The following is a 115,343-nucleotide window of genomic DNA, read 5'->3' as shown; positions in this document are numbered from 1 at the left end:
CATGGGGTGTTGTCATTGGGCAGGGAAATCTTCCTGATGTTATGCGCATTGAGCGTCGCGTCTGGATTTATCTGATTATTGCCGGAATCGTTACGTGCCTGTCCTCGCTATTCTCCTTTCGGGCACTGAAGCTGGGAAATGCCTCTCAGGTATCGCCCATAACCAACGTCTCACTGCTTTTTGCCGTAGTTCTGGCTATCGTTTTTCTCAAGGAGAAACTTAACTGGCAGGTTGTTATTGGCGCTGTGCTGATGGCTGTAGGTGCGATCGTCATTGCCATTGCCAAGGATTGAATGAGGTCGACAACGCAACGATAAGTAAAAAGACAAGTCCAACATGAGTACATTTGCCAGATTAATATCGTTCTGTTTTTATGGCCGCTTCAGTAAACGAAAAGCTTACCCTCGCTCACAACTTTGTTCTCCACACCAACCAGAATATATTCCTGACGGGGAAAGCCGGAACCGGAAAAACAACATTCCTGCATCAGATTAAACAATTGAGTGCCAAACGGCTGATTGTCGTAGCACCAACGGGCGTGGCGGCCATCAACGCGGGTGGTGTCACGATTCATTCCTTATTTCAGCTTCCCTTTGGCCCATTAACGCCAGGTACGACACAACGCGAAGGCAAGAAGTTCAACAAAGAAAAAATCAATTTATTACGCACGCTGGATCTGTTGGTTATCGACGAAATCAGTATGGTTCGGGCCGATGTGCTCGACGGTATTGATGAAGTACTACGTCGATATCGATCGAATTCGGAGCCATTTGGGGGCGTACAGCTGTTGCTGATTGGCGATATGCAGCAACTGCCGCCGGTTATCAAAGACGAAGAATGGGCGTTGTTGAAACCTTATTATAGCACAGGTTATTTTTTTGGCAGCAAAGCCCTTCGTCAAACGCCTTATGTTTCCATTGAGCTAACACACATTTACCGACAGTCCGACGAACGATTTATTAGCTTGCTCAACAGCATCCGGGAGAAAACCATCACCCGTGCCCAACTGGACGATCTGAACCAGCGCTACGTGCCTAACTTTTCGCCCAGCGATGACGAGGGTTATATTACACTCTCCACGCACAATACGGCCGCCCAACAGATCAATAGCCAGAAGTTGCAGTCGCTAAAGGGTAAATTACATACGTTTACCGCGACCGTTGAAGGAGAATTTCCGGCGCACACCTACCCTACCGAAGCCAACCTCGACCTGAAAGTTGGGGCACAGGTGATGTTTATTAAAAACGACATTTCCCGGGAGAAACTGTACTACAACGGCAAAATCGGGCGAATAACCAGCATTGATACCGATGTGATTCACGTAAAGAGCCAGCAGGATGGGGAAGACATTTCTGTTTATCCGGTTGACTGGACCAATATTCGATACACCCTCGATCCGAACACGAAAGAAATCAAGAGTGAACCCATCGGCACGTTTACTCAATTTCCGCTGAAACTAGCTTGGGCCATTACCGTCCACAAAAGTCAGGGCCTTACGTTCGATAAAGCCATTATTGACGTATCGGCGGCATTTGCGCACGGGCAGGTGTATGTAGCGCTCAGCCGATGTAAAACGTTTGCGGGACTGGTGCTACGTTCGCCTATTCCGTCGCACAGTATCAAAACGGAGCTGGAACTCGAGGATTTTCACGAGCAGGTTCAATTGATGACACCGAATGAACAGCATCTGCATGAATCGAAGCGGACGAATCAGCAAAACCTGCTACGGGAGCTTTTTTCCTTTGAGCGAGCTACTTCACTCCTTTACCGATGTCGCCGGGTTGCCAACGAACATGCCAGCAGTTTACCCGACGATTTAATGCCAATGCTGGCCCAGCTCACGGACGAGCTTCGGACGAAAGCCCACGATGTAACACAACGGTTCGTTCAGCAACTACCGCACTATTTCTCGCAGGAAGCACTGCCCGAAAATAACGAACAGCTTCAGGAACGCGTACGCAAAGCAGGGACCTATTTCCATGCGTTACTGGGCAGCGAACTGTTGCCGCTCCTGCACCGCTGTCCCACTGACAGCGACAATAAAAAAGTGCATGATCTGCTACTCGAAGCAATGGATGAACTCGAAAAGGAGCTTTTCAGCAAGTTTCGTAGTTTCGATAGCTGTCGGGATGGCTTCCGGGCGTTGGCATACCTACAGGCACGCAACCACGCCGAACTGGATTTCCAGCCCAAACGTAAAAAACTCGAGCGACAGGAAACCGTTACGTCCGATGGTTCATCGCGCGGTGGCTTATATGGCGCGTTGATGAAATGGCGAAATGACATAGCTGGCGAACACAATACATCCGGCTTTATGGTGCTTCCGCAGAAAACGATTGCCGAATTAGCCAAAATTCGCCCGGCCACACTGGAAGAGTTACTAGCAATTAAAGGCTTCGGCAAAACTAAAGTGAAGCAGATTGGCGATGAGATACTACGTATCGTTCGGGAGAACCCACCGGGACGGTCGGGTGGTTCAGTTGTGTCAAAGGAGAAAGTTGCCAAGCCGCCAAAGGACCCTAAGGAGTTGTCGCCCGCGATTACGCTGGCCTTTTTTCAGTCGGGAAAAAGTATCGCCGAAATAGCCGCCGAACGTAGCCTGGCGGTATCCACTATTGAAAGTCATCTGGTGCGCTACGTTGGTACGGGCGAGTTGGCTGTTGAGGCCTTACTGCCCGCAAAAAAAATTGCTACGATACAGTCCTATTTAGAGACTTACCCATCAGAGTCCCTAAGCGAAATTCGACAAGCCTTAGGTAACGATGTTTCTTATAGCGACATCCGCTACGTACAATACGCGATGCGGGCAGAAGCAGGCGCAAACGGCGCATAGAAATAAAGCGCTGTGTACCTCTTTTACGCCCCGTGAATCCCTGTGTTATAAATTCTTTAGTACCCGCCGTAAAACTTCCGGAGCCCCCACTCGATGGCAACGAACGTCAGCACGGCGAAGAATAGCCACCGCCAGTTGATAAGTTCGTCCATCTCTTCCGTACTCGTCAACCGCGCAGGATGCGGGCGGTTTGTCAGCGTCTGGACAAGGTTGTCCATGTTTGCCGAATTATAGAACTGACCACCCGTCTGCTTCGATAGCTGCCGAAGCAGACCGTGGTCGGCCGTAGTATTGAGCGCTTCGACTTGCAGGTCACGCACCACGAATTGCCCGGCCGATTGCTCTGTTTTGTTATTCACGTTTACCGTTGCCCGGAACCGATAGGCTCCCTCAGGTAAACGACTGATTTCAAAGCGGTTATTGGCGGCTGTGGGCGTGTAATTGTACGAACGTGTCAGCCCTTTTTCATCGATGATTTCGAGCCGAACGGGTTTATCATACAGTCGCTCATAAATGTCATTATAGAGCTCGGTCAGGAAAATAACTTTCTCGCCCGCTACAAATTCGTTTCGGATGGGATAGACACGGAGTTTCCGCCGGTCTTCTTTTACTGAAATCAATTGAATAACCTTCTGGATTAACTCATCCACTATGTCCTGTTTATCGGTCAAGGCGAATTCTTCCAGCCGCCAGCCCCACAACCCTTCACCCGCCAGGACAGCCGTTTTGCGTGGACTCGTTACGTTCAACGCTAACAGTGGCTTAGCCGTGCGAACACTGCCTACTTGCTGCCACAGCACCACCTCGCTACCCGACTGCAACCGAAATTCGCCATATGGCACTGACATGGGCGGAAGTTTGGCCAGAATATCAAGCCGGGCCGGATCGAGATTTAGCTGTTTGAATTCGGGATTAAAGACACCCGTCACTTTATCACTTTGACCCGGTTGCGCCGACACCTGCATCACTGAATTCGACGTATTGAATGGCCCCAGCGAGGACTGATTACCCAGGACGAATAATATCGGCGTATTTTTGGCCAGGTATTTTTGAAGCAGCGGGTTTCCCACACCCCCATTGTCGGGAATCTGGTGCAGGATAATTAAATCATAGGTTTTGTCGGCCAACGGAGCCGTTTCAGCCGATAGGCCTGTCAGAATACGGACATCAAGCTCGTAGTTCAGATTTCTTTCCAGAATGTTGCGCAACGCTTTCACATCGGGGTGAGGAGCTAGCGCCAGCAGAAGTACTTTTTCTTTGCCGTCAATAACATCTAGATACACATCCTGGCGGTTGTTGCGTGTGCTGAATTCACCCGGTTGCGGCAACACCTCTACTACGTAGTGCTGCACGCCTTTCTGCGTTGCTGTTGTCTGAAACGTAAGTTGATTGAATTGCACCGGCGAGCCGGTATCGGTACGTCCCCCCGCCGTTCCGGCAAAATTAACGGATTGACGCCCCAATTCTTTCCCGTTTTGGCGCAACACAACGGTCGCACTACGTCCCTGAAACCCATTGCTTATGATCTCTGCCTGCACTGGAAACTGATTACCTAAATACGCAATCCGGTTCGCAACAACGCCTTTCAGTTGAATATCCCGCTTTGGAATCGTGTCGCCCAGGCCAACAGTTTGCACGGCAAATGGATATTGCCCAAAGGTCGGTGAAACGCCCTGATTGAAAATACCATCTGATACCAGCACGACGTCGGTTAAGTTACGCCCTTCATAATCCGACCGAATGCCCGACAGCAAGCCTGATAAATCAGTCGTGCGGCTGGTAAAAGGAATTTGAGTTAAGTCGGGTCCGCCGTCGCGGTCGTTGGCAATACTATCGCCAAATACCCGGATAGCTACATCCAAACCCTTGTCTGTTAATTGCTGGCGAAGGGTCTGTAAGGCATTCAATGACCGGTTGAGCGCAGGCCGCCCCGCTGCTGCTACCGACTCAGAGTTATCAATCGCCAGGACCACTTTAGGTTTTTCAGTCAGCGTGCGTAGGCTCCGGATTAAGGGATCCAGAAGCAAAAAACACAGGAAGCTAACGACTACGAAACGTAGTGCGGCTAATCCATAGGTTGTTCGTTTATCGAATCCACCAACAGTTGCACCACTCCCTACTAGACGAGGAATTGGTTGATACATGGCAAACGCATAGACTGCTCCAACCAGCAGGCATACCAGAATCCACCAGGGCGAGGATTGAAAAATAACGTCTGAGCGCACGTTGTAAAGGATGAATTATGAGTGATGAATGATGAATGACGTTCTGGCTAATACAGTTGTATTTTTCAGCATTCATCATTCACAATTAAGTTAACATTCCCCCATCGACCTGCAACACCTGACCAGTGATGTAGCGAGAGAGGTCAGAAGCTAGAAAAACAGCGCAATCGGCTACCTCACTGGGTTGCCCACCACGCTTCATCGGAATCTGTTGTTTCCATTCTTCGAGCGCCTTTTCATTAATTTCACCGGTCATTTCAGTCTCAATAAAACCCGGCGCAATCGCATTGGAGCGTATGTTACGTGAACCAAGCTCCAACGCCACCGATTTGGTAAAACCAATGATTCCAGCCTTTGACGCTGCGTAGTTAGCCTGCCCCGCGTTGCCACGAATACCGACCACCGACGTTAAATTGATGATTGAACCCGATTTTGCTTTCATCATGGACTTGATGGCCGCTTTGGTCAGGTTAAAGACCGACTTTAAATTAACGTTGATAACGGTGTCCCATTGTTCTTCCGACATCCGCATTAACAGGCCATCTTTGGTAATGCCAGCATTATTGATAAGTACGTCCAGTTTTCCAAAATCAGCCAGGACCTGAACAATGAGATTTTCGGCAGCCTGATAATCGGAAGCATCAGACTGGTAGCCCTTTGCCTGCCCGCCAAAGGCCCGAAGTTCTTCTTCCAACGCCTGGCCTTTTTCAACACTTGATAAATACGTGAAGGCCACGGTGGCACCTTCCTGAGCAAATTTCTGGGCCATTGCCCGACCAATTCCACGCGACGCACCCGTAATAAGCGCAACTTTTCCTGTCAGTAAACTCATTTTTAATAGATAATGTATAATGCTCAATGTATAATGATCAAAGCAACGCATGATTACCCATCGTGCCTTGTGGATTACACATTAAATGTTGTCAAAAATAGCAGATTAGGCTTAAACGGCAAGACAATCTAACGCTATTGAAGGACGTAGCGAACAGCGAAATTTCCTGTCAATCCAGCAGAAATACCAGCGTTCCAAGTAGCATAATAATTCCCCGCGTCTGATTTACTGTAAGCTATATAGATTGCCAATGCATTCACTAATGAGGTCTCTATAATGAATCGTTGGCCCGCCATATAGGCTAGACCAATTGTAAACTCCTCCTTAATAGTATTCGCATTGTAAAGTTAAGTACCATTGATTTTGGAACTAGTTGTAATGTATCCCACATTCACTCGAGTATAAGGTGCCAATCGGGTCAAGTACCGATAAGCCTACTAGCCAATTATCGGCACAGAAACGTTCTGCTGTGAATGAAAAGGCTGGCATTCAAGTAGTGGAAAGTTCAATGGAATGAGGAGCAGATAAATTATTATTATCAGGAACGTCCTGCCGATCATAGTTTACAGATACACTACTACTTAAAATTCCGTTGCCCTTTTGTGTTTGCGCCATTGTTAGGTTGGATAAGAGGAAACCAGCCATTACGAATACCTTTTTTTCATAACGATTTATCGTTGAGCGTTAACTAACACCTGATTTTGTCAATATCTGGTGCCATACTATATCTTTTCTCTGGCAATATACTTTTAGGCTCATTGAATTATCCAAATAAATCTTAACTTTTGTTAATATTGCTGACTATACAGACTAGGTTGCTCTGCTCATTTTTCTGTAACTAAACGCGTCTTTCACTTCGCCAAAAATATTTATTAAACTTTTCGACCTTTAATCGTCTCAGGACAGTGTACTTTTAGCCGCTTAAATCACTTATAGCTCTGGGCTACTGAACCAAACGTATCATGCTACTACGTACCCTCATTATACTCCTTCTGACGGCGTCGGCCGCCTTTGCCCAGAAAATATATTCCTATAATGATTATGCTAAACCCCGTCCCTTTGTAGAGGCCTACGAACAACGCGCCGACTTCATAGAAGCCGATATCTGGTTGCAGGATGGCAAGTTAGTAGTATCGCAGGATAAGCCTCAAACCAACGCGCCAACGCTTGACTCGCTGTACTTAAAACCAATCGCAAAATTATTTCAGCAAAATAAGGATAAGCCAAGCCCAGACCGTGACTATACATTCAGCCTGGTCGTTGACGTGAAAGATAACCCTGCCGATGTATTACCGAAACTGCTGACTTTGTTGCAGGAAAATCTCATGTGCTTTAACCGATCGGCCAACGCGAAAGCAGTTCAAGTCATCATCAGTGGCAACCGGCCTAAAGTTGATACGTATCTGGATTACCCAATTCTTCAATTTGATGGGCGACCCAGTGAAGTGTATGATCAGGAGACGCTCCGCCGTGTCGCCCTGATTAGTGACAACTTTCGATCCTATTCACGCTGGGACGGTACCGGCGACATTCCGGATGATGATCGTGACAAACTCAAACGGGTTATCAAACGGGCGCACAGCGACAGTAAGCCTATCCGTTTCTGGGCTATTCCTGATGTGGCTAATGGCTGGAAGCAATTAAAAAAGTTAGGCATTGATATCATTAATACCGACAACGTAGCGGAGGCAGTGAAAGTAATGCGCTAAACATGTTTCAGTTTCCTGAACGCCGTGTTATCTGAATTACCCCAACAAAAAAGGGCCGAACTCACATTCGGCCCTTTTTATGAAAATCTACTATTTTTATTCAGTAACGGCTTCTGGTTTTTTCACCGTGATTGTCAGCGTTTCGCCTTCACCACTGTAATCGGCCAGAATTACGTCGCCGTCTTTTAGCTCGCCTTTCAGGATTTCTTCAGCGACGGGATCTTCGAGATATCGCTGAATAGCGCGACTCAATGGACGGGCACCATATTGTGGATCGTACCCTTTCTCAGCCAGGAAGTCTTTTGCTTTCTCGGTCAGTTCGACAGTATAACCCAAGTTCGTTACACGGCCTAACAGTTTGCCAAGCATCAGGTCAATGATCTTATGAATGTCTTCGCGTAACAGCGAGTTAAACACAATTACATCGTCCAGACGGTTCAGGAACTCAGGCGAGAACGCTTTACGCAGGGCACTTTGAATCGTGCTCTTCATCAGGTCGTCCTGGCTTTCTGCTGATTTCTTCGTGGCAAAACCGATACCAGCACCGAAATCTTTCAGGTCACGAACCCCAATGTTGGAGGTCATGATAATAATCGTATTTCGGAAATCGACCCGGCGGCCCAGACCGTCTGTCAGGATACCATCGTCAAGCACCTGCAGCAGAATGTTAAATACATCCGGGTGAGCTTTTTCGATTTCATCCAGCAAAACGACGCTATATGGCTTCCGGCGAATTTTCTCCGTCAATTGACCACCTTCTTCATAACCAACGTAGCCCGGAGGTGCACCTACCAGTCGGCTGACACTGAATTTCTCCATATATTCCGACATATCGATACGCACAAGCGCGTCGTCTTTGTCGAAGAGATACGTAGCCAGAACTTTGGCAAGCTCCGTCTTACCTACGCCCGTTGGGCCAAGGAAGATAAACGAGCCAATTGGTTTTTTAGGATCTTTCAGGCCAACGCGTGTGCGTTGAATTGCTTTCACCAACTTGTCGATGGCTGACTGTTGGCCAATAACCCGGCCTTTCAGTTCATCGCCCATGTTGATGAGTTTCTTGCCTTCATCATTCGACACGCTCGTAACTGGAATACCCGTCATCATCGCTACCACTTCAGCTACGTTGTCTTCCGTAACTGTGTACCGACGCTTTTTGGTATCTTCTTCCCACACCTGTTTGGCACGGTCCAATTGATCAATCAGGCGTTTTTCCTTATCCCGAAGCTGGGCAGCTTCTTCGTACTTCTGGCTCTTGACAACCTGATTTTTCTCCTTTTTGATATTCTCTATCTGCTCTTCGAGTTTCAGAATATCTTCGGGAACCGTAATGTTCGAGATGTGTACGCGGGCGCCCACTTCGTCCATCACGTCGATGGCTTTATCGGGCAGGAACCGATCGGAGATGTACCGTTCCGATAACTTCACCGCAGCCTCGATTGATTCTTTCGTGTAGTTAACGTGGTGGTGATCTTCGTATTTATCCTTGATGTTATTCAGGATCTCAATGGTTTCGTCGATGGACGTAGCGTCTACCATAACCATCTGGAAACGACGGGCTAACGCTCCATCTTTCTCAATGTACTGACGGTATTCGTCGAGCGTTGTGGCACCAATGCATTGAATATCACCCCGCGCCAATGCTGGCTTGAACATATTCGACGCATCAAGCGAACCCGACGCACCACCTGCTCCCACGATGGTATGCAACTCGTCAATGAATAGGATTACTTCTGGTGATTTTTCCAGTTCGTTCATGACGGCTTTCATGCGTTCCTCAAACTGGCCCCGGTATTTTGTGCCAGCCACAAGAGACGCTAGATCGAGCGTAACGACACGTTTGCCAAACAGCACCCGAGAGACTTTCTTCTGCACAATACGCAGCGCAAGACCTTCGGCAATAGCGGTTTTACCAACGCCTGGTTCACCAATAAGAATCGGGTTGTTTTTCTTCCGGCGGCTCAGAATCTGCGCCACACGTTCGATTTCTTTTTCACGACCAACGATGGGGTCGAGTTTGCCAACTTCTGCAAGTTTGGTCAGATCACGGCCGAAGTTGTCCAACACAGGCGTCCGGGATTTCTCCGTGCCTTTTGGATCTTTACCTGAGCTGGAGCTGCTGCCACCAAACATACCACGGTCGTTGTCGTCATCGTCGGTTTCGGGGCCCATCACTGGACGGCTTCCCGAAGATTGATATTCGAGCATCTCCTTAATGACTTCGTATGTAATATTAAACTTATTGAGAATCTGCGTGGCGACATTGTCTTCATCACGTAGAATCGATAGTAAAAGGTGCTCCGTACCAATGAGCGGGCTTTTGAAAATCTTAGCTTCCAGATACGTAATTTTCAGCGTCTTTTCCGACTGACGGGTCAGCGGAATATTAGCTAGATTCTTGACGTTGTTGGTGGCTGTTCCTTTTGTTGCCTGTTCAATAGTAACCCGGAGTTCGTCGAGCGAGATGCCAAGTTTTTTTAGCAACCCGACCGCCACACCCTCACCCTCACGAATCATACCCAGCAACAGGTGCTCTGTGCCGATGTAGTCGTGGCCTAAGCGCAAGGCTTCTTCCCGGCTCAGCGTGATGACTTCCTTGACGCGGTTTGAGAATTTTGCTTCCATTCGTTTTAGGGTTCTCCTTAGGTAAGCGTACTTACTGGCCTAACGAAGAGTTTTAAGGATTTGTTCACTCCCGAAAGCCAGCCTTCAACACGTCCGAAGTGGACGGTCCCTGGCAAAACAACAGGTCTAGTATACTTAAATTTGGTACAAAATCAACGCCAAAATTTTGCGGGTAGGAAACTGGCTGGTGGAATACATACGTTTCCGGGCCATTTCGCGGATTTACCCTCGACCGAGCGTCAAATAGACCGACTGAGATAGCTTTATCATACCATTCTGTCAGGCTTATTGATACGTTCAGTCGCATTAGTTTCAGACAAATTGTCAGCAACTCGTAATTCAAATCGAACAAAAATGCCCAGTTTTTCTGATAAACTGGCTCAAATTCTGGTGCGTAGTATTCAAAAAATGGAGCTTTTCCGTAAGCTGCCTGCAAACACCGCCAGTGATGCATTTGCCAGGCCTGATCGTTTGCTACCCTAAGCTCACGAATTGGCTGATGGTGCGTCCCCTGCTGCACTGGTACTGTGAGGGTCTCCACTTTATTGGCGGTCTGAACGTAGCAGCGATTCCGATAGCTTTGCTTTTGGTAATGCTCGTGCGCTTCAAATCGGACCTCTCCGTGTTGCATTAGCCCCGACATATAGTCTAAGCAGGGCAAGTAGTGTAATTCAACGAGTAAACCGGTCGAATGAGACGCTGGCTGGTACTTTTCCAATAAAAACAAACATATCCGTTCACAAATAAAGCAAAAAATCAATATCACCAACTGTTTTTGTAAATTTTTAATTTTAGGAATCAATCAGCTAAACGTTCGTGTTGTACGATACGCATTATATACCCTGAATGATATTCTTTCGCCTGCTATCGAGATTACCGCTGGGAGTCCTCTATGGTTTGTCCAATTTCCTGTATTTCATGCTACTCCATGTTATACGGTATCGTCGTGGAGTTGTTTTGGAGAACCTTAACTTGTCGTTTCCAGAGAAATCACCCACCGAAATCAAGATGATTGCCCGAGGCTTTTATCGTAATCTGGCCGACCTGATTGTTGAAACGATCAAATTACCCAGCCTCACAGCCGACCAGGTCAAGCAACGTGTTCGATTCGTTAATCCAGAATTGTTACAAGCCAGAATTCAAGCCGGGCAAACAGGAATTGGCATGACGTCGCATCAGGGAAACTGGGAGTGGCTTCCTGCCGCTATGGTCTTGAGAGGTATCCCTGTTGACAGCATTTATAAACCGCTGACAAACCCGTTTTTCGAAGACCTGATGCGCTATATCCGGTCTAGTTTTGGAGCGGTCCCAACGCCAATGAACACTTTGCCTCGCCAAATGGTGGCGCGCAAGCATGTACCTAGACTTATTGGCATGGTGTCAGACCAGGTGCCCGATGTGCCCGAGCAAGCTCACTGGATAGACTTTTTGAACCATGATACACCCTTTTACCCAGGTACGGAACGACTTGCCCGTAGCCGAAAGCTTCCGGTATTTTATATCGAAATGGTACGTCTTCGCAGAGGTTATTATGAAGTGAAGTTTCAGCTCATTGCTGAACCACCCTACGATGAACTGCCCCTAGGCGCAATTATAGAACGTTATCGCGACTTAATCGAAGTAACGATCCGTAATAAGCCCTCGGACTGGTTATGGTCACATAAACGATGGAAGCACTGGCGGGAAAAATACGCGAAGGTTGGTGCGAAACTAGAGTAGGCTCTTAAGCAATTACCATTGCCTACCAGCAATTTATTTAGACAGTCATTCTCTTTTCGAGATAAATACCCCTCTCTCAGGAAACTCTATCGATACTAAGACAATATAATCTAGTATTTTTCTTACTTTTAGGTTCGCGAGTTACCATAACTTGCTAGTTCACCTAAATTCTCGAATGATTTTTTTCCGGCTTCTTTCCCGCTTGCCTTTCAGTGTCCTGTATGGCATTTCGGATATTTTGTACTTATTACTGGTACATGTAATTCGTTACCGTCGGGAAGTAATTCTGGAAAATCTACGACTCTCATTCCCCGAAAAATCACAAGCCGATATTCAGCTTCTTGTACAAGGGTTTTATCATAACCTGACTGACATTCTGGTCGAAACGATCAAGATGTCGGCTATTTCGTCCTGCGAATTGCAAAAACGATTTCGATATACCAATCCCGAAGTGGTTCAGGCATTCCTGAATGCTGGTCAAACGGTTATCTGTACTGGTTCGCATCAGTGTAACTGGGAATGGGTGCCGTCGGCAGCGGTTGTAATTGGCATACCTGTCGATAGTGTCTACAAACCGCTCACCAACGTAGCGATGGAAGAATTTATGCAGGAGGTTCGGTCCAGTCATGGAGCCGTACCAACACCCATGAACCTGTTACCTCGCCAGATGGTGGCCCGCAGAAATATTCCCCGCGTAATTGCGCTCGTAGCTGATCAAGTGCCTGATGTACCTGAACAGGCCCACTGGATGAACTTTTTGCACCGCGACACGCCCTTTTATCCCGGCACCGAGCGCTTAGCCCGTAGCCGTAATTTACCCGTATTTTTTCTGGAATTAGTTCGGTTGCGCCAGGGATATTATGAGGGTACGTTTACACTCATTGCCGAACCGTGCTACGCCAATCTTCCACAGGGAACCATTCTGGAGCGCTACCGCGATAAGCTGGAAAAAAGCATATGCAACCACCCTTCCGACTGGCTATGGTCGCATAAACGCTGGAAACACTGGCGAGGGAAATATACAAAAGTTGGCGCAAAACTTGAGTAGAGCCGCAACACATCGCGGCTCTTACACACGTAGCAAGCTTACTAGAGCGAATCCTTTCTCGCTTTTTCAGCTCTCGAAGAATCCCGTTTGTTTTTCAGTTTGCGAGCTTCCGTCGAAATAGCGTCCGATGCATTATCGAGTCCCGTATTGACTTTCGCCCCTACTTTTCGGGCAGTGGTGTCGATTGCTTCACCCGCTATTTTTGCCTTCCGCTTAATACCCTTGCCCACTTCTGTGGCCGTCTCCCCTGCTGCCTGACTCGTATTTTTGAGATCTTCTTTCATCCGGGCTTTCCGTTCAGCTTTTTCCTGCTGACGCATTTCTTTCTTACTCATCGCCGTGCTGTCCTGTGCATAGGCCCCAGTTGTAATACATAGAGCAAGTGCGAACGCACTCAATAGCTTGGTTTTCATAGTATTCCTGATTTAACAATAGGTTGTAGTAAATTTTTATGTAAAGCCATCAGTTGTCGATGACGATCAGCTTTATAACTGACTTTAACACCGTTTCTATTCCATTGTTTTTTAAATTCAACTCAATAGGCTGATTATCAACAATCCTTCTCCTAACATTGATTCATTAATAAACGAACATTTACGTTAACCCTAACGTTTTCCGGGTACACAGGCGAGGGTTCGAAAACTGCTTTTTCTGTACCTTTGTCTGGTCAAACGGCTCTGCCGATACTTGTATGCTCGATTCGCTGCTTACTCCTTCTTTACCGGTCAACGCGCTTGCTTCGCCTGTTCTTTATACGCCTTCGCTTACTGAGTACATTCGCCGGAAAACCATTACGGTCAACATTGGCGATGTGCCCATGGGCTCTGATTATCCAATTCGGGTGCAGTCGATGACGACGGTAGATACGATGGACACACTCGGTTCCATTGCGCAGAGTATCCGGATGATCGAAGCAGGTTGTGAATACATTCGCATAACAGCTCCGAGCGTGAAAGAAGCTCAGAATCTGGAAAATATCCGTAAAGGGCTGCGGGCGCAGGGGTACATGACACCGCTGGTAGCCGATATTCACTTTACACCGAACGCAGCCGAGCTTGCTGCCCGAATCGTTGAAAAGGTACGTATCAATCCCGGCAATTACGCCGACCGTAAGCGCTTCGAATTTATTGATTATACCGATGCGGCCTATGCGGCTGAACTGGAGCGCATTCGCGCCAAGTTCCTGCCGTTGATACGTATCTGTAAGGAATATGGGACGGCCATGCGCATTGGCACCAACCACGGCTCCCTCTCCGACCGGATTCTGAGTCGGTATGGTGACACGCCCGTTGGCATGGTTGAGTCGGCCCTGGAGTTTCTGCGCATTTGTGAGGACGAGAATTATTACAACATTACGCTGTCCATGAAGTCGAGCAACCCGCAGGTGATGGTGCAGGCCTATCGACTACTGGTGCAGCGCTTGGATCAGGAAGGCTTGAAACCCTACCCGCTTCACCTTGGCGTTACAGAAGCAGGCGAAGCCGAAGATGGACGCATTAAGTCGGCGCTGGGGATTGGCACCTTGCTTGAAGACGGCATTGGCGATACGGTTCGTGTTTCGCTTACCGAAGAACCCGAGCGTGAAGCACCCGTTGCCCAGGCCTTGATTGACCGTTACACAAATCGGGCACAGCAAAGCAACGCCATTCCGGAAATCACTACGTATCCGATTAATCCGTTTCAATATACCCGCCGGACAACGCACGAAGTCGCCAATTTCGGTGGACAGAACGTACCGCGCGTTATTGCTGACTTCAGCCAGGTACGGGTTACAGATCACGACGTATTGCACCCAATTGGTCACTTTTACCTGCCAGTTCCCGATAAGTGGCGCATGAATGATTTGGGTGCTGATTACATTTATACGGGCTCGCATCCAGCCCAGTTCATGCTACCGAACGGGCTAAAGCAGATTCTTGATTATGCTGTCTGGCAGATTAATCCAGATCGAGCCAATATCTTTCCGTTGCTGACAGTTTCTGAGTATCTGGACGCCCGTTCAAACTCCATTCAACTCCAGCCACGGCTAAATTTCGTTCGGATGGCCTTGTCAGATATTTCGGACGAATTACTGACGGCACTACGTAGCGACCAGACGATTGTATTGCTGATTACAACCGACAACGCCCATGCCATGCCGGAGTTACGTCGATTGTTTGTGGAGTTAATCAATCAGGGACGGTCCGACGCTCAGCTTACAACACCTGTTGTCATTCAACGAAGTTATGCTTCGATACCCTCCGAAGACGTACCACTTTACGCGGCAACCGATGTGGGTGGTTTACTGATTGATGGCTTAGGTGATGGCATTCTTTTGTCAAGTCCATTAGCGCAGGCTGATCAATTAAAAACGCTGAACGGATTAGCTTTTGGCATTTTGCAGGCTGCCCGAACACGCATTACCAAAACCGAATACATTTCCTGTCCGTCGTGCGGACGAACTCTATTCGATTTGCAAGAAACAACGGCCCACATCCGCCAACGTACCGATCACCTAAAAGGCGTTAAAATCGGCATTATGGGTTGCATCGTAAATGGTCCGGGTGAGATGGCAGATGCCGACTATGGGTACGTAGGTATCGGGCGGGATAAGATTGCCTTGTACCGCGGGCAGCAAGTCATTAAAAAGTCGGTACCCGCCGATCGAGCGGTTGATGAGCTGATAGAACTCATCCGCGAAGACAACCGCTGGCTCGAACCAAGCCTGGTGAATGAATAATGAAAATTGTCTGGTGAAATTTATTCTTTATTGCACTGACTTACATTACACTTTGTTCATATTATAGTATCAATCAATTCGCCGGTGAACAGATTCATTGATTATTTCAAAATTGGGCCCGTTTTTAGTTATTTCTTACGGGTTTTTCGCAAACCAGACCCAAACCAGCCAACAAGCACAAACCTGAAGGTGATGCACGGTATCAACCGTATTTCGATTATCATGTTTCTGTTCGCGGTCATAGTGTATACCGTTCGTCATTGCGTCCGATGAATACCGAAACCTTACGTGACTATTGCATTGCAAAACCCGGCGTCACCGAATCGTTTCCGTTTGGCGGTGATGCGCTGGTATTTAAAATCGGCGGTAAAATGTTTGCTTTGCTGGCTACTGAAAGCCAGCCCACAACCATCAACCTGAAATGTGATCCGGAAAAAGCGGTTCAATTGCGGGAAGAACACGAAGCCGTAACACCGGGTTATCACATGAATAAAACGCACTGGAACACAGTCACAATTGATGGCCGTGTTCGTAGTTCCGATGTTCAGGAATGGATCGACCATTCCTATGAACTCGTCCGAAAAAGTTTGCCAAAAGCTATACAAGCACAGCTTGATGAGCTAGGTGCTTAAGGCCAAAATTTGTAATTTCGCAGGGGTAAGAAAACTTGACTGGGTTATGGAAGTTGTTCTGCTAAGTCTTTTATTCGTGATCTATCTGACGATTCGGTACTATCTGATGGACCATGATACGTCGTCTGATAAAGACCGGAAACGATTTCAGCGAGGTATTGATTTAGTTACAAATCGGAATTTTGAGGAAGCTCACCACTATTTCGACAACGCCGTTCGTCAATATCCAAAATCGGCCGTTGCTTATGCTTACCGGGGTAAATGCCAACTGGTTCAGGAGAATTATTTTTCAGCTATTTACGATTTAACCCAGGCCATTAACCGGGACAATACGTTGGCTGACTGCTATTTGGACCGCGGTATTGCTTACTATAAAACTGACGAATTTCAACAGGCTTTTCGGGAGTTTGATAAAGCCGTCTGGCATTTTCGTGATGAACAACCCGATGCCTACCGCTGGCGGGCATTAGCCAGAATTCAGGTCCGACAGCTTCCACAAGCCGAAAACGACCTCCGCCGAGCCGTTTCGCTTGGCGACGAAAACTCATTTCATTTGCTGCTCCAACCGCCGTTTACAAGACCCGTTAAAGTGTAACCGGGATTTTTATGATTTAACTGACTATGATTTCAGTAATAATCTTTCGAAGAAAGCAAAATCAGAGTCAATCAGTTAAATCATAAAAATCCCGGTTCCGATTAGCTTGTCTGCGACAGTTCCGCTGCCCTTTGAGCGGCTTTCTGCGCATCGGCACTTTTACCACCCCGGCGATAGGCCTCCGATAGCTCGAAATAAAGATTCGCCTGCTCTTTCTGGCCCGGCTTCAGGGCAAGCGCTTTGTTGATCCACTTTGTTACGGTCGGCGCATCGACGGCGTCAGGGCTATTCCGGTTGAAGAGTCGCGAAATATAGAGATACTCAGGCACCGTCATCTGATTGGAGTTTACCTGATTGTCCATTCGTTCGACGGCTTTGGCCGTCTGACGAGCCCTAAAATAGGCCTTTACCTCAGGCAACAACGTCCGATTGGCAACGACTTTCGAGTCCAGCCCGATTTTGACCAGATCCTGACGAATCTCCAAAATTTTGGCTACCGGGAATTGCTCTCCTCGTCTACTATACAAGGATGACATCAGGATATCTTCGGCAACCTTTTTTGCCTGATCGGCTCCATACGCTTTTCGATACGTATCCATATGGTTCAGCATGTACTGAGCCATTGGGTTCTCGAAGTCCAGTACCAGCTTCTGCAAAGCGAGCCAGTTTGTCTGATTTGCAAATGTCGCTGGCGATTGCTGTTTGGCGTAGTCATTCATTGCCGTAATGCCCGCTAAGGTATCATTCGTAATGCGGGCATACATAGCGTAATCAATCAGGAAGTTGGTCGACCGTTCGCCCTGCTGATAACGCGACTTCATCGTCTGGCTACGTACCTTTGGATTCAGGGCGTTTGTACCATGGCGAATTACTTCATCAGTCGAGTTGGTGCTCAAGGCAAAGTGGATCAGGTTTTGCTGCGGATCGAAATACAGAAACAATGGTAACGACGGCACGAGCAAATGACGGCTGTCTAAAAATGCCCGCGTAGACGATTGAGCAATGTCTAATTTCGTATTAACAAACTTATCGTTGTAGAATTTTCCTACCCGATTGTCGGCCAGCGTGGGCATGAAACTCTGGCAGGTATGACAGGTTGGCGAATAAATCTCCACAAACACCGGTTTACCAGACCTACGGGCATCCTGGAACACACTTTCGACAGTGGCTGATTTGAATTGAATGCCTCCCGACTTTTGAGCAAGAGACATGTTGGCCACTAGCATTAGCAAAAGAATCTTTTTCATATAAAATTAACGACGATACGTAAACAAGCGCCAGCAAGTTAACGAGCCAATAGCCTAGTTTTGTGCCCGTTATTTTTGTTTTTGCTGCTGTTTGATTTCTTCTTCAAGACGCTTACTCAGTACGCGGCAGGTGTTTTCGATGTCATCGGCCATCCGTTGATCACCAGTCGCTCCAACGGCCGTATCGGCAATGCCACTCATGATTTCAATCAGGAAGCGTTTCATATCGATAACTTCCATTTCCTTCGTCCAAAGGTCAATTTTAAGGGTACTGTTGTGATATTGATCCCAAATCGCAATGGCAATGGCTCGTGTATCGCTCAAGCCCTCGTTCGGGTTATCGGTGGCCTCCCAGTAAATTTTTTCGGGAACATTTTGATTATCTAACTCGACTGCAAAGTGAATGTCTGATTTTTTCATAGACACAAATTTACGTAGTGTGGGTGGAAACCCGCATGATTAAGCTGGTTTTATCTAGTCCGTACAACGGCCAGCTTTTTCATCAAATCGACCCGGTTGCCTTCAGGAATTATAATTGGAGCAGGAAGCTTATGCATGAACAGTTGATTTCGCTCCAAACGTGATACATGGTTCAGATTAATGAGCAGCGACCGAGACAACCGATGAAAGTTTGCTGTTGAAAAATACTGGGCCAGATAACCCAGGTTCATTGCTAACAAATGGGGTTTATCTTCGCCAACCATGTATACTTTTACATAAGCCCCTTCGGCCAGCAAATACACTACGTTGTCTTTTTCTATTTTTTCATGCCCTTTGTTGATGGGTAAAAATAGGGTTGTAGATGTCGGCTGATTCCGATTGCGCTGATTTATATAGGCTAATTCGACCTGAAAGGCAAGCTCATGGTGGCGAAACGGTTTAAGCAAATACGCTGCGGGTGATGTTTCTTTCGCACGTTGAAAAGTCTGCGACTCTGAGTTGGCTGTCAGATAAATAATAGGCATCCAATGCTGGTTAAGCAACTCACGGGCGGTAGTAATTCCATCTGCCGAAGAACCTTCCAGCCTGATATCGATCATGGCCAGGTCAGGTGGACAATGCTTGACAGCGGCAACTGCTTCCCGAAAATTTCGGGCAATGGCCGTCACCTGATGGCCTGCTTTCTCCAGCGTTTCCTGAATATCGACAGCCGTAATATTCTCGTCCTCAACAATGAGGATGTTTAGTGAATTCATACCTATAAATCGTTAAACTCCAGTGTGAATAATGTACCTCCCATACTCGCAAATTGATACGTTCCCCGCAATTGATCAACCTGCATTTGAATCAGCCGCATCCCAAATGACAGACGAGGTTTAGATAGAGAATCTGGTGGCGATGGTGAAACAAAACCAAGCCCATTGTCAGCTACCGACAAACGAATACGATTGGTTTCCCGACAACAGGATACACGAAAGGCAGGCTTGGGATGGTCGGGGAAAGCATATTTACAAGCATTTGTTGCTAACTCATTGAGCAGAAGACCGAGTGACAAAGCCCGATCTGCAGACAGACTAATTGGCTCCAGTTCGTAAATCGGTTGGATATAGGCATAACCAAATGCCTGCAATACGCTGTCAATCAACTCGGGTATAAATTCCGACAGGTCTATCCGGGCCAACAGATCATTGTCATAAAGTCGCCGGTGAAGAATTGCCATTGTCTCTATACGCAACTGACTTTCCTCTACAGCTTTTCTTGCCGTTTGGTCAGTAAGTCGGTTGGCCTGCATATTGAGCAGACTCGAAACTACCTGTAGGTTATTTTTCACCCGATGGTTCTGCTCCTTCACTAACTCAGCATTGCGGGTGCTAATTCGTTGATTTCGGCGGTATAAACGAAAGAAGATAATACTGGTCCCGAAGGCCAGTAGTAGCAAAGCCAATACTGCCCAAAGGAAACGTTGCTGGATGAGCAGGTTTTCGGATCGTAGCGCCAGTTCTTTTTGCTGAGCTTTTAGCAGGGCTTCTTTTTTTTCGGTTTCGTATACCAGACCCAGACGGGTTACGGCTCCATTCCGATCTGATACGTAGTTGTTCCGTTCCATCTCATGTATCTTCTCGCTACGTTCATAAGCCCGGCGCCAGTCGCCAATTTTCAAATAATAGTCTCTGTAAGACGCTTCAAGGTTATACTGATCTCCATATGAATTCGCAAACGGACTTTGGCTAAGAAGTTGGTCAGCTTTATGGAGCATGAGCCATGCCTGCTTCGGTTTATCCATACTCAAATACATGGCCACCATTTCCCGAATGACCTTAAACTGCCAGATAGGCTCGTTCTTCTTTACAGCCAGATTCAACGCTTTTTTTAAATAAACAATACCTCCAGGATCTTGCTTTTCGTACCACAATTTTTCCCCGATTCCGATACCGCGCTCAATCAGAGCCAGCGAGTCTTTACTATGGATTAACAAAGTTTGTCCTGCCTGTTTGTAATAGAAGGCGCTGTCAGGCTGAGGTTTGGGTCCCTTCCGGGTTTTACCCGTTGACCAGTCCGTCTCATAAACACGTTGCATGACTGAATAGGCCCTACTGAGCGCCTGATTCGATTGAATCCTTCGAGCTATAGCGATTGATAACTGTGCGTAGCGACGAGTTTCCTGATAATGACCCTGCCTGCACTCACTCATACTCATCCGGTAATACAATCGACTCAGAGCAAAGGAATCTCCAAGGGGTTCGAGAATACCAAGTGATTTAAGAAACCAGCGGTGCGAAGCCAGTAAATCACCAGCCGCTTCATATGTTTTCCCATACAAATAATAGGCTTCGGCCAGTAAAAAGGAATCTTTAGCAGCTACTGCCTGTCGATAAACGGTATCGGCATAAAGTAATTTATGCCGCTGCAAAGGAAGGACAAAGGGCTTTTGGGCAAAGCTCCTGCCGACTGCCAGTTGCATTACTACCAGCACACAAAAAAACGTTCTGAAGCAGCCAACAGGAGAGATTATCATGTAAAAGAAGGCTGAATTTAGCTGCCTAAACTAAGCAAGTCAGGCTTCGTTTCCAAACAAAAATATTCGTTGTGAAAAACCTCTTTTTCGTAAAGAAAAGGACGGGATTGATAAAATTACTGTAGCCTATTTTATAGGAATTAATAAAATTTAAGAACAATAGGCCCGTAGCCAACAGAAGCTATTCAATCGCCTACCGAATAATCAACTTGTTAGTATTGCCTACCCGATGCTTCAAACGATAAAACCCCGCTTCTTACCATGAAAACATCCCTTCTCTTCTCAGTTGGTGCTTTATTAGTTGGCACCACTAGTTTTGCTCAATCAACACTTAGCCAAATTAACAGCACCGTAGGCACCGTAAATGCGGCTGCGTACAGTGCTGCTAATGTAAACTCCGCCGTCAGTAATACAGGCAGTGCGGTTAAAAGCACAGCGAATACGGTAAAAGATATTGGTTCACTGTTTAAGAAGAAAGAAAAATCCGTTGAAATTGGTAAAGAAGCAGTTGTAGCGACAAACGTAATCATCATTACAATAACCGGTATTGATTATACCAGATTAAAGTTAACAGAAGATAATATTAAGCCGATTGAGGGTGTAAAATCTACCATAAAAAAATTCAGTACGAGCGGCTCTATTATCGAAGTTACTTATACAGGAAAAGACGACCAACTCTGGGACGCTTTGCCTGAAACTATAAAACAACTATTTAACCTAACTGATTTGGGTAATGGGAAGATAAGCTTGGAGCAAAAGAAATAGAGCTATTGCCAGGTTTAGGATTTATCTAGTATTTCTACACAGCCGTATTCTCCAACAGATTACTACTGAATTGCTGGCGTTCTAAGCAGTTTATGTTGCCAACCCGACAGACCCCGGTCTACTTCATTCGCTTCTGAATTATTCCACGATCTTATAATGAAACAATTATATCTTTTTGTATTATTTTTTTTATTACTACTCTCAATAAAATCCTGGGGCCAGAATCCAGTAATAATTAAAGATATCAACGCTGGGAAGGGTGGGTCGAATGCTTCTTTTATGCGAGTAGTAAATAATGTTATTATTTTTTTTGCGGATGATGGAAAGGTAGGTCGTGAAGTATGGAAAAGTGATGGAACCGAAGCGGGTACTGTCTTGGTAAAAGATATTAATGTTGGGCCCAAAGGCTGTGATGTAAATCTGGGCGGTGTGGTGATTTTTAAGGATAAAATGTATTTCTGGGTTGATGATGGTGTTAATGGGCGTGAACTCTGGCGGACAGACGGAACACCGAGTGGCACGGTGTTATTTTTTGAAAGTGTTAAAGGCAAAGAATCCTCCTTTTCGCAGGATCTCAATAATGGCTATTGCATTGAGTATAAGAACGAGCTTTATTTCATTGCAAAAACAGCGTCGAATTCTACCAATGGTTTGTACAAGACAGACGGTAGCACCGTTACGTTAATCAAAGAGTATAAGCGTTTAAATGGATTAACCGTTGCGAATGATTTATTATTATTTAGTGGAGACGACGACGAGTATGGTTATGAGTTAAGGAAAACAGACGGAACCGCAAGCGGTACATCCATCGTCAAAGATATATTGCCTGGAAAAGAAAGCTCTTTTCCAGGCAATATAGGCTCAATTGCCAATAAATTATTGTTTGTTGTTGACTCTAATCTTATGGTTTCGGATGGTACGGCTAGTGGAACTACTATAATTAAATCCATCAATGTTGACCGAAGTTGCATCATTAACGGTAAAGCATATTTCTATAATAACAACATTAATAATTTAAATATATGGGAAACAGATGGGACAGCAGCCGGCACTAAAGAAATCATCAAAATTGGCAAATCTGTAACTAACCTATTCCAATATAATAATAGCCTGCATTACATAGTTCCTGCCTCATCTAATACGTCTAGCGGTCCTGATTTCATGATGAAAGTTGACGTAAACAGTCTTAAAATCGACACAATTGGTATCAGTACTACCAGTATAAAAATAATGCACACTGGCAAATACCTCTACTGGGTTATTTATCCATCTAGTATTCAGGCTAGTATCAGGTACACGAATGGCCGTAGTATTGCGGAACTCTACAGAACATTTTATGGCTTTTCAAATGCGGTTGAATACAATGACTTTTTATACTTAAATCATTCTGGCACTCAAGAAGATGATTTAAAAGCAGGAGGAGAATTTTCCAGAATAGCCATTCCAAATTTAGACCCAAACTGTCAGACTTTTAAAGCAGTCATCAACCAGCCCGCGGCTACACTTCTTCCCTGCCAAGGCGGTACTATCACGTTATCAGCAACCGCTTCTGGAGGAGCAACTCCGTATTCATACGAATGGAAGCGGAATTCCTTAGTTACAGGCCCAAAAACTGCTACATTCGGTGTGTCCAACGCTGGCAGATACGAGGCTATTGTTACAGATGCTGCTGGCTGTCAAGCTACCACCAATACTATTAGTATTACTTCAGTTGCACCAAGTGTTACAATAAGTGGTTCATTGTCTTTTTGCCCCGGTCAAAACACAGTATTATCTGCTGTAACTGATGGTAACCCTGTCCCGTATGTATATAAGTGGAAATATAACAATAATGACGTAGGTGCATCCTCAAATTTGTCTGTTACAAAAGCTGGAACATACTCCGTTGAGGTAACTAACCAGGGATGTACAGTCTCAACCTCTGTCGAAATTAAAGAAATAACAAACCTTCCGGTTTCGATTACAGGAAACAATACCATCTGTGCGGGTACATTCTCTCCTTTATCGGCAACTGTTTCTGGCGGCACAGGCCCCTATACGTACCAATGGAAACAGGGAACCAGTAACCTTTTTGGGTCTACGTCGCAGGTGCTCTCCGTAACGACAACAGGTACCTACAGCGTATCAGCAACTGACAGCAAAGGCTGTACCGGGACTTCACCTGGATTTGATGTTACAGTAAAACCATCGCCCACGGCTACGATTACCACCGCTACTACCAGCCTTACTACGGGGGAATCAGCCACATTTGTTACGCCAGCGGCTTCTGGACAGACATATCAGTGGTATAATAATGGCCAACCTGTTCCGGGCGCTACCAACAACACCTACACAACCACTCAAAAGGGAACGTTCACGGTTATAGTAACTCGTGATGGTTGCTCCACTACGTCTCAGCCAATCACAATTCAGCTAGTGCTGGCAACCGAGCCAACCCTTACATCGCTCGGTCTGGACGTATCGCCTAACCCCGTTCAGCAGAATGCCGACGTGCGGCTGAGCATGGTAAAGGCGGCTCCCGCTACGTTTACTCTTGTGGATGAAGTCGGTAAGGTTATTGGAGAATGGAAGAGTCCGCAGGTTCAAAGGGTGCATGAACTTACATTGCCGATGAAATCGCAACTGATAGGCATTTATTTCCTGCGGGTAGAGGCTAGTGGTTTGCAGGCTATCTGCCGTATCCTGAAGCAGTAACGCTATTCACTTTTTTTAGCCTTCCAATGAAAAAAATCATACTAGGGTTACTTACCCTTTTCGCTCTAAGCGGCTGTGGTGGTTCAACTACGGTTGTATCATTAACCGAACGCATCACTAAACTATGGATAGCCAGTTCCGTTCGGCACGATGGCATAGCCGTATACACCACTGGGGCTACGAGCAATGTGTTACCCAGCTATGCTTCCTTTACATTGAACCTAAGTACAGGAACAGTCACACTGGTCGATCTGGATGGTATAGCCATAACAGGTAAGTGGGAAGTTTCGGCAGATGAAAAAAAACTCATACTGAAAGGACTAAATCCTCCACCCAACGGCACTGCTGGCATCATCGAATATACTATCGATAGCCTCAGCGATACCCAGTTAACACTATCGCGCACGACGAACAATGCGAAAACAGGTGGCAAGGTTGCTACGTATTTTTTGACGGTAAAGTAACTTATCAAACTATCAAATTCTATCCACACCTTTTCTATCATTTCTGACTTCATCGCTTTTAAAAAGTCGGTAACAATCAATACACCATCGGCCAAAGCAACAGCTTACTCCAAACCCTTAAAGAAGCCAGTCTATAATCAAGCAATTACGTTAAGAGGTTAAGCGAACCAACACGCTTTGAAATTGAGTACTTTCGCCCGAAAGTAACCAAGCCTTATGTATATTTTATACGCCATTCCCAACTGCGACACCGTAAAAAAAGCCCGCGTCTGGCTCAGCGAACATGGTGTTGACTACCAATTTTACGATTATAAAAAGCAGGGAATCAATCAAAAAACAATTGAGCGCTGGCTAACTCAAAAACCATGGGAAGACCTGGTAAACCGAGCCGGAACAACCTGGAAGAAACTACCTGATACCAAAAAACCAATTGACGCCAAAAGTGCGATAGCCCTCATGATCGAAAAACCGTCCGTAATTCGTCGCCCGCTCATTGAGGCCGACGGGCGAATTGTTGCCTTAGGTTTTAACGCGGAGCAGTACGAGGAAACATTTTCAGCCTGATTTGGGGTTCTTCCCATAAAGAGTACTAAAATGTCCAGAAGAACGCTGGATTCACCGGAAGCCGTTCGGTTTCTAGTGGATTCGTTTTATAAAAAAGTACAGGGTGATACGTTCATCGGACCTATTTTCACCGACGTAGCGCAGGTCGACTGGTCGAAACACTTACCAAAAATGTACGCATTTTGGGAGTCGCTGATTCTTGGGAATAACGCCTATGATGGCCATCCTTTTCGTCCGCACTTGATTATCAATCAAAAACATACGCTCACCATCGACCATTTTGAACGATGGCTCCAGTTGTTTTCAGAAACGATTACAGAGAATTTTACCGGCGAGGCCGCTGAACAGGTGCGACAACGAGCGACACAGATTGCGCTCGTCTGGAATAACAAACTTCAGTACCTGAACAGTTAATCTTAACATAGTGCGGCCGGGCTGAACCACCAGTAGAAACCCGGCCGCGCTACATATTACTTACCACCAAATACCTTCTTCAACAGATCGGTGACGCGGGCAGCTGGATTTTCACGAATTTTAGCTTCCTCCTGAGCGACCAGCAGAAACAGCCCATCCACCGCTTTACCAGTTGCGTAGGCAGTTAAATCTGGATTTGCTTTCTGTACAAACGGCACCTTGTTGTAGGTATTTACCAGTTCACTGTAGTACTTAGTCGCGTTGTTTTTCTTCAACGTACTATCAATGATCGGCGTAAATTCAGTAACCAACTGCTGACCTGAAGTTCGACGGAGATACTGGGTGGCAGCGTCTTTCTGCCCCCGCAAAATCCCAACGGCATCCTGAATACTCATGGATGTTATCGCCTTAATAAACACGGGTTTAGCCTTTTTGGCAGCATCTTCGGCGGCCCGGTTCAACGATAACTCAAACTGATCGACCTGTTTGTTTAACCCTATCTGCCGAAGTGTTGAAGCCACCTTTTGCGCTTCGGGAGGAAACGTAAGTTTCAGCAGGGGATTTTTAAAGTATCCATCCAGCGCCGATGCCTGATCCGATCCTTTCCCAATTCCGATTGTGAGAGCTTGCTTTAACGCCGACGCAATATCCGTATTCGTCAAACTTCCTCCCGTTCCAGCCGACGTATTGGTAACGGCTTCCAGAACTTTACCAAAAATACCTTTAGCAGGCGCCTTCTGCTGCGTTGAATCTTGAGCAAAACTGGTTGTACTAATTGTCAGAGCCAGTAAGGCGGCTGTAAGAACATTTTTTTTCATGATCGAATTAATCAGGTTGCCATTTTATAACGGTCAATGGCTCTAAATCGTTTTTTCGTACTTTTGACACGAAAGAATGCATAATGTATAATGGGCAATGAATAATTATTTATAACATACTGAATGTCAGTCAAATATTTTTTTCATTGCCTCATTTGGAAGCATTAGCCAGCCCATTATACATTGTTCATTACTCATTATTAATTCAGGAATGATCAACACCATACGTGCCGAAGTGATTACTATCGGCGACGAAATATTATTCGGACAGATTACCGATACCAATACAGCCTGGATCGGTACAGAACTCACAAACATTGGCATCCGGGTTGTGCGAAAATCGTCCATTGGCGATCAGGTTGATGCCATTTTGCAGGTCCTGCACGAAGCGCATCAACGAGCGGATGTGATTATTATTACGGGTGGCCTGGGTCCTACGAAAGACGATATTACCAAGAAAACCCTGTGTACGTATTTTGGCGTCGGGATGGTACGTAATCAAGAAGCGCTAGCTCTGGTAACCAGCTTTTTCGAGAAGCGTGGCCGCGAAATGACCGATCTCAACCGCGCTCAGGCTGACCTTCCGGCCAATGCCATTTACATGCAGAACGACTGGGGTACGGCGCCGGGCATGTGGTTTGAGTATGAAGGACGGGTATACGTATCATTGCCGGGTGTGCCGTTCGAGATGAAACACCTCATGACGAACCGGATTCTACCGAAATTGACCGGTCACTTTAAAACGCCCATCATCAAGCATAAAATGATTCGCACAATCGGCATTGGCGAATCGTTTCTGGCCGAACGTATCGAAGCATGGGAAGATGCGCTGCCTGACCATATCAAACTGGCTTACCTACCGAGTTTTGGTGGCGTTAAGTTACGTCTGACAGCCACTGGCGAGGACAATACCCTACTGGATCACGAATTGGCAGAACAAGTTGAGAAAGTAATGCCACTCATCTCGAAAAACGTATATGGTTTCGATGACGATGAGATTGAAACGGTTGTGGGGCAACTTTTGAAAGAAAAAAACCTCACACTGGGCATTGCCGAAAGTTGCACGGGTGGCTACGTATCGGCACAAATTACGAAAGTGCCGGGGTCATCGGCTTATTTCTGGGGAAGCATTGTTAGTTATAGCAACGCCGTTAAGGTGCGGCAGCTAGGCGTTAGGCCTGAAACGCTGGAGTTGTTTGGAGCTGTAAGCGAAGAAACTATTCAACAGATGGCAGAAGGTGTTCGCAAAACGCTCGGCACAAACATTGGCATTGCAACAAGCGGTATCGCCGGACCCGAAGGCGGCACGCCTGACAAACCCGTCGGCACGATCTGGATTGCCTGCTCTACCGAACAACGCACTGTTACACGTCTGCTAAAGCTCGGAAAATACCGGGATCAGAACATTCAGTTAACCTCCAACTACCTGCTAAATATGCTACGGGAAGAGGTTTTAAACCAATGATGAATGATAAATGATGAATGTTATGGCGTATAACTATTCATCATTTATCATTCATCCGCACGGGCGGCCCCGATTTATCATTAAAAAGATGGCACTCATCGATATGGTTATGCCCAAAATGGGCGAAAGTATAATGGAATGCACGGTCATCACTTGGCTTAAACAGCCTGGCGACCTGGTTGATGTGGATGAGTCGGTACTGGAAGTTGCTACCGACAAAGTAGATACTGAAGTTCCGGCGTCGCACACGGGTATTTTAAAAGAAATTCTGGTAAACGACGGCGACGTTGTTGCGGTTGGTGCACCCATTGCCCGTATCGAGACGAAAGAATTGGTTGGAAAAGAGCCAGACTTACCGGAACCTACTCAGCCTGTACCTAGTGAGGCAGATCAAAGCCCTAGAGGCATTGGCGACGTAGCAAACGTTCCCGCAGAAGCTGAGTCTATCGACATAGCTGAAGATTCAGAAGCGCTTAAGGCAGCTAGCGAGTTAGAAACTACTATTTCCTTAATGAGCAGTCGCACGGCTCATGTTCCTAAAGCGGTGGCTGTATCAGCGAATAAGCTGGCCGATGAATCTACCAGTTTCGCAGATCGGTTTTACTCACCGCTGGTTCTAAAAATTGCCAAAGAAGAAAGGATTTCGCGTGATGAACTTGACCGAATTCCCGGCTCAGGCGCCGAAAATCGGGTAACGAAGAAGGATATTCTGGCCTACGTCAACGACCGTACAGAAGGAAACTTGCCAGAGGCAAAGGGCAGTGAGCAAGAGGTTTTGCCCATCCCTTCTCAGCCCCAGGCATCAAACCCCAAGCCCCAAGTCACGGCTTCGCTCAATGGTCAATCCGATATTATTCAGATGGATCGGATGCGTAAGCTGATTGCCCAGCGCATGGTGGAGTCAAAGCAGATTTCCCCCCACGTCAGTTCGTTTGTGGAAGCCGATATGACGCCAATTGTACAATGGCGGACACGTAGTAAGGACGCATTCAAACAGCAAACGGGTGAAAATCTGACCTATACGCCGATTTTTGTCGATGCCATTGTGAAAGCCATAAAAGACTTTCCGATGATCAACGTATCGGTTGACGGCGATAAAATTATTTTAAAGAAAGCAATCAATATTGGCATGGCCGTTGCCCTACCGAGCGGCAATTTGATTGTGCCCGTTATTCACAATGCCGACCAGTATAACCTGGTTGGTCTAACCAAAAAAGTGAATGACCTGACCAAACGGGCCCGGGAAAACAAACTCACTGCCGACGATCTGGCCGGTGGTACCTACACGATCTCCAACATTGGTACGTTCGGCAACCTGATGGGAACGCCCATCATCCTGCAACCTCAGGTAGCGATTATGGCCTTCGGGGCAATTGTAAAAAAACCAGCGGTTATCGAAACACCGGAGGGCGATTTCATTGGCATCCGACAGTTGATGTTCCTTTCCCACTCCTACGACCACCGCGTGGTTGATGGCTCACTGGGCGGTCAATTCATCCGGCGCGTAGCCGATTACCTAGAGAAATTTGATAGTAACCTTAAACTCTGACCGCGCGGGCGGCCCCGCCCGCGCGGTCAGACAACCTCATGAAAAAACGCATTGCCATTGACATGGACGACGTGATGGCCGACACTCACGCCAAGTTTATTAAATTGTATCTGGAAGGCGACATGCCTCGCTATACACTTGAGGAACTGAAAGAGAAGTCATTTCACGAATTATTCGACGAGAATGAATACCAGCTCATATCAGAACGGGTTTATGAACCCGGTTTTTTTCGGGATATTAAGGTAATGGAGGGCGCACAGGACGTTATTGCCGATCTTATGAAAACGTACGATGTTTTTGTCGCTTCGGCTGCTCAGGAATTCCCTAACTCCCTGCGCGAAAAGTGGGACTGGCTACAGGAACATTTCCCCGCCATTTCGTGGCGCAACTACATTTTCCTGGGCGACAAAAGCGTGCTGAATACCGATTTTCTTATCGACGATCTACCTCGTAACCTACGCACATTTCAGGGAAAAGGCTTACTCTTCGACGCGCTACATAATCGCGATGACAACGAGTTCCAGCGGGCAAAATCTTGGCAGGATATCGCCACAATTTTGTTGTAACGTAGTAGAGTGGGGCAGGGCTGGCATATGTAATAAAACTTAAACTATGGGTTTCCACTGATACGCCAGCCCGACCGCACTACATAAAAAAAGCTCCGAAGCAATTCGGAGCTTTTTTTATGCATTACAAAATCTAGGCCTCAATTTCTTTTTCCTTTTCAACCTCAACCCGTCGGTCATGACCTACCTCGTATTGAGCCTTTTTTGCTTCGGCAGATGGTCTTAAGCGAACAATATGCAGTTTGTGCAAAAGCCCGATTACAGGGAAGGTTGGATCGAATTCAAACCATTTAGCCCCAAAATTAGCTGAGTTTGGGCGTTTGTGGTGATTGTTCTGAAACAACTCACCCATCATCACGACGTCTAAAATCAGCGAATTCTTCGACTGATCCTGGTTATCGAAATTAGAATATCCATACTTGTGGCCACTCCAGTTGATGATAGCCCCGTGCACCGGTCCCATTACAAAGTGAACGGGCAGCAGGAAGAAGAACGCCCAGTGCATATCCAGGTAAAGGAAAGCAAATAGGTAGAACATGCTGTAGAACACACCCCAGCCAGCGCGGGAGACCCATGAATCGCCAACTTTTTCGATGAAACTCCACTCGGGATAATTCCGGTCAAATTGCTTTTCAACTGGCTGTTTACGGTGAAGAACAGCATTATAAATGTCTTTCGTTTTCCACATCATCGTGAATATATTTTTCGTATGATGGGGCGAATGGGGGTCTCTTTCTGTGTCGCTGAAGGCGTGGTGCATACGATGCAGCACCGCATACGCGCGCGGGCTTAGGTACGACGACCCTTGCGATACGTAGGTTAAGGCATAAAAAAACCGCTCCCAGAATTTGTTCATGACAAACATTTTATGGGCTGAATAACGGTGTAAAAAGAACGTTTGGCAGAACAGGGACAAATACCAGTGCCCAATGAACGCGGCCAGTACAATCACAATGGCGATTAATTAAAGGGTGAAGAATCTACGTGACTAAGAATATTACTACAAAACTAACGAATTTTCGACCGGTTTGGCTTGCTATCCCCAAATAATACTTTACTTAATTTATAGTGGTGGCGTATTGCAGCAGATTGGCGCCCATGCGTAGCGCCTGCTGGCGCACGGGTTCAGGATCGTTGTACACACTTTGATCCTCCCAGCCATTGCCTAAATCACACTCATAACTATAAAAACACACCAGTCGCCCCTGGTAGATCAAACCGAACCCCTGGGGTGCTTTGGCATCATGCTCATGAACTTTGGGCAGTCCATTCGCAAATTTGAACTTCTGCTGATAAACTGGATGGTTAAACGGCAACTCTACGAAATTCAGTTCTGGAAAAACCTTCTTCATCTCGCGCCGGATAAATTTATCCAGCCCGTAGTTATCATCAACATGCAAAAAACCACCTGACATCAGGTACCGACGCAAATTCTGCACATCAGCATCGCTGAACGTTACATTGCCATGTCCCGTCATGTGAACGAACGGATAACCAAACAAGTCAGGACTGCCGGGCTCAACGATGTCTTCTTCAGGAAAAATGTTCATGCGCAGGTTCGCATTGGCAAACTTAATCAGGTTGGGTAAGGAGGTTTTGTTGGCGTACCAGTCGCCCCCGCCGTTGTATTTCAGCTTGGCGATTTTATAGGCATACTGGCCTCTCGAAATGCTGAATGATGAATGGAAAATTATGAATAGAATAAGCAGTTTTTTCATACGTTCAGGAAATTTAACAATTGGCAGGCTGTCAGGGCTGCCGTTTCAGTACGTAGTCGATTTGGGCCAAGCGTTACCATCTGGAAACCAGCGGCAACAGCCTGCTGAATTTCTTTATCTGAAAAATCGCCTTCCGGTCCTATTAGAACACTATACTGCCCATTTACAGTTGCACGTTTCGCTAAATTAATAACTGGTTCATCAGTGGGTAAATGAGCAATAAAACGGTCTTCCTCAATACTAGTTTTTAGTAACTCACCGAACGGAATGGCTTCATCCAACTGCGGCAAAAACGATTGCAGAGATTGCTTCATGGCCGCTATAGCAATCTTTTCCAACCGCTCCAGTTTCAGCACTCGGCGTTCGGAGTGCTGTCCAAAGAAAAAACTTATTCGTTCGATTCCAACCTCGACCGCCTTCTCCACAAACCATTCGATACGGTCCAGATTCTTGGTTGGAGCCACGCAAATCCGTACGGAAAATGGTCGCGGTAACGTTGTCTGCGTGTCAGTTATCCGAAACGAACAACGCCGGGAATCTACCGAACTAATAACGGCCAAATGTCGGTTTCCGTGTCCATCGGTAATGGCAATTTGGTTGCCAACCTGGAGACGTAACGTTTTGATGGCGTGACGGGAATCGTCTTCGGTTAGGTACTCAACAGCAGCAGGCTGGTAGAATAGATGCATAGGTAATACAAAAGTACAACCGCTTACGAAACTGAACCCACCCCACCAAAATTTTGTAGTTTTGCAGGATAGATGAATTGCTGTGAAAAAAGTTGCCTTTTATACACTCGGTTGTAAACTGAATTTTTCTGAAACCTCTACGCTGGCCCGTTTGATGGAAACCCACGGCTACGAACGCGTAGAGTTCAATCAACAACCCGACATTTTTATTATTAATACGTGCTCTGTGACCGATAATGCCGACAAAAAATGCCGGAAAATTGTCCGTGAAGCTCAGAAGATCAATCCCGACGGCTATGTAGCTATCTTAGGCTGCTATGCTCAGTTAAAGCCTAAAGAAATTTCGGAGATTCCGGGGGTAGATGCCGTCCTGGGAGCCGCCGAGAAATTCCGGCTTCACGAAATCATGTCTACGTTCGAGAAAGTACCGACAGGACAGCCTGCTCAGGTATTCAACTCACCAATTGAAGAAGCTATCGACTACCATGCGGCCTATTCGCTGAACGACCGGACGCGCACCTTTCTGAAAGTGCAGGATGGCTGCGATTATCCTTGTGCTTACTGCACGATCCCATTGGCCCGCGGAAAAAGCCGCTCCGACACCGTTGCTAACGTAGTGAAAGCCGCTCGCGAAATTGCCGAACGTGGGGTCAGGGAAATTGTCTTAACAGGCGTCAACATTGGCGATTTTGGCTTAGTTGATGGCCAGCGGCAGGAAACCTTTTTTGATCTGGTACGTGCTCTGGATGAGGTCAACGGCATCGAACGGTTTCGGATTTCGAGCATTGAACCAAATCTTTTGACTGACGAAATCATTGCTTTTGTTGCCCAATCGAACCGGTTTGTTCCGCATTTTCACGTACCGTTGCAATCGGGCAGCAACCGGGTATTGGGCTTAATGCGCCGTCGCTACAAGCGCGAACTCTACGTCGACCGGGTGCAGAAGATCAAGGAACGTATGCCACACGCGTGTATTGGTGTGGACGTAATTGTAGGTCACCCCGGCGAAACAGAAACGGAGTTTAAGGAAACCTATCTGTTTTTGAACGAACTTCCTATTTCGTATCTGCACGTTTTCACGTATTCTGAACGCCCAAACACGACGGCACTAACGATTAAACCCGTAGTACCGGGCCACATTCGGGCCGAACGCTCGAAGATGTTGCATATTCTGTCGGACAAGAAACGGCGGGCGTTTTATGACTCACAGGTTGGCCGGGATGCCACCGTGTTATTTGAAGAGGATATTGAGAACGGACGTATGCAGGGTTTCACCGAAAACTATGTCCGCGTCGTGGCACAGTACGACCCACTTCTTATTAACGAAACACTACCTGTACACATGACTTCCGTGAACGCTGAAGGCTTGATGGAAGTAACGGAATTGGAACCTGTGCTGGAACATCATTGAATGTCAGGCAACCTTGCTTTAACTAATCAGGCTCAACTACTTGGTTAAAAGCGAAATTATCCTCAGAGCGGCCTGCCAGTGGATAATTTCGCTTTATTACTTATCAGCGATACGTTCATCAGGAAAATCCGTCTTACAAACAGTTCGAAGGGAATGTTGAACGCACCAAAATAGTGCTTCAGATCTGTTTTCTCCGGAAAGTTTAAGCCAAAACTACTACGTATCTGAGAAAAAGTTTCCAGATTGCCCTCCTACCAAACTCCCTACCCATGAAATTACTTTCCGAAATTCTGATTGGCCTTGTTGCCGTCGAACACGTCTATATCCTGTGGCTGGAAATGTTTGCCTGGACAACGAGAGGCCGAAAAACCTTCAAATCTCTGGCCCCTGATTTATTTGAGCCGACAAAGGCACTGGCCGCTAACCAGGGACTGTATAATGGTTTCTTGGCCGCTGGACTTTTCTGGTCACTGCTGATCGATGATGCGGCCTGGAGCATAAATGTTGCCTACTTTTTTCTGGGTTGCGTTATTATAGCGGGTACATATGGTGCCCTAACGGCCCAGAAATCCATCTTTTATGTGCAGGCCCTTCCCGCAATTTTAGCGCTACTCGCCACCATATTTGCTTAAACTCGATTATACAACATGGCTGAAGAAGGAACAAAAGAAAATCCGTGGAAGATGAAAACCCCACCCGGCACTTCCGAATACCAATTGTATAAAGATGTAAAAGACGGCAGGGCGATCCTTGTTTGCACGGTCGGTAAGACGGTTCTCCACTACGATTACCGCTGTCTCGCCGATTTGCATGAAATGTTAAAAAAGCATGGCGATTGGATGGAGTTAGGAGCTACCGATGAACAAAAGCCCGCTAAGGAGGGAACCGTTGAAGCCTGGGGCCGGGCGGTAAGAAATCCCCTTGGTGGATGGTATGGCCTGAAGAAAGGACTTCGCGGACGTTTTGCCCTATACATTCCTCCGCTTATGGAAGCGCTGGGCCTGGCTGAAGTGGAACATAAACTAAAAAACAATCGAATGCGGGCTATTTGAGCCATATCCTCTAAAAATAGGAAACCGTCCCCAAGCGGGAACGGCTCCATGAGTACAACAAAACCACAGATAAAGCTGTCAGACGTTACGGCCAGACAGGATGCCTGTGGCTCCGTTGTTATGTCGGTCAGGTCACTACGTTTCCACAACAGTAGTGGCCTGCTTTTACTAATTAGGCTTCGATAAGGAACTCATCGTGCTGACTTACATCCAGACCTACTTTTTCGTCATCGGCCGTAACCCGCAGGGGCAGAATCAGGTCCGTTACTTTAAGCAGTGCATACGACATAACGAAGGCGAAAACTGACACACCTACCAACGCGATGATATGGGTAATAAACAACTTTGTTTGACCGAAAGCCAGCCCTTCGTCAACAACAGCTGCGTTGACGCTTTTGCTAGCGAAAATGCCAGTCATCAGCATACCAACCATACCGCCAACACCGTGACAAGGGAATACGTCAAGCGTATCGTCTAAGGTCGATTTCGAACGTAGGTGCGCTACGTAGTTTGATACCATTGAGCCAATCGTACCGATGAAAATAGCCGTCGGGATCGTAACAAAACCAGCCGCAGGTGTAATTGCAACCAGCCCAACGACAGCACCGATACAGAACCCAAGGGCTGATACTTTTTTGCCTTTAGCCGCATCAAATAACACCCAGGCTAAGCCTGCGGCCGCAGCCGCTGTGTTGGTTGTTGCGAAAGCCGATGCGGCAAGTGGTGTTGCGCCAACAGCCGAACCAGCGTTGAAACCAAACCAGCCAAACCAGAGCAGACCTGTACCCAGCAACACAAATGGAATGTTGGCGGGTGGGAAATAGCTGGCTTCGATTTGCGATCGCCGACGCTTCAGATACAAGGCGCCAGCCAGGGCTGCCCAACCTGCCGACATGTGAACAACCGTACCACCAGCGAAATCAAGCACGCCTAACTTGAAAAGGATACCTTCTGGATGCCAGGTCATGTGAGCTAATGGGGCATACACCAGCAAACTAAACAAGATCATGAACAGTACGTAGGACTTAAAGTTGATACGTTCGGCCATTGAACCCGTTACAAGAGCAGGGGTGATAACAGCAAATTTCAGCTGAAAGAACGCGAATACTACCAACGGAATTGAAGCCGCCAGTGACCAGGGCTTACCATCCAGCACGCCTTTGAACATGAAGTGATCCATTGGGTTACCAACGAAACCACCAATTGAGGTACCAAACGCCAGGCTAAAGCCAACAACAACCCATAATACACTGATAACTCCCATCGCAACGAAGCTTTGCAGCATCGTTGAGATAACGTTTTTGTTATTCACCATTCCACCGTAGAAGTACGCCAGACCCGGCGTCATCAACAAGACAAGAGCAGTAGCAACAAGCATCCAGGCCGTATCACCTGAGTTGATACCTTCCGTCACGATTTGTGTCGGAACACCATTGAAGCCAGGCAGTACGCCAAGTACGGCTACAACCAGCAAAATGATTAGAGGAATGTAAGAAGGCTTTTGCATGATAACTAAGGGGTTTTTGTTGTACTAAAAGTGAAAATTTGGGTTAAAACTGGTGAGTAAGGCTATTAGAATTTGAAGATAGCCGCCATACCGAGCGTTGCCTGCGACTTGGTCAGTGCGCCATCATTTTTCTCGAATTTGTTAGCCGAGTAACTATCGACCCGGAATTCCGGCTTGAGCAATACGTGCCCATCACCGGCTGTGATATTGCCCGTTATCGTTATTGAGTTGACACTGGCACCAAGACCAGCCGCATCGGTCAGCGCACGGACACCGTTTTTGTTATCGAATGTTTCGTAGCGTATGCCCATACCGAATTTGTCGGTGAAGGCATAGTTCGCATATCCAGCAACACCACCCCAGGTTTTCGACGTAGCTGGACCACCCGTATTCTGATAATCACCCTTTTGCGAGCCAGTAGCCGCGTTCAAACCAAGCATGAATTTCGACGTGATCTGATACGTAGTGGTCAGGTCGTAGAGCTGATACATGGCATCATCAGCCGATACAGACGGCGTCGTAGAGGTTGGCGCTGAGGCTTCATTCGACATAATACCGTTCAGGTACACATTCCAGCCCGCAACCGGCGAGAAGAAGAACTGCCCAATGACTCCTTTCTTTTTGTTGTTATCAGTCAGATTATCGACGTTGTTCACTAAACCAAGCATCAACGAAGCCCTGTCGCTGAACGCGTATTGGGCCTTCAGCCCGATGTGATAGAAGGGTCCGTTATTGAAGAGGTTGGAGAGCGAGTAGTTGTAGTTAACAGGAGCGTCGATTACTTCATACCCAATGTGTGTTCCAAACTGGCCAGCCGTAAAGGATAATTTAGGCGTTGCCTTAAAAACAATGTAAGCCTGTTTGATGGCGAGTGCCGTTGAGCCAGCACCAAGCGGCCCAATATTGTTGCCATAGTTTCCTAAGTCGGCAAATGGGCCAAATGTCAGGTCCATTACTGCATCAACTTTATCGGAAGTATAAGTTGCTTTGGCCTGAATTAAACCGATGCCAAACTGACCCGCTTTCTGGTCAAACGCCCGTGCATTACCAACTCCCCCAGAAGGTCCTAAACCTAAGTTCGACTGACTTTTGGGATTGTTAAAGTTGCCAAAGTAGTAGGTGTCCATGTAGCCCGAGAAGGTAAATTTCCCTGGCGTAGCAGCCGTTGAGTCTTGCGCTTGAGCGCCATAACCTAAAAACAAAGAACTAATAAGTAAAACTATTTTTTTCATAGCAATAATTTGGTGGAGTACAACTTTCTCTGTGGTCTTATGTCGAAGCAAATTTTGTTTAAAAAATTATTGTACGCAACCTACAACCCCAAATAATTATGTATATTTTTAATATTTTTGCAATTTTATTGAAATTATACTATTATATCTAACATAAATCCCGAAAAAGACAGCAATTTTTGCCTTTTCAACATATTTGGCTAATCAAACGCTTTCCCAAATATTATTCTCTTCAGCAAAAGTGCTTTTTTGCTTCAAAATCGACTATTCCAGCGGTAACAGAAGGTACAAAACGCAACAATGCCCGGTCAGCGAACTAACCGGGCATTGCAGTAAGGTTTATGGACTGTAGTACTACGCTTCGGCGTGGAGCCAGGATTTCTTGGCTAGCAGTGTTTCTTCATCCTCTTCGTGATCAGGATCGGGAACACAGCAGTCAACTGGACAGACAGCCGCGCATTGTGGCTCTTCGTGAAAGCCTACGCACTCCGTGCATTTATCGGAAACGATATAGTAAAATTCGTTAGAGACAGGATATTGAGGAGCTTTGCCACTCACGACCGTGCCGTCCCCGAAATCTACTTCACTTAATTCGGTTCCACCTCCCCAGGTCCATTCGACACCACCTTCATAGATGGCCGTGTTAGGGCATTCGGGTTCGCAGGCACCACAGTTGATGCACTCATCGGTGATCATGATTGCCATGAGCAGTTCTGATTTATAGACGCTAAATTAGTATCCGTGTGAATTGGACAACAAATATAACTATTTAAAGGTTGGCGACAAACTAAAATTTAATTACATTAGTTGATGGTGTATTCCATTTGTTTATCCAATTCATGCTTCAATTAGAACGCCAGCAAACGTTCGTGGCTTTAGGTGACTTTCTGCGCTCAACTAATGCCCAGTCCGAACTGGACGAAATTGCCCAACGGGCTAATTATAAAAATAACTGGTTTACGCCTGCTAACTCACTGATTGCCTTACGAGCTGTTGCAGATGAATTTCTGGCGGCCGATAAATTAACAGCCTGGGCAAGCCAGTATCGATCTGAACCAGAGATTCCTAAAACGGTCGGTGTTGTCATGGCAGGAAATATTCCGGCTGTTGGTTTTCATGATCTTCTTTGTGTACTGATGAGCGGTCATAAGCTATTAGCCAAACTGAGCAGTCAGGATTTTGTATTAATCCACTATTTAATACAAAAATTAAAGGAGATCAATCCATCTTTCAACAACTGGATTGAAGAAGCAGATAGACTCAATGCGGCTGATGCCTACATTGCTACAGGCAGTAGTAATACCGCCCGGTATTTTGAGTACTATTTTGCCAAAAAGCCCCATATCATCCGAAAAAACCGTACCTCGGTGGGATTACTGATGGGCGAAGAAGATGGCGACGAATTCCTGAAACTCGGTCACGATATTTCGGATTACTACGGGTTGGGATGCCGTAACGTATCAACGGTACTGGTGCCAGAGGGATATGATTTTATTCCCCTGCTGCGGGCGTTGGAACCCCAGGCACCCATCTATCTCAACAACCATAAGTATCAGAATAATTACGACTACAACAAGTCGATATACCTCATCAATGGGGTTCCACACCTCGACAACGGCTATTTGCTGTTAACGGAGAATGATGCGCTGGTCTCTCCTATCTCGGTGCTGTATTTCCAGACGTACCAGACGCAGGCAGACGCCACCACCTGGCTCAACGAACGCGCCGAGCGGATTCAGGTAATTACCTCGGCGCAGGGTTGGTTTTCTGGCAGTATACCATTCGGTCAGACGCAACAACCGGGTTTGAGTGATTATGCTGATGGAGTCGACACAATGGCCTTCTTATCAAGTCTTTAACTCCTCAATTCTCTGAAGGGGACTTTGGTTAAGCACGGACAAAGTCCCCTTCAGAGAATTGAGGAGTTAAGAAATACCCAAAGTGCCGTTATTGGGACAATAACCAGGCGGCCAACTCTTTAGCTGCTTGAAAATTTTCGAACTGGGCGGGTATTTTTCGACCGTCTACATACTCATTATAGAGCCAAGGGTCCCCTACGGCAAAAACAGTTCCCTTCCCCACTTTAGCGACGCCCATAATAACATCGCCCGAATCTGTTATGGCTGCTTTAGCGGGAGCCTTCACATCGAGCGGAGATAGTTCTTTAATATATACGGTTCGGGTTGTCGGGAAGACAGAATTTCCGGCGGGTAGGCTGATTTTGCCCTGCTCAAACTGGTTTCCCTGCACCATGTTGCGGTTTTTGGGCAGAAACTGCATCCCGAATCGAGCGGCCAGTTTATTGAAATAAAAATGTTCACAATTGGACGTATCATTAGCCATCAGCATCAATGTGCCACCCGCCTGTACCCAATCGACAATGGCCTTACTATCGGCATCACTAATATAATTTGGTTTTGGCGTTTCTTTGGGTGTATCAGGATCAACAATGATGTACACGTCCACACCTTTCAGCGAAGCCGCGGTTGGGGCACCTGAGATAGTAACTGTTTTAGCGCCCAGCTTTCGAAACGTGGTTCCCCACCACCAGAAACCCGAGTGCTGCCGATCCTCCCAGGTGTAATGAAAAGGCTCCTGCTCACCCGTGTCCCCTTTCCGGAATTCGTGGTTGAAGTAATTATCTACGGCAACAGTCTTCCCTCTGCCAACTTTACGCTCGTCTTCAATTTCCATTTCGACGCTGGCCATAACAAAGGGGCCTACGCCTTTTAAATCATCCTGACGTAGTGGTTCGCTCAGGTAATATTCGTAGCTACCGTCGCGATAAGGTGTACCACCTAATCCACCCACAAGCACCGTTTTTTCCAGGTGAATTAGTCCCTTTGCGTCAGTAGAAATAAATTGTTTCAGCATGCCGTCGTAACCTTTGCGTGCCGATGCCATTAGGGACGCAGGCAGATAGCCCATCCGCACCCCTTTCGCCGTTGCATAGACAAACATGCCCGTACCCGAGGCTTCGAGGTAATTACCCTTATCGCCGAGCCGGTCCGTCACCTGGTACCAGCAGCCCGATTTAGGGTCCTGATATTTCAAAATAGCCGGTATGGTACGTTGCAGAATCGTGATCAACTCACCCCGGCGAGGGTAATTTGCAGGTATATAATCCAATACGTCGACCAGGGCCATAACGTACCAACCCATGGCCCGGCTCCAGAAATTAGGCGACTTTCCCGTTTGTGGGTTAGCCCATTTTTGCTCCCGGCTTTCGTCCCAGGCGTGGTAGAGTAAACCCGTTTTTTCATCCCGCGCGTGTTTCTCCATCCAAACGAACTGATTGACTATGTCGTCGAAATTCTTCGTTGGTCCATACAACTTCGTATACTCAGCGTAGAACGGCTCGGCCATGTACAATCCATCGAGCCACATCTGATTTGGATACCGCTTTTTATGCCAGAAACCGCCTTCTTTCGTACGCGGCTGTTGTTCCAGTTGCTTACGAAGCAGGTCAGCCGCTTTTCGGTATTTTTCTTTACCAGGCAACGTTTGCTGAGCAAGCAATAACAAAGATCGACCGGGCGTAACGAAGTCGATGTTGTAATCATCCAGTCGGTAGGTTCGAATCGTGCCGTCCGGCCCTACAAAACGGTCCATATTTTTCTGAATATACTGGAAATACTTATCGTCTGCGGTGCGATACCAGACCTGTTCAACAGCTTCCAGTATAACCCCCATTTCATACTCCCAGTGAGCAGGCGAAGCGCTGCCATCTTTTCGTTTGTAGGAAATTGAATCGGGATTATTGGCCATTATAGACGCAACCATACGCTGCGACCAGGGCGTGCTACGTGGCTGAGCTGTTGGTTGTGCCAGCAGGCAAGGGCTCAACACCAGCAGATAGCCTAAAAGACTACATTTCATACTCATTTTCTCGCGCTTGAAAAATTAAATAGCGGGTTTGACCGGAATCTATTTCACCCTAAACAAAGGAAATAGACAGGCAAACCGGACATATACCCTTTTTACGACAAATAATTTTTCGGATTCACTAAAAAATACCTTTGATAGACACCCTGAGAAAGATTCGTGTTGGCAAAGGTGCCTCTTAAAGCTCAGGCGTTCGCCAACTTTTATTTAGGCAGATACGATAGAAACACAAGACATCGCCAGTTGTGAGTTTATGGCGAAATTCGAGATAAGGCTATCCATTCCGGAAAGCATATTATAAGAAATCAGGTCTGTAAAAGCCTCATATACTGTTTTTTTCACTTAATCGTTCTTCTGAAAAAAGCAGCGTTATGGCCCGGCTTCTTGTGTTCGGTTGGCTAGGATTGTGGACGAGCGTACTCAGTTATGGGCAAGCCGTAGACTGTCGCACGATCGGCTTTGATGATGGCTCGTTTCAGGGCTGGGAGCGCTGGACAGCAGAAATGTCACCCTACGTTTTTCCCGTGACGCTCCACCTGGAACCTGGTAGTCTTCATTCAGCTAACGGTGAATATGGGCATATCATCACCAGCCGTAGCGATGGATACGACCCCAATGTCAGGGAACCCATTCCAGTGGTTGCCCCAGGTAGCCAGTATTCCGTTCGAATTGGCGATTTAGAAGCAGGAGGGTATGTGGATCAGCTTCGAACGACATTCGTCGTGCCAGCTGATAAGCCTTTACTGCGGTATCAGGTTGCGGTGGTACTCCAAAACCCGAATCATCGCATTGAGCATCAGCCGGGCTTTAGTCTACTGATTCGAACGCTGGCAGGCGATACCGTTCGCTGTGGGTACTATGAGGCCGTTGCGACAAACCAGACCGCAGGCTTCATCTATCAGGAGAAAGATAGTACGTTCGATCGACTCCTATACCGGAACTGGACGAGTCATGTGCTGGATTTGCGGGCCTACGTGGGACAGACGCTACGCCTGGAGGTGACCACTCACGATTGTACCGAAGGTGGGCATTATGGCTATGCGTATTTTGATGCCCAGTGTCTGGAAATGGCCATTACGGCATCTTCAGGCTGCACCCCGCAGGCTAGTCTGATGCGCTTGACGGCCCCGGCTGGCTTTGATCGATACCGATGGAATACGGGAGACACAACGGCGACAATACAAATTACCCCTAAACTACGGGACACGTACTGGGTGGATGTAGAATCCAGATCGACCCTGAACCCCACGTGTCAGACCACGTTGCGCCTGAACTATCAAGTTGATCAGTTGATGATTCCAACGGTTCAGCAGGTGAGCTTATGCGCTGGCGAAACCTATTCGGTAGGCGATTCGATTTATACCCGCTCCGACATCTATCGACATGTGTTTCCGCGCTCATCTGGTTGCGATAGTATTCTCATTACCAATTTGACAATACGTCCCGCAGTCAATTATACCCAAAGCATAACGCTCTGTCAAGGAAGTCAGCTAGTTGTTGGAGATAGTACGTATTCTACCACGGGTAGTTATCTGACACGCATTGCCAGGCACGCTCCCCTGTGCGATAGTCTCGTAACAACTCATCTGGTGATCCGGCAGGCAACCATCAAACCCCTTCGGGATACAGTCATGATCCAGGGAGACAGCCTGCAACTGATCGCATCTGGCCCTAGCGACGCCCTGTATAGCTGGTCGCCCAGCACCGATTTGTCCTGTCCGGGTTGTGCTATCACCTGGGCTAAGCCTACCCAAACGACGCACTATCAGGTTAAGGTCCGACTGGCAAACACAGATTGTGAAGCCAGCTATGGCATGAACGTAGAAGTCCTTCCTTGTCTGTTGGCTATGCCCAGCAGCTTCACCCCGAATGGCGATGGAGTCAATGACACCTTTCGGGCAATCGTTAATCCTTGCCTGGGTCGGCTTCGACAACTGACCATTTATAACCGGTGGGGACAGGTCATCTTTCATCAGGTACTCACCTCCCTCTTTGATCAGGTTCTGGCTTGGGATGGTAGCTATCATGGAGAAACTACTGCAACCGGCGTTTATAGCTATCAACTAACGATTGAATCAGGCACTGGAAAAATCAGCACGCATACGGGTGCTTTGACCTTAATCCGTTAACGGCAGGCTTCATTTAGCTTTTCATTACCAGCGTTGCGAAACGAGTCAATACTGTGAATGCTGGTTGAAAATGACGTAGCCATTGGGCGGTCGGCCAACATCGGTTTAGTTTTGTCGGGTACTCAGAAAAAAGAACCCAAATTCTTGTCTGCCTGTTAGAAATCAGACAGCTTTGCCGACACAGTATTTTATTAATCTGTTGCCAGATAAAAACTGGCCACTGACACCAATGATTCATCAACTTTCACTGACTCTTCCTCCCGAACTGGCTTTAGACGAGACGGCCTTCCGGGAGAAGCTACTGAGTCAATTCAGTTTACCCGACACAGATGACGTAGTGGTGCGTAAACGTCGCCAGTCAATTGATGCCCGCAATCGGCACGTTAAAGTGCTGGTTGAAGCTGACGTGTTTGCCGGCGAAACTCCGCCCCCGCTTATTCAGTATCAGAAACCGCAGCAGGATGTCAGTCGTGCCCCACAAGCCATTGTGGTTGGCGCCGGGCCTGCGGGATTATTTGCCGCCCTCCGACTGATCGAGCTGGGTATAAAACCCATCGTGCTGGAACGGGGCAGTGATGTTCGCGCCCGCCGTCGTGATCTTGCCGCCATTAACAAAGAGCATATCGTCAATCCGGAATCGAACTATTGCTTTGGCGAAGGGGGAGCCGGTACGTATTCAGATGGGAAACTGTATACGCGCTCCACAAAACGGGGTGACGTACGACGCATTCTGGAAATTTTTGTAGCGCATGGGGCCACCGAACAGATTTTGGTCGATGCCCACCCGCACATTGGCACCAACAAGCTACCCAACGTAGTAACAGACCTCCGTGAAAGTGTTCTGAACGCTGGCGGTGACGTTCGCTTCGATACAAAAGTAACAGACCTGATTATAGAGGGAAACGCGCTAAAGGGCGTTGTGTTAGCCAATGGCGAATCCCTGACGGGCATTGGTGTTATTCTGGCAACGGGCCACTCAGCACGCGATATTTTTTATATGCTCCACAAGCGTAATGTCCGCATTGAAGCTAAATCATTTGCGATGGGCGTTCGCATTGAGCATCAGCAGAGTTTGATTGACCAGTTCCAGTATCACCGGCCCAATCGTGGCGACTATCTGCCAGCTGCATCGTATAGTTTGGTAGCTCAAACGCGTTTTAAAGGGGTAGAACGGGGCGTTTTTTCGTTTTGTATGTGTCCGGGTGGCTTTATTGTGCCAGCGGCAACGGCTCCGGGTGAATTAGTGGTCAATGGCATGTCGCCCTCACGGCGGGATTCACAATACGCTAATTCGGGGCTGGTTGTAGCGATCACAGACGATGACCTTCGGCCTTATGCGGACGAAGGACCCTTAGCCGGATTGGCTTTGCAGCAGGACCTGGAACGCTGGGCTTGCCGGATGGGCGCTGTTCAAACCGCCGATGAGGCATCTCTTCTCAGATCGCAAACCGCTCCAGCACAGCTTGTTGCCGATTTTGTAGACGGGCGCGTCTCGAGTGAATTGCTGCCGACCTCCTATCAGCCGGGCCTGGCTTCGGTCGATATGAGCGACGTGTTACCCGATCATATTGCGCAACCGCTTCGCCAGGGGCTGCGTGATTTCGGCCGGAAGATGCGCGGTTACTTAAGCAACGATGGGCAACTAATTGGAGTTGAAAGTAGAACCTCGTCGCCAGTACGTATTCCGCGTGATCGCGATACATGCGAACACGTAGTGCTTCGGCGCTTGTTTCCCTGTGGCGAGGGCGCTGGCTACGCGGGTGGCATCGTGTCGGCAGCTATGGATGGCGAACGTTGTGCTGAAGAATTAGTTAAGCTATATAAATGAGTTTCCAGTTTTCGGTTTACGGTTTTCAGTTACGCACAGTGCCGGGCCGTCGATACGGTCATGGCACAACAACTGAAAACCGTAAACTGGAAACCGTAAACTGGAAAATCAGATGATCGACACCTCCTTTCAAACCTTTACCGAAGACCTGCAGAAACGTTTGAAGAAGCCGTTGCCAGGCGAATCAGCCCATCAAAAAATGGCGTCGACGGCTCGGTATCGACTTGGCATAAAGCCCAACGAACGCACGCGTCGAAGTGCTGTGTTGATTTGCTTCTACCCGTATCAGAACTCAATTTATCTGCCACTGATTTTACGGCCGCAGTACGATGGAGTCCATGCCGGTCAAATGGCATTCCCGGGGGGACGGATGGAACGTATTGACGAAAACCTTACCCGTACGGCACTACGTGAAGCGCAGGAGGAGGTGGGCATTCGGGTGTCTGATGTGAAAGTACTGGGCCTGCTGACGGAGCTCTTCATACCACCAAGCAATTTCTATGTACAGCCCGTGGTGGGCGTACTTCCCTATCGGCCAGACTTTTACCCTGATCCGCGCGAAGTCGAAGCCGTGGTCGAAGTCGACCTTCATCAGCTCCTGGACGAAACAATCGTTGGCGATAGCAAGATTGAAGTGCGGGGAATAACCGTTGATGCGCCCTTCTACCAGATTCAGGGGTATCGCGTATGGGGTGCTACCGCCATGATGATCAGCGAGTTACTGATGGTTATTGATTCGTAGACTGATCTGTCTGTGCTTCAGCATACAACTTTGCCAGATTGAAGGTCATGCCCTCGGTGATGGTCACGTCATGATCCCAGCCATTCCGAATGACAATTTCGTCGGCGGACTCAGACTCCCAGATACTAGGCATTGTTTCCGTAAAAATCCAGATCACTTTCTTTACCCCAGACTCGTGTAGCTGATGGGTTTTCTTGACAAAATATTCATGCTGGTAATAGTATTTACTTAAATCGGCCTTCGTGTCTATTTCAATGACATAATCTGGCGCAATAGGCATGTATTTATTTGATAAAGGAACATTTGTGAGCCTCGCCTTATCATAAAGGGCTATATCGCAGGAACGCCATTTTTTCTTATCAATCTGAACGCCTAATTCGCTCGCCAAGATTCGGAATTGCTTACGAAACGGGTGTGCAAATAGAAACTCCTGTATAATTTCAATCAAATAACTTTGGAGGTAGCTTGCACCCATAATTTCCTCTGGCACTTTTAGTCCGTTCAACACATCCCGATAACCAGCATAGTATATTGGTTTATCGTCCATTTCGTAGACAAGTTGACTTAATAAAAATTGCCGTTGACGACGCTGCTCGGGTGTCAGGGCTAGTTTACCTCGCTTGCTTTTCTCCTCAACCGGTATCATGACGTTACGTGTTTGATGCAATATACGCAGATAAACGCAGCAATTCTCAGGGCATTGGTTTAAGCCCTTCCCATTTCACCTGCCACGTACCGTCTTTCGGGAAACCAGGATTCGGGTCGCCTTTGTAGCCATCCCAACCGGCGCACATCATAGAAATAGCCATCAACAAACCGCCATTTCCCGGCAAATAAATGCGTAGGTTACTCCGCTGATAATTGTGGCCGTTGGGCAGAAATGTATTTTTTGTTACGTTCATCAGTAGCACATCCACAGCGTCTTTCGGTTTATCCAAACGGGCAGCCGTCATCGCGACCAGCGGATAGTCCCAACCCCAGGTTTCTTCCCAATTCCAGACGTTCATGACCTTCTCGAAGGTACGTTGCATGGTGAGTACATCAAGTTGCGACGACATGGGCAGGAAACCGAAGGCGCCCAGTACAGCAGGGTGATCGGTCATGTAGGCCGGGAAGGTATATGAGTCTGGTGCACTCTCGGCAGCCAGATAAAGTCCATTCTGTACAGGCAGTGGCGAAAGCTTGGTCAATACGTCGTCCCACTGCTTGTTTCGGGGCAGGCCAAGCCGCTGCCGCCATTGCTGGGCTACGGTCAGGCCCCAGCGCCAGTAAGCCAGCTCATAAGTCGGGTTATACGTATCATCGGCTTTGAAACGCTCCTGCGCCGGAATCAGGCCGGGGCCCAGGATATACGCCTTTTTTTCAGGATCGAAATAGGCGTATGAAGCCATGAAATCAGCCGTTTCAAACACCAGGTCTTTGTATTTGTCCAGCACGGCCCGATTCTGATGTTGGCGATAACATAATTCTGCAAAATACAGGAAATGAGGCTGCTGCCAGATAAGAAATGGCGCAATAGTCGACGGGCTTTCGTTACCCACCTGATCGACCATCTTCGGCCAGCGAACGCCTTTGAAACCTTGCCGGACTGCAATAGCCTGTGCTTTTTTTCGAACTGACTGGTACCAGCCGAGACTTTTTTCCAGCAAATCGATTCGATTCCACTGGGCAAAATGAGCGGCATGCCACCAGTGCATTTCAAGGTGTGGCTTGCCATACCAGCTATTATAGGTCAGCCCTGTTTCCTGCGGAGGAGCCGACCCGGCACACTGAATTTTAGTGAGATATTGCGACAAAATGATACGTCGTTCGAGTTCGGCCGCACGAGGATCGGTGCTCCCCGCCAGATCAATGGCGCCACCCGTTAGCCAGAATTGGCTCCAACGCTGTTGGCTATTAGTCAACGTTTCGGCAAAGGATGCCGTAGCCTGACCAGCCGCTTTGGGCGAGAATCGACAGCTCATCTCAAAGGATTCAGTTGACCCAGTCGGTTTCAGGATAAACTGATGTGTTTCTGGTTGCGTTAGCGAGGCCGCACCACTCCAGCCGATACGTACCGAATAGCGGGTGGTGTCGAGTGTGCGTTCGATCAGCGCGCCGTGACCCGTAGTGGACCTAAGCCGCGACTTATGGCGCTGCGGACGTGTCCAGTCGCTGGCATTTTCCCAATCGCCGGACCCATACGGGAAGCGAAACGTCAGGGTAAGCCGACCGGTTTTCAGCAACGGCGACTGCACCCGAACCGCCACCTGGTCCTGACTCTGATGCCCCACCGTCAGTACGTCTACAGGTTGCCCTTCCAGCTCGAAATGACTCCGAATTTCACCTGTCCACAAATCCAGTTCCTGCCGGATGTTTTGCAAATCTTTTGGCCTGACTGGCGAGCCATCCGCTTTCGTTAAGCCAAACCCAATCTGCCCTAAGTGCAGCCGATGCGGATTCTCCCGAAACCAGTCCGATACCGCTTTAAGCCGCTCGGGTTCCGAAAAAGCATAGGTATAAGAAACATCCCGGTTGTGCGATTTGTAGTTTTTATACACCTCGTCGAGCTGATAGTGTTGTGTGTTCGGAAAGCTATGCCAGCCCCATTGTGATTGCGTACCTAGCGAAACACCATGCTGATAAACATCCGGAAATGTTTGCAGACCCGTCGGATCAACAGTAAAGGCAAACTCGCCATTACCCACCGAAACGGACTGCATCGAGTCGAAGCGAGTAGTCACCACATTATGCCGGGCTACGACCGCTCTTCGATCGATACGTTCCGAGGATACTTTTTGAGAAAAAATCGGCTGAAAAGCGAAGCTGGCAATGAAGATACTGGTTATGAAAAACAATTGGGGTTTCATGCGGCAAATGGACAAATGAACAGAAAAGAAGGAAGGTGCTGGCTACTACCCGGCGAATATAGGAAGCCGTATGGCTGGTTTTCGGAAATTAGCCAACAAGTCTAAAAACTCGAACGACGACGGAAGGAAGTTTCTTAATTTTTTTAATATTAACTCCGTAAGTACTTCCTGAAAATCAATTCATTTCTGTATTTAAACATACTCGGTTAACATCACGTTAAGCAATATGAAAAAGGGCTGATTTTCAGCGCAGAAAGCCACCGTAAAGAGCGTTATCTACTGAGCATTTTTACGCATAAAGTCGAGTGCTTTGCGTTGGTTTACAGGCAGAAAGCTCAAATAAAATCCCTTTATGTTCAGTACGCTGCGCGTTGATATAGTCGTCAACCTTAATAGATTTGCATTTGAAGAACAATCACGGCCTTTCTACCGTTAAAATTTATAGTCTCCTTTGCTAATAACTTCCCTGTGAAAAGATGGATTGCTATCGGTCTCGTCGTTCTGGTACTCGGCGGGATAATTGTGTATAACAAAGTGTTACATCCGGCTCCTGGCGCTAATCCCGCTGGCGGAGGTGGTGGCGGAAAAGGTGGCGGTGGCGCTGCTGGCGGGAAAGGTGGCCCTGGTGGAGGTGGCCCCTCAACGATTAGTGGCTTCGTGGTCGCGTTGCAACGTATACGGGAAGATATCGTATCCAGTGGCTCACTGCTGGCGGCAGAACAGGTTGACATCTATCCCGAAATTTCGGCTCGCATTACGGAGCTTAATATTCAGGAAGGCCAACCCGTGGCAAAAGGGGCGCTGCTGGTTAAACTGTTCGACACGGATCTACGGGCACAACTTCAAAAGCTTCAGGCACAGGCCGATAATGCACGGCGTACGGAAGAACGTAACAAACAATTGCTGGAACGGGGTGGTATCAGCCAACAGGAGTATGATATCGTTACCACCAACCTGCGTTCATCGCTGGCGGACATTGATCTGGTGAAAGCTAACTTACAGCGTACTGAAATTCGGGCACCGTTTTCGGGCGTAATTGGGTTGCGGAATGTTAGTATGGGGGCTGTCGTTTCACCCAGTACGTTGATTGCCCGTTTGCAGCAGATTTCGTCGCTCAAACTTGATTTTTCGATCCCCGAAAAATACGGTCAGGCAGTACACAATGGCAGTATGATTTCGTTTATGGTAGATGGAGATAGCCAGCCAAGCCAGGCAGTGGTGTATGCTATTGAACCAGGTGTTGAAGAGCAAACGCGTAACCTGCGTATACGGGCTCGGGTAAACAACGCATCGACCCGGTTTCGGCCTGGTGCATTCGCCCGGGTAACGCTCACGATTCAAAACGATCAAAGTCTGGTCGTTCCAACCCAGGCCGTTATTCCACAGACCCGAACGAATCAGGTTATTGTGGTTAAAAATGGCAAGGCTGTATTTAAAGACGTGAAAACTGGCCTTCGTACCGCTGGTTCGATTCAGATTCTGTCGGGCCTTCAAATTGGTGACACCGTAGCAACAACGGGTTTGTTGTTCATCAAACCGGATGCACCCGTCAAGGTTAATAAGGTGATAACGTTGCCAGGAAATGGTCCAAAAGTAGCAGCAAACTGAGTTTTTCGTATTCGGTTTACAGTTTTCAGTGGCTAACGCAGACGCACATTGCAACGCCGAAAACTAAAAACCGTAAACTGTAAACCAAACATTATAAACTCAATACAGCAATGAGTCTACCCGAGTTAAGTCTGAACAGGCCCGTATTTGCGATGGTAATGTCCATCGTTATCGTGTTGTTTGGCATCATCGGTTTCACGTTCCTTGGCGTACGTGAATACCCGGCCATTGACCCGCCGGTAATTTCGGTGCGGACAAACTACACCGGTGCGAATCCCGACATTGTGGAATCGCAGATTACGGAGCCTATCGAAAAATCGCTCAACAGTATCGAAGGTATTCGTACGATTTCGTCGAATAGCGCATTGGGGGCCAGCACCATTACGATTGAGTTTAACCTGGATGCAAACCTGGAGCAGGCCGCTAACGACGTACGCGACAAGGTAGCCCAGGCCCAGCGCCAGCTTCCTCAGGACATTGACGCGCCACCCGTTGTGACCAAGGCCGACGCAAACTCCGAACCGATCATTTTCATGACCGTTCAGAGCACGACCCGCAACCCAACCCAGTTATCCGACTATGCGGAGAACGTACTGCAGGAGCGGGTGCAAACGATTCCGGGTGTTAGTCAGGCCAACATTTATGGCCTCAAGCGCCAGGCCATGCGGCTCTGGATTGATCCAATCAAACTGGCAGCTTACCGCCTGACAGCGCAGGACATTCAAAGCGCCCTGACGGCCCAGAACGTTGAGTTACCCAGCGGCAAGGTGTATGGCAACAACACCGAATTAACCGTAAAAGCCGTTGGCCGGATCACGACCGAAGAAGAATTCAATAACCTGATTCTGCGGCAGACGAGTAATCAGATTGTGCGGTTTAAAGATGTGGGTTACGCTACGTTAGGTGCAGAGAATGAAGAAACCATCTCGAAGCAAAACGGGGCAGTAGGCGTCATTCTGGTGTTGATTCCTCAGCCCGGTGCCAACTATGTAAGCATCGCTGATGAGTTCTACAAACGATTCGATCAGCTCAAAAAAGATTTGCCCGACGACATCATTGTCAGCGTTGGCATTGACCGAAGCATATTCATCCGGCGAGCCATTGAAGAGGTTGGCGAGACGCTGATTATTTCCTTTGTCCTGGTTGTACTGGTCATTTATTTCTTCTTCCGCGACTGGCTGATCGCCTTCCGGCCGCTGATCGATATTCCCGTATCGCTGATCGGGGCCTTTTTTATCATGTACGTAGCTGACTTCAGTATCAACGTACTGACATTGCTGGGAATCGTGCTGGCAACTGGTCTCGTGGTGGATGATGGTATCGTCGTTACAGAGAATATTTACAAGAAAATTGAGCAGGGAATGGACACCGAACAGGCGGCCAAAGAAGGTTCCAACGAGATTTTCTTTGCCGTATTGGCCACGTCTATTACCCTGGCGATCGTCTTTCTGCCCATCATATTTCTGGAAGGTTTCGTTGGGCGGCTTTTCCGGGAGTTTGGTATCGTAGTAGCCGGCGCCGTACTAATCTCTGCTTTTGTGTCGCTGACACTGACGCCAGTGCTTAGTGTGAAAATGACCAGTAAAAACCACGATAAACGATCCTGGTTTTACGAAAAAACAGAGCCATTATTCGAGTGGCTCGATACGTCCTACCGCCGTTCGCTCGATACGTTCATGCGTCGGCGCGGCTGGGCATTTGTCATGATTGGCGTGTGTTTGCTGCTTATTTTCGGCCTGGGATCACTGCTGAAATCTGAATTGGCTCCACTCGAAGATCGCGGCCGGACGCGGGTTTCTATTACGTCGCCAGAAGGTACCAGCTACGAATCGCAGGCGGCTACCACCGACCGTGTCATGAATTTCATGCTTGATTCCATCCCAGAGACTAAGCTGGCATTCAGCGTAGTAGCACCAGGATTCTCAGGCGCAGGCGCGGTTAACTCATCCTTTGTGATGCTTAATATGGTCGACGTCAGCGAACGAAAACGCTCACAGCAGGAGATTGTCGACTTCATTAATAAGGGCGTCAGGCGGTTTAGTGAGGCCCGCATGTTCGCTACACAGGATCAAACCATTCAGGTGGGCCGGGGGGGCGGGTTGCCCGTTCAGTTCGTCATTCAGAATTTGAATTTTGAGAAACTGCGGGAGAAACTGCCTTTGTTTCTGGATGAGGTCCAGAAAGATCCTACGTTCCAGACGTCTGATGTTGACCTTAAATTCAACAAACCCGAACTGAATATCAGCATTGACCGGGAAAAGGCGACCAATTTGGGGATTTCCGTACAGGATGTGGCCCAGACACTCCAGTTAGCACTAAGTAACCGACGCCTTGCTTACTTCCTGATGAACGGGAAACAGTATCAGGTAATTGGGCAGGTAGACCGGGCCGACCGCGACGCTCCCGTTGATTTGGGTTCCTTTTATGTACGCTCCAGCCAGGGCCAGCTCATCCAGTTAGATAACCTGGTCAAGTTTCATGAAGTAAGCAGCCCTCCCCAGGTATACCACTACAACCGGTTTAAGTCAGCGACGGTATCGGCGGGGCTAGCGCCCGGCAAAACCGTTGGTGACGGTGTGGATGCCATGCGGGCTATTGCCGCACGTACGCTTGATGAATCGTTCCAGACGGCTCTTTCGGGGCCCTCGCGTGACTACGCCGAGAGTTCATCCAATACATTGTTTGCCTTCGGCCTCGCCCTGATTCTGGTTTATCTGGTTTTGGCGGCTCAGTTTGATTCGTTTATTGATCCACTCATCATCATGATTACCGTGCCGCTGGCTCTGGCGGGCGCCGTTTTCTCGCTCTGGATGTTTAACCAGACACTGAATATTTTCAGCCAGATCGGCATCATCATGCTCGTAGGGCTGGTTACCAAAAATGGTATTCTGATTGTAGAATTTGCCAACGAGCAGCGATTGACAGGTAAAAACAAATTTGCGGCTGCAACCGAATCGGCGGCACTACGTCTTCGCCCTATTCTGATGACCACACTTGTGGCGGCCTTTGGGGCTTTACCACTGGCCCTTGCGCTGGGATCGGCCTCGAAAAGCCGGGTTCCGCTGGGTATCGTTATTGTGGGTGGGTTGATGTTCTCGCTTGTGCTGACGCTTTACGTTGTGCCCGTGATTTATACGTACATGACACGTAGAAAAGATGTTGAGCCAGAAGGTGGTGAGCAACAATCGCTTCCACAGCCAGAAGGTCTTCCAGGCGATACGAGAAAGCCAAAGGAGTTGGTTGTACATTAACTGAAACAGCAATGGCTGTTTGAAAGAGGTGAATTCTGATTCGTTCAGGTTCACCTCTTTTGCTGTCCTGCCCCATCATCTTTTGAAACCTTTTTACATTTCCTGGTTAAAAAAAATGGCTTCATGGCTTAGACTAGTAATCATTCTCCATAAATTCCATAAAAGCCTATTCCAATACGGCAAATCCATGAAACGTTACCTGCCATTTATCCTGCTTTTTCTAAGCCCGTTTGCGTTTGGGCAATCCCCAATTAATGTCGACAAAGAGTTTGCGTTTGCTGCCCAGCAATATGCACTCATGCTGAAATCCCATCCTGACACCACCAAATTCCCGCAATCAACCAAACCAGATGGCTCACCGGATAACAGGACGTCGGATTGGTGGTGCAGTGGTTTCTTTGGCGGTTCACTCTGGCACATCTATGAGTATACAAAAGCGCCGGTCTGGAAAGCAGCGGCTCACAAATGGACGATGGCCGTAGCGAAGGAACAGTATAACACCGGCACGCACGATCTGGGCTTTATGCTTTACTGTCCTTTTGGAAACGGCTATCGGCTGACCAAAAATGCTACGTATCCGCCAATTTTATTGACGGGTGCCAAGTCATTATCAACGCGTTTTGACCCGAAGGTTGGCGTTATTAAGTCGTGGAATAAATTTCAGAACTACAATTATCCTGTGATCATCGATAACATGATGAATCTGGAATTTCTGTTCTGGGCAGCTAAAACATCGGGGAACAAGGAATTTTACAACTTGTCGGTAACGCACGCGGATAATACGATAAAGAACCACTACCGGCCCGATTACAGCAGTTATCACGTCGTTTGCTACAATCCGGACGGCACGGTTGCAGCCAGGAAAACAGCGCAGGGCTATGCCGATAACTCGGCCTGGGCGCGTGGGCAGGCGTGGGGCTTATATGGCTTTACGGTTATGTATCGCGAAACAAAAGACAAGAAATACCTGGATCAGGCCCGCCACATTGCCGACTTCTATTTAAATCACCCAAACTTACCAGCCGACAAGATTCCGTACTGGGATTTCAACGCCCCAAATATCCCGAATGAAGAACGCGATGCATCAGCAGGGGCTATTACATCCTCGGCACTTTTCGAACTCTCTACTTACGGCGGTCCTTCGGCGAAAACGTACTATCAGGCTGCGGTAAAGATGCTCGAGAGTTTGTCCAGTCCCGCCTATAAAGCTAACCTGGGCGAGAATAACAACTTCATTCTGAAACACAGCGTGGGCCACAAACCGCAGAAAAGTGAAGTAGACACACCAATCGTTTACGCCGATTATTACTATCTGGAAGCGCTGCTACGTTACGACGCGCTACGTAAAAAAGCAAAGAGCTAGTAGTGAGTAGTGTCCACCATCCCGGTCGGCACTACTGATTCTGTAGACCTAAAAAGGCCCCGAACAAAAAGTAGTTTGGGGCCTTTTTTTGCTTCGTTAAGTAAAGACGACGGTCAACATAGGTTGGCTGCAAATTCTTTATTCCTCCCGGCGGATGGCCTGAATCGTAACGATCGTTGGCGCTGATTGATAAAAATCAAATACAGAATGTCCCAATAGTTCATGACTGACAGCACTGAGGTGCTCTTTATCATTTGGCAGAAAATATTCTTCGCGTGGCTGGATCACCAAATCAGTATCGAATACACTGAATACCTGCCTGTCAGCTTCATCAAGCAATACGGCCCGGCTCTGCTTACGTAACCACCTGTTAATTGCATTCCGGTGCGGGAAAGGCGTCATCAGTAAGACATTATGGCGATACGGCCGAAGTTGTTTCATCAACACCGACAAAGCCGTCCGGGCACGTAGCGGCCACACAAATGTCAGTAGCGCGCTTCCGATACTTTTTAACCGAGTACGTATAGCTGGCAGATTGGCTGGTGGTGCTAACTCAGACGAATAAGGCACGGCCACACAAGGCGGACCGGTTAAGGTTGACTCCGTAGGTTGTAGTATCGTCTCATCGAGTTGTAACACAATCAGATCGTACCGATTTAACGGCAGTCGATCCAACGTAGCGACGATCTGGGTCATTGTTAGATTGGCGTAGGCCTCTACGGAAACCGCTTGGCCAGCCCGGCTAAACTGGCGAATAAAATGCCCTATATAACTAAGCTTTCCTCCCGACAGCCCGTAGCCGTATGTATGTTCGTCGCCAATTACCAGCACATTCATTAGATAACACAAACGGAGTGAGTAAATCCGTTTACTATCTTTACGTAACTCGTTGCGTAAGTGTGGCAATCGATTGAAAAAATTAAAAAAGAACCTGACCGATTGTTGCAACGTTATAGAACAGAATGGCGTAGTCTTGTTTTACTCAGGGATGTTTACGTAAATCTGCTCGACCTTTGTTTTTCCGAAAATCGTCTCCGTTCGCCGAAAATGACCTCCTCAGCGTCATCAGGGCTTGCCGTACAAACGATCCGCGTGCGCAACGAACGTTGTTCAAGCAGTTTTTTGGTTATGCCAAAAGCATCTGTCTGCGCTACACATCGAACGTTGAAGAAGCCGAGGACGTCCTGAATGAGGGATTTCTGAAGGCCTTCCAGCACTTGGATAGCTACGATGAAAATCTGCCTTTCAAGGCCTGGCTACGTACTATTCTGGTTAATACGGCCATCAGTCATTACCGCAAAAATCAGAAGTTAGAGCAACGCACGTCATCCCTGGAAACGGGTGAACAGGTTGCCTTCGACGAAGACATCGTCGATCACATTGCTGCTGAGGAAATCCTGGCCTTAGTACAACAGTTAACCCCAACCTATCGAACGGTGTTTATGATGCACGTAGTGGATGGCTATAGTCTCCATGAAATTGCCGGGATATTAAGCCATAACGAGGCTACCGTACGATCAAACTTCGCCCGTGCCCGGCAAAAATTACAGGTGCTTATTAAACAGGCGTACCCGTTCCACACGAACTCAGGCCCTACAACTTCCATTCCCTACCATGAAAACTGACCGCTTTTCCGATATTATCCGGCGAAAACTGGAAAGTATTCGGCCGGAATTTTCCGAGAAAGACTGGGCCAAGATGCAGTCTACGCTCCAGCAGGCAACTATGCCACAACCGGGCTCGTCAGGCACAGGCCAGCCAGTTACGGGTAGTATCTGGTCAACTCATCCCTGGATGATGGCCGCAGCCACCGTCAGTACAGTTGCGCTGGTAACGCTTGGCATCTGGCAACGTCGCGAGATTAATGAGTTACGCCAAACCGTAGGCCAACTCAATAAACAACAGGTTCAGTCTACCCAAAAGCCAGCTGAACAGAAATTGCCGGGTGATGCGCGACCGGATTTGACAAATGCCAGTGGCCTTCGTCCAAAGGATGCTGACGCATCTTCGACGCCATCCAGACAGATTGATCGACAGTCGGTTCGTCCTGATACGGTTTACATAAATCGATACGTCGCCGTGCCTTCGCCATCCCGTTCTAAACCGGCAGTGCCTGACGAAGCTCCCCTGAAGCAACGCATAGCATCGCCAACGCAGGAACACTATGCAGAAACTAGTCAGAAACCCGCTTTAACGGACGGAGTACGTCAATCAACCAACCAATCATCTACTGCACAAACTGCCCCCTATGATATTACGTCTACTTCTGATAAAGTTCTCAATAACAATCCATTAGAAACCAAAGATGCGCCTGCGAATCAGCCCGAAAATAACCGGATGATAACTGCCCGAAACGCATCTGGTAAGAAAGGAGAAAACCAGGCTACAGAACAGTTGAACGACAAGAGTCAGACAGTTGAACGGCTGAATGAGAAAAATCAGGATACAGAGCGATCCAGTGGAGCAAACCAGGTTTCGGATCGTATAACCGGGAAAAATCGGGCGACGAAATCTACGGCATCAAATCCAATAAATGCTGTTGGTACGACGAACCACGAAGGCGCCCAGGATACACCTGTCCAGCCAGCATCTTCTGTCGAAACAGGTGCGGTATCCGCTAACTATGAGTTAGCTACTAGTCGCCCACTGTCGACTAACAGCCTTAATTGGAATGCACTGATGGCGCAACGGGCCAAGCGTATGCAACCAGCACGAACAGTGCCAGTTACGCCTGCGCCGGTACAGGTTGCCGAAAAAACAAAAGTAAGCGCCCCGGAAAGTCAACCTATTAATCAGGTAGCTATCCACTTCCGGGCAGGTATCGGTGGCGAAATAGCCTCGAGCTTGTGGAGTGCGGGTGTATTCACCGAAACGCTGATTGGCAAGCATTTGACGGTTGGTGTGGGGCTTAGTCAGGCGACATACAGCGGTACGTTTATAGACGATTTCGATTTTGATGTCAAAACACGTCGTGACTTCCGGAAGGAATATGGGCTTGGGCGCATGATTGATCCCAAACGCAATATTCTAAACATCGATACAAAAACGACTCGCGTACAGATTCCACTTTCGCTCGGCTACCGAATTCCGGTTACGCAAACGCTATCGTTACTACCAACAATTGGTACATCGCTGAATCTAAAAAGCGCAGAAAATATAACCTTTTACTGTCCCGTGTATCTACCGATACATGCATACGATCAGTTTCAGCTCAGCGATAATAACCGATCAGCTCCTTTGATTAATACCTTCGCCCTGGGCGTCGGTCTTGAATGGCAACGTCGCCATTGGGTTGTGCAGACAAGCCCACTGCTAACGCTGCCGATGCAGTCTGAGAGCGACCCTAACTGGCAGAATAGCACAACGCTCGGCCTTCGGGCACGGGTATTGTTCCAGTTTTAGATAAGTCATAAGTCAGAAAGGCGTAAGTCGCTGACGCAAGCATTTTGCTCTCGTGTCAGCGACTTACGCCTTTCTGACTTATGACTTTTACGACTTTTTACTTACCCCTTATTTATTGGCTGTCACCCGCCAGATACGACCGGAGACGTCATCCGCAACGAGCATTGAGCCATCAGGCAACACCGCCACACCCACAGGCCGGCCATACGCGTCTTTGTCTTTACCGGCTAGGAAACCCGTCAGAAAATCTTCTGGCTCACCGGGTTTCCCATCCTTAAATGGTACAAACATGACCTTGTAGCCCGACAACTGAGAGCGATTCCAGGAACCATGTTGCCCGATAAAAGCGCCATTTCGGTATTTTTCCGGGAAGGCCGTCTTATCATAAAAAGCCAGTCCCAGCGAGGCAGTATGTGCGCCCAGCGGCACGTCGGGCACTACGGCCTTTTTCACTAAATCCGGACGTTCACCTTTCCGGCGCGGGTCTTCGTTCTGGCCGTAATAGGAATACGGCCAGCCGTAAAAAGCGCCTTCTTTCACACTCGTCAGGTAATCCGGCACCAGCTCATCGCCCAGTTCATCGCGTTCGTTTACCGCAGCGTAGAGTGTCTTTGTGGTTGGTTGCCAGCCCATTCCCACGGGGTTACGCAAGCCGCTGGCGTAAATACGTTCACCACTCCCATCGGGGTTAATCTCCAGAATATTTGCCCGTCGAACTTCGTTTTCAGGACCATGTTCGCCCACATTACTACCAGATCCTACCGATACGTATATCTTTTTGCCGTCAGCGCTGGCCAGTAGGTTGCGGGTCCAGTGGTTATTATAACCACCGGCGGGTAAGTTCAGGATTTTCTTGCCGGGAGCCGTTATTTTCGTCTGACCAGGTTTGTAGTCGTAACGCATCAATCCATCGGTGTTGGCTGCGTAGAAATAATTACCTAAAACCAACATACCAAAAGGCTGATTCAGTCCCGTCAAAAAGGGTTCGCGCAGATCGGGCTTTCCGTCCTTGTCGGTGTCACGAAGTAGCGTAATTCGATTAGCACTGGCAGCCGTCCGCTCCGATTTGTTACGTCCGGTAGCAGCATTGATCACAGCATTTTTAGCCCCTTTTCGCTCTGTATTTGCCTCGGCCACAAAGATGTCGCCGTTAGGTGCTACGTATATCCAGCGGGGGCTATCCAGATCGCGGGCAAATTCCGTGACGGTAAATCCTGCCGGGGCCTGGGGCGTTTTACCATCCGGCCAGCCAATTACGTTGCTGTAATTGATCGTCGATTTGGTCGCATAAGGGGCAGGGAGCACGATCGTCGTATCGGCAGTAGTGACTGCCTCCGCTTTTTGATTAGTGTCTTTTTTCTGGCCACAGGACGCCAGTGTCATTGACAGCGTAGCAGCCGCCAGCATAAAGTTCGTTGTTTTCATCGTTGAGTATACTTGTTTAAAGCGCATTTGCGTCAAGGTTATGCTTTCCAGACACAACCTATATACTCGCAAAACCACATTAATACTCAACTCATCGTACAGCTATTTGGTTAAGGATTGTCTTTTTTAGCAGTTAATTCTGTTCCCTGCGCCGACAAGGTCAGGCCTGTAACGGCTTTTGTTGTAGCATCCCGCACGAAGGTGATCATGGAGCTATAAGAACTGGTAGACTGATACGTATCGGCTTTGGCCTGTTTAACCAGTTTGTTCTTACCATAGCTATCGGCTTCCCCGAATAAATCGCCTTTTTCGGCCGTAATCGTGTATTTTTGAATAGGGCTGCCGCTGGATAAGGTGTACGAACCAAGGTAAGCTTTCAGGTTCGTCGTGTCGCCTGACGCCGTTTGGGCATTCGCTACGTTAGTAATAACCAGCAGACTACTCGCTAACAAAAGTGTCAGTACTATTTTCATGATTTTGTCTGGTTAAAGGTTTCGTTTACAGCAAACTTCGCGAAAATTTAGCATACGGGACAGGTCCTTTATAAAATACATCGCTAACAGCTTTCATCCCGAACCGCCGGTAAAAATCGGCCGCATCAAGCCGGGCATCGCACCAGATTGTAGTCGCGCCAAACCGCCGGGCCTGGGCCATAACATGCGTCAGCATCAGAGTGCCAATTCCTTGACGCTGGTAGTCGGGACGGGTAGCAAATTTGCGAAAGCGAGCCTCTTTGCCGTTCACAAACAGGGAAATAACCGAGACTAATTCTCCATTATGAAACGCTCCGCAGTGGCGTCCATCGGCATCATTGTCGACTTTTACATAGTCAAACGGCTTATCAGGCCAAAGTACGGCGTGGCGCAGGGCATAGGTTTGTTCAGCCGTAATCGATTGAATGGAAAGGGCCGCGGACGGGGATACAATCATGTTTAGAAGGTTATATGTAGGTACTATTAGGCGGTCAAATTACCACTTTTGAACACTACGAACCTCATTAGTCGTTAAAATCTATTAGGTGGCCAGACTGACAGCCCCTAGTTTTCGACGAACGAAATACGTGCTCCGGCTTCAGTCGCCACACACTAGCCATTTCCAAAAATCAGAACGGCAGCTTTCCCAGATCGACGTTGCCGCCGGTGATGATAATACCGATCTTTTGTCCCGCAAATTGCTCTTTGTGCTTCAGCACGGCAGCCAATGGCACGGCAGACGACGGCTCGATAATGATTTTCATTCGTTCCCAAACCAGCTTCATGGCCGCACTTATCTCGGCATCCGAAACGGTTAAAATATCCGCTACGTGTGCCTGGATAAGAGCCAGCGTCCGTTCGCTAAGGGTCGTCATGAGCCCGTCGGCAATTGTGTTGATATAAGGCGCTTTTTCGACCTGGCCGCTATGAAAAGATAATATCGCATCGGCCGCGCCCTCGGGCTCACCCGCAATAACCTGGGTCGTTGGCGATAAGTAATGGGTGGTTAAGGCCGTGCCACTCAGCAGTCCTCCCCCACCGACCGGCGCCAGTAGTACGTCAAATGGACGACCTTCAGCGTCTTCGATCAGTTCTTTGGCGGCCGTAGCCTGCCCGGCAATCACGCGATCATCATCAAATGGGTGAACCAGCACGGCGCCCGTTCGTTTGATCACTTCACGTACGCCCGCTTCTCGGGCCTCGAGCGTTGGTTCGCATTCAATTACTTCAGCACCATAACCAAGCACGGCGTCTTTTTTCACTTTAGGAGCTGTGCGCGGCATCACAATGTAAGCGGGCAGGCCCACCTGTCGGGCGGCAAACGCGACAGCCTGGGCATGATTACCCGACGAATGGGTTGTAATTGCCGTCCCTTCCTGATGTTGAACAACCTGCAGCACGGCGTTCAGCCCACCCCGCGCTTTGAAAGCCCCTATTTTCTGAAAGTTTTCACACTTAAAATAGATCTCGGCGCCTGCACGTTCGTTGATCGTTTGATTGGTCAGAACGGCGGTTCGGTGGATGTAAGGCCGGATGCGGTCGTGGGCCTCTTGAATGGAATCGAAAGAAATCATCAGGAACGTATTTGTCGAATACCGGCAAATTACGAAGAAAACGGCCGCTACCCGTGTTAGCAAATCTGCTTTTCTTCTAAAAAATATGATCTGCAACTAGGAGATTTACCCTGACTTTACCTTCTAAATACGGTTCCCCTCTTTCGATCATCCACTCACGTGCAGACAACCCTATTCCTTGACGCAACAATCAGTTTACGCTACGTAACGAGGCATCAGAATAGTCCGTCGGCACCATACTCAACATCAAGTTTTCACCTATCGCATGAAATTCTATTTACTACTGCTAAGCCTTTTTACCTTTTTAACACTAGCGCAGGGACAAACAGAACGCCAGTTCTCGATTCGGGGCACCCTGGTCGATGATCAGAACAAGCCTGTTCCTTTTGGAACGATTGCCCTTTATCAAAACGCCAAATCGACCCCGGTAACAGGTGCCATCTCTAACGAAGCAGGTCAGTTCGAGATACGTAGTAAGTCGGGTCAATTCGCTATAAAAATCAGTGTAGTATCGTATCAGGATCGAAGCCTACCAATCATTACTATCGTGGATAAAGACCTTGATCTGGGAAACCTTACCATCAAATCCAGCACTAAAAGGCTGGAAGAAGTTGTCGTGAAAGGCGAACGGAGCCAGATGGAACTGGCATTGGACAAAAAGATATTTAACGTTGGAAAAGATTTGGCCAATGCTGGCGGCACAGCCTCCGATATTCTGAGCAACGTGCCCTCCGTTGCGGTCGATGCCGAAGGCAATGTTAGCCTCCGGGGAAGCAACAGCGTCCGCATTCTGATCGACGGAAAACCATCGGGGTTAGTGAGTTTTAAAGGCGGCAGCGGCTTGCAGCAGTTACAGGGCAGCAGTATCGAACGGGTCGAGGTGATTACGAATCCATCGGCACGCTACGAAGCCGAGGGCATGGGCGGCATCATCAACATCGTTTTAAAGAAAGAACACAAGGAAGGCATCAATGGCTCGTTCGACCTGATTACGGGTTACCCGGCCAATTTCGGACTGGCTGCCAACATCAATTACCGACGGAAGAACCTCAATTTCTTTGTCAATTACACCGCTTCCTACCGGAATACGCCGGGCCGCAGTTCGCTTTATCAGGAATTATACCGCAACGACACGACTTTCGTTACGCAGCAAAATTCGACGTCTAAGCTTAAAGGACAGAATAACAATGCCCGCGCCGGTCTTGACTATTTTTTCAATGCAAAGAACGTACTGACAGCCGCTTATACGTATCGACTGAGTAAAGGAAAACGCTTTGCCGACATCAATTACCGGGATTACCAATTTAACCTCAATAACCTACGTAGCATTACCAGCCGCACGCAGGACGAAACAGAAACTGAGCCCAATTCGGAATATACCCTGACCTACAAACGAACATTTGCGCGGGAAGGTCATGAACTTACCGCCGACATTCGCTATCTGGATAACTGGGAAAGCTCGGATCAATATTTCGCCCAGCAGACGTTTCAGCCCGATGGCAAGACGCAGATGATCCCGTCCGTTTTGCAACGGTCCGTCAATGACGAGACCGAAAAGCAGTTTCTGGTTCAGGTCGACTACATTCAGCCGTTCAGCAAAAATGGCAAAGTAGAAGCCGGTTTACGGAGTAGTTCGCGGGATATGACCAATGATTATTCGGTGACGCAACAGGCCGGAGATGGCGCCTGGTCTCCCCTACCCGGCCTGACCAACTACTTTATCTATGAGGAACATATCAACGCGGCTTACGGCATTATTGGTAATAAAGCCCGTAAATTCTCCTACCAGGCGGGGTTGCGGGGCGAAATAACCGACGTAACCACTACGTTACGGCAAACGAACGACGTTAATCCGCGCCACTACGCCAACCTGTTTCCGAGCGTACATTTCACGTACGATCTGCCACGTCAGCATGCGCTGCAACTTAGTTTCAGTCGCCGGATACGGCGGCCGCAGTACAACGATCTGAGTCCGTTCAGTACCTATAGCGACAACCGTAATTTCTGGAGCGGCAACCCCAACCTGAATCCTGAATTTACGAACGCTTTTGAACTTGGGCACATCAAATACTTTGGAAAAGGCTCGATCAGTTCATCGGTCTATTATCGACATACCACCGACAAAATTCTGTCGGTACGTCGGGTGAATGATCAGGGTTATTCCACCACCCGGCCCGAAAACCTTCAGAGCGAAAATTCATACGGCGCCGAATTTGCGGGGTCCTTTTCCCCGTATAAATGGTGGAAACTCGACGGTAGTTTCAACTTTTTTCGGGCAGTCACCAATGGTAGTAATCTGGACGTGAATTACCAGAGTGATACGTATAGTTGGTTTACACGGCTTATTTCCCGATTTACGATCTGGCAATCAACGGATATTCAATTACGTGGCAACTACGAAGCGCCCCAGCAAACGCCACAGGGGCGTCGGAAAGCACTTGCTACGTTAGATCTTTCGGTTAGCAAAGATGTACTTAATAATAATGGTACGTTGACACTCAATGTGCTTGACGTGTTCAATTCGCGTCGCTTCCGGTCAATTACCGAAGGGCCTAACTTCTACGCTGAAAACAGTTCGCAATTCCGGCTTCGTCAGATTAATTTAACGTTCAGCTACCGGTTACGGCAGGCGAAAAAGAAGCCGAAGGAAGGTGGTGAGGGTGAGTTTTAAACCGGTTGCAGTTCACTCCTCACCGTCGAGCCGCGCACAATCAGGCTCGTTGGCAACACAATCCGTTCAGGCTGGAACTCGTCTTCCCTGGCTTCCAATTGCCTGATTAACAGTTGAGCCGCCTGCTGACCCAGTTCGCTGACGGGTTGCGAGACCGATGTGAGACCCGGTTCAATCAGCGACGATATGGGGTCATCACTAAACCCAACGATTGCCAGATCGTCAGGAACGGAAAGGCCCCGGCGTTTGGCTACGTTCAGGGCTTCGAGGGCAGTGGGGTCATTCATGGCGAAAAGCGCGTCGGGTGGATTGGGCAAATTAAGCAGATGATTTACGTAGATATTTGCCTTATCCAGATTCAGATCATAGGCGATAACCAGCTCAGGATCAAGAGGTATATTATATTGCGTTAGCGCATCCCGATACCCACTGAGCCGATTGCGACTATTCATGAGCGTATCTGGTCCGGCTAGGTGCGCAATCCGCCGTCGACCTGTCTGGATAAGGTGCTCGACTGCCTGAAACGCTCCGTTGTAATCGTCCACCGTTACGTTCGATACATTCATGTCTTCGCACACCCGGTTGAAAAACACGACCGGAATGCCTTTGCGCTGGAATACCTTGAAGTGATCGAAGTTGCGGGTTTCCTTCGTGTGCGACACAATGAGCCCATCCACGCGGCTGGCGAGCAGGGCTTTCGCATTCGCCACTTCGGTTTCGTAGGACTCATTCGAGTGGCAAATCACTACGTTGTACCCCGATCTGGCCATTTCTTCCTGCGCCCCAATGATGACTTTAGGGAAGAAAAAGCTGATAAACTCCGGCACCATAATCCCAACCGTCCCCGTACGATTCGTCAGTAGGGAAATCGCCAGTTGGTTTCGTTGATAGTCGACCTGAGCGGCCATGTCGAGGATTCGCTGGCGTGTTTTTTCATTCACGTTCGGATGGCCCGTCAAGGCTCGTGACACAGTCGATTTGGAAATTCCCAACGCGTGGGCAATATCAATTATGGTTGTCTGATGCGTCGCCATTCTTTTCGACTAAATATAATTTATCCAATTTTATCACCGTAGCCACTACGTTGCTTACCCCAGTTCATCAGTAAGTCTGATGGAATTATTGGGAACATTCCCAAAATTTTGGGAATGTTCCCAATAAAAAAAGTCAATTAAATCTTTGCAGAATCACTATTCAATAGTAATATCAACATACAGAGCGAAAAACAACGGAAAAGTCCTTTAGATGAGGTGTTCATCAAAAAAAACTAAATTCTAGCGAATACGCTCTCTCTAAATTTTCACCAGTAACTATTTTGTACTTTTTCAATTTCACTCATTCCTAAAACCAAAAGAGTAGCTTAGGCTGCTTTGCTTATGCGATCATTTTTATCACTACAAACCGTGGTCGGCCTAGTCGGTCTTTTGCTGACTACACTGGTGGGTCAGACGCAGGCTCCGCGCACGGCCACCATCACGGGGCGAGTCACCGACGCCGTTACAAACGATGGCCTGCCGGGAGTCAACGTTGTTGTGAAGGGCTCCCAGCAGGGAACTACCACAAACGCAAACGGGCAATATACCGTAACCGTACCCGCAACGAATGCCACGTTGACGTTTTCGTATATCGGATACGTACCACAGGATGTGGCCGTAGCGAATCGCAGCACGATCGACATTGCCTTACAATCCGATGACCGATCGCTGAATGAAGTCGTTGTTGTCGGCTATGGCACCCAGCGCAAAATCGAGACGACCGGTTCTATCGCGTCCGTTAAATCGGCCGATCTGGTGCAAACGCCCGTTTCTAACGTAGCACAGGGCTTACAGGCGCGGGTTTCGGGCGTTCAGGTGAGCCAGAATACAGGGGCGCCGGGCGGCAATATCAGCGTGAGAATCCGGGGTACCAACTCGATCAACGGTAACTCCGAACCGCTCTACATCGTCGATGGAATTCAGATTTCCAACGGCACCAACAACAGCAATGAGATCAATAATGTCAGCCCACTTTCGACCATCAACCCGAATGACATCGAATCAGTCGAAATCCTGAAAGACGCGTCAGCGTCGGCGATTTACGGCTCCCGGGCGGCCAACGGCGTTGTATTGATTACGACCAAACGGGGTAAAACCGGCGCCACTCGTGTAACCATTGATAGCTATTATGGCGTACAGAAAGTAAACAAAACGCTGCCGCTTCTGAATGCCGCCGAGTTTGCGCAGGTAGAAAACGAGACGTTTAAAAATAATTACTACCCAAATCCATCGTCGCTGGGCGAAGGAACCGACTGGCAGAAAATCATTTTCCGGCAGGCGCCCATTCAAAGCCATCAATTGTCGATTAATGGCGGAACGGAGAAAACCCAACTCGCGCTTTCGGCTAATTATTTCAATCAGGACGGGATCATCATCAACTCCAACTTCAAACGTTATTCCTACCGGCTGAACGTCGACCATCGAATCAGCGAACGGATCAAGATAGGAACCAGTATTCTGGGGAGTTATGCTGTTAATGCGGGGGTCACTACGGGTTCGCAAACCATTGGCGATGCTGCCGTTGTCACGAATACCATTCTGGGTGCGGCTGTTGGTGCGCCACCTACGCTACAGCCCTACCGCGAAGATGGCAGCATCTTCCCGTTTGGAGAGCAGGCGAATGGCCAGTACCGGGAGGTTATAAACCCACTGAACTATACAGCAATTCTGAACCAGACCGCTATCCGGCGGACGCTGGCTAACCTGTATGGCGACTTTTCGATCATGAAAGGGCTTACATACCGGGCTTCATTCAACATCGATATGCAGAATAGCCTTCGCGATACGTACTCTCCCCGCTCAATTGTCAACAAATCGGATTTGAATGACAATTCGGGAACAGGGTCAAAAACGAACACGAACAGCATGGCGCTTCTGCACGAAAGTATTCTGACCTATAATACTACGTTCACGAAAGACCATTCCTTCAAAGCCACGGCGGTGTTTGGTACTCAGGTGGAGAACTATAACCAAAACCAGATCAATGTGAATGGTTTTCCGAATGATGCGACCCAGAATGAAGCGCTGCAATTAGCGCTCAACCGCACGGTGAGCAGTAACCGCACAACGCAGCGACTGGATTCATATCTCGGACGTATCAACTACGGCTTCAAAGACAAATATTTTCTGGACCTCACAGCCCGTATTGATGGCTCAAGCCGGTTTGGAGCGAATCACAAATATGGATTGTTTCCGGCGGTATCAGCGGGCTGGCGACTTATTGAGGAACCATTTGTTAAATCGGTTAGCTGGCTCTCCGATCTAAAACTGCGGGCCAGTTACGGTATCACCGGAAATGCCGCCGGAATTGACCCCTATCAGTCGCTGGCAACGGTTTCGGCACCCAATCCGGGCAGTGATTATAACATCAATCACGCTTACATGATTGGCATCAATCCGTCGGGTATTGCCAACCCCGATCTGCGTTGGGAACGTTCGGCCCAAACCGACATCGGTCTGGATGTAGCCTTCCTGAATAATCGGATTAGCCTGATTATGGACGTTTACCAGAAAACAACCAGAGATTTGCTCTACGTAAAAACCCTGCCGTTGAGTTCGGGTTATGCCACGATTACCGGCAATTATGCCTCGCTCGAAAACAAAGGGCTGGAACTGGCCGTCAATGCCCGGATTCTGGAGGGGCCTCTGAAATGGAGTGTGTCGGCCAATGCTACGTTCAACCGCAACAAATTACTGGATCTGGATGGCGGCACAACGCAGGAACGATTCGTAACAGCCTATTCCATTTTGCAGGTGGGCAGTCCACTGGGTTTGTTTAAGACGTATGTTTTTGATGGTATCAACCAAACGGGCGAAACGATTTTACCGGGTTACGGTGGTACGTTAGGTGGCCAGAAAGTAAAAGATCTTAACGGTGACGGCACAATCTCATCAGCCGATCAGATCATTACGGGCAATCCGAATCCGAATTTTATTTACGGATTCTCTACAAATCTCTCCTACAAAGGATTTGACTTCAGTGCGTTTCTGTCGGGTTCACAGGGCAATGATATTTACAACGCCAGCCGCCTTTCGTTTAGCCTGCCCCTGGGGCAACGTAACATGCTGAAAGGCGTGGTCAACCGATGGACGCCCACGAATCCGAGCACGGAATATCCTGCCCCGGCGCAGGGAGGCCGTATGCCCGTGAGTAACTACGTAGTGGAAGATGGTTCCTACCTGCGTTGCAAGAACGTAACGCTGGGCTACAGCCTTCCCCGCATCAAAGGCATCCAGAACATTCGGGTGTATGTGAGCGCCAACAACCTCTTCACGATCACCAACTACAGCGGATTTGATCCGGAAGTCAATACGTATGCGGGTTCAAATACGGCTATTGGCATCGACAACCTCGTGTATCCACAAGCCCGGTCGTATCTGGGTGGTTTACAAATCACTTTCTAAACCGGGATTACACAGATTTAAGGATTTATTAGATTTTGTTTTCGCTTCTTCGAAACGCTCTTTCAATTAGCAAAATCCTGTAAATCCATCAATCAGCTAAACTCCGGTTCAGACACTCCTTAAACGCATGAAAAAGATACTCATTCCTATACTCGTAGCTTTCTGTCTGGCAAGCTGCACACTGGACGAAACGATTTATTCGTCTATTTATACCGAAGCTTTTTACAAAACGGCCTCCGATGCCGAGAAGGGGCTGATTGCAGCCTATGATCCGCTGGCCGATATGTACAGCGGCCCGGCGATGACGATGGTACCTGACTTCAGCGATGATCAAACGTACCCACGAGGGGTTGTTGGTCGTAACACGTTGACGCTCTTCTCCTACGACATCAATTACACCGTTCAGAAGAGTAATTCAAGGACCAATGAATCACCTCAGCAAATCTGGGCGTCGGGTTACGATGGCATTGAGAAGACCAACTGGCTTATTGCCAAAGTCCCTGCGGCCAACATGGATGAAACCCGAAAGAAGCAGATTATTGGGGAAGCGTATTACCTGCGGGCATTCTATCTGTGGGCGCTGACCAAAAATTTCGGCGATGTCGTTATTAAAACAACCCCTAGCTATTCAGAAGCGGATGCAGTAGTTGGCAAGAGCCCAAAGGCCGACGTGTATAAGCAGATTTACAGTGATCTGGATCAGGCCTTTGCGGCTGGCTTACCCTCCTATCCGGCCGTTGATAAAGGGCGTCCCTCGAAAGAAGTCGTCAATGCGCTATATGCCAAAGCCGCGTTGTATAACGAAGACTGGGCGAAGGCGCTTGAAAAAGCCCAAGCCGTTATTGCTTCCGGCAAATATTCGCTCATGCCCGATGTGCGTAATGTCTATAAGTACGATCAGGAAGATGCCGCCCGCATCGAGAATATGTGGGCTTACGAGGTGGACCCCATCTCACCCGGTCGGTCGCACCAGTTGACAGGACTTTGCGGCCCTGCCGGTAGCGCCGGGGCCGATTATGGCCGAACAACGTTCGGGTCGATGTTCGCCTACATGTCGTTTTTCAGATCCTTTAACCCAGTCGATAAACGGCGCCAATTGCTCGACACAAACTACGTGGATCGAACGGGTAAAATTATTCCGCAACGTAGCATTACGCCCATCACTACCGACGCCGTACTGATTAAGAAATATCAGGACCCGAATACAACAACGGGGATGATTTGCAATATTCCTATTCTGCGCATGGCGGATGTGTACCTGATTGCTGCGGAGGCCGAAGCCCGGCTAAACGGCGCATCAGCGACGGCTTACGGCTATATTAACACCATTCGGAAACGCGCGGGTCTGCCAGATTTACAAACTGGGCTTAGCAAGGACGCTTTCATTGATGCAGTCATTCAGGAACGCGCCTGGGAGTTTTTTGCCGAGGGTGATCGCTGGTACGACCTGACTCGCACGGGTAAATTTCTGACGGTAATTCCGAAAGCGGTGAATAGTGTATACCCAACCCGACCTGTGCAGGCGAAAAACAAGTATTTCCCCATTCCACAGGATGAGTTGAATGCGAACCTGAAGCTGGAGCAAAACCCCGACTGGAAGTAAATAGAACCCCCAACCCTCTAGAGGACGGTCGGCCGCTGCCGGGCTTTTGCTGGTCTTAGAGATAGTCAAAGCCCCCTTCAGGGGGTTGGGGGCCACTGTCATCCTTAACCATTCTCTGTCAATGCGTTATATCTGTAAAATTGCTTTTCTGACGTTGTGTTGGTTAACAACCCAGGCCCAACAGCCCGTTTCGCTGACCAATGATCACCTAAAGATCATCTGGACAAACACGCCGAAAGGCTGGACCATTAGTCAGGTGGCCGTGCGAAAAGGGAACCAGTGGGTGAACATGGCTGCACCATCCGGCGAAAATACCTTACTGTATGTTGCCGAAAAGCCCTCAGAGAAGGCCGACACTACGTTCAAAGATATTACGGGGCAAGAGTTTCCGGGACCGAAATACCACTACCAGCAGGAACAGTGGGCCGAAAGCACCAATCCTGTTTCGTTGAATAAAGCCGGGCAGGCCATTTACTTTTTCCCGAAAGAGGCCACGCGACCGGCCAAAACGAACGTAACGTTTCAGCAGGAAACCAACGTAGCGACCATCCAAACAGACTGGTCGCTGGACCCTAAATTCCCGTCGGATATTATTGTCAAACAGACGATTACGCCGAAGAAAGATGGCTACTTTTCGCTGGCTTCGCCTACGCTGGCCAGCACAACTGAGCAAAACCTGGCGTGGGCGACCGTACCCGGTTATTTCCAGGGCAATAAATTACAGAAAAACTTTGCGCTAGCCTACGCCTATGGACACGGCATTCCGAACCTGCCCGTTGTGTATCGCGAGCGGTGTGCCAGTACGTTATGCCCGATCATAAGCACGAAAAATGGCGTAACAATTTCCGTTATTCCCGAACCGGGCCTGTCACGTGATCCCTGGGCCAGCGACAAAAGCACCCAGACGCAGTGGAACATCGGGCTGTCGCACATGAACCGCAAAGCCCAGCTTTCGCCAACGCTTTATTATCCGGTTTTGGGAGAATCAAAATCAGCGATGAAAACGGGAAATGCAATCAGCTACACGTTCCGATATAGCCTGACCGACGGGGACTGGTTCAAGGCGCTCAATCACGCGGTGTATGACGTTTACCAGTTTAAGCAAACACTGGGCTTACGTCAGTCAAAACAATCGCTGACGAACCGTATCGAGAAAATGCACCATTACCTAACCGATCCCAAAACGTCGTTGTGGAATATCGAAGATTTTGAGGGAAAGCAAATTGGGGCGCAGTCGTATCTGGGCGGTGTTGTTGGTTCCAACAAAGACGCCATGAAAAATTCCGATTATGGCGCGATGTGGATGCTGGCCAATGCCACGCATGATCCGTTGCTGACGAAAAATGTGCTTCCCTACGCGGAGAATTTCAAATTAGCGCAACAGGAAACCGCCGACAATTTTTTCAAAGGGGCACCGGAGGGGCAATACTATTTGGCGAAAGCGCACAAGTTTGTGGAGGAATGGGGCGAAGTGGTTGAACCGATGGGGCTAACGTATTACACCATGCTCGACATTGGAAACATGCTTCTGTTCGAACCAACCAACACCGAACTAAAGGCGCGCCTTCGCCTGGGTGCCGATCGTTTGCTAACCTGGCAAAAACCAGATGGCCATTGGGCGGTGGCCTACGACCGGCACTCCGATCAGGAGGTTTTCAAAGACATTCAGGATGTCCGTCCTACGTTTTATGGCCTGATTGTGGCCTACCGAGTGCTGAACGATCCGAAGTACTTAGCCGCTGCCCGCAAAGGGGCAGACTGGTTTCTGAAGAATGCGATAGAAACAGGCAGCTTTCTGGGGGTTTGCGGAGATGCCCGCTACGCACCCGATTTCGCCACGGGGCAGTCAGCCCAGGCCTTGCTGGATCTGTATGATCTGACCAACGATGTTCGCTACAAAAACGCGGCCATCATAGCCGCCAAAATTTACACAACGTCGATCTATACGCACCCGATTGCCAACCATACCCCAAAGACTGTCAATGGAACAGCCCGCGAAGATTGGGAGATTTCGCAGACGGGACTGAGCTTTGAACACGGTGGTATTTTTGGATCGGCTAATCGGGCAGGCCCTATCCAGTTATGCAGCCACGCGGGCTTGTTTATCCGCATGTATCAACTCACGAAAGAGCCTATTTTCGCTGATATGGCCCGCGCCGGGGCCATCGGTCGAGACGCTTTCGTTGAGCCCAAAACGAGCGTGGCGTCCTATTACTGGAATGCCATGAACCGGGGCGCCGGGCCCTATCCACACCATGCCTGGTGGCAGATTGGCTGGCTAACCGACTACCTTATGGCCGAAGCCGAACTACGTTCGGCGGGTAAAGTGACCTTCCCGCGCGGCTTTGTGACGCCTAAAGTGGGGCCGCACCAGACATATGGATTTAAGGCCGGAACGGTGTACGGCCAACCTGCTACGTTGCTCATTCAGGATGGTTTGGTCCAACCCAGCAGCCCCGTCATTGACTACGTACTGGCTCGTTCTGCCGATCAGAAAAAGCTGTATGTCGTTCTGCAAAACAACCGGGCGCAGGCAACCCAGGCAACCGTCAAACTGAATTCGGACGTTTTGGGCAAACATATTGCAGAAACTAAATGGCTTCCTACAAATCAGGTCATTGCTGCCGATGCTATTTCGCTCGATTTACCGGGTTTCGGACAGCAAGTGCTGGAAATTGATTTACAGTAAAGGTTGAGCGTAGTCGCTGACTACGTTCGAGCGCTACCCGGTCTCTGACCGGTGGTAAGAATTCCGGTCGGAGACCGGATAGCACCACGACGTAGTTAGAGACTACGCCGAACAAGTAGAAATTAACTATGAATACAACCATTGATACAGCCGTCATTGTCATTTTCTCGGCCTTCGTGCTGGCCATCGGGATGCTCTTTGCCCGAACAGGGCGAAACCTGAAATCCTTCTTTGCCGGTGGAGAGGCTGTGCCATGGTTCATTGGTGGACTGTCGTTGTTCATGAGCTTTTTCTCCGCCGGTACGTTCGTCGCCTGGGGGTCCATTGCCTATAAACATGGTTGGGTGGCCATTACCATTCAATGGACCATGTGCATTGGCGCGTTGATAACAGGGCTTTATCTGGCACCGCGCTGGAAAGCAACGGGCGCACTTACGGCCGCCGAGTTTATCCGGGCGCGACTGGGCGAAACGGTTCAGAAGGTGTATATATTCATTTTCACGCTGGTGTCGTTGTTCATCAAAGGGTCGGTACTTTACCCGGTTGCCAAACTGGTTAGTTCATCGCTCAATTTGCCGCTGGTTCCCTGTACCATCGGGCTGGGCCTGTTCATGATTGCCTACACCGCCGTGGGTGGACTATGGGCCGTGATGGTCACTGATATTTTGCAGTTCGTAGTATTGTCGGCAGCGGTGTTTATTCTGCTGCCTCTGTCGCTGGACAAAGTGGGCGGCTGGAATGGCTTCACCAGCAACGTACCGGACGATTTTTTCAACCTGCTGAATGGCGAATACACCTTCGGATTCATTGCCGCGTTTGTCATCTATCACATTTGCTACATCGGCGGCAACTGGACGTTCGTGCAGCGATACACCAGCGTCGATAGCCCAAAGTCGGCAAAAAAAGTGGCGTTTCTATTTGCAGGACTGTACCTCATTAGTCCTGTCATCTGGATGATGCCGCCCATGATTTACAAGGCCATCAACCCATCCTTAACCGGGCTGGACACGGAAAACGCCTACCTGATGATCTGCAAACTTGTTCTGCCGCCGGGTCTGCTGGGTCTGATGCTAACGGGTATGTATTTCTCGACCTCGGCCAGTGCCAACACGGCGCTGAATGTAGTATCGGCGGTTTTTACGAACGATATCTACAAAGGGTTGATCAATCCGGCGGCTTCGGACAAGAAACTGATGCGTGTGGCGCGTGGCTCGTCCTGGGTATTTGGTCTGGGCATGATTGTAATTGCGTTACTGGTTCCGGCAGCGGGCGGCATTGTCAACGTAGTGTTGAGCATCTCGTCCATTTCCGGCGGGCCGCTGCTGGCCCCTCCCCTCTGGGCGTTGTTTTCCAAACGTCTGACCAGCCGGGCAACGCTCTGGGTGACGGGCATCGGCCTGACTGTCAACCTGTTTTTCAAAGTACTATCCCCGATCCTTTTTGATTTTAAGTTAACACGGGGCGAAGAAACCATTGTTGGTGTGGGTTTACCATTGCTCTTACTACTAGCCTACGAACTATATGCCCGATCAAAAGACGTAACAGCAGCCGAGTATTATCAATACCTCATTAACCGTCAGCAGAAACGAGACGACGCCCAGATCGAATCCCCGGAAGAAGCGTATGCGGTAAAAAAACAGAATCGTTTCGGCTTACAGGTCATTGCCGGGTCGTTGGTATTTACGGCTATAATGTTGTTCGGCTTAAGCTTTCTGACGACACAGGGAGCTACCATTACAGCCGTCATTTCTGGCGTGGTGCTAATAGCGGCACTGATTCCCTGGCAGGCATCGAAACGGGTTCAACTATCAGGTCCGGCACCAGTCGAGAAACTCATCAATTCGAATCACTGATAAGCGGGGAAATTCTATGTCACGGAGGATAGAAAAATGGCGGTCTTCAGAAACCAAATGGTCTGCATTTGCAACCAATGCACAATCGGCGTATTTGTTATCGTCGGGGTCGTTGTGCATTAATCCCCACTCAAAATATATGGATTGCAACGTGCAGTTTTCAAGCGAGAGGAGAAGTTTTACAACATTATCCGCAACCGATGGGGAGGCTTTCTCGGCTAATTTTTCATGGTATTCCGATAAAATATCATTACTCAGGATCAACTCAAACTTGCCCCCTTTCAAGGAATCAAAAATCGGTCGGTATTTTGACGTAACAGGAAGAGAAATCAGTAGAACGTTTATATCCAGTACAACTCTCATCGAACAGAGGGACTACGCAAATGCTCATTTTTCCAGTTCTCGATGGTCTGCTCATTCCACCCTTTTTCTTGCCATAACTGATCCATTTCGCTATCAATTCGCTGGGCAAAATAATCAGCCAGCAAAAGTCGAATTTCCTTTAACTCTTCTTCAGAAACGGTATAAGGATACAACTTCAGTAACTCCATTTGAAGATTGCTCAATTTCGTGGGTATGGTCTGAGAGGTTGCCATAGCGTAATTCTTTTTTACAAATATAAGATAAAGCTTACCTGATTTATAAGTCGTTTTAAACCCAATACATGACATACCTACGAAACGTTCTGCCCATTCTCCTGATTCTTTGGCTTACACTGACGGCCTTCGCTCAGTATACCATTCGCGACCCAAATGCGATTCCACTTCATGGCGAGTGGGTGTTTGCAATGGACCCAATGGACGTTGGTGAACGAGGGAAATGGTACCGGGACGATGCGCCCTTGAACCGCTGGAACAAAGTAATGGTACCCCATTGCTTTTCAGTTGATCCACGCTATCAATTTTATACCGGAACCGCCTGGTACCGACGTACTTTTCCCTGGCAGCCGACGCCTGGCAAACGCGTAATCCTTCATTTCGATGCCGCCTATTACGAAACAACGGTCTGGATTAATAACCGAAAAGTCGGTACGCACGAAGGCGGCTACACGCCCTTTCATTTTGACGTAACGGAGTATCTGAAAGCCAACAGCAACACCATTGCCGTTTCGGTAAATAACAATACGTGGCGGGTTGGCACCATACCCGGCGCAAAGGACAACGATCAGCCCAACGATCCATTTCCGGGCTGGGTGAACTACGGCGGCCTGATACGTCCCGTTTATCTGACCGTTGAGCCGGATGTTTACGTCGAAAATGTAAAGACGGAAACAATACCCGACTTGGCTAAAGGAACCGCTACGTTAAAAATAAAAACGCGCATTCGTAACGTAAGTGGCCAGGCCAGCACGCCAAAACTAACGTTTAAAGTTGAGCAAAATGGCAAACCCATACCGCTTGTCTGGAAACAGCAGACCAGCAACATAGCCCCTAATCAGACGGTTATTTTAGAGGCCGAAACATCATTGAAAGCCGGTGACGTCAAACTGTGGAGCATCGACCAACCTATTTTGTATGATGTACAGGTGATGGCCGCCACCGATACAGTACGTACTCATTTCGGGATTCGGAAGGTGGAGGTCCGTAACGCCCAACTGTTGCTAAATGGTCAGCCAATTAAAGTGGCGGGTGGCAACCGGGTCGTCGATTATGCTGGTTTGGGATCGCTGGAGCCGGATTGGGTAGTGGAGAAAGACATGCGTCTGATGAAAGAAGCAGGTATGGAACTCCATCGTCTAACTCACTACACACCTTCCGAAACCGTCTACGATTGGGCCGATCGCAACGGAATGCTCATCATCAGCGAAGCCGGAAACTGGCAACTGACGCCGAGAGAAATGGATAACGACACCATCCGGACGAAGTTCCGGCAGCAGTTTCGCGAAATGGCCGAGCGTGACTGGAACCATCCCTGCGTGATTGCCTATAGTGTGGGGAATGAGTACTTATCCGAACAACCAGCCGGACAGCGCTGGACGAAAGACATGATCGCCTACGCCCGTGAACTCGATCCGACCCGGCTCTATACTTTTGCGTCCATGCGACTCAATACGTTACCCAAAAAGCCGGAAGACGAAGCCAGCCAGTACTGCGATTTTATCTCGACCAATACGTATGGCAATCACACGAATGTCCTGAAGCACATTCACTCACTTTATCCTGACAAGCCAATTTTCATCAGTGAATATGGTACGCGGGCGGACGGAAAAGACAACGAAGCGGGACAGGTAAGCCACATCGAAAAATTCCTGACCGACATTCGGCAGTTACCTTACGTAGTGGGTGCATCGTGGTGGTCATTCAATGATTATTTGAGTCGGCACGATGGCACGAATCCCGACGGCACGCGCCCCTGGGGACTGGTGCGTGGGGACCGCTCGAAACGACCGCTCTACAAAACTCATCAGACTGGCATGGCCCCCGTTACGGTCGAGAAAATGAGCTGGGCACCTGGCAGCGAAGGGGTTCATACGCTCAACCTTCGAATAACGGCCCGTAATGATTTCCCGGCTTATGCCATCCGAAATTATAAGTTAAAGGCAAATAACTCAACGTTGCTTATTCCTGACTTGCAGCCGGGTCAACAGGTTACCTTATCCATTCCTGTCCGTGGTTTCGACAAAACACTGATGGTGGAAATCATCAAACCGACAGGCTTTTCAATTCTTACACAAACCATTGATTTATCGAATGATACGCGAACAGGCAACTGACAAACGAACCCTGAAAACCATTCGCTACGACGCCGACCTTATTGTTGTTGGCGGAGGATTATCAGGCGTTTGCTGCGCGATTACAGCGGCCCGGGCGGGTACCCGCGTGGTACTGGTACAGGACCGCCCCGTACTGGGCGGCAACTCATCGTCTGAAGTGCGGCTGTGGGTGCTGGGGGCTACGTCGCACATGGGTAACAACAACCGCTGGGCGCGCGAAGGCGGTGTCATAGACGAGCTTCTCCTCGAAAATTTATACCGAAATCCAGAAGGGAATCCACTGATTTTCGATACGATTCTGCTGGAAAAAGTGGTGATGGAATCTAACATTTCATTGTTGCTCAACACAGCAGTTTATGAAGTAGAAGTTGACAATACCCCCAACCCCCTGAAGGGGGCTAAACCTTCCGCGTCAAAAGCCCCCTTCAGGGGGTTGGGGGTAGATAGCGGGAAAACAAACAATATTCGTTCTATCCGCGCCTTTTGCAGCCAGAACAGTACCCTGTACGACCTCGTTGCGCCCCTTTTCTGCGACGCGTCCGGCGATGGGATCGTTGGATTTCAAGCTGGTGCCGCCTTCCGGATGGGCGCCGAGAGTCGGGAGGAGTTTGATGAGAAGTTTGCCCCCACGGCGGAATACGGTGAATTGCTGGGACATTCGCTTTATTTCTACACCAAAGACACCGGCCGGCCCGTTCGGTTTGTGCAGCCCGCTTATGCGCTGGATGACATCACCAAAATTCCGCGCTACAAACGATTCAACGCACAGGAATACGGTTGTCAGCTTTGGTGGATTGAATACGGCGGACGGCTCGATACGGTTCATGACACTGAAGCTATTAAATGGGAACTATGGAAAGTGGTCTACGGCGTCTGGAATTACATCAAAAATTCCGGTCAGTTTCCCGAAGCTGACACGATGACGCTGGAATGGGTCGGGCAGATTCCCGGCAAACGCGAAAGCCGCCGGTTTGAAGGCGACTATATGCTGAAGCAACAGGATGTAGTAGAACAGCGAACGCACTCCGACGCGGTAGCTTTCGGTGGCTGGTCCATCGATTTGCACCCCGCCGACGGTATTTTTTCGGAGAAACCGGGCTGTAACCAGTGGCATAGTAAAGGGATTTACCAGATTCCGTACCGTTGTATTTATAGTCGAAACGTAACAAATTTGTTCCTGGCAGGACGGATCATCAGTGCTTCACACGTAGCGTTCGGGTCATCGCGTGTTATGGCAACGGGTGCCCACGTAGCGCAGGCGGTGGGCATGGCCGCTGCGCTGAGCGCACGGCACCACCTGCTGCCGCGCGACTTAACCGAACCGGCCCGTATGCAGACATTACAACAGGAACTATTAAAAACGGGCCAGCATATTCCTGGTATTACGTTGCATGACGAGCAGGATATTGCTCAGACTGCTCACCTATCGGCATCCAGCGAATTTATCCTGACAGAATTGCCGCCTGATGGCCCATTGCTTTCGCTAACGTCTTCGGCGGCTCAGATGCTTCCGTTGCCTGCCGGATCAGTGCCAAAACTAACGGCTTTCGTAACTGCCGACCGGGACACCACACTCACCGTTGAACTGAGAAAAAGTAGCAAGCCCTTTAACCACACCCCGGACGTAACGCTGGAAACGAAAACGCTGTCGATACATAAAGGAAAGCAGGAGATCAACCTGACATTTGATAGCCATATCGAAGAGCCGCAATATGTATTCATTACGTTCCTGAAAAACGAGCATATCCAGTTGCAATACAGCCAGTTGCGCGTTACGGGCATTTTGTCGGTGTTCAACAAGATCAATCCAGCCGTCTCGAATTACGGCAAGCAGGAACCTACCGAAGATATTGGCGTCGATACGTTCGAGTTCTGGTGTCCCGAACGCAGGCCTGCGGGTCAGAACATGGCACTACGTATCGCACCGGGCATTCGATTGTTCAACCCCATCAATGTTCGAAACGGCGTCCAACGTCCAACTAATCAGCCCAATGCGTGGGTAACTGACCTGGCCGATCCCAACCCGACATTGACGCTAACCTGGTCCAGCAAGCAACGTATCAGTCGGGTTGAGTTAGCTTTCGATAGCGACTTCGACCATCCACTCGAATCGGTGATTATGATTCACCCCGAAACTGTCTCGCCGTTCTGCGTAGACGAATTTATCCTTTGTAATGATCAGCAGGAACGAATTTTTCATCAGACGGACAACCACCAGAGCCGCAGTACGATTCGTTTCGAACAACCTGTCGAAACTAGTAGTCTGACGATTCATTTAAAGACAAACCACAAAAAGGCTCCGGCAGCCTTGATGGAAGTGCGCTGCTACTCGGTTTCGTAGCCTGAACGGCCAGGTTCGGGTTGAAACTGCATTATTCTCCGGACGGGCCATCCAGACTAAAAAAATCAGTTTTAGCAAATGCCAGCAGGAGCCCTTAGACGTAGTTAAACTAAAAAAGTAACAGACTTGGAGAAATATTTTTTAAATCCTTGATTTCAGCCTAAGGACCAGGTAGTTTTTCATTAAAAGCTTCAATGCGTTTGAACGCCATATAATAACGCTTGATCATGCATTTTCCACTGTTCAGACCGTAGACGTTGCCATTAGGAACGTAGCATTCTTGTTTTGTCATGTCGCATAGGTGAGTTCATCTTCCTACATAAGTCACTATGCTCTTGATAGACCAGAAACTTTTTTACGCTATGCTCTTAAAAACTACTCAATTCACTCAGCTACTGCTCTTTTGCGTTATTGCCGGACAGGCTTTCTTTTATTTCATTGGGGGTACGGCGGCTCTAAAAAACGTATCAGCCACGGCATTCATCGAACAGCGCAAAGCGATAGACGCTGAAATTGCGCCTTATTTAAAAGTTATTTACCCCTTAACTGTTGTGATTAGTATAGTGATGCTGGTACTGCTACGTCAGCAAATCGGCTCGGCGCTCTTTATGCTTTCGGCAGTGGCCTGTTTGCTGGTAATTATTGACATGGCCATCGCCGTAAAGGGAAATATCCCGCTGAATCAACGGATAAGCACCTGGCCGCTTGATGCTTATCCCGGTAATTGGCACGTAGTACGCGACCAATGGCTGACCTATCTGCATTATCGGCAGATTTGTGGCATCGCCGGTTTGCTATGCCTGCTGGTTGGTATTATTTGGAAAGCGTAATGATAAAGATTGGGTAGCCTCAGAAACTGTTCGAAAATTAGTTCTTACTCAGCCTGAAAACCCCTAAATCCCCTGAAGGGGACTTTATCTGAGAGGGAGCAAAGTCCCCTTTAGGGGATTTAGGGGTTTTTCATATAACATCTCAGGAATAGGCACTTGTTTTTTAGGCGGGGAAATCGGTCTTTTGTTTAGAATTCATATCTACTAAACCCGTTACGTTATGACCACCGATCGTCGCTCGTTTTTGAAACAAGCCGCTGGATCACTGGCGACCATGGCCCTGCTGCCATCTGCCTTTGCCGAAACTTCCGCAAAAAAACTTTTCTTCGACATTTCACTGGCGGAATGGTCGTTGCACAAAGCCTTGTTCGGCAAGAAAATTACGAATATGGATTTCCCCGGCATTGCCCGTAAAGAGTTCGATATCAGCATTGTTGAGTATGTCAATCAGTTCTTTAAAGACAAAGCGCAGGACAAAACTTACCTCAACGATCTGCTGGCTCGCTGCAAAGACAATGGCATCACCAACAACCTCATCATGATTGATGGCGAAGGCAATCTGGGCGCCAGCGATGCCGCCGAACGGGCGAAAGCGGTTGAAAATCACCACAAGTGGGTGGAGTGCGCCAAGTATCTGGGCTGCAAAACCATCCGCGTCAACGCAGCCGGACAAGGTACTGCTGAAGAAGTGGCCAAGGCCGCCGTTGATGGATTGAGCAAGCTGGGTGAATTTGCCAAAACGATGAACATCAATGTCATTGTTGAGAACCACGGCGGTTATTCGTCAAACGGAAAATGGCTGTCCGGCGTCATGAAACAGGTGAACATGAAAAATGTCGGTACGCTGCCTGACTTCGGCAATTTCTGCATCAAACGTGGCGAAGGGCATTCCTGCCTGGAAGAGTATGACCGCTATCAGGGTACGCAGGAACTGATGCCTTTCTCGAAAGGGGCATCCGCTAAATTCTACGACTTCGACGCCAACGGCAATTGCGTGGAAACCGATTACAATCGTATCCTGAAAATTGTAAAAGACAGTGGCTTCAAAGGTATTCTTGGTATTGAATATGAAGGCAACGCCCTGGAAGAATACGACGGCATCCGAAAATCCATAGCGCTGCTCAACCGCGTTGGAGCGACAGTATAATCATACCCGACACATTCAATACATTTGCTAGCCTGACTACACGTAGTCAGGCTATTTTATAGACCCCATGCCACCATCCACACCAATGATCTGGCCCGTAACCCAACTGGCCTGATCGGACAGCAGATAAGCCGCCATACTGGCAATATCGTCCGGGCTACCAATGCGATTGAGTGGGTGACGCTTGTTTGCCGATTCACGCTTTTCATCGCTGCTTAGCAGATTCTTTGCTAAAGGTGTATCTGTTAGGGAAGGCGCAATGGCATTGACGCGAATGTTGCTTGGGGCAAATTCAGCGGCCAGCGATTTGGTTAATCCTTCTACCGCCGACTTGGCGACTGACACCGACGAATGAAGACCCATGCCCAGCTTGGCAGCAACCGTACTGAACAAAACAACGCTACTTCCTTTAGCCGCCTTCAGGGCTACATAGGCTGCATGAACAGCAGCAACGGCGCCCAGTACGTTGATTTCCAGATCTGTCCGGTAATCATCGATAGCCAGGCGGTGAAAGGGTTTTAGGTTGATAGTACCGGGGCAATAGACCAACCCGTGCAATACCTCAGGGAGTTGCGTAAGGGCATCAGCCGCCGGTGTCTGCAATACGTCCCAGCTCATATGCGTAGCCGGAATGCCTTCCGGTACACGTCGACCAGCCGTGAAGAGCGTTGCGCCCTGTTGGTGAAGTTGGTTGGCCAGTGCATACCCGATGCCCGAGCTACCACCAATAATCAGAATATTTTTGCCTTGCATGGGTAAGAATCAAAAAGTTGTAGGGTCACTACGTCATAAAGGGTTGGTGAACAGACCAACTTTACGGCACAGTGACCCTACAACTTTTTGATTACTTAAATAGTTATGCCCGGCTGGGCAACGTAGCGTAGAAACTCCTGCCGGGTTGCCTCTTCTTCAAACTTACCGCCGTAGGATGAGGTGATGGTTGAGCTATTGATGTCGCGAACGCCCCGCGTTGAAACGCATAAATGTTTAGCGTCAATAATCACCGCTACGTCCTCGGTTTCCAGCACGCGCTTCAGTTCTTCGGCAATTTGTATCGTCAGGCGTTCCTGTACCTGGGGCCGCTTGCTGAAATACTCAACGACCCGGTTCAACTTCGATAAGCCAATTACCTTACCACTGGATATGTAGGCAACATGGGCTTTGCCGATGATCGGCACAAAATGGTGTTCGCAGTATGTCTGAACGATAATGTCTTTTTCGACCAGCATTTCCTTGTACCGAAACTTGTTATCGAAGAGCGTCGGCGTAGGTTTATTGGCAGGATTCAGACCGCTAAAAACCTCATTTACATACATTTTGGCAACACGCCGTGGCGATCCTTTCAGGCTATCGTCAGTCAAGTCCAAGCCCAGAATGTTCATAATTTCCCGAAAATGCTCTTCAATAAGATCAATTTTAAGATCATCATCCAGATTAAATGCATCGGGGCGCATGGGCGTATCAATCGAGGACGTACCGTGGGCGTCACCAATTTCGTCAACCAACTCATCGGTCAGGCAATCGCACGTTGCCGAATGGCTATCCACTGAGGAACCGTTGTGCAAAACACCATTGGTGACCCGGCCATCATGCTGAGCTTCCGTAGATGAGTGGCCATTAGATGGGGTATTCGACGAAGTTCCGTTCAGTTTCATACAATCGGATTTTAAGATCTAAGCCCTCGCTTAGCTGATTACGTAAAATGTTATAGATAACGATGGCAATGTTTTCGGCCGAAGGATTCAGGTCAGCAAACTCTTCAGTATCGAGGTTAAGGTTTTTGTGATCAAAGCGGTCGGTAACGTGCTCTTTAACTATATCGCCGAGCTGCTTCATGTCCATGACATAGCCTGTTTCGGGGTCAATAGGGCCATTAACCTGCACAATCAATTCATAATTGTGGCCGTGATAATTGGGATTATTGCATTTGCCATACACACGGGTGTTTTTCTCGTCCGACCAGTTAGGGTTGTTCAGACGGTGAGCCGCGTTGAAGTGTTCTTTCCGAAACACAGCAACCCGTGGGGCATCGGCCCTGGTATTTTCCATAAATAAGAATCGAAATAGGATTCGATCAACCTGTCGTTACAAAGTTTGTGTACAACACAGGCAGACAGCAGAGCGAGTAGCCAGATCGCTCTTTCGAATGCGATGAACAAGTAAACAGTAAACTGACTCGGATTATATTTTGTTCAACGTTTTTCAAAAAAGATTAAACAAAACACGTATCAGTTCGGCTCTATAACATCGGCTTATTTGGTATTGTTCCAATGGCTATGGACAGCTTTGTTGAGGACGGAACCGGATAGGCGTTTCCCCCGTTTGCACCACATGAAACGCTTACGCTCTATTATGTTCGTTACACTTATTTTATTAGCTGGGTTGATTGCTGCCACCGTGGCCTTTATGCAACAAGGACCTTTTGGCCGCGATCCGGCCGGTATCCGGTTAGACCGCATTACGCATTCCCCAAATTACCACGACGGCGCATTCCAGAATCTAGAGCTTACGCCCGTTATGCCCGAAAACGTATCTTACGTGGGCATGATGAGAGATTTCATCAAGAAAGATAAAGACAATATTCCACCCCGGCCGATACCATCCATCAAGACCGATCTGAAAGCGCTTCCCGACTCCGTTCCTACGATTGTATGGTTTGGGCACTCGTCCTATTTGATCAAATCAAAAGGGGTTACAGTGCTGGTCGATCCTGTTTTCAGCGGCTATACATCGCCGGTTTCGTTTTTCGGCAAAGCCTTTGCGGGCGCTGATGTCTATAAGGTTGACGATATGCCAGACATTGACATGCTGGTTCTCTCGCACGACCATTATGACCACCTTGATTTTGAGACCATTACCAAGCTAATTCCGAAAGTCAGGAAATTCTATACAGCCCTGGGTGTTGGGGCGCACCTCGAACGCTGGGGCGTTCCGGCCGACCGGATCGTTGAATTCGACTGGTGGGAAAGCCAGCCCGTAGCGACCGATATTTCCCTGACGGCGGTGCCGGCCCGGCACTTTTCGGGCCGTAGTTTCACACGAGGAAAAACACTCTGGACGGCTTTCGTGCTGAAACTACACGGCTACAATTTATATCTGGGTGGCGACTCTGGCTATGGTACGCACTTTCGGGCCATTGGCGAAAAATACGGTCCGTTCGATCTGGCCATTCTCGAATGTGGTCAGTACGGCAAAGACTGGCCGCATATTCATATGTTTCCCGAAGAGGTTGCTCAGGCGGCTCAGGATTTACGAGCCAAAACAATTTTGCCGGTTCACTGGGCTAAGTTCTCGCTGGCCATCCATTCCTGGAATGAACCCATTAAACGGTTGACGAAAAAAGCCGCGGAGGAAAACCTCAACGTAACGACACCTCAAATTGGCGAACCGTTGATGGTAGATAACTACTATCCGAAAACGGTTTGGTGGAATTTCTGATTACAAAGTACTCAAGCGTGGTTTTTTGCCCCGAAACATCGTTATTTGATCTATTAACCACTCTCTGGATTATAGCAGGTAACCCATTTCTATGCAAACCCCATCACGACGTCAGTTTATTCGAACGGCCGCCCTCACCGGTGCAGCAACTTCTATTTTTCCAGCTATTCTGACGAGCGCAAAACCCGCTGATCCGAAGGTTCGACTTGCTTTTATTGGTGTTGGCGCACGGGGGCGCAGCCACGTATCGCAGGCGCTTTTCCGGGATGATGTTGAGATAACGGCCATCTGTGATCCTGATGCTGAAGCCATCAGCCGCACCAATGCGATGATTGAAAAGGCCGGTCGGAAAGCACCAGTTGCCTATACTAAAGGCGACAGGGCGTTTGAAGACATGCTCAAGCGTGACGATATTGATGGGGTTGTGATTGCTACGCCCTGGGAATGGCACGTACCCATGTCTGTAGCTACCATGCAAGCGGGCAAATACGCCGGGGTCGAAGTCTCAGCCACGGTGACGCTCAAGGAATCCTGGGATCTGGTTAACGCGTTCGAGAAAACGGGATCGCATTGCATGATTCTGGAGAACGTTTGCTACCGGCGCGACGTACTGGCTATCCTGAACATGGTTCGGAAGGGGATGTTTGGCGAAATGACCTACGCTCACTGTGGTTATCAGCATGACCTGCGGAATATCAAATTCAACGATGGCAAATCGATTGGGGGTGTCGGTGCTGAGTTTGGCGCAAAAGGCTATTCAGAAGCACACTGGCGAACGCAGCACTCGGTCGATCGAAACGGCGATATTTACCCCACACATGGCCTCGGGCCTGTGGCGCACTGGCTCGACATCAACCGGGGTAACCGCTTCATGCACCTCACCAGCACGGCCACTAAAAGCCGGGGGCTGCACAAATACGTCGTGGACAAAGGCGGTCCCGATCACCCGAATGCGAAAGTGAATTTCAAACTTGGCGACGTAGTAACGACAGTCATCGAGTGCGCCAACGGCGAGAACATCGTCATCATCCACGATACGAACTCACCCCGCCCGTACTCGCTCGGTTTTCGGGCGCAGGGTACGCAGGGTATCTGGATGGACGACAACGACATGATTTACCTAGAAGGTACCAGCCCCAAGCCTCATAGTTGGGAGCCCTTTGCCCCTTACCAGGAAAAATACGACCACCCACTCTGGAAACGCCACGCCCAAACGGCCGAAAATGCAGGCCACGGTGGCATTGACTTTTTTGTGCTGCGGGCGTTTATCGAATCGATCAAAAACAAAACAGCGCCCCCCATCGACGTCTACGACGCAGCTGTCTGGAGTGCTATCAGCCCCTTATCGGAGCAGAGTATAGCCGGAGGCAGCAAGCCCATCGAAATTCCCGACTTCACACGGGGCAAGTGGAAGGCCAACAAGCCCATTTTCGGGCTGACGGATAACTACTGATGAATGCTGTTTGATGAATCGCGCGGGCGGCCTCGCATGGATAATAAAAGCAGAAAAGCGTAGTTTAGCAATTCCATGGATCTCCCCTATTTCCTTTTGCCTTATACAGTCTACATTATTCAGTAATACAATGACACCTACTGCCCCTCCTAAAACTCAGAATTACACGGGTCCGCTGCTTATCATCGGTGCACTTTTCTTCATTTTTGGCTTTGTTACGTGGGTCAACAGTGTATTAATTGCTTTTTTCAAGCAGGCTTTCAACCTAAGTACAGTCGGCTCGAATCTGGTCGCCTTTGCTTTTTTCATTTCCTATACGCTGATGGCCATTCCGTCATCGGCCGTACTGAAACGGACGGGTTTTAAAAATGGCATGTCGCTGGGGCTGGTCGTGATGGCGATTGGTACGTTGATTTTCGTACCAGCCGCCAAAGCCGTTTCCTACCCGTTGTTTCTGGTTGGCCTGTTTCTAATTGGTATTGGTCTGACTGTTCTGCAAACAGCCTCTAACCCCTATGCTACTATTCTGGGACCACGCGAGAGTGCGGCCCAACGTATTAGCTTCATGGGAGTTGCGAATAAACTGGCAGGCATTTTCAGCCAGTTTATTTTTGGCGGGTTGTTACTAACAGGAGCGAATGCCGTTTCTGGTGCTGCTTCGCTGGAAAAAGTTGTATCACCTTATCTGATTCTGACGGGTGTGCTGGTCGTATTAGCCGCCTTGATTCGCTATTCTAACTTACCCGAAGTATCGGAAGAGCAGGACGATACGTCATCCGATGTGTCGGCGCACACCAGCGTCTGGCAGTTTCCGAATCTGGTATTGGGCGTTTTAGCACTGTTCTGCTACGTTGGTGCGGAGGTTATTGCTGGCGATACGATCATCAACTACGGCAAGGCCTTGGGTTTCCATAATGACGAAGCCAAGTATTTTACAACCTATACGCTTTATGGCTTGCTGGCGGGTTATATCCTTGGCATTGTCCTGATTCCCCGCTTTATCTCGCAGCAGACAGCCTTGCGTTTTGGCGCTGCCTATGGCTTGATCTTCACGGTGGCAACGCTCCTGACCAGCGGTTTTGCGTCGGTACTTTGTGTTGCGCTGCTTGGTTTTGGCTTGGCCCCTATCTGGCCTGCTCTGTGGCCGCTGGCCCTTAACCGACTTGGACCATTCACCAAAATCGGATCGGCATTGCTCATTATGGGTATATCAGGTGGCGCTTTGCTACCCCTGTTACATGGCTACCTGACGGATACCGTTAGTCCGAAAATGGCCTATGCCTTATTGCTGCCGTTGTTTGGGTTTATCCTTTATTACGCAACAGTAGGGTTTAAGCGAACAAGCTGGTAAGTAGTCAAAAATAAGGCCCGCGAAGTACATCCATTGAATTGTTTATGGGCCTTGTGTTTCTTTCTTCTTCTACGTTTAAAATGACCGTATCAACACCCGGCCGCATCTGCCTCTTTGGTGAACACCAGGATTATTTGGGCTTACCTGTTATTGCAGCTGCCATTTCACGCCGAATTAGTATAGATGCTCAACAGGCTGAGCAACCCGGCTTTCGCCTGAATTTGCCTGATATTGGTGATGTAGTCACGATTCCATTTGATGGAAAGCCACTGCACTACCCTAAAATCCGCGATTATTTTCGATCGGGAATAAACGTGCTGCTCCGCGAAGGGTTCACGTTTTCGAAGGGCATTGAGGGCGAAGTGCGGGGCAATATTCCGATCAACTCGGGCACCTCAAGTTCGTCGGCGCTACTCGTTACGTGGCTGAACGTATTGTCTCAACTTTCCGACGAACCCCAGCAGTTTTCCCGCGAACGATTAGCCGAACTTGCCTACGTAGCCGAAGTGCTGGAATTTGGCGAACCAGGCGGCATGATGGATCATTATTCAACAGCCGTTGGCGACGTCATTTATTTAGAATCAAAACCGAAGATTGCCCTACAGGAACTGCATCCGAACTTGGGGACTTTCGTTCTTGGCGATTCGCAGGAACCGAAAGATACAATCGGTATTCTGGGTCGGGTTAAGTTCGGCATGCTAAGGATTATTGAGAAGCTGAGTATCATCAACCCTGCATTTTCACTGGATCATTCGGACATCACCGAGGTAACTGAACCGGGACGCCGGACCGTCAAGGATTACCTACCGAAAGACGAGTACATTTTACTGAAGGGCAACCTCGCCAACCGCGATATTCTACGCGATGCGTTGACTGTTTTGCAAGCCCCCAGCGGCCTGGATCATACTCGTTTCGGCCAGCTCCTGACTGATCACCAGACCAATCTACGTGACGCCCAACGTATCAGTACACCCAAGATTGACCGAATGATCGACGCAGCCTTACAGGCGGGCGCGCTGGGTGGCAAAATCAATGGGTCAGGTGGTGGCGGCTGTATGTTTGCCTACGCGCCCAACAAGCCTGAAAAGGTGGCCGAAGCCATTGAGCGGGAAGGCGGGAAAGCTTACATTATTTCGGTCGATGCCGGAACCACCATCAGGGTTAATTAAAAAAAGAGACCAAATTCGTCACGACTTGGCTGTAGCTCCATAGAGTCCTTCGGTTCGCCTATTTAACGAATCAAGGCTGAGCCCTTGCCATAACTGCCTGTTTAGAGACATGTGCCGTCAGATCAAACAATACCGTCAGATACGCTTCTAAAAATTGTACTCACCCGTAGATTAACGTGGTGTCAGGTGTGCGTCCTGGTCCGCAGAATGGCACGAACAAGTCATCAGGTTTTGTTATAGTGATTGCCTACGCGGTTTCTCGTCCCTACCCGTAGCCCATTGACGTGACGTCAAAGCTAATCCTACACCTATTTTCATGTAACTATTTGAATCAACCAACCGTCCCTCACAGGGTCGTTTACGCATGAAGTACAGAAAAGAAAAAATGAGCAGGGAGTTTACCAAACACCTATTCGATTTTAAGGGTAAGTACGCCCCCTTTCATATGGTGGTGCATCACTTTACGGACAGAGACAAGGGTGGGCCTCATTGCCATCCCTTCCGCTTCACGACTCATATCTTGAAAGGTGGCTATACGGAACGGGTTTATCAACTAAATGAAAAAGGGGATTGGCATCATGAGGATGTGTTTCGCGGGCCAGGTACGACTCACGTTGTCGAAGCGGCATGCATTCACGAATTAATTGATTTACCTAATGGCGAGTGCTGGACGGTGATGATTCCTGAAGAGAAGGTACGGGAACCAAGGTTTTGGCGATTTAACCCGGATGGAGCTTTTTCCAGGGTTTGGAACAAGCGGAAATGGGTCAAACATGAATAATTGTTGCGACAAACGCTCACCTATAAATCGAAGCAGTTGGCATCCAGTGGCCTTGTCCCAGCGTTGAGGGCGAGTTGCAACTCGCCCTTAATATTCATAAATAGCTTCCACTTCGTGCGCGTTTTTTGCCTTGTACATCGATAAGTGATTGATCAATTTTATTACCGGTCAATCACGATCCGTAGCATTCGTTTGGAACAAATAGTGGATCTTTCACCGGCTCTTTTCGCTTATCTTCCACAATCACGTCGAACTACGTATACCCGTTTGGGAACAATTGGTGACCGCCCCTGAAATTATTAGGCCTGAACTTATGTATCCATAGCAAGCCTGAATTGGCTAGCATGGCCACTAATACAGTCGGCTAAGTTTGTAATCGCTTTTATGCCATTAATTTCTTATGTCCAATAAGACATATTTTTTCCTGATCCTGATTTTAGGTAGTTTAACCGCGCTGGGGCCATTTTCGATTGATATGTATCTGCCAGGCTTCCCTGCTATTGCCAAAGATCTGCACACCACTGCGGCCAAAGTTTCCCTTTCCTTATCAGGTTTTTTCATCGGCATTTCCGTGGGCCAGCTTCTGTATGGACCATTGCTCGACCGCTTCGGCAGAAAAAAACCGTTGTACATCGGTCTGATTGTGTATATACTCGCTTCAGCAGGCTGCGCGTTTACGACCAGTATCGACCGACTGATCTTCATGCGCGTCATCCAGGCCATCGGTAGTTGCGCGGCAGCAGTAGCCTCGGTGGCCATGGTGCGCGATTTGTTTCCGGTCAAAGACAATGCCAAGGTGTTCTCCCTTTTACTGCTGGTGGTGGGCGCTTCGCCCATGATTGCCCCAACAGTTGGAGGTTATGTAACAGCTGCTTATGGATGGCAAACGGTATTTGTCATTCTGATGGGCATGGGTATTGCTATTTTAGCAGCCGTTTTCTTCTGGTTGCCAGCCAGTTACAAGCCCGACCTGTCGATCTCATTGAAGCCTAAACCAATTTTACGTAATTTCTGGCAGGTATTGCGTGAACCCCAATTTTACACTTACGCCTTCACCAGTGCCATCGCTTTTTCTGGCCTATTTGCCTATGTTTCGGGCTCACCAATATTATTTATGGACGTTTTTCATACCGATGAAAAAGTATATGGATGGCTATTCGCTTTTCTTTCAGTCGGCTTCATCGGGTCCAGTCAAGTAAATACACTTCTGCTCCGGACCTACAAAAGCGAGCAAATTATCTACGTTGCTTTGACGGGTCAGGTTATCATCGCCTTGACATTTCTGATCGTAGCGCTGGGGGGTTGGCTGACGCTGCCAATCACAATTGCTTTTCTGTTCATCTTCCTGTGCTGCATCGGTTTTACCAACCCCAATGCCGCTGCCTTATCGCTGGCTCCATTTGCTAAAAATGCCGGTAGCGCTTCGGCTTTGATGGGTGCGCTGCAAATGGGAATGGGGACGCTAATCTCAGTTTTTATAAGTCTGTTCGAAGCGCCTTCGGCCATTCCAATGGTGGTGGGTATGGCAGGCTCAGCTTCAATTGCCCTGCTGGTCTTCCTGACGGGACGAAAAACAATAACCAATCAGGTTGCTGTTCAACAGGACTCCGATACAGCCTTAATCCATTAGTTGACCGGTTGTAGAAGAGCACAAGCCGAACGAGTAACTAGCCTATTGCGCGCCAACAGTGTTTGATTAGCTATTACCCTACCGATCTGAATGGCTAAGCCACGGGGGCAAATAAGACTATTACGCAGGCAATCGAGTCGTGATATCAGTTTCGTTGAACGAAACTAGCTTGGTAAACTGAACAGGCGTTGAACCCGTTAGCGATGGCCGGTATTTACCCGGCTTGTTACCCAGAAACAATCAGCAAGATCAGACCACGGAGAGATTGCCGGACAATGATCAGCTACAATGTTTAATCCATCTGCCCTGGATACAACTAACGTCAATAGCCAGATAGAACAGTATTAGTTAGTTTTTCAACGTTGTACAACATCACTCATTGATTCAAGAAACGTCAGTTTCCGAAGGGGTTTATATTTATTTCGTGTAGTAAACCAAATTGACTACTTCTTCGTTTTGCCCCTAGTTTTCTATCTACTACGTCTATGCAACCTGCTCCCGCCCTTAGTCCACCTGCCCTGCCAACCGGGCTGGTCCGTATTATTATTGTTGTTACGGCTATCTCGGCTGCCGTCATGGAGCTCATCGATGTAACGATTGTCAATGTAGCCCTCAATGAAATTGCCGGGGCTTTAGGGGCAACTATTGAAGATGTGGCCTGGGTCGTCACCTCCTATGCCATCGCTAACGTCATTATCATCCCCATGACGGGTTTTCTGGCTGACTATTTTGGGCGAAAAAAGTACTACGTTGCTTCGATCATTCTTTTCACCATTGCCTCCTATTTCTGCGCCAGTTCAACGAGCTTGTGGCAATTGGTGTTCTGGCGATTCATCCAGGGTATGGGCGGAGGAGCACTGCTTTCTACTTCGCAGGGAATCATTTTCGACGCCTTTCCTCCGGCTAAACGAGGGGTGGCTTCCGGCATTTTTGGTATGGGAATCATTTTAGGGCCAACGTTGGGTCCTTTTCTGGGTGGCGTGATTGTCGATAACTACCATTGGTCCTATATTTTCTATGTTAACGTGCCCATTGGCATTCTGGCCACCATCCTGACCCTGCTTTATATTGCCCAAAAACCCGGCGAAGGTACGCGCAAGCACCAAATCAAAATCGACTACCTGGGCATTCTGCTATTAAGTGTAGGGGTAGGATCGCTGCAATACGTGCTGGAGAAAGGGCAGTCTGACGACTGGTTCGAATCGCAAACCATTGTAACCCTTTCTATAACGGCGGTTGGCGGATTGGCAGGCTTCGTCTGGCGGCAATTAACCACCGCCCACCCGGTTGTTAACTTACGCGTACTGGGCAAGGGAACGCTGGGGGTGACCACTATTTTTAGCTTCGTAGCCGGCCTTGGGCTCTTTACCTCCGTTTTTGTGTATCCCGTACTGGTTCAGCGTATCAACGGGTTTACCCCCACCATGACAGGGCTTTCTTTACTCTGGCCGACGCTGGTAGGTATCCCTCTGTTTCCCTTGATTGGCAAACGGCTTTCGATAGGAGCCTCTCCGCTGCCGTTTATTATTACTGGCATGTGTACATTTGTGGTATTCGGCTTTTATAGTGGTACCTTAAATGGACAGGCTAATCAATGGGACTTTTTCTGGGCGCAGATGATGCGGGTCTTCGCCGTAACGATGCTCCAATTGCCGCTCATTAATCAGGCAGTTGCTGGTTTACCACCCCAGGATTTCCCTTCCGCGATCGCCCTTAATAATATGATTCGGCAATTGGGAGGAGCTTTTGGTATTGCCTTAGCAAACACCTTTGTCACCCGGGATTATGCCCAGCATCGCTACGATCTGGTTAGCAACCTTGACCCCTCTAACCCCTTGCTCACCGAGCGCCTTAACTTGCTGGGTGGGGCGAGTCAGCGGGCCTATAAAATCCTTGATCTGGCGGTGGATAGACAGGCCTACCTGCTAGCTTATCTGGATACGTTTCGGTTAGTGGGCATTTTTTTCCTGGCGATTCTCCCCTTAGTTTACTTTTTGCGAACCAGGAAGAAGTCGGCAGCTGAAGTAGCCTTAGCGGCCCAGGCCATGTCGGAGGCCCACTGATAAAAAGGTGGCAAAATAACCTGTGTTCGGTGACCTAACTCCGTAACTGTTCATCCGGGCACTTCTTAAAGCCAATCATGTATGTATTGAGCCTATTCAAGCCAGGAGCTATTCGGGAGCGGTACGACGTAGCGCGTTTATGCTAGTGGGTCTTTTCTGCTAGTTTGCGTAAACGTATCCGACAACCTTTGTCCCGGTTTGTCTACGAAGGGGATACCCATCAGCACGGTATTCGCAGCGGCAATCAAGCCCACTCAATACGTTGCCTGATAGTCGTACTCGGTTGCCCGTTACTACGTTAGGGCTGACAGTGCTAAGCTTACTCCTGTCTGGTAGCAGCGAGACAGCCATTTTATTCCGTACAATCCGCATCCAATGAACGAACGAGTTAATGCATTCCGGGAGATTGTAGATCGCCAGTGTAAAGTACGGGTCTACCCTTACGGGATTGTCTTATCCATTACCGGCCAGCAGCACAATGCGACAGACCATTAATTTATCAAATCAACATTTCTAATAATAATTTAAGAAATAAATACACTAACTAGTAACTAATGATTTATATACTATTTTTTTAGTATGTAATTTTGAGTATTATTAAACAGCAAATCTTTCTTACTTCCTTCCTACTAAAGTACGGATGCACCCTACTGTCAAGAAACAAGGTCGTTTTTTGTCAATTGATAGAAATTATACGATCGGTAAGAAAAAAATAGGTCTGGTCGGCTGGGCCCGTAATTGGCTACCGATACGCGTCTTAAGACAATGCCAAAAGGCCTTGATGCTGACCCTAGTGCTCGCTGCCAGCTTTTTGCCGGGGCAAGCCCAACCACAGCCACTAGCCCACCAGGGTATTCTTGATCTACGATCCGTTCAGTTTACCCAACAATCTATTGAGTTAAGGGGCCAGTGGAAATGGTACTGGAATACATTGCGCTTTCCCAACGAGCCAGCGGCTCCATTCGAGTACATTACCTTTCCCCAATTGTGGACGACGAGCACCTGGCACCAGGCGGCTTTACCCAATCAGGGGTTTGCTACCTATGGGCTCACCGTTTTATTACCCTCTCGATCCGATTCGCTTATGTTGGAAGTACCCGACCAATATACGGCCTACCGGCTATTCGTCAATGGCCACCTTGCGGCCCAGGATGGTAACCCTGCTTCGACCCAGGCCGCTACCATACCTTACTGGTCAACCCAGCTAATCCCATTACCCGCTCTGGGCGATACCCTTCAGTTACTGTTGCAAATTGCCAACTTTGAACACGCTAAAGGAGGCTCTGCCAAAGCCATACGACTCGGAGACGCCAAACGGCTCGAAGCGGAACGGACCACCGACCGGGCGTTGACGCTATTTCTAACCGGTTGCCTGGTTATGACGGGCTTATTCTTTTTAGGGCTGTTTGGTTTTAGCCGAACCGACTGGCCCATGCTTTATTTTGGCTTTTTCTGTTTGATCTATAGCTACCGGATTATTGGAACGGATCAGTATGTGTTACACACGCTACTACCTGATTTACCCTGGGCGCTCACCATCCGACTCGAATATGGCTCTCTCTACGTAGCCGTTGCAATCTTTGTGCTGTATACCCAGTCTTTATACCCTAAAGACACTCACCCAAGGATTACCTCCGCAATGGCCTGGGTTTGTTTCGCTTTTGCGGGGACCGTTTTAGGGCTCTCCCCGATGGTATTTACCGGACTCATGAATCCTTTTTTAGGTTTGATGATCGCTTATATTAGCTACGCCTTGTATGTATACTGGATAGCCGCCCGTCGTCATCGCCCGGGCGCCCGCTATGCGCTGATGAGTACCAGCTTATTGCTGATTGTTTTTGGCCTGATCTTAAGCCAGTACTTTGGCTGGTCGGCTCCCATTAAGCTCAGTTTGTTTGTTGGTTATCTGAGCTTCTTCTTTCTCCAATCCCTGGTGTTATTATTTCGGTTTGACCTGGCCTTGAACCAGGCTCGTTTGACCGAAAAACAGTTTCTGGCGAATATGAGTCATGAGATACGCACACCCCTGAATGCTATTTTGGGGTTCTCTGACTTACTCCGTACCACAGCCCTTACTCAGGAACAGCAGGAATTCGTTAGCTATATCGGCACGGCGGGTAAAAATCTGTTGACCATTGTTAATGATATACTCGACATGGCTAAAATTGAAGCGGGTATGTTTACCCTGGAAGTAATCCCTTTCAGCATCCCCTCACTGGTGGATTCCCTGCGAACTATGCTTCATTCAGCCGCCAGCGACAAAAAACTAAGTCTGACCGTTTCCGTGGATCCTGCGATACCACCTATCCTATTGGGTGATCCAACCCGACTGACCCAGATCTTATTGAATTTGATGAGCAATGCCATTAAGTTTACCCAGCAGGGTAGCGTGCAGGTACGCGTTGAAAAAAGCCAGCAAACACTTACGACGGTCCAGGTTCGCTTTATTGTCCAGGATACCGGTATTGGTATGGCAGCGGACGTACTACCCCATATATTCGAGCGCTTCCGGCAGGCCAATGATTCGACTACCCGGCAATATGGTGGTACGGGCTTAGGCTTGAACATTGTTTACTCCCTGGCCAAGCTCCAGGGGGGTTGGGTCAAGGTCAGTAGTACACCGGGGAAAGGGTCTTGTTTTACCCTTGAGATCCCTTATCAACTGGCTCCCGACCCTACCCCTTTACCGCCGAGTAACCCATCGGTATCCTGGGAAGCCACGAACCATCGTCTGAACATTTTGGTGGTCGAGGATAATCTGATGAATCAGCGGTTAGCGCTGGGCGTACTAGCCCGCCTGGGCCACTCGGCCCAGGTAGCCGAGAATGGGCAACAAGCCATTGATCGCTTGGGCGAGACTTCGTTTGATCTGATACTGATGGATATTCAGATGCCCATTATGGATGGTTATATGGCCACTCGTCAGATCAGAACAGTACTGGGTAGTCAGGTTCCCATCATCGCCATGACCGCCCACGCACTGGCCAGCGAACGGGAACAGTGTTTACAGGCCGGGATGAATGATTTTTTGCCTAAGCCCTTTCAAGCGGCCGACTTACAACGACTTCTGCAACTATACGTACCATTGCCCGGAGCTTCGGCGGCTCAATCCGCTGACTCCTCAGCCGCTCCCGTGTCTCGGCTGTCTTTTGACCGCCTACTTGAGGTTACGGGTGGTGATCAGGCGTTTTTACTCGAGCTAGTCGATTTATTCCTGGCCCAGACCCCTATCCACATTGACCAGATTCGTCAGGCTATAGCCGCCAACGACCGGATGACAATTGGTCGTGTCCTGCATACGCAGAAAGCCACCATTGGTCTATTTGGCCTTTCCGAAGCGAGTCAACAGCTTCAAACGCTGGAAAGTATGCTGGCTGCTCATACACCGCTGCCCGAAATTATTTCGCTTCTGGAGCGCTATCTACGGGCACTTGAAGCCGCCTTGCCTGAGCTTCGTCAACTCACGAGCGGGCTGATGAGACCGGGGCCACAAAGCCCAGTCGGCCTGAGCAACGGATCAGAAACAGATAGATAAAGATTGATTACTGAGTGATGCGCTATATGCACGCTCATTCTTCTACTATCACACCGTTCAGGCAAACGATGCTCTACTTTGCGTCTGGGTTTGTTTATCAATTAGCGGCATTTTGGGGAAACTGCCCTTGGATCGCAACAAAAGTAACGACCAATGGGTAGTACATTGACGCATACCCTAAAAAGCCAATGCAGATCGAAATTAACCTTCTCAAACGAAATGGCTTACTGGTCTTCTCCTCTATATGGACACTAATCTTGTTTGTTTCGATGGCACAAGGATCAAAAGAACAAAGCGCGGGTAAAGAGGCACCAAAACGCTATATTAAGGTGCCTGTTGGTTATCTGATGGTACTACGTCAGGGGGATAACGTATTTACGCACTTGGAAAATCTGGCTAAAAATGAAAAGATTCCGTCAGCCACTATTTCAGGCATGGGCTTTGTTAATGCAAAATTTGGCTATTTCAACCGGCAAACTAAGCAGTATGATCCTAAAGAATTCAACGATGTAGAATTAGCCAGCATGAACGGCTCCATTGCCTGGCAGGACCAAAAAGTTTCGCTTCACGTACATGGAGTTGTTACCGATAAGAATTTTACGTCTTACGGTGGTCATATGCTTACGGCTGTTGTAGGAACAGGCTCCGTCGAAATTTTAATAACTGTTCATCCCAATCACCTGAAGCGAGTGATGGAACCCTCAATTGGAGCCAATGTATTACGCCTTGACTAATCGTCATAAGCCTCATCATTGATTCACTACCGAACTGTATTAACAGGTATAGCGAACCAGTACAGATTTGACCACTTATACGATCAGGTGACCCCGATTCCTATAACCGGCATCGAAGATAGGCAGCCGGGAATATCTTACTTACTGCTGGCTGTTAGCCGCGCGTTGGGCGGGAAACCACGAGGTCAGCACCGTAATGAAAATAATGAGGCCGGTGGTCATGACAATATCGCGAACGTCAAGGCGAACTGGATAGGCGTCAATGATCGAACTAACCATACCCATCCCGACTAAACCGTATTCTTTCTGTGCTACGCAGAGACCAATGCCCAGCACTAGCCCAGCAAATGCTCCCGTTAGGGCAATAATGGCGCCTTCGATCAGAAAAATCCAGCGTACCATTTTCTTGGTTGCCCCCAGCGCGTATAGAATTTGAATATCACTTTTCTTCTCAATCACCAGCATCGACAACGAAAAGAAAATGTTGATGGAAGCCACCAGAATAATAAAGGAAAGCGTCAGGGCAACGAATAATTTTTCAATGTAGATGGCCCGATAGAGATCAACGTTTAGGTCGTCACGGCTTTTTACGAGCAGATTTCCTCCTACTGTATCTTGCAAGGCTTTTTGAGCCACCATTTCGTTGGTACCGGGTTGTAATTGAACTTCAAGGCTCGTCACCTCATCGGGTTGGTAACCAAACAATTCACGGGCTACATTCAGAGGAGCCAGCACAAAATTGTCGTAACGCGATTCAATAAAAAATACGCCCGACACCGTTAGTGCCTGGCGATTGAAAGCATCCGGATTTAGTACGCTCAGGGTTTGTCCACTCTGCGGATACAGGATCTCAAGAGGGGTCAAAATATCAATAGATGAAATACTCAAATCACTACGAACGCCCTCAGCCACAATGGCATAGTTAACCTTGTCGCGACGTAGCAGTAGTTTACCCTCCAGCAGGGCCGAGTCGAGTTGCTGACGCTGGAGATAATTATCGTCCACCCCTTTGAGTTTGATAACCGTCGTTCCGTTGCCATAACGAGCCAGTGCGTTGTCCTGCGCCACCGCTGTTAGCAAATGAACCCCCGGTGTCTGACGTAACTTCGTTAGCAAGGCAGGAGAAGCCAGAAACCGCTTCCCCTCTTTGGGCGAGATGGTCATGTCGGCCTCGAACGTTTTGAAAATCTGCCGGTTCAGCTCTTCCATGCCGTTGAAAACCGACAGTACCACCACCAGCGCCATGGTGCCAACACCCACTCCGAGCATAGATAAAGTCGATAACCAGCTAATGAAGCTGCGTTTCCTACGGGAGAAGAAATACCGGCGGGCAATCCAAACGGGGAGATTCATTCACAAAAGAGTGAAAGAGCGACGGAGTGAAAGAGTGAAACAGCGGCTCTTCCATTCGCTCTTTCACTCTTTAGCTCTATCACTCTTTATCTTCATCCTCCTCCACCGGAGCGGGTGGAATATCGAGACCGGAGAATAGTTTATCCATTTTGTCAGCGTAGTCGGCAGTGTCGTCCAGGAAGAAATTCAGCTCGGGAACAATCCGGAGTTGATGCCGAACCCGGTCGCCGAGGTGCTGACGTAGTACTTTGCCTTTTTCCTGAATACTTTCCAACAATAACTGCTTATTTTTTGTAGCCAGAAAGCTCAGGTACACTCGAGCCACGCTTAGATCCGGCGAAATTCGAACGCTGGTCACGGTGATGAATGCTCCATTGAACAAATGCGGCACGTCGCGCTGAAAAATCTCGCTTAGATCTTTCTGCAACTGCCGGGATACTTTCTGCTGTCGTTTCGATTCCATACTAATCGGTACTTGGGTACTAAAATGAACGGTCAACGGCCCGAATAGTTCAGGAATATGTATTCCAATACGTACCACTTAACCCGTCAACCTTTTTCTGTGCTGCAAATATCCACTCATTTTTCCGTTCTGCCGAAATTGACTGTAATTTTACAGGTAATACTCACGGTCCGCCGTTGCGGTCAGGCGATAGTCAGGAGCCGATAATAACTGGTGTAGTAGATGACTGACCGTAACGGCGGACCGTGATTATTGATTATAACTAAGAACTTGTTTTGCTACGTTTCTTCCAATCTTATTTCCCTTATCAGTACGCCAGTTTACTGGGGTTGCTCCTGCTGATTCGGTTACCGTTACTCCTGCACCCATTTCCGCTGCTCATTCCTGAATTGAACTGGATGATTGTGGGCGAACAGATGAGCCAGGGGAATCTGCTTTATCGCGACATCTGGGACAGTGTGAGCCCGTTATCAGCCATGGTTTACTGGGGCATCGATAGTGTGTTTGGTCGATCCCCGCTGGTGCTGCATGGAGCAGCAACGCTCGTTTCGGTATTTCAGATTGTATATTTCAATTACCTGACGAACAACCGGGATATTTATCCCGATCGAACATTCTGGCCAGGACTGATCTACATGCTGTTTATGCACCTCTCATTCGACTGCCTGACGCTCTCGCCCGTGCTCATGTCGACCAGCTTTCTGCTGCTGGCCTTTGGGACTTTAATTCGGCAGATGGATCGTCGCGGTGCAACGGACGAAGTGTTTGAAGTTGGGTTCTACATTGGCATTGCCGCCCTGTTCTACCTGCCATCGGCGTTGTTTATTCTCTGGTCGATTGTATCGCTGCTTTTTTATACCGGCTCGACCTTCCGGCAGTACTCATTATCCGTTTTCGGCTTTCTGTTTCCGTTTGCGGCCACTGTCCTGTTCTACTACCTATTCGACGGGCTCGACGATTTCAACCGGAATTTGCTGGCGTCAGTATTTCGGGTTCGGCAGTATTCCCTGTCCGATTTTCGATCGTTGCTGGCGTCGCTCCTGATTCCACTGGGGTTGGGTGTGCTGGGTTTTTTAAGTCTATTCAGCCGGGCTGGTCGCTACGTCAATTTTCAGCAACGCATACAGCAAATTATGGCCATCTGGTTTGTTGTGGCGGTATTGACCATTGCCCTGATGCCCTTTCTGGCCCCGATGGTATTTTTGAGTTTCGTGCCACCCATGGCTTATTTTGCGTATTATTATTTTGAGAATATTCGTAAAGCGTGGCTGGCGGAAATGAGTTTCTCGATTGCGTTTGTTCTCATCCTGCTCTTGTTCTATCAGGGGGCGCTGGGCATCATTCCTGGGGCGGAGCTGGGCCGCCTGAGTAGCTTGCAGGTACGTTCATCCCCGCTGCCCGCCGATATTCGCGATCAGCATGTACTCATCATCGGCGAAGACTTGAGTGCGTATCGCCAAAATCATTTGGCAACACCTTATCTGAACTGGGATTTGGCGAAATACGATCTGAAAAATCTGGATAATTACGAAGCGGTGATTAACGTGTTCGACCATTTCCGACTCGATCCGCCCGATTATATTATTGACCGGGAGAACGTAGTGGAAAAGCTGTTTCAACGCGCCCCGGCTTTAGCCGCCCGATATGAGAAAACAGCGGTAGCCGACGTATACAAACGGAAAAATTAGTCGTGGGTCGCCAGTCATCAGTAGTTAGTACCGTAACTTGCCAGTACTGCTCTTACTCACCAAACACTAGTAAACTTCTTTATGGCTCCCTCTTTTACCAATAAACGCACGAACCTATACATTTTCCTGAGTGCGGTTTTCCTAACCAATGCACTGGTGGCCGAAATCATAGGCGTTAAAATTTTTTCGGTCGAAGCGCTACTAGGCACCAAGCCTGCACAGATTCATCTCTTTGGCAACTTTATACTGGATTTCAACCTCACGGCAGGTGCAGTTATCTGGCCATTTGTGTTCATTACGTCCGATCTGATCAACGAGTATTTTGGCAAGTCCGGTGTCCGGCGCATTTCATTTCTGACGGCCGGGTTTGTGGGCTATAGTTTCCTGATAATTTACGCCGTTACGACGCTCCCGCCCGCGCAATTCTGGCTCGATGTCAATGCCAAAGATGGAGCGGGACATGCCATTAATATCAACAATGCGTTCCAGATGATTTTCCGGCAGGGACTGGGTATCATTATCGGCTCACTTACGGCGTTTATGATTGGGCAGATTCTCGACGTTTATGTATTCCATTCACTCCGCAAAATCACGGGAAGTCGTAAAATCTGGTTACGGGCTACGGGCTCAACTTTGGTTTCGCAGCTGGTCGATAGTTTCGTGGTCTTAGGCATTGCCTTCTACGTGTTCGGCAACTGGTCGCTGACGCAGGTGTTGGCCGTGGGCATTATCAATTACATCTATAAAGCTACCTCGGCAGTTGTGCTCACGCCTTTACTCTACGTAGCGCATTACTTCATCGATCGGTATTTAGGCAAAGAATACGCCGAAGAACTGGCCAATGAGTCGGCTATGAGTTCGTTTATGTAGCAAAAGAGGGCTTTTTAATCCGGAACTAAGTAATTCAATACGAGCCTGGTAAAGAAGAATAGAGCAGTTTACTTACATTTGATCCCATTATTTTTCATTACTCTGTGGATTCTCAATTTATTCAACAGTCCGTAGCGCGGCATCTACTCGCTGTGCAGGCTGTGCGACTCCAGCCAAATCAGCCTTTTACGTGGAGTTCAGGCTGGAAATCACCTATTTACTGCGACAACCGAGTTACGCTGGCCTACCCCGACGTACGCAGTTTTATCAAAAATGCCCTGGCCGATGCCATTCGGCAACGCTTTCCTTCCGTAGAAGTGATTGCAGGAGTAGCCACGGCGGGTATTCCACAAGGCGCGTTGGTCGCCGATGTGCTGGACCTTCCCTACTGCTACGTTCGGCCAGAGCCTAAAACGCACGGCATGGGCAAACAGATTGAAGGCCATCTGAAAGCGCAGCAACGGGTGGTCGTTATTGAAGACCTGATTTCGACGGGCGGCAGCTCGCTTAAAGTGGTCAATTCCCTCCGGGCGGCTGGCGCCGAAGTGCTGGGCATGGCAGCCATTTTCACCTACGGATTCCCGGTGGCGGCTCAGAATTTTGAACAGAAGAACGTACCACTCATTTGCCTGAGTAATTACGATGCCTTGCTGGTTGAAGCCCAGGCACTCGACTACATCTCGGCCGATGCGATGGACTCTCTTTCTGCCTGGCGGCAAAACCCATCGACCTGGGGACAATAAGTTTTAAAACTAACCAGTATTACCTATGGCCACTGTCACTGCCCGAATTGAACGAACCCCTTACGAGACACACCTGTCCACTGATTCGCAGGTGATAGTGGCTGACGAACCGATCGACATGGGCGGTCAGGATCGGGGTATGCGACCAAGTGAATTGCTGGCAGGAGCGCTGGCCACCTGCATCGTGATGACGCTACGTATGTATGCCGACCGCAAAGGATTACCCCTCGATTCGGCGGTTGTCCATGTCGAATACACGTACGATCCGATAGCAGGCCGGTCTCTTTTTACTACGAAATTGGTTTTAAATGGTGATCTAAGCCTCGAACAACGCAACCGGCTACGCGAAATGGCTGATCGATGCCCGGTGCACAAAACGCTGCAAAACCCGATGGACTTCAAAACAACGCTGGTTGAAGACGCGGGGATGGGCCACCATTTACCAAATGCGATCAATTGAGTTATTGACTACCCTACTACGTTGATTACCATGAGTGAAACGCCAGCTCCCGACATTACGAAAACCTACACAAACGGCGAAATTACCGTCGTTTGGAAACCCAGCGTTTGTGTCCACTCCAAAGTTTGCTGGACAAATTTGATTGAGGTTTTCAACCCTAGAGAACGGCCGTGGATCAAGATGGACGGGGCCCCTACGCAACGTATCGCCGAACAGGTAGATCGCTGCCCGTCAAAAGCGCTGAGTTATTTCAGAAACGAGGAGCACCTAATCCCTGACGATATTCAGGCCGAAAGCATTGTCGAGCCGCTGCCCAACGGTCCGCTATTGATCTACGGCAATCTGCGCGTGAAAGACGCCAACGGACAGGAAACCCAGAAAAACAAGGTCACCGCTTTCTGCCGGTGCGGAGCCAGCAGCAACAAACCCTACTGCGACGGTACGCACGTCAAAATAGGGTTTAAAGCTTAAGCCCTATCGGTCAGAAATAAGGAAGGTTTTATCAATTACTCCGGCAGCATTGACTTTATATCTGACGCATGCGTTGGATACGCCATTAGCGTATCACCCAGGGCTGTTGCCGAAATGCCGTGTTTCATGGCCAGTGTAAATACGTTTATCAGGTCGTCGCTGCCGGAGCCCAGTATGTGGGCACCAACGATCTGATCCGTTTGTTTGTCGACGAGCGTTTTAAATCCGGTGAACGGCTCATTAATGCGTTTACTGACGTACCAGTCGGTGGTTTCCTGAAACAGAACCTTTACGTCGAGATTTTTTTCTTTTGCCTGCTCCTCCGTCAAACCGACAGATGCTAATGGAGGCACCGTAAAAACCGCCGTTGGAACGGGGGCATCGGTATACACCTGGTGATTTCCCTTGAGAATATTTTCAGCCACGATACGGCCTTCATAGCCAGCCAATGGCGTGAGGGGCAAGCCTTTGTCTGCTACGTCTCCACAAGCATAAACTTTTGGATTGGATTCACTTTGCAGATACCGATTAACCGTAATCCCCTTTTCTCCCAGCTCAACACCGGCCTTCTCCAGATTCAGTTCAGCGACATCGGCGACTCGTCCGGCAGCATGGACAACTAACTGTGTCGAGAGCGAATGTTTTTTCCCCTGTTCCTCGTAGTGAATTTTCAGATCTCCTGGTTTGCCTTCAACAGCCGTCACGCTGGCTCCCAGAACAATCTTAATGCCAATGGCTTCCATAGCCTTTACCAGCAGGTTCACTACGTCGGCATCGAAGCCTTCGAGTGGGCGTTCCCCCTGATGAAGAATTGTTACGTTCGCACCAGCACGAGCCGCAATGTGAGCAAACTCGAACGAGATATATCCACCGCCTACCAGCACGATCTTGTCAGGTAGCTGTGGTAGCTCCATAAACCCGGTGCTATCAATTAGCAACTCTTCGCCAGGAATATCGAGCGGCTTGGGTCGTTTCCCCGTGGCAATAACAATGTGTTCGGCACGTAACGTATCGTCACCAACTTGTAGGGTATCTTCTAACAGAAAAGTGGCGGCACCGTGGAATGTCTTGATGCCTAGATCAGCGAATTTGGTTTCCGTATTTTCGGGAATTGATTCCGTAAATGTTTTTTTGAATTGAATCAGGTCGGACCAGTTAATGACTGCTTTCTCCTCAATACCTTTTCCAATTAATTGGGCTGACCGAGCGACGAGTTCAGCGGCTCCCACCAGCACTTTTTTGGGATCGCATCCCCGTTGTGAACACGTACCGCCGAAGGGTGATTTATCAATGATAGCCACGCGCTTACCCGTTTCCCGGACGGTTTGCGCAGCCATTGCACCAGCCGAGCCAGTACCAATTACAATGAGATCAAACGAATGCATAGAAGAAATTTATCAAACAGATTCTATACATAACGCTCAAACGTAACGTAGTGGCTAAAAGAAAATGGGTAATCCGTGAGGAGGCTCATGGATTACCCATCTTATGTAGTATTTTTTTGTTTACGCCACGGCTTCATACAACTCCCCACGTTGCGCTTTCACACGCTCGTCGGCGAGGTATTCGTCGTAGGTCATCAGTTTGTCGAGGATGCCCGCCGGTGTGATTTCGATGATGCGGTTGGCAATCGTCTGCACGAACTGGTGATCGTGCGAGGTAAAAAGAACTGGACCTTTGAAGTCGATTAACCCATTGTTCAGTGATTCGATGGATTCGAGGTCGAGGTGGTTGGTGGGCTCGTCGAGCATCAGGAAGTTAGCGCCCGATAGCATCATTTTGGACAGCATACACCGTACTTTTTCGCCCCCGCTCAACACGGTTGCTTTTTTCAGGGATTCTTCGCCCGAGAACAGCATACGGCCCAGAAAACCCCGAATAAAGCTTTCGTCCTTCTCGACCGAATATTGCCGTAGCCAATCCACCAAATTCAGGTCCGTCTGGAAGAATTTTTCCTTTTCGGAATCCGTCGGAAAATACGACATGGTGATGGTAACACCCCATCGGAACGTACCCGAATCGGCTTTGCGATCACCCGCCAGAATATCCATCAGTGCCGATACGGCCAGCCCGTCGCGACTAAACAGGAATATCTTATCCTGCTTATTCATCGTAAAGGACAGGTTTTCAAAGAGTTTCGTGCCGTCCTCGGCCGTGTACGTCAGATTTTCGACCGTCAGGATTTGATCACCGGGTTCGCGCTCAGCCTTGAAGTTTACATAGGGGTATTTCCGCGATGATGGCTGAATATCCTCCAGCGTAAGCTTTTCAAGCAACTTACCGCGGCTCGTAGCCTGCTTGGATTTCGATGCGTTGGCCGAGAATCGCCGAATGAAATCTTCGAGTTCCTTGCGTTTATCTTCCGTTTTCTTATTCTGGTCCTGGCGTTGTTTCAGCGCTAATTGACTCGATTCATACCAGAATGAATAGTTTCCGGCGAAGAGTTTAACCTTGCTAAAGTCAACGTCTACGATCTGCGTACAGACCTGATCCAAAAAGTGGCGATCGTGGGATACAACGATAACGGTGTTATTGAAATTGGCGAGGAAATTTTCGAGCCAACTCACCGATTCTACATCGAGGTTGTTGGTCGGCTCATCCAGCAGCAACACGTCAGGGCTACCGAAAATAGCTTGTGCCAGCAGGACACGCACTTTTTCGGAACCGTTCAGATCCGACATCATAGCGTAGTGCATATCTTCTTTGATGCCCAGCCCAGATAATAAACTGGCGGCATCCGATTCGGCATCCCAGCCGTTCATTTCGGCAAACTCCGATTCGAGTTCGGCAGCTTTCTCGCCGTCGGCATCCGTAAACTCCTCTTTGGCGTAGAGCGCATCCTTCTCCTGCATGATGTCATACAGGCGTTTGTTGCCCAGAATCACCGTTTGCAGAACCGGATACTCGTCATAAGCCGATTGGTTCTGGTTTAGCACCGACATCCGTTCGCCGGGCGACATCGTAACGGAGCCTGTTTGTGGCTCAATTTCGCCCGACAAAATCTTCAAAAACGTCGATTTCCCCGCGCCGTTGGCACCGATAACCCCATAGCAGTTGCCGGACGTAAATTTTATGGTGACGTCGTCGAAAAGCACCCGCTTACCATAGCGAAGTGAGACGTTTTGTACCGATATCATGGCTTAATTTTCTGTTCAGATTGAAGCACAAAGGTACGAAATTTAGCGGGAAAATGGGCGATTCCCCTGGTGCTAAACTAAGTCAGCCACTAGTTATCAGGGCTTGCTTTCCACAATCTTCATAGCCTCCTCATCCCTGTACTGCGTGATCTGGCCCTTTAATTTGCGTTTCAAGTCGGCAGTAATAGTTTCGTAGCCTTTCTCACCGTACAGATTATGCAGCTCGTGGGGGTCTTTTTTCAGATCGTATAATTCCCAGAAATCCTGCGGCCCATAAAACCGAACCAGCTTGTATTGGTCAGTACGTAGCCCAAGGTGCGGATAAACATGGTGAGGTTTGGGAAATTCGTAGTAGTGGTAATACGCTTCTTTTCGCCAGGGTATTTTTTCGCCTTTCAACAAGGGCAAAAAGGATTCACCCTGCATTTCCTTCGGAACGGTGGCACCTGCCAGCTTCAGTAAGGTAGGTGCCCAGTCGATGTTAGAAATCAGCTCATTGATCTCCGTACCCGGCTTAATGACGCCCGGATAGCGAATGACAAACGGCGTTTTCAATGATTCCTCGTAAATAAATCGCTTGTCGAACCAGCCGTGTTCGCCCATATAAAAACCCTGATCAGACGCATAAATAACGACCGTATTTTTGGTCAGCCCGGTTTTATCCAGATGATCGAGTAATTCGCCAATATTGCGATCCAGCGAGCGAGCCGTAGCCAGATAATCCTTCAGATAACGCTGGTATTTCCACTCGACCAGCGCTTTGCCACTGAGCTTTTTAGCCTCAAATTCCTTACTGATTTTGTTTTCGTAATACTCATAAAAAGGCTTCTTCTGCTCGGGTGTAAAGCGATTATAAATGTCACTTTTCACGTAATCGGCGTGAACTTTCAAATCCTCTTTAAGACGCATCGTTTTTTCGATGGTCATGTCCTGATTTTGGGCCGCTATCCGGCCTTTGTAGTCGTCATAGAACGTAGCAGGTAGCTGAAACGTAACGGTATCGAAAGCGCCAAGGTCCTGTAAATCGGGCAACCATTCGCGGTGCGTAGCTTTGTGACCTACAACCAGAAAAAACGGCTTTGCTTTATCACGCTGATTGAGCCAGTCCAGCGAGAGTTTCGTCACGACATTGGTCACATAACCGGGATACCGAACCGTATCTTTCTTTGCATTGACGAAATCGGGGTTGTAATACTGGCCTTGCCCTGGCAATACATTCAGGTAATCGAACCCCTTCGGCAGACTGCCCAGATGCATTTTGCCAATCCAGGCCGTTTGGTAACCCTTTTTCTGTAACTCCTCCGAGAAAACAGGCTGATTTATATCAAATACTTTCTCGTTCAGCTTGTAGCCGTTCAGGTGGCTGTATTTTCCGGTCAGCAGCGTCGCACGGCTCGGTCCGCAGATGGAATTGGTCACTACGTTATTCCGTAGAATGGCTCCCTCGCTGGCGATTCGGTCGATACTAGGCGTTTTTGTCAACGTACTACCATACGCGCTAATCGCCTGATAGGCATGATCGTCGGAGAAAACGAAAATAATATTGGGTGGTCCGGCCGCATCCTCTTCCTTCTTTTTGGTACTACAACCAGCCGCTGTCAGCAGACAGGCGAGCAACGTAGCACAGCCAACAACGTAACGAACTATACCTGTGGGAATCATCGTACTCTTACGCATTAGGTTTGGGTGGGTTATCAACGGTCAAAGCATAGAGCTATCCTTTTTTTACTTTCGACGCTATCCGGCTACGTTCGACAACTCCTGCCACGAAATCAGGCCAATAGCCAAAATCGCCAGGCCTAATCCGATTTTATTGGCCGTCGAGAGTTTTTCCCGAAAGAATGAAGCCGCCAGTAAAGCAGCCACCAGAATTACGCCAATGTTATAGAGTGGGTAAACAAAAGCCCCATTGCTGCCAAAAGCCGATAGGGCCAGCAGCAGCGTATAAAAACTCAGAAAATTTGGTATGCCCAGGGTTACGGCGCCAATCAGACTTTTCGACTGAAACGTTTCTTTCCCCTGAATCAACCGTAGACCCAGCATCAACAATCCGGCTATAATGGCCCCCAACACCATTGTCAGTGTTACCTGAATCGTTTTATCGGCCGACGGAATGTAATTCAGATTCATGTAATTGATCATGGTATTCGTAGCCCCATAAAACAAAAACACACCCACCGGCAATAATACGTTGACGCCTGATCGATTACCCCGAACCGCCGATGAATCGGTGGATGACTCTTTTTTATACGTCGTCAAACCCACGGCTATCAACGCCAGCCCTAGACCCGTATAGTTCAGCCATTCAAACGTTTTGCCGCCCGTGCGAAAGACGAACAGGCTGAAACAGACCGGAATGACGAGCGAAAGATTGTTTGCCAGAGACGTAGAGGTTATGCCCATACGTTGTGTCGACGCACCAGACAACAGAAAGGTGAGAATGAAACCCACACCTAGCCCCAGCGCCAGCCACGTCCAGGTCTGAGTCAAGTCTATCGTAAACGATTGTCCGGCGGGCAGGAGCAACAGACCCGTCAGAAAGCATACCGGATAATTGAATACAATCGCCTGAAACGTATTGACATCGTAGCGTGGAAATACCCGAAAATTCAGCAGCAGAAGCACCGAAAGCACTATACTAAGGCCTAGAAAAAGCATGAACGTAGTGTAGTAATTTTCTGGCTAAGTTACACCAGGTGTGATGCACGGCAAACAAGTTGATCACCGAGCCCGTTTTATTCAATGAAGTTGTTCCAGAACCAAAGTAAATCTTTGTGTGTAGACGCTACGTGGTCAGCGCTGAAATTCACGCATCCCTAAGAAGGAAAAACATACAACAACAGCTACGGGCCACTCAGACAGTAGCCGTGCGTTGAATCTTGCAAACTTTGGATTGATGTTTGCAAACGCATGTCCTGCTTTCTTCTCCACCTTTGTACTATCAATTTCTACTGAAAACGAGATGAATATCAAGAACAATAAAATTCTGATTACAGGCGGGGCATCGGGTATTGGCTTGGGCCTTACCGAACGATTCGTCAAAGAAAACAACACGGTCATTATTTGCGGACGACGGGAAGACGTGCTGAAAGACGTAGCGGACAAATTCCCTTCCGTAATTACACGAGTATGTGACTTGTCCCTTGTTGAAGAACGAGAAGCGCTTCACCAGTGGATGTCGGACGAACACAGCGACTTGAATGTGCTGATCAATAATGCGGGAATTCAACAGTGGATGTCGGTTTCAGACGATGACTTTTTCCAGCGGGCCAAAAATGAACTTACCGTCAACATTGAGGCTCCGCTTCACCTGACCAATCTGTTCATCAACTTACCAGCGCTCACCACCATCATTAACGTAACGTCGGGGTTGTCGTTTGTGCCGCTCACCAAAGTGCCGGTCTATTCCGCGACCAAGGCATTCTTCCACTCTTTCACACTGTCGTTGCGAGCCTTACTAGCCCCCAAAGGCATAGAAGTTATTGAAATGATTCCACCCGCCCTCAATACCGACCTGGGTGGCAAGGGTTTACACGATCAAGCACCACCGGTAAGCGCTTTTATCGATGCGGTTTTCGACCAGTTGGCACAAGGTAAAACAGAATTAACGTTCGGGTTCAGCGATGCTATGGCCAAAGCAACGCCCGATGAATTGCGGAATACATTCAATAGAATGAACGCCATAGCGTAAGAAAATCAGGATGCTGAATTAGACTAGCCTCTAATCCAGCATTTACTATTCGGTCAGCAGCGTACGATTCTCGGCCAGCAACCGCATGCGATAGGCGTTCATAGCGGTGCGGCCGAGTTGGTTGACGAGCCGGTAGTTGACCACAATGCCCACAGCGGCCCCAATGCCCGGAATTAACTGCGCCATTTTAGCCAGATCAATATAATCCCGGTATTCCTGCTGAAAGGTCAGCCAGTCAAACTGGTGAATATCTTCGGGAAGCTGGCGGCTGTGTTCGGGCCAATTGGCAATGTACTGATACACCACCTGGCGGCTCTCCTGGCTTGAGAAGGCCAGTTGGAATACGTACAAAATATACACTCGTTCGCGATAATCGCTGACCGGATAACCGTACAAACTGGCAATCTCGAAGAGCATTTTCATTTTTAAGCTGAGCAGTATCGGGAAATCAGCCAGGCTCATTAAAAACCCACCCGCGCCTGTTACGCCCCCTTCGGCGGCACTGGTTTTTTTATAGAATTCAATACGTTTCGCTACGGCCGCATCGCGTTGCGTCAGGGTTAAGCCTTCGGCAGGTGGACGCGATAAAAACTCGGCGCCAAACAAAACCGCCCGGGTCATTTGCTTGATGGCAGCCGTAATGACGTCATGTACTTTCCTGGGAATGATGCGGTTAATTCGGCGCTGAATGCCCGTTGAGAGTCGGCCAAAGGCGGATGGCGGCTTTTGCATGGCTTGCTGCCAGCGGGTTAGTTCTGTACGAACAGCGATTTCATAAGGAGTCATATCAGAGAATTTGGCAAAAAAGTGGTACCTTCATCGAATGAAAAAGCCGGTAAGGCTGTTCTTACATAGCATCCTTACAAACTCTCAATAACGCCGATTGCCAAGTATGAAACGACGCCGATTGCTAGGTATGAAGAATGTTCTTTTGCTTCTGGTTGCTCTCATCTTCGTTTACTTCGCCAGCACCGGATACAAAACCAGCCGTAACGTAGTAGTCGTTGCCAAGCCAGTAGCAGCCCCGAAGAAAGTGGCCTCTATCGCTCATCTCGATGTGTATGATCAACTACAGCTCAGCCAAACTGGTTTACAGAAGTCTGTATTTGAATTTGCGTTACGTGGCTGGCAAAAGATAAGTCCGAACAAATCGACCCTGACGATTGTAGATCTCAGCCAGCCTTCCACGCACAAGCGCATGTATGTGGTCGATCTGATCAAGAAAAAACTTCTCTTCAATACCTATGTCGCTCACGGGCAGAACTCGGGCGACCTGGTTCCAAGCCAGTTTTCCAACAAGCAATCGTCATTCCAGAGTAGCCTCGGTTTCTATCAGACGCTCAATACCTATATGGGTAAGCACGGCCTCTCGCTTCAACTGAAAGGACTCGAAAAAGGCTTCAATGACAACGTCTTCAACCGGAATATCGTTCTGCACGGTGCCGACTACGTTTGTGAGGATTTCATTCGCAAAACGGGTCGTTTAGGCCGTAGTCAGGGATGTCCGGCGGTACCCTATGCCGATTCAAAAGGCATCATTCAGGCGGTTAAAGGAGGTTCCTGTCTGTTCATTTACTCGCCTAACAACGACTACCTGAAGCAGTCTGCTTATTTATCGTCCAGCGAGTACACATCTTTATAAAATCGGAGTTTCCCGGCCGCATCCACATCAGCAATGTTGTAAGTGATAAAGACCGGAAATCGTTTGGGGATGGGTAATGTCTTGGGTTTCTGATCCAGCAGGCATTCATCCAGAAATTTATCATCGAAAGTTTCCGTCCCCAGCACCAGGTTAGCCAGCTCGACGGGTTTTTGCACCCGCACACAGCCATGACTCCGCCAGCGCTCTTTGGTGTTTTTAAATAGATCACGGCTGTTGGTGTCGTGTAGGTAAATAGCCAGCGGATTCGCCAGATTGAACTTCAACAACCCCAACGAATTCTCGCAACCGGCTCCCTGCCGAACGCGGAACGGAAAATTAGTTGCCGAAATGCTTTTCCAATCAACTGACTTGGGGTCGATTTCATGGTTCTTATCATCAAGAAGCTGAAGATTCTGATAGTTAATATAAGTGCTGCTGCGTTTCATTCGAGGCAACATTTCCTCCAGCGCGATATTGCGTGGTACGTTCCAATACGGATAGGTCACAATACTCTGGATGTAGGTCGTCATGCAGGGTGTTTGCCGGTCGGGCTTTCCCGCAATAATCTGCATAGGGAGTAAGCGTTCGCCTGTTCTATCGAATACGTTTAGTTCGCCCGCGGGGAGATTAACCACTACAAATCGATCTGGATTGAAGCGATTTACATATCGGTAAAAGTTAAGCGTTTGCCGAATCAAACGCAACGAATCGGCAATGGCCGGATTACTGGCAACTTTGCTTTTTAGCCGGTCGTAATGCCCAACCAACTGATTATAAGGGGTAAATTCAGAAAGCCCTGCCAGCGACTTTGGCTCAAGGGCCATTTCAATATTCCGTGCCCAGGCCGAGTCTACCGTTTCTTTCAGGCCATTATATTCCAGTCCTGATGGTTTTTTTCCATAGCGTATTTCCAGCAGCAGTTGCGTCAGTTTAGCCTCGGTTACAGGCTTTCTGGTGGTTGATACAACGGCATAACGAGTGGTATCAATGCCAATGGAATCAGCATAGTGGCATAGCTGATGCAAGGTATGTATTGCTTTTTCAGCCGCAAGTCGCATGGCTTTTTCTTCGGCCTCTTTCGCTTTTTTCTTAGCCAGTTGAGCCGCTTTTTCCATCTTTGCCTGATTACTTCTCCGTTCGTTATCCTCCTTCTGCATAACGAAATACCGGCCAACAAAGAATAGAATGACCAAGCCCGCTACCACCGCAATACCAATTCCAATTCTTCGCTTATCCATGTGCAGTCGTTACGTAGTTTGTTCACCACTTCGGTTATACTACTTCTTACTTAACGTGTAGATCTTTATTTAGGTGACAAAAACTTCTTTATTAATCAGAAGGGCAACCCTTAATGAGCTGCCCTTCTGATTGCTTAACTATAAGCCGACTTGTCAATAGTGGGACTCAGATGCGTTAAACGCCGGTTAATGTCCAGATATTCGCCGTTCTTGCAGGCATCATTTAGACATAAATCGTCGAAGTCAACCTAGTTATCCGGCCGTTAGTTTCGAAACGGATCGGCAGTGACATTATCGGTTTTGCCAGACCGATATCTTCTACCATAACCTTTCTGAATTCCAATTATATATTTATTTTCTCTAACCTTCAGTGAACTGTATTGTTCGAGAAATTAGATGGAGAAACTAGATATGTCAACCCATTCAGGACTATTCTAAAGGAGGGGAATCCCAATAAATGAATTACATATTAAAAGGCCAATATACTGACTACCAGAAAGTTATTCAATTAAATACATTAAAAATTTTCCATCTTTTTTTCCTTTATTCCCTTTCCAATAGATTTATTGG

At 48.5% G+C, this 115,343-nt stretch carries 92 protein-coding genes (1 of these 92 only partly in view); 54 read left to right on the top strand and 38 right to left on the bottom strand.

The annotated features are described in order from the left end of the window. Positions 1-293: the 3' portion of an EamA family transporter gene (locus ACYVEA_RS10280; protein ID WP_461113339.1), read on the top strand. It extends 130 nt beyond the left edge of the window; only the last 293 of its 423 coding nucleotides appear in the window; its start codon lies off the left edge, out of view; it ends in the stop codon at positions 291-293. Positions 294-373: 80 nt separating this feature from the next. Continuing rightward, complete coding sequence (locus ACYVEA_RS10275) at positions 374-2,833, top strand: helix-turn-helix domain-containing protein (protein ID WP_461113338.1); 2,460 nt, start codon at positions 374-376, stop codon at positions 2,831-2,833. Positions 2,834-2,889: 56 nt separating this feature from the next. Here the strand turns inward: ACYVEA_RS10275 and ACYVEA_RS10270 are convergent, their stop codons facing one another. Continuing rightward, positions 2,890-4,977 carry a vWA domain-containing protein gene (locus ACYVEA_RS10270; protein WP_461114068.1) on the bottom strand — a complete coding sequence of 696 codons (2,088 nt, stop codon included), beginning with the start codon at positions 4,975-4,977 and terminating at the stop codon, positions 2,890-2,892. Between the two features lie 166 nt (positions 4,978-5,143). Further along, positions 5,144-5,890: a 3-oxoacyl-[acyl-carrier-protein] reductase gene (fabG, locus tag ACYVEA_RS10265; protein ID WP_461113337.1), complete on the bottom strand. Its 747-nt coding sequence runs from the start codon at positions 5,888-5,890 to the stop codon at positions 5,144-5,146. A 962-nt stretch (positions 5,891-6,852) separates the two neighbouring features. On the opposite strand from fabG, the gene ACYVEA_RS10260 reads away from it, so the two are divergent. Then, positions 6,853-7,599: a PI-PLC domain-containing protein gene (locus ACYVEA_RS10260; protein WP_461113336.1), complete on the top strand. Its 747-nt coding sequence runs from the start codon at positions 6,853-6,855 to the stop codon at positions 7,597-7,599. Between the two features lie 96 nt (positions 7,600-7,695). Here the strand turns inward: ACYVEA_RS10260 and ACYVEA_RS10255 are convergent, their stop codons facing one another. Next, positions 7,696-10,224 (bottom strand): ATP-dependent Clp protease ATP-binding subunit, encoded by a 2,529-nt coding sequence (locus ACYVEA_RS10255; RefSeq protein WP_461113335.1) that lies wholly within the window; start codon positions 10,222-10,224, stop codon positions 7,696-7,698. 64 nt (positions 10,225-10,288) lie between these two features. After that, positions 10,289-10,855, bottom strand: a complete 567-nt coding sequence (locus ACYVEA_RS10250; protein WP_461113334.1) for a WbqC family protein — start codon at positions 10,853-10,855, stop codon at positions 10,289-10,291. A gap of 215 nt (positions 10,856-11,070) precedes the next feature. Between ACYVEA_RS10250 and ACYVEA_RS10245 the strand changes: the two genes are divergently transcribed. Both ACYVEA_RS10245 and ACYVEA_RS10240 read left to right on the top strand, forming a co-directional pair. After that, complete coding sequence (locus ACYVEA_RS10245; RefSeq protein WP_461113333.1) at positions 11,071-11,943, top strand: lysophospholipid acyltransferase family protein; 873 nt, start codon at positions 11,071-11,073, stop codon at positions 11,941-11,943. 175 nt (positions 11,944-12,118) lie between these two features. Continuing rightward, positions 12,119-12,991, top strand: a complete 873-nt coding sequence (locus tag ACYVEA_RS10240; RefSeq protein WP_461113332.1) for a lysophospholipid acyltransferase family protein — start codon at positions 12,119-12,121, stop codon at positions 12,989-12,991. 41 nt (positions 12,992-13,032) lie between these two features. Here ACYVEA_RS10240 and ACYVEA_RS10235 read toward each other — a convergent pair whose 3' ends face one another. Then, positions 13,033-13,404: a hypothetical protein gene (locus tag ACYVEA_RS10235; RefSeq protein WP_461113331.1), complete on the bottom strand. Its 372-nt coding sequence runs from the start codon at positions 13,402-13,404 to the stop codon at positions 13,033-13,035. A gap of 278 nt (positions 13,405-13,682) precedes the next feature. Here ACYVEA_RS10235 and ispG point away from each other — a divergent pair, with 278 nt between their 5' ends. From ispG to ACYVEA_RS10215, 4 genes are all read left to right on the top strand, one after another. Further along, positions 13,683-15,710 (top strand): (E)-4-hydroxy-3-methylbut-2-enyl-diphosphate synthase, encoded by a 2,028-nt coding sequence (gene ispG, locus ACYVEA_RS10230; RefSeq protein WP_461113330.1) that lies wholly within the window; start codon positions 13,683-13,685, stop codon positions 15,708-15,710. 84 nt (positions 15,711-15,794) lie between these two features. Then, positions 15,795-15,983 carry a DUF6728 family protein gene (locus tag ACYVEA_RS10225; RefSeq protein ID WP_093831275.1) on the top strand — a complete coding sequence of 63 codons (189 nt, stop codon included), beginning with the start codon at positions 15,795-15,797 and terminating at the stop codon, positions 15,981-15,983. After that, a complete protein-coding gene (locus ACYVEA_RS10220; protein ID WP_461113329.1) occupies positions 15,980-16,342 on the top strand; it encodes an MmcQ/YjbR family DNA-binding protein in 363 nt (120 codons plus the stop codon). Before ACYVEA_RS10225 ends, ACYVEA_RS10220 begins: the two co-directional genes overlap by 4 nt. 46 nt (positions 16,343-16,388) lie before the next feature. Further along, positions 16,389-16,937: a tetratricopeptide repeat protein gene (locus tag ACYVEA_RS10215; RefSeq protein WP_461113328.1), complete on the top strand. Its 549-nt coding sequence runs from the start codon at positions 16,389-16,391 to the stop codon at positions 16,935-16,937. Positions 16,938-17,038: 101 nt separating this feature from the next. Here ACYVEA_RS10215 and ACYVEA_RS10210 read toward each other — a convergent pair whose 3' ends face one another. The 4 genes from ACYVEA_RS10210 to ACYVEA_RS10195 all read right to left on the bottom strand — a co-directional run bounded on the left by ACYVEA_RS10210 (position 17,039) and on the right by ACYVEA_RS10195 (position 21,140). Further along, positions 17,039-18,184 carry a thioredoxin family protein gene (locus tag ACYVEA_RS10210; RefSeq protein WP_461113327.1) on the bottom strand — a complete coding sequence of 382 codons (1,146 nt, stop codon included), beginning with the start codon at positions 18,182-18,184 and terminating at the stop codon, positions 17,039-17,041. A gap of 69 nt (positions 18,185-18,253) precedes the next feature. Continuing rightward, positions 18,254-18,604 carry a gliding motility protein GldC gene (gldC, locus tag ACYVEA_RS10205; RefSeq protein WP_093831281.1) on the bottom strand — a complete coding sequence of 117 codons (351 nt, stop codon included), beginning with the start codon at positions 18,602-18,604 and terminating at the stop codon, positions 18,254-18,256. Positions 18,605-18,654: 50 nt separating this feature from the next. After that, positions 18,655-19,380, bottom strand: a complete 726-nt coding sequence (locus ACYVEA_RS10200) for a response regulator (RefSeq protein WP_461113326.1) — start codon at positions 19,378-19,380, stop codon at positions 18,655-18,657. A gap of 2 nt (positions 19,381-19,382) precedes the next feature. Then, positions 19,383-21,140, bottom strand: a complete 1,758-nt coding sequence (locus tag ACYVEA_RS10195; RefSeq protein ID WP_461113325.1) for a histidine kinase dimerization/phosphoacceptor domain -containing protein — start codon at positions 21,138-21,140, stop codon at positions 19,383-19,385. 261 nt (positions 21,141-21,401) lie between these two features. Here ACYVEA_RS10195 and ACYVEA_RS10190 point away from each other — a divergent pair, with 261 nt between their 5' ends. From ACYVEA_RS10190 to ACYVEA_RS10170, 5 genes are all read left to right on the top strand, one after another. Then, the gene (locus ACYVEA_RS10190) at positions 21,402-21,905 is read left to right on the top strand and encodes a hypothetical protein (RefSeq protein WP_461113324.1); all 504 of its coding nucleotides are present in this window, start codon (positions 21,402-21,404) and stop codon (positions 21,903-21,905) included. Positions 21,906-22,061: 156 nt separating this feature from the next. Continuing rightward, a complete protein-coding gene (locus ACYVEA_RS10185; protein ID WP_461113323.1) occupies positions 22,062-24,599 on the top strand; it encodes a hypothetical protein in 2,538 nt (845 codons plus the stop codon). A 26-nt stretch (positions 24,600-24,625) separates the two neighbouring features. After that, positions 24,626-25,063: a putative periplasmic lipoprotein gene (locus ACYVEA_RS10180; protein WP_461113322.1), complete on the top strand. Its 438-nt coding sequence runs from the start codon at positions 24,626-24,628 to the stop codon at positions 25,061-25,063. A 216-nt stretch (positions 25,064-25,279) separates the two neighbouring features. Then, complete coding sequence (locus ACYVEA_RS10175) at positions 25,280-25,627, top strand: ArsC family reductase (protein ID WP_461113321.1); 348 nt, start codon at positions 25,280-25,282, stop codon at positions 25,625-25,627. A gap of 30 nt (positions 25,628-25,657) precedes the next feature. After that, the gene (locus tag ACYVEA_RS10170) at positions 25,658-26,041 is read left to right on the top strand and encodes a group III truncated hemoglobin (protein WP_461113320.1); all 384 of its coding nucleotides are present in this window, start codon (positions 25,658-25,660) and stop codon (positions 26,039-26,041) included. Positions 26,042-26,097: 56 nt separating this feature from the next. Here ACYVEA_RS10170 and ACYVEA_RS10165 read toward each other — a convergent pair whose 3' ends face one another. Next, positions 26,098-26,859: a DUF4197 domain-containing protein gene (locus ACYVEA_RS10165; protein WP_461113319.1), complete on the bottom strand. Its 762-nt coding sequence runs from the start codon at positions 26,857-26,859 to the stop codon at positions 26,098-26,100. A gap of 211 nt (positions 26,860-27,070) precedes the next feature. Between ACYVEA_RS10165 and ACYVEA_RS10160 the strand changes: the two genes are divergently transcribed. The 3 genes from ACYVEA_RS10160 to ACYVEA_RS10150 all read left to right on the top strand — a co-directional run bounded on the left by ACYVEA_RS10160 (position 27,071) and on the right by ACYVEA_RS10150 (position 30,439). After that, positions 27,071-28,324, top strand: coding sequence for a competence/damage-inducible protein A (locus tag ACYVEA_RS10160; protein WP_461113318.1), 1,254 nt, complete (start codon positions 27,071-27,073; stop codon positions 28,322-28,324). A gap of 88 nt (positions 28,325-28,412) precedes the next feature. Then, a complete protein-coding gene (locus tag ACYVEA_RS10155; protein ID WP_461114067.1) occupies positions 28,413-29,873 on the top strand; it encodes a dihydrolipoamide acetyltransferase family protein in 1,461 nt (486 codons plus the stop codon). 38 nt (positions 29,874-29,911) lie between these two features. Continuing rightward, positions 29,912-30,439: a 5' nucleotidase, NT5C type gene (locus ACYVEA_RS10150; protein WP_461113317.1), complete on the top strand. Its 528-nt coding sequence runs from the start codon at positions 29,912-29,914 to the stop codon at positions 30,437-30,439. 133 nt (positions 30,440-30,572) lie between these two features. Here the strand turns inward: ACYVEA_RS10150 and ACYVEA_RS10145 are convergent, their stop codons facing one another. The 3 genes from ACYVEA_RS10145 to ACYVEA_RS10135 all read right to left on the bottom strand — a co-directional run bounded on the left by ACYVEA_RS10145 (position 30,573) and on the right by ACYVEA_RS10135 (position 32,846). Then, a complete protein-coding gene (locus tag ACYVEA_RS10145; protein ID WP_461113316.1) occupies positions 30,573-31,391 on the bottom strand; it encodes an acyl-CoA desaturase in 819 nt (272 codons plus the stop codon). A 106-nt stretch (positions 31,392-31,497) separates the two neighbouring features. Next, positions 31,498-32,157, bottom strand: coding sequence for a DUF4159 domain-containing protein (locus tag ACYVEA_RS10140; protein WP_461113315.1), 660 nt, complete (start codon positions 32,155-32,157; stop codon positions 31,498-31,500). Further along, positions 32,154-32,846, bottom strand: a complete 693-nt coding sequence (locus tag ACYVEA_RS10135; RefSeq protein WP_461113314.1) for an RsmE family RNA methyltransferase — start codon at positions 32,844-32,846, stop codon at positions 32,154-32,156. The genes ACYVEA_RS10140 and ACYVEA_RS10135 overlap by 4 nt, the downstream gene beginning before the upstream one ends. Before the next feature lie 82 nt (positions 32,847-32,928). On the opposite strand from ACYVEA_RS10135, the gene mtaB reads away from it, so the two are divergent. From mtaB to ACYVEA_RS10120, 3 genes are all read left to right on the top strand, one after another. Further along, positions 32,929-34,257 carry a tRNA (N(6)-L-threonylcarbamoyladenosine(37)-C(2))-methylthiotransferase MtaB gene (mtaB, locus tag ACYVEA_RS10130; protein ID WP_461113313.1) on the top strand — a complete coding sequence of 443 codons (1,329 nt, stop codon included), beginning with the start codon at positions 32,929-32,931 and terminating at the stop codon, positions 34,255-34,257. A 269-nt stretch (positions 34,258-34,526) separates the two neighbouring features. Further along, entirely contained in the window at positions 34,527-34,889 is a 363-nt protein-coding gene (locus ACYVEA_RS10125) for a DUF1304 domain-containing protein (protein ID WP_461113312.1), read from the top strand. A 15-nt stretch (positions 34,890-34,904) separates the two neighbouring features. Continuing rightward, complete coding sequence (locus tag ACYVEA_RS10120; protein ID WP_461113311.1) at positions 34,905-35,309, top strand: DUF6855 family protein; 405 nt, start codon at positions 34,905-34,907, stop codon at positions 35,307-35,309. A 172-nt stretch (positions 35,310-35,481) separates the two neighbouring features. Here the strand turns inward: ACYVEA_RS10120 and ACYVEA_RS10115 are convergent, their stop codons facing one another. From ACYVEA_RS10115 to ACYVEA_RS10105, 3 genes are all read right to left on the bottom strand, one after another. Continuing rightward, complete coding sequence (locus ACYVEA_RS10115) at positions 35,482-36,816, bottom strand: ammonium transporter (RefSeq protein ID WP_461113310.1); 1,335 nt, start codon at positions 36,814-36,816, stop codon at positions 35,482-35,484. Between the two features lie 65 nt (positions 36,817-36,881). Further along, positions 36,882-38,048, bottom strand: coding sequence for a porin (locus tag ACYVEA_RS10110; protein ID WP_461113309.1), 1,167 nt, complete (start codon positions 38,046-38,048; stop codon positions 36,882-36,884). A gap of 354 nt (positions 38,049-38,402) precedes the next feature. Next, positions 38,403-38,753, bottom strand: coding sequence for a 4Fe-4S dicluster domain-containing protein (locus ACYVEA_RS10105; protein ID WP_093831309.1), 351 nt, complete (start codon positions 38,751-38,753; stop codon positions 38,403-38,405). A 134-nt stretch (positions 38,754-38,887) separates the two neighbouring features. Between ACYVEA_RS10105 and ACYVEA_RS10100 the strand changes: the two genes are divergently transcribed. Beyond that, entirely contained in the window at positions 38,888-39,907 is a 1,020-nt protein-coding gene (locus ACYVEA_RS10100; RefSeq protein WP_461113308.1) for an acyl-CoA reductase, read from the top strand. Positions 39,908-39,995: 88 nt separating this feature from the next. Here the strand turns inward: ACYVEA_RS10100 and ACYVEA_RS10095 are convergent, their stop codons facing one another. Next, complete coding sequence (locus tag ACYVEA_RS10095; RefSeq protein WP_461113307.1) at positions 39,996-41,927, bottom strand: glycoside hydrolase family 88 protein; 1,932 nt, start codon at positions 41,925-41,927, stop codon at positions 39,996-39,998. Between the two features lie 377 nt (positions 41,928-42,304). Between ACYVEA_RS10095 and ACYVEA_RS10090 the strand changes: the two genes are divergently transcribed. The 3 genes from ACYVEA_RS10090 (at position 42,305) to ACYVEA_RS10080 (ending at position 46,632) form a co-directional block, all read left to right on the top strand. Then, entirely contained in the window at positions 42,305-44,062 is a 1,758-nt protein-coding gene (locus ACYVEA_RS10090; RefSeq protein WP_461113306.1) for a T9SS type B sorting domain-containing protein, read from the top strand. 229 nt (positions 44,063-44,291) lie between these two features. After that, a complete protein-coding gene (locus tag ACYVEA_RS10085) occupies positions 44,292-45,890 on the top strand; it encodes an NAD(P)/FAD-dependent oxidoreductase (RefSeq protein WP_461113305.1) in 1,599 nt (532 codons plus the stop codon). A gap of 112 nt (positions 45,891-46,002) precedes the next feature. After that, positions 46,003-46,632: an NUDIX hydrolase gene (locus ACYVEA_RS10080; protein WP_461113304.1), complete on the top strand. Its 630-nt coding sequence runs from the start codon at positions 46,003-46,005 to the stop codon at positions 46,630-46,632. Here ACYVEA_RS10080 and ACYVEA_RS10075 read toward each other — a convergent pair. Together ACYVEA_RS10075 and ACYVEA_RS10070 are read right to left on the bottom strand one after the other, a co-directional pair. Continuing rightward, positions 46,619-47,278, bottom strand: coding sequence for a hypothetical protein (locus ACYVEA_RS10075; RefSeq protein ID WP_461113303.1), 660 nt, complete (start codon positions 47,276-47,278; stop codon positions 46,619-46,621). The two genes, ACYVEA_RS10080 and ACYVEA_RS10075, sit on opposite strands and share 14 nt — an antisense overlap. A gap of 46 nt (positions 47,279-47,324) precedes the next feature. Beyond that, on the bottom strand, positions 47,325-49,481 hold the full coding sequence (locus ACYVEA_RS10070) for a hypothetical protein (protein WP_461113302.1): 2,157 nt from the start codon (positions 49,479-49,481) through the stop codon (positions 47,325-47,327). Positions 49,482-49,949: 468 nt separating this feature from the next. Here ACYVEA_RS10070 and ACYVEA_RS10065 point away from each other — a divergent pair, with 468 nt between their 5' ends. From ACYVEA_RS10065 to ACYVEA_RS10055, 3 genes are all read left to right on the top strand, one after another. Then, a complete protein-coding gene (locus ACYVEA_RS10065; protein ID WP_461113301.1) occupies positions 49,950-51,089 on the top strand; it encodes an efflux RND transporter periplasmic adaptor subunit in 1,140 nt (379 codons plus the stop codon). Positions 51,090-51,199: 110 nt separating this feature from the next. Continuing rightward, the gene (locus tag ACYVEA_RS10060) at positions 51,200-54,340 is read left to right on the top strand and encodes an efflux RND transporter permease subunit (RefSeq protein WP_461113300.1); all 3,141 of its coding nucleotides are present in this window, start codon (positions 51,200-51,202) and stop codon (positions 54,338-54,340) included. A gap of 187 nt (positions 54,341-54,527) precedes the next feature. Beyond that, positions 54,528-55,703 (top strand): glycoside hydrolase family 88 protein, encoded by a 1,176-nt coding sequence (locus tag ACYVEA_RS10055; protein WP_461113299.1) that lies wholly within the window; start codon positions 54,528-54,530, stop codon positions 55,701-55,703. A gap of 138 nt (positions 55,704-55,841) precedes the next feature. Here the strand turns inward: ACYVEA_RS10055 and ACYVEA_RS10050 are convergent, their stop codons facing one another. Then, entirely contained in the window at positions 55,842-56,609 is a 768-nt protein-coding gene (locus ACYVEA_RS10050; protein WP_461113298.1) for an SGNH/GDSL hydrolase family protein, read from the bottom strand. Positions 56,610-56,716: 107 nt separating this feature from the next. On the opposite strand from ACYVEA_RS10050, the gene ACYVEA_RS10045 reads away from it, so the two are divergent. Together ACYVEA_RS10045 and ACYVEA_RS10040 are read left to right on the top strand one after the other, a co-directional pair. Next, on the top strand, positions 56,717-57,328 hold the full coding sequence (locus tag ACYVEA_RS10045) for an RNA polymerase sigma factor (protein ID WP_461113297.1): 612 nt from the start codon (positions 56,717-56,719) through the stop codon (positions 57,326-57,328). Next, complete coding sequence (locus ACYVEA_RS10040; protein ID WP_461113296.1) at positions 57,318-59,105, top strand: hypothetical protein; 1,788 nt, start codon at positions 57,318-57,320, stop codon at positions 59,103-59,105. Before ACYVEA_RS10045 ends, ACYVEA_RS10040 begins: the two co-directional genes overlap by 11 nt. Before the next feature lie 108 nt (positions 59,106-59,213). On the opposite strand, the gene ACYVEA_RS10035 is transcribed toward ACYVEA_RS10040, so the two are convergent. The 4 genes from ACYVEA_RS10035 to ACYVEA_RS10020 all read right to left on the bottom strand — a co-directional run bounded on the left by ACYVEA_RS10035 (position 59,214) and on the right by ACYVEA_RS10020 (position 62,577). Next, entirely contained in the window at positions 59,214-60,530 is a 1,317-nt protein-coding gene (locus ACYVEA_RS10035; protein WP_461113295.1) for a PQQ-dependent sugar dehydrogenase, read from the bottom strand. Positions 60,531-60,640: 110 nt separating this feature from the next. After that, positions 60,641-61,003 carry a DUF3471 domain-containing protein gene (locus ACYVEA_RS10030; protein WP_461113294.1) on the bottom strand — a complete coding sequence of 121 codons (363 nt, stop codon included), beginning with the start codon at positions 61,001-61,003 and terminating at the stop codon, positions 60,641-60,643. A 25-nt stretch (positions 61,004-61,028) separates the two neighbouring features. Further along, positions 61,029-61,460, bottom strand: coding sequence for a GNAT family N-acetyltransferase (locus tag ACYVEA_RS10025; RefSeq protein ID WP_461113293.1), 432 nt, complete (start codon positions 61,458-61,460; stop codon positions 61,029-61,031). A gap of 172 nt (positions 61,461-61,632) precedes the next feature. Then, entirely contained in the window at positions 61,633-62,577 is a 945-nt protein-coding gene (locus ACYVEA_RS10020; RefSeq protein ID WP_461113292.1) for a threonine ammonia-lyase, read from the bottom strand. 265 nt (positions 62,578-62,842) lie between these two features. On the opposite strand from ACYVEA_RS10020, the gene ACYVEA_RS10015 reads away from it, so the two are divergent. After that, positions 62,843-65,248: a TonB-dependent receptor gene (locus ACYVEA_RS10015; protein ID WP_461113291.1), complete on the top strand. Its 2,406-nt coding sequence runs from the start codon at positions 62,843-62,845 to the stop codon at positions 65,246-65,248. On the opposite strand, the gene ACYVEA_RS10010 is transcribed toward ACYVEA_RS10015, so the two are convergent. After that, entirely contained in the window at positions 65,245-66,282 is a 1,038-nt protein-coding gene (locus ACYVEA_RS10010) for a LacI family DNA-binding transcriptional regulator (protein WP_461113290.1), read from the bottom strand. The two genes, ACYVEA_RS10015 and ACYVEA_RS10010, sit on opposite strands and share 4 nt — an antisense overlap. 342 nt (positions 66,283-66,624) lie before the next feature. Between ACYVEA_RS10010 and ACYVEA_RS10005 the strand changes: the two genes are divergently transcribed. The 4 genes from ACYVEA_RS10005 (at position 66,625) to ACYVEA_RS09990 (ending at position 75,832) form a co-directional block, all read left to right on the top strand. Further along, positions 66,625-69,687 carry a SusC/RagA family TonB-linked outer membrane protein gene (locus tag ACYVEA_RS10005; RefSeq protein ID WP_461113289.1) on the top strand — a complete coding sequence of 1,021 codons (3,063 nt, stop codon included), beginning with the start codon at positions 66,625-66,627 and terminating at the stop codon, positions 69,685-69,687. A gap of 127 nt (positions 69,688-69,814) precedes the next feature. Next, positions 69,815-71,290 carry a RagB/SusD family nutrient uptake outer membrane protein gene (locus tag ACYVEA_RS10000; RefSeq protein WP_461113288.1) on the top strand — a complete coding sequence of 492 codons (1,476 nt, stop codon included), beginning with the start codon at positions 69,815-69,817 and terminating at the stop codon, positions 71,288-71,290. 121 nt (positions 71,291-71,411) lie between these two features. Continuing rightward, the gene (locus ACYVEA_RS09995) at positions 71,412-73,979 is read left to right on the top strand and encodes a glycerophosphoryl diester phosphodiesterase (RefSeq protein WP_461113287.1); all 2,568 of its coding nucleotides are present in this window, start codon (positions 71,412-71,414) and stop codon (positions 73,977-73,979) included. A gap of 128 nt (positions 73,980-74,107) precedes the next feature. Further along, positions 74,108-75,832: a sodium:solute symporter family protein gene (locus ACYVEA_RS09990; RefSeq protein WP_461113286.1), complete on the top strand. Its 1,725-nt coding sequence runs from the start codon at positions 74,108-74,110 to the stop codon at positions 75,830-75,832. Here the strand turns inward: ACYVEA_RS09990 and ACYVEA_RS09985 are convergent. Both ACYVEA_RS09985 and ACYVEA_RS09980 read right to left on the bottom strand, forming a co-directional pair. Beyond that, on the bottom strand, positions 75,788-76,195 hold the full coding sequence (locus ACYVEA_RS09985) for a putative toxin-antitoxin system toxin component, PIN family (RefSeq protein WP_461113285.1): 408 nt from the start codon (positions 76,193-76,195) through the stop codon (positions 75,788-75,790). The two genes, ACYVEA_RS09990 and ACYVEA_RS09985, sit on opposite strands and share 45 nt — an antisense overlap. After that, positions 76,192-76,428 (bottom strand): hypothetical protein, encoded by a 237-nt coding sequence (locus ACYVEA_RS09980; protein WP_461113284.1) that lies wholly within the window; start codon positions 76,426-76,428, stop codon positions 76,192-76,194. The genes ACYVEA_RS09985 and ACYVEA_RS09980 overlap by 4 nt, the downstream gene beginning before the upstream one ends. A gap of 68 nt (positions 76,429-76,496) precedes the next feature. Here ACYVEA_RS09980 and ACYVEA_RS09975 point away from each other — a divergent pair, with 68 nt between their 5' ends. The 4 genes from ACYVEA_RS09975 (at position 76,497) to ACYVEA_RS09960 (ending at position 82,863) form a co-directional block, all read left to right on the top strand. Next, the gene (locus ACYVEA_RS09975; protein WP_461113283.1) at positions 76,497-78,545 is read left to right on the top strand and encodes a glycoside hydrolase family 2 protein; all 2,049 of its coding nucleotides are present in this window, start codon (positions 76,497-76,499) and stop codon (positions 78,543-78,545) included. Continuing rightward, a complete protein-coding gene (locus ACYVEA_RS09970) occupies positions 78,523-80,886 on the top strand; it encodes an FAD-dependent oxidoreductase (protein ID WP_461113282.1) in 2,364 nt (787 codons plus the stop codon). Before ACYVEA_RS09975 ends, ACYVEA_RS09970 begins: the two co-directional genes overlap by 23 nt. 362 nt (positions 80,887-81,248) lie before the next feature. Beyond that, complete coding sequence (locus ACYVEA_RS09965) at positions 81,249-81,716, top strand: hypothetical protein (protein WP_461113281.1); 468 nt, start codon at positions 81,249-81,251, stop codon at positions 81,714-81,716. A 220-nt stretch (positions 81,717-81,936) separates the two neighbouring features. Next, positions 81,937-82,863, top strand: a complete 927-nt coding sequence (locus tag ACYVEA_RS09960) for a TIM barrel protein (RefSeq protein ID WP_461113280.1) — start codon at positions 81,937-81,939, stop codon at positions 82,861-82,863. A gap of 51 nt (positions 82,864-82,914) precedes the next feature. Here ACYVEA_RS09960 and ACYVEA_RS09955 read toward each other — a convergent pair whose 3' ends face one another. The 3 genes from ACYVEA_RS09955 to ACYVEA_RS09945 all read right to left on the bottom strand — a co-directional run bounded on the left by ACYVEA_RS09955 (position 82,915) and on the right by ACYVEA_RS09945 (position 84,912). After that, entirely contained in the window at positions 82,915-83,616 is a 702-nt protein-coding gene (locus ACYVEA_RS09955) for an SDR family NAD(P)-dependent oxidoreductase (protein WP_461113279.1), read from the bottom strand. 95 nt (positions 83,617-83,711) lie between these two features. Next, on the bottom strand, positions 83,712-84,518 hold the full coding sequence (gene folE / locus ACYVEA_RS09950; protein ID WP_461113278.1) for a GTP cyclohydrolase I FolE: 807 nt from the start codon (positions 84,516-84,518) through the stop codon (positions 83,712-83,714). After that, positions 84,481-84,912: a 6-pyruvoyl trahydropterin synthase family protein gene (locus tag ACYVEA_RS09945; RefSeq protein WP_461113277.1), complete on the bottom strand. Its 432-nt coding sequence runs from the start codon at positions 84,910-84,912 to the stop codon at positions 84,481-84,483. Before ACYVEA_RS09945 ends, folE begins: the two co-directional genes overlap by 38 nt. Positions 84,913-85,194: 282 nt before the next feature. Here ACYVEA_RS09945 and ACYVEA_RS09940 point away from each other — a divergent pair, with 282 nt between their 5' ends. The 9 genes from ACYVEA_RS09940 to ACYVEA_RS09900 all read left to right on the top strand — a co-directional run bounded on the left by ACYVEA_RS09940 (position 85,195) and on the right by ACYVEA_RS09900 (position 99,017). Beyond that, entirely contained in the window at positions 85,195-86,301 is a 1,107-nt protein-coding gene (locus tag ACYVEA_RS09940) for an MBL fold metallo-hydrolase (RefSeq protein WP_461113276.1), read from the top strand. Between the two features lie 91 nt (positions 86,302-86,392). After that, entirely contained in the window at positions 86,393-87,754 is a 1,362-nt protein-coding gene (locus ACYVEA_RS09935; RefSeq protein ID WP_461113275.1) for a Gfo/Idh/MocA family protein, read from the top strand. Between the two features lie 130 nt (positions 87,755-87,884). Then, positions 87,885-89,105: a sugar MFS transporter gene (locus tag ACYVEA_RS09930; protein WP_461113274.1), complete on the top strand. Its 1,221-nt coding sequence runs from the start codon at positions 87,885-87,887 to the stop codon at positions 89,103-89,105. Between the two features lie 80 nt (positions 89,106-89,185). Further along, the gene (locus ACYVEA_RS09925; RefSeq protein WP_461113273.1) at positions 89,186-90,274 is read left to right on the top strand and encodes a mevalonate kinase family protein; all 1,089 of its coding nucleotides are present in this window, start codon (positions 89,186-89,188) and stop codon (positions 90,272-90,274) included. 364 nt (positions 90,275-90,638) lie between these two features. Then, positions 90,639-91,055, top strand: a complete 417-nt coding sequence (locus ACYVEA_RS09920) for a hypothetical protein (protein ID WP_461113272.1) — start codon at positions 90,639-90,641, stop codon at positions 91,053-91,055. A 400-nt stretch (positions 91,056-91,455) separates the two neighbouring features. Further along, positions 91,456-92,685, top strand: a complete 1,230-nt coding sequence (locus ACYVEA_RS09915; protein WP_461113271.1) for a multidrug effflux MFS transporter — start codon at positions 91,456-91,458, stop codon at positions 92,683-92,685. A 485-nt stretch (positions 92,686-93,170) separates the two neighbouring features. Beyond that, complete coding sequence (locus ACYVEA_RS09910) at positions 93,171-94,748, top strand: DHA2 family efflux MFS transporter permease subunit (protein WP_461113270.1); 1,578 nt, start codon at positions 93,171-93,173, stop codon at positions 94,746-94,748. Between the two features lie 781 nt (positions 94,749-95,529). Continuing rightward, positions 95,530-98,283 (top strand): ATP-binding protein, encoded by a 2,754-nt coding sequence (locus ACYVEA_RS09905; RefSeq protein ID WP_461114066.1) that lies wholly within the window; start codon positions 95,530-95,532, stop codon positions 98,281-98,283. 188 nt (positions 98,284-98,471) lie between these two features. After that, on the top strand, positions 98,472-99,017 hold the full coding sequence (locus tag ACYVEA_RS09900; RefSeq protein WP_461113269.1) for a PPC domain-containing DNA-binding protein: 546 nt from the start codon (positions 98,472-98,474) through the stop codon (positions 99,015-99,017). Between the two features lie 141 nt (positions 99,018-99,158). Here the strand turns inward: ACYVEA_RS09900 and ACYVEA_RS09895 are convergent, their stop codons facing one another. Together ACYVEA_RS09895 and rbfA are read right to left on the bottom strand one after the other, a co-directional pair. Then, positions 99,159-100,370, bottom strand: a complete 1,212-nt coding sequence (locus tag ACYVEA_RS09895) for an ABC transporter permease (RefSeq protein WP_461113268.1) — start codon at positions 100,368-100,370, stop codon at positions 99,159-99,161. Positions 100,371-100,449: 79 nt separating this feature from the next. Then, the gene (gene rbfA, locus ACYVEA_RS09890; protein ID WP_461113267.1) at positions 100,450-100,833 is read right to left on the bottom strand and encodes a 30S ribosome-binding factor RbfA; all 384 of its coding nucleotides are present in this window, start codon (positions 100,831-100,833) and stop codon (positions 100,450-100,452) included. A gap of 275 nt (positions 100,834-101,108) precedes the next feature. On the opposite strand from rbfA, the gene ACYVEA_RS09885 reads away from it, so the two are divergent. The 5 genes from ACYVEA_RS09885 to ACYVEA_RS09865 all read left to right on the top strand — a co-directional run bounded on the left by ACYVEA_RS09885 (position 101,109) and on the right by ACYVEA_RS09865 (position 105,065). Beyond that, positions 101,109-102,521, top strand: coding sequence for a hypothetical protein (locus ACYVEA_RS09885; protein WP_461113266.1), 1,413 nt, complete (start codon positions 101,109-101,111; stop codon positions 102,519-102,521). Positions 102,522-102,602: 81 nt separating this feature from the next. Then, positions 102,603-103,391: a queuosine precursor transporter gene (locus ACYVEA_RS09880; RefSeq protein ID WP_461113265.1), complete on the top strand. Its 789-nt coding sequence runs from the start codon at positions 102,603-102,605 to the stop codon at positions 103,389-103,391. 104 nt (positions 103,392-103,495) lie between these two features. Further along, positions 103,496-104,134: an orotate phosphoribosyltransferase gene (pyrE, locus tag ACYVEA_RS09875; protein ID WP_461113264.1), complete on the top strand. Its 639-nt coding sequence runs from the start codon at positions 103,496-103,498 to the stop codon at positions 104,132-104,134. Positions 104,135-104,159: 25 nt separating this feature from the next. Beyond that, on the top strand, positions 104,160-104,594 hold the full coding sequence (locus ACYVEA_RS09870; RefSeq protein WP_461113263.1) for an OsmC family protein: 435 nt from the start codon (positions 104,160-104,162) through the stop codon (positions 104,592-104,594). A 30-nt stretch (positions 104,595-104,624) separates the two neighbouring features. Then, positions 104,625-105,065, top strand: a complete 441-nt coding sequence (locus ACYVEA_RS09865) for a (4Fe-4S)-binding protein (RefSeq protein ID WP_461113262.1) — start codon at positions 104,625-104,627, stop codon at positions 105,063-105,065. Between the two features lie 35 nt (positions 105,066-105,100). Here ACYVEA_RS09865 and ACYVEA_RS09860 read toward each other — a convergent pair whose 3' ends face one another. From ACYVEA_RS09860 to ACYVEA_RS09845, 4 genes are all read right to left on the bottom strand, one after another. Continuing rightward, on the bottom strand, positions 105,101-106,450 hold the full coding sequence (locus ACYVEA_RS09860; protein ID WP_461113261.1) for a dihydrolipoyl dehydrogenase family protein: 1,350 nt from the start codon (positions 106,448-106,450) through the stop codon (positions 105,101-105,103). A 120-nt stretch (positions 106,451-106,570) separates the two neighbouring features. After that, positions 106,571-108,202, bottom strand: a complete 1,632-nt coding sequence (locus ACYVEA_RS09855) for an ABC-F family ATP-binding cassette domain-containing protein (protein WP_461113260.1) — start codon at positions 108,200-108,202, stop codon at positions 106,571-106,573. Positions 108,203-108,298: 96 nt separating this feature from the next. Next, entirely contained in the window at positions 108,299-109,879 is a 1,581-nt protein-coding gene (locus ACYVEA_RS09850) for a sulfatase family protein (protein WP_461113259.1), read from the bottom strand. 60 nt (positions 109,880-109,939) lie between these two features. Next, positions 109,940-110,860, bottom strand: coding sequence for an EamA/RhaT family transporter (locus ACYVEA_RS09845; RefSeq protein WP_461113258.1), 921 nt, complete (start codon positions 110,858-110,860; stop codon positions 109,940-109,942). Positions 110,861-111,164: 304 nt separating this feature from the next. Between ACYVEA_RS09845 and ACYVEA_RS09840 the strand changes: the two genes are divergently transcribed. Continuing rightward, positions 111,165-111,893, top strand: coding sequence for an SDR family oxidoreductase (locus ACYVEA_RS09840; protein WP_461113257.1), 729 nt, complete (start codon positions 111,165-111,167; stop codon positions 111,891-111,893). 45 nt (positions 111,894-111,938) lie between these two features. Here the strand turns inward: ACYVEA_RS09840 and ACYVEA_RS09835 are convergent, their stop codons facing one another. Beyond that, complete coding sequence (locus tag ACYVEA_RS09835; RefSeq protein WP_461113256.1) at positions 111,939-112,679, bottom strand: EcsC family protein; 741 nt, start codon at positions 112,677-112,679, stop codon at positions 111,939-111,941. A gap of 130 nt (positions 112,680-112,809) precedes the next feature. On the opposite strand from ACYVEA_RS09835, the gene ACYVEA_RS09830 reads away from it, so the two are divergent. After that, positions 112,810-113,535: a murein L,D-transpeptidase catalytic domain family protein gene (locus ACYVEA_RS09830; RefSeq protein WP_461114065.1), complete on the top strand. Its 726-nt coding sequence runs from the start codon at positions 112,810-112,812 to the stop codon at positions 113,533-113,535. On the opposite strand, the gene ACYVEA_RS09825 is transcribed toward ACYVEA_RS09830, so the two are convergent. After that, positions 113,502-114,773 carry a L,D-transpeptidase family protein gene (locus ACYVEA_RS09825; protein ID WP_461113255.1) on the bottom strand — a complete coding sequence of 424 codons (1,272 nt, stop codon included), beginning with the start codon at positions 114,771-114,773 and terminating at the stop codon, positions 113,502-113,504. The genes ACYVEA_RS09830 and ACYVEA_RS09825 overlap by 34 nt on opposite strands. Between the last annotated feature and the right edge of the window lie 570 nt (positions 114,774-115,343).

The organism is Spirosoma jeollabukense (assembly GCF_054777855.1).
This window is presented reverse-complemented; position numbering and strand designations above follow the sequence as displayed.

Coding starts and splice junctions, on each gene's coding strand:
- ACYVEA_RS09850 (WP_461113259.1), bottom strand. CDS start 109,879: ATGCGTAAGAGTACGATGATTCCCACAGGTATAGTTCGTTACGTTGTT.
- folE (WP_461113278.1), bottom strand. CDS start 84,518: ATGAAACTGAACGGAACTTCGTCGAATACCCCATCTAATGGCCACTCA.
- ACYVEA_RS10015 (WP_461113291.1), top strand. CDS start 62,843: ATGAAATTCTATTTACTACTGCTAAGCCTTTTTACCTTTTTAACACTA.
- ACYVEA_RS10140 (WP_461113315.1), bottom strand. CDS start 32,157: ATGAAAAAACTGCTTATTCTATTCATAATTTTCCATTCATCATTCAGC.
- gldC (WP_093831281.1), bottom strand. CDS start 18,604: ATGAAAAAATCAGACATTCACTTTGCAGTCGAGTTAGATAATCAAAAT.
- ACYVEA_RS09905 (WP_461114066.1), top strand. CDS start 95,530: ATGCTGACCCTAGTGCTCGCTGCCAGCTTTTTGCCGGGGCAAGCCCAA.
- ACYVEA_RS10100 (WP_461113308.1), top strand. CDS start 38,888: ATGCTTCAATTAGAACGCCAGCAAACGTTCGTGGCTTTAGGTGACTTT.
- ACYVEA_RS09870 (WP_461113263.1), top strand. CDS start 104,160: ATGGCCACTGTCACTGCCCGAATTGAACGAACCCCTTACGAGACACAC.
- ACYVEA_RS10250 (WP_461113334.1), bottom strand. CDS start 10,855: ATGCAACACGGAGAGGTCCGATTTGAAGCGCACGAGCATTACCAAAAG.
- ACYVEA_RS09935 (WP_461113275.1), top strand. CDS start 86,393: ATGCAAACCCCATCACGACGTCAGTTTATTCGAACGGCCGCCCTCACC.
- ACYVEA_RS10240 (WP_461113332.1), top strand. CDS start 12,119: ATGATTTTTTTCCGGCTTCTTTCCCGCTTGCCTTTCAGTGTCCTGTAT.
- fabG (WP_461113337.1), bottom strand. CDS start 5,890: ATGAGTTTACTGACAGGAAAAGTTGCGCTTATTACGGGTGCGTCGCGT.
- ACYVEA_RS10185 (WP_461113323.1), top strand. CDS start 22,062: ATGAAACAATTATATCTTTTTGTATTATTTTTTTTATTACTACTCTCA.
- ACYVEA_RS09940 (WP_461113276.1), top strand. CDS start 85,195: ATGAAACGCTTACGCTCTATTATGTTCGTTACACTTATTTTATTAGCT.
- ACYVEA_RS09920 (WP_461113272.1), top strand. CDS start 90,639: ATGAAGTACAGAAAAGAAAAAATGAGCAGGGAGTTTACCAAACACCTA.
- ACYVEA_RS09960 (WP_461113280.1), top strand. CDS start 81,937: ATGACCACCGATCGTCGCTCGTTTTTGAAACAAGCCGCTGGATCACTG.
- ACYVEA_RS10095 (WP_461113307.1), bottom strand. CDS start 41,927: ATGAAATGTAGTCTTTTAGGCTATCTGCTGGTGTTGAGCCCTTGCCTG.
- ACYVEA_RS09995 (WP_461113287.1), top strand. CDS start 71,412: ATGCGTTATATCTGTAAAATTGCTTTTCTGACGTTGTGTTGGTTAACA.
- ACYVEA_RS10105 (WP_093831309.1), bottom strand. CDS start 38,753: ATGGCAATCATGATCACCGATGAGTGCATCAACTGTGGTGCCTGCGAA.
- ACYVEA_RS09945 (WP_461113277.1), bottom strand. CDS start 84,912: ATGGAAAATACCAGGGCCGATGCCCCACGGGTTGCTGTGTTTCGGAAA.
- ACYVEA_RS09970 (WP_461113282.1), top strand. CDS start 78,523: ATGATACGCGAACAGGCAACTGACAAACGAACCCTGAAAACCATTCGC.
- ACYVEA_RS10170 (WP_461113320.1), top strand. CDS start 25,658: ATGTCCAGAAGAACGCTGGATTCACCGGAAGCCGTTCGGTTTCTAGTG.
- ACYVEA_RS09930 (WP_461113274.1), top strand. CDS start 87,885: ATGACACCTACTGCCCCTCCTAAAACTCAGAATTACACGGGTCCGCTG.
- ACYVEA_RS10260 (WP_461113336.1), top strand. CDS start 6,853: ATGCTACTACGTACCCTCATTATACTCCTTCTGACGGCGTCGGCCGCC.
- ACYVEA_RS10155 (WP_461114067.1), top strand. CDS start 28,413: ATGGCACTCATCGATATGGTTATGCCCAAAATGGGCGAAAGTATAATG.
- ACYVEA_RS09845 (WP_461113258.1), bottom strand. CDS start 110,860: ATGCTTTTTCTAGGCCTTAGTATAGTGCTTTCGGTGCTTCTGCTGCTG.
- rbfA (WP_461113267.1), bottom strand. CDS start 100,833: ATGGAATCGAAACGACAGCAGAAAGTATCCCGGCAGTTGCAGAAAGAT.
- ACYVEA_RS10135 (WP_461113314.1), bottom strand. CDS start 32,846: ATGCATCTATTCTACCAGCCTGCTGCTGTTGAGTACCTAACCGAAGAC.
- ACYVEA_RS10115 (WP_461113310.1), bottom strand. CDS start 36,816: ATGCAAAAGCCTTCTTACATTCCTCTAATCATTTTGCTGGTTGTAGCC.
- ACYVEA_RS10125 (WP_461113312.1), top strand. CDS start 34,527: ATGAAATTACTTTCCGAAATTCTGATTGGCCTTGTTGCCGTCGAACAC.
- ACYVEA_RS10150 (WP_461113317.1), top strand. CDS start 29,912: ATGAAAAAACGCATTGCCATTGACATGGACGACGTGATGGCCGACACT.
- ACYVEA_RS10060 (WP_461113300.1), top strand. CDS start 51,200: ATGAGTCTACCCGAGTTAAGTCTGAACAGGCCCGTATTTGCGATGGTA.
- ACYVEA_RS09915 (WP_461113271.1), top strand. CDS start 91,456: ATGTCCAATAAGACATATTTTTTCCTGATCCTGATTTTAGGTAGTTTA.
- ACYVEA_RS10275 (WP_461113338.1), top strand. CDS start 374: ATGGCCGCTTCAGTAAACGAAAAGCTTACCCTCGCTCACAACTTTGTT.
- ACYVEA_RS10005 (WP_461113289.1), top strand. CDS start 66,625: ATGCGATCATTTTTATCACTACAAACCGTGGTCGGCCTAGTCGGTCTT.
- ACYVEA_RS10175 (WP_461113321.1), top strand. CDS start 25,280: ATGTATATTTTATACGCCATTCCCAACTGCGACACCGTAAAAAAAGCC.
- ACYVEA_RS09835 (WP_461113256.1), bottom strand. CDS start 112,679: ATGACTCCTTATGAAATCGCTGTTCGTACAGAACTAACCCGCTGGCAG.
- ACYVEA_RS09855 (WP_461113260.1), bottom strand. CDS start 108,202: ATGATATCGGTACAAAACGTCTCACTTCGCTATGGTAAGCGGGTGCTT.
- ACYVEA_RS10085 (WP_461113305.1), top strand. CDS start 44,292: ATGATTCATCAACTTTCACTGACTCTTCCTCCCGAACTGGCTTTAGAC.
- ACYVEA_RS10090 (WP_461113306.1), top strand. CDS start 42,305: ATGGCCCGGCTTCTTGTGTTCGGTTGGCTAGGATTGTGGACGAGCGTA.
- ACYVEA_RS10235 (WP_461113331.1), bottom strand. CDS start 13,404: ATGAAAACCAAGCTATTGAGTGCGTTCGCACTTGCTCTATGTATTACA.
- ACYVEA_RS09955 (WP_461113279.1), bottom strand. CDS start 83,616: ATGCAAGGCAAAAATATTCTGATTATTGGTGGTAGCTCGGGCATCGGG.
- ACYVEA_RS09985 (WP_461113285.1), bottom strand. CDS start 76,195: ATGAGAGTTGTACTGGATATAAACGTTCTACTGATTTCTCTTCCTGTT.
- ACYVEA_RS10080 (WP_461113304.1), top strand. CDS start 46,003: ATGATCGACACCTCCTTTCAAACCTTTACCGAAGACCTGCAGAAACGT.
- ACYVEA_RS10075 (WP_461113303.1), bottom strand. CDS start 47,278: ATGATACCGGTTGAGGAGAAAAGCAAGCGAGGTAAACTAGCCCTGACA.
- ACYVEA_RS10035 (WP_461113295.1), bottom strand. CDS start 60,530: ATGAAAACAACGAACTTTATGCTGGCGGCTGCTACGCTGTCAATGACA.
- ACYVEA_RS09980 (WP_461113284.1), bottom strand. CDS start 76,428: ATGGCAACCTCTCAGACCATACCCACGAAATTGAGCAATCTTCAAATG.
- ACYVEA_RS09975 (WP_461113283.1), top strand. CDS start 76,497: ATGACATACCTACGAAACGTTCTGCCCATTCTCCTGATTCTTTGGCTT.
- ACYVEA_RS10195 (WP_461113325.1), bottom strand. CDS start 21,140: ATGATAATCTCTCCTGTTGGCTGCTTCAGAACGTTTTTTTGTGTGCTG.
- ACYVEA_RS10245 (WP_461113333.1), top strand. CDS start 11,071: ATGATATTCTTTCGCCTGCTATCGAGATTACCGCTGGGAGTCCTCTAT.
- ACYVEA_RS10270 (WP_461114068.1), bottom strand. CDS start 4,977: ATGTATCAACCAATTCCTCGTCTAGTAGGGAGTGGTGCAACTGTTGGT.
- ACYVEA_RS10030 (WP_461113294.1), bottom strand. CDS start 61,003: ATGAAAATAGTACTGACACTTTTGTTAGCGAGTAGTCTGCTGGTTATT.
- ACYVEA_RS10200 (WP_461113326.1), bottom strand. CDS start 19,380: ATGAATTCACTAAACATCCTCATTGTTGAGGACGAGAATATTACGGCT.
- ispG (WP_461113330.1), top strand. CDS start 13,683: ATGCTCGATTCGCTGCTTACTCCTTCTTTACCGGTCAACGCGCTTGCT.
- ACYVEA_RS09895 (WP_461113268.1), bottom strand. CDS start 100,370: ATGAATCTCCCCGTTTGGATTGCCCGCCGGTATTTCTTCTCCCGTAGG.
- ACYVEA_RS10180 (WP_461113322.1), top strand. CDS start 24,626: ATGAAAAAAATCATACTAGGGTTACTTACCCTTTTCGCTCTAAGCGGC.
- ACYVEA_RS09830 (WP_461114065.1), top strand. CDS start 112,810: ATGAAGAATGTTCTTTTGCTTCTGGTTGCTCTCATCTTCGTTTACTTC.
- ACYVEA_RS09900 (WP_461113269.1), top strand. CDS start 98,472: ATGCAGATCGAAATTAACCTTCTCAAACGAAATGGCTTACTGGTCTTC.
- ACYVEA_RS09860 (WP_461113261.1), bottom strand. CDS start 106,450: ATGCATTCGTTTGATCTCATTGTAATTGGTACTGGCTCGGCTGGTGCA.
- ACYVEA_RS10040 (WP_461113296.1), top strand. CDS start 57,318: ATGAAAACTGACCGCTTTTCCGATATTATCCGGCGAAAACTGGAAAGT.
- ACYVEA_RS10220 (WP_461113329.1), top strand. CDS start 15,980: ATGAATACCGAAACCTTACGTGACTATTGCATTGCAAAACCCGGCGTC.
- ACYVEA_RS10165 (WP_461113319.1), bottom strand. CDS start 26,859: ATGAAAAAAAATGTTCTTACAGCCGCCTTACTGGCTCTGACAATTAGT.
- ACYVEA_RS10210 (WP_461113327.1), bottom strand. CDS start 18,184: ATGAAAAAGATTCTTTTGCTAATGCTAGTGGCCAACATGTCTCTTGCT.
- ACYVEA_RS10055 (WP_461113299.1), top strand. CDS start 54,528: ATGAAACGTTACCTGCCATTTATCCTGCTTTTTCTAAGCCCGTTTGCG.
- ACYVEA_RS09840 (WP_461113257.1), top strand. CDS start 111,165: ATGAATATCAAGAACAATAAAATTCTGATTACAGGCGGGGCATCGGGT.
- ACYVEA_RS09880 (WP_461113265.1), top strand. CDS start 102,603: ATGGCTCCCTCTTTTACCAATAAACGCACGAACCTATACATTTTCCTG.
- ACYVEA_RS09865 (WP_461113262.1), top strand. CDS start 104,625: ATGAGTGAAACGCCAGCTCCCGACATTACGAAAACCTACACAAACGGC.
- ACYVEA_RS10020 (WP_461113292.1), bottom strand. CDS start 62,577: ATGATTTCTTTCGATTCCATTCAAGAGGCCCACGACCGCATCCGGCCT.
- ACYVEA_RS10215 (WP_461113328.1), top strand. CDS start 16,389: ATGGAAGTTGTTCTGCTAAGTCTTTTATTCGTGATCTATCTGACGATT.
- ACYVEA_RS10000 (WP_461113288.1), top strand. CDS start 69,815: ATGAAAAAGATACTCATTCCTATACTCGTAGCTTTCTGTCTGGCAAGC.
- ACYVEA_RS09910 (WP_461113270.1), top strand. CDS start 93,171: ATGCAACCTGCTCCCGCCCTTAGTCCACCTGCCCTGCCAACCGGGCTG.
- ACYVEA_RS09825 (WP_461113255.1), bottom strand. CDS start 114,773: ATGGATAAGCGAAGAATTGGAATTGGTATTGCGGTGGTAGCGGGCTTG.
- ACYVEA_RS09925 (WP_461113273.1), top strand. CDS start 89,186: ATGACCGTATCAACACCCGGCCGCATCTGCCTCTTTGGTGAACACCAG.
- ACYVEA_RS10070 (WP_461113302.1), bottom strand. CDS start 49,481: ATGAAACCCCAATTGTTTTTCATAACCAGTATCTTCATTGCCAGCTTC.
- ACYVEA_RS10120 (WP_461113311.1), top strand. CDS start 34,905: ATGGCTGAAGAAGGAACAAAAGAAAATCCGTGGAAGATGAAAACCCCA.
- ACYVEA_RS09990 (WP_461113286.1), top strand. CDS start 74,108: ATGAATACAACCATTGATACAGCCGTCATTGTCATTTTCTCGGCCTTC.
- ACYVEA_RS10025 (WP_461113293.1), bottom strand. CDS start 61,460: ATGATTGTATCCCCGTCCGCGGCCCTTTCCATTCAATCGATTACGGCT.
- ACYVEA_RS10255 (WP_461113335.1), bottom strand. CDS start 10,224: ATGGAAGCAAAATTCTCAAACCGCGTCAAGGAAGTCATCACGCTGAGC.
- ACYVEA_RS10010 (WP_461113290.1), bottom strand. CDS start 66,282: ATGGCGACGCATCAGACAACCATAATTGATATTGCCCACGCGTTGGGA.
- ACYVEA_RS10190 (WP_461113324.1), top strand. CDS start 21,402: ATGAAAACATCCCTTCTCTTCTCAGTTGGTGCTTTATTAGTTGGCACC.
- ACYVEA_RS10110 (WP_461113309.1), bottom strand. CDS start 38,048: ATGAAAAAAATAGTTTTACTTATTAGTTCTTTGTTTTTAGGTTATGGC.
- ACYVEA_RS10160 (WP_461113318.1), top strand. CDS start 27,071: ATGATCAACACCATACGTGCCGAAGTGATTACTATCGGCGACGAAATA.
- ACYVEA_RS09965 (WP_461113281.1), top strand. CDS start 81,249: ATGCTCTTAAAAACTACTCAATTCACTCAGCTACTGCTCTTTTGCGTT.